Annotated in this window: 105 protein-coding genes, 5 pseudogenes and 1 riboswitch (1 of these 111 cut by a window edge); of the genes and pseudogenes, 53 read left to right on the forward strand and 57 right to left on the reverse strand. The window is 63.1% G+C overall.

What is annotated here, in order from left to right:
* Nucleotides 1–175 precede the first annotated feature (175 nt).
* On the reverse strand, nt 176–943 hold the full coding sequence (locus NKH12_RS01615) for a DeoR/GlpR family DNA-binding transcription regulator (protein WP_352951580.1): 768 nt from the start codon (nt 941–943) through the stop codon (nt 176–178).
* A 290-nt stretch (nt 944–1,233) separates the two neighbouring features.
* On the opposite strand from NKH12_RS01615, the gene fba reads away from it, so the two are divergent.
* A complete protein-coding gene (gene fba / locus NKH12_RS01620) occupies nt 1,234–2,298 on the forward strand; it encodes a class II fructose-bisphosphate aldolase (RefSeq protein ID WP_095483847.1) in 1,065 nt (354 codons plus the stop codon).
* A 326-nt stretch (nt 2,299–2,624) separates the two neighbouring features.
* Here fba and NKH12_RS01625 read toward each other — a convergent pair whose 3' ends face one another.
* From NKH12_RS01625 to NKH12_RS01670, 10 genes are all read right to left on the reverse strand, one after another.
* Nucleotides 2,625–3,566: a sugar phosphate isomerase/epimerase family protein gene (locus NKH12_RS01625; RefSeq protein ID WP_352951581.1), complete on the reverse strand. Its 942-nt coding sequence runs from the start codon at nt 3,564–3,566 to the stop codon at nt 2,625–2,627.
* On the reverse strand, nt 3,566–5,083 hold the full coding sequence (locus NKH12_RS01630; protein ID WP_352951582.1) for a glycerol-3-phosphate dehydrogenase: 1,518 nt from the start codon (nt 5,081–5,083) through the stop codon (nt 3,566–3,568). The genes NKH12_RS01625 and NKH12_RS01630 overlap by 1 nt, the downstream gene beginning before the upstream one ends.
* 49 nt (nt 5,084–5,132) lie before the next feature.
* Nucleotides 5,133–6,173, reverse strand: a complete 1,041-nt coding sequence (locus tag NKH12_RS01635) for a 2-hydroxyacid dehydrogenase (RefSeq protein WP_352951583.1) — start codon at nt 6,171–6,173, stop codon at nt 5,133–5,135.
* A gap of 10 nt (nt 6,174–6,183) precedes the next feature.
* Nucleotides 6,184–7,737, reverse strand: coding sequence for an FGGY-family carbohydrate kinase (locus tag NKH12_RS01640; RefSeq protein ID WP_352951584.1), 1,554 nt, complete (start codon nt 7,735–7,737; stop codon nt 6,184–6,186).
* Nucleotides 7,737–8,861, reverse strand: a complete 1,125-nt coding sequence (locus NKH12_RS01645) for an ABC transporter ATP-binding protein (protein ID WP_352951585.1) — start codon at nt 8,859–8,861, stop codon at nt 7,737–7,739. Before NKH12_RS01645 ends, NKH12_RS01640 begins: the two co-directional genes overlap by 1 nt.
* Nucleotides 8,858–9,976 (reverse strand): ABC transporter ATP-binding protein, encoded by a 1,119-nt coding sequence (locus NKH12_RS01650; protein WP_352951586.1) that lies wholly within the window; start codon nt 9,974–9,976, stop codon nt 8,858–8,860. The genes NKH12_RS01645 and NKH12_RS01650 overlap by 4 nt, the downstream gene beginning before the upstream one ends.
* Nucleotides 9,977–9,981: 5 nt before the next feature.
* Nucleotides 9,982–10,839, reverse strand: coding sequence for a carbohydrate ABC transporter permease (locus NKH12_RS01655; protein WP_352951587.1), 858 nt, complete (start codon nt 10,837–10,839; stop codon nt 9,982–9,984).
* A gap of 9 nt (nt 10,840–10,848) precedes the next feature.
* Nucleotides 10,849–11,772 carry a carbohydrate ABC transporter permease gene (locus NKH12_RS01660; protein ID WP_352951588.1) on the reverse strand — a complete coding sequence of 308 codons (924 nt, stop codon included), beginning with the start codon at nt 11,770–11,772 and terminating at the stop codon, nt 10,849–10,851.
* 207 nt (nt 11,773–11,979) lie between these two features.
* On the reverse strand, nt 11,980–13,425 hold the full coding sequence (locus NKH12_RS01665) for an ABC transporter substrate-binding protein (protein ID WP_352951589.1): 1,446 nt from the start codon (nt 13,423–13,425) through the stop codon (nt 11,980–11,982).
* Nucleotides 13,426–13,469: 44 nt separating this feature from the next.
* Nucleotides 13,470–14,444 (reverse strand): sugar-binding transcriptional regulator, encoded by a 975-nt coding sequence (locus NKH12_RS01670; protein ID WP_128284199.1) that lies wholly within the window; start codon nt 14,442–14,444, stop codon nt 13,470–13,472.
* 459 nt (nt 14,445–14,903) lie between these two features.
* On the opposite strand from NKH12_RS01670, the gene NKH12_RS01675 reads away from it, so the two are divergent.
* Genes NKH12_RS01675 through NKH12_RS01700 form a run of 6 tightly spaced genes read left to right on the forward strand, consistent with a single transcriptional unit; the run spans nt 14,904 to nt 23,737 of the window.
* On the forward strand, nt 14,904–16,304 hold the full coding sequence (locus NKH12_RS01675; RefSeq protein WP_352951590.1) for an SWIM zinc finger family protein: 1,401 nt from the start codon (nt 14,904–14,906) through the stop codon (nt 16,302–16,304).
* Complete coding sequence (locus NKH12_RS01680; protein WP_352951591.1) at nt 16,301–17,743, forward strand: DUF5691 domain-containing protein; 1,443 nt, start codon at nt 16,301–16,303, stop codon at nt 17,741–17,743. The genes NKH12_RS01675 and NKH12_RS01680 overlap by 4 nt, the downstream gene beginning before the upstream one ends.
* Before the next feature lie 18 nt (nt 17,744–17,761).
* Nucleotides 17,762–18,841, forward strand: coding sequence for an ATP-binding protein (locus NKH12_RS01685; protein WP_292508277.1), 1,080 nt, complete (start codon nt 17,762–17,764; stop codon nt 18,839–18,841).
* Nucleotides 18,842–18,847: 6 nt separating this feature from the next.
* Nucleotides 18,848–21,106 carry a DUF5682 family protein gene (locus tag NKH12_RS01690; protein ID WP_352951592.1) on the forward strand — a complete coding sequence of 753 codons (2,259 nt, stop codon included), beginning with the start codon at nt 18,848–18,850 and terminating at the stop codon, nt 21,104–21,106.
* A complete protein-coding gene (locus NKH12_RS01695) occupies nt 21,099–22,340 on the forward strand; it encodes a VWA domain-containing protein (protein WP_352951593.1) in 1,242 nt (413 codons plus the stop codon). The genes NKH12_RS01690 and NKH12_RS01695 overlap by 8 nt, the downstream gene beginning before the upstream one ends.
* Before the next feature lie 5 nt (nt 22,341–22,345).
* The gene (locus tag NKH12_RS01700; protein WP_352951594.1) at nt 22,346–23,737 is read left to right on the forward strand and encodes an FAD-binding oxidoreductase; all 1,392 of its coding nucleotides are present in this window, start codon (nt 22,346–22,348) and stop codon (nt 23,735–23,737) included.
* A 35-nt stretch (nt 23,738–23,772) separates the two neighbouring features.
* On the opposite strand, the gene NKH12_RS01705 is transcribed toward NKH12_RS01700, so the two are convergent.
* Nucleotides 23,773–24,702, reverse strand: a complete 930-nt coding sequence (locus NKH12_RS01705) for a pseudouridine-5'-phosphate glycosidase (protein ID WP_352951595.1) — start codon at nt 24,700–24,702, stop codon at nt 23,773–23,775.
* A 13-nt stretch (nt 24,703–24,715) separates the two neighbouring features.
* Entirely contained in the window at nt 24,716–25,852 is a 1,137-nt protein-coding gene (locus NKH12_RS01710) for a carbohydrate kinase (protein ID WP_352951596.1), read from the reverse strand.
* Nucleotides 25,853–25,999: 147 nt separating this feature from the next.
* Here NKH12_RS01710 and murQ point away from each other — a divergent pair, with 147 nt between their 5' ends.
* The 3 genes and pseudogenes from murQ to NKH12_RS01725 all read left to right on the forward strand — a co-directional run bounded on the left by murQ (nt 26,000) and on the right by NKH12_RS01725 (nt 28,215).
* Complete coding sequence (gene murQ / locus NKH12_RS01715) at nt 26,000–26,923, forward strand: N-acetylmuramic acid 6-phosphate etherase (RefSeq protein WP_352951597.1); 924 nt, start codon at nt 26,000–26,002, stop codon at nt 26,921–26,923.
* 28 nt (nt 26,924–26,951) lie between these two features.
* Nucleotides 26,952–27,078: pseudogene (locus NKH12_RS01720) on the forward strand (esterase); the annotation flags it as partial.
* Between the two features lie 6 nt (nt 27,079–27,084).
* The gene (locus tag NKH12_RS01725) at nt 27,085–28,215 is read left to right on the forward strand and encodes an anhydro-N-acetylmuramic acid kinase (protein ID WP_352951598.1); all 1,131 of its coding nucleotides are present in this window, start codon (nt 27,085–27,087) and stop codon (nt 28,213–28,215) included.
* Here NKH12_RS01725 and NKH12_RS01730 read toward each other — a convergent pair whose 3' ends face one another.
* Entirely contained in the window at nt 28,216–28,641 is a 426-nt protein-coding gene (locus NKH12_RS01730; RefSeq protein WP_352951599.1) for a GNAT family N-acetyltransferase, read from the reverse strand. It lies immediately after the preceding gene.
* A 133-nt stretch (nt 28,642–28,774) separates the two neighbouring features.
* A complete protein-coding gene (locus tag NKH12_RS01735; protein ID WP_352951600.1) occupies nt 28,775–29,953 on the reverse strand; it encodes an MFS transporter in 1,179 nt (392 codons plus the stop codon).
* A gap of 48 nt (nt 29,954–30,001) precedes the next feature.
* Here NKH12_RS01735 and NKH12_RS01740 point away from each other — a divergent pair, with 48 nt between their 5' ends.
* The gene (locus NKH12_RS01740; RefSeq protein WP_352951601.1) at nt 30,002–30,541 is read left to right on the forward strand and encodes an Lrp/AsnC family transcriptional regulator; all 540 of its coding nucleotides are present in this window, start codon (nt 30,002–30,004) and stop codon (nt 30,539–30,541) included.
* 17 nt (nt 30,542–30,558) lie between these two features.
* On the opposite strand, the gene NKH12_RS01745 is transcribed toward NKH12_RS01740, so the two are convergent.
* The 6 genes and pseudogenes from NKH12_RS01745 to NKH12_RS01770 form a co-directional block, all read right to left on the reverse strand.
* Nucleotides 30,559–31,389, reverse strand: coding sequence for a GNAT family N-acetyltransferase (locus NKH12_RS01745; RefSeq protein WP_352951602.1), 831 nt, complete (start codon nt 31,387–31,389; stop codon nt 30,559–30,561).
* Between the two features lie 5 nt (nt 31,390–31,394).
* Nucleotides 31,395–32,141 (reverse strand): aspartate/glutamate racemase family protein, encoded by a 747-nt coding sequence (locus NKH12_RS01750; RefSeq protein ID WP_352951603.1) that lies wholly within the window; start codon nt 32,139–32,141, stop codon nt 31,395–31,397.
* An 8-nt stretch (nt 32,142–32,149) separates the two neighbouring features.
* Nucleotides 32,150–32,968 carry an ABC transporter permease gene (locus tag NKH12_RS01755; RefSeq protein WP_352951604.1) on the reverse strand — a complete coding sequence of 273 codons (819 nt, stop codon included), beginning with the start codon at nt 32,966–32,968 and terminating at the stop codon, nt 32,150–32,152.
* Nucleotides 32,969–32,972: 4 nt separating this feature from the next.
* A complete protein-coding gene (locus NKH12_RS01760; protein WP_352951605.1) occupies nt 32,973–33,881 on the reverse strand; it encodes an ABC transporter permease in 909 nt (302 codons plus the stop codon).
* A gap of 242 nt (nt 33,882–34,123) precedes the next feature.
* On the reverse strand, nt 34,124–35,413 hold the full coding sequence (locus NKH12_RS01765; protein WP_352951606.1) for an ABC transporter substrate-binding protein: 1,290 nt from the start codon (nt 35,411–35,413) through the stop codon (nt 34,124–34,126).
* 33 nt (nt 35,414–35,446) lie between these two features.
* Nucleotides 35,447–36,534 (reverse strand): annotated as a pseudogene (locus NKH12_RS01770) (ABC transporter ATP-binding protein).
* Between the two features lie 260 nt (nt 36,535–36,794).
* Between NKH12_RS01770 and NKH12_RS01775 the strand changes: the two are divergent.
* Nucleotides 36,795–37,508 carry a GntR family transcriptional regulator gene (locus NKH12_RS01775; protein ID WP_352951607.1) on the forward strand — a complete coding sequence of 238 codons (714 nt, stop codon included), beginning with the start codon at nt 36,795–36,797 and terminating at the stop codon, nt 37,506–37,508.
* Nucleotides 37,509–37,677: 169 nt separating this feature from the next.
* Here NKH12_RS01775 and NKH12_RS01780 read toward each other — a convergent pair whose 3' ends face one another.
* The 6 genes from NKH12_RS01780 to NKH12_RS01805 form a co-directional block, all read right to left on the reverse strand.
* A complete protein-coding gene (locus NKH12_RS01780) occupies nt 37,678–38,262 on the reverse strand; it encodes a HupE/UreJ family protein (RefSeq protein WP_352951608.1) in 585 nt (194 codons plus the stop codon).
* Nucleotides 38,263–38,299: 37 nt separating this feature from the next.
* The gene (locus tag NKH12_RS01785) at nt 38,300–38,815 is read right to left on the reverse strand and encodes a hypothetical protein (RefSeq protein ID WP_352951609.1); all 516 of its coding nucleotides are present in this window, start codon (nt 38,813–38,815) and stop codon (nt 38,300–38,302) included.
* Between the two features lie 2 nt (nt 38,816–38,817).
* On the reverse strand, nt 38,818–40,026 hold the full coding sequence (locus NKH12_RS01790) for an agmatinase family protein (RefSeq protein ID WP_502910726.1): 1,209 nt from the start codon (nt 40,024–40,026) through the stop codon (nt 38,818–38,820).
* 12 nt (nt 40,027–40,038) lie between these two features.
* Nucleotides 40,039–40,848 carry an ATP-binding cassette domain-containing protein gene (locus NKH12_RS01795; RefSeq protein WP_352951610.1) on the reverse strand — a complete coding sequence of 270 codons (810 nt, stop codon included), beginning with the start codon at nt 40,846–40,848 and terminating at the stop codon, nt 40,039–40,041.
* Nucleotides 40,845–41,657, reverse strand: a complete 813-nt coding sequence (locus NKH12_RS01800) for an ABC transporter permease (RefSeq protein ID WP_352951611.1) — start codon at nt 41,655–41,657, stop codon at nt 40,845–40,847. The genes NKH12_RS01795 and NKH12_RS01800 overlap by 4 nt, the downstream gene beginning before the upstream one ends.
* A 105-nt stretch (nt 41,658–41,762) precedes the next feature.
* Nucleotides 41,763–42,827, reverse strand: coding sequence for a putative urea ABC transporter substrate-binding protein (locus NKH12_RS01805; protein ID WP_352951612.1), 1,065 nt, complete (start codon nt 42,825–42,827; stop codon nt 41,763–41,765).
* Between the two features lie 99 nt (nt 42,828–42,926).
* Nucleotides 42,927–43,041, reverse strand: a riboswitch (guanidine-I (ykkC/yxkD leader).
* 511 nt (nt 43,042–43,552) lie between these two features.
* On the opposite strand from NKH12_RS01805, the gene NKH12_RS01810 reads away from it, so the two are divergent.
* From NKH12_RS01810 to NKH12_RS01820, 3 genes are all read left to right on the forward strand, one after another.
* Nucleotides 43,553–44,596 (forward strand): type 1 glutamine amidotransferase family protein, encoded by a 1,044-nt coding sequence (locus tag NKH12_RS01810; RefSeq protein ID WP_352951613.1) that lies wholly within the window; start codon nt 43,553–43,555, stop codon nt 44,594–44,596.
* Between the two features lie 100 nt (nt 44,597–44,696).
* A complete protein-coding gene (locus NKH12_RS01815) occupies nt 44,697–45,719 on the forward strand; it encodes an AraC family transcriptional regulator (protein WP_352951614.1) in 1,023 nt (340 codons plus the stop codon).
* Between the two features lie 111 nt (nt 45,720–45,830).
* A complete protein-coding gene (locus tag NKH12_RS01820) occupies nt 45,831–46,658 on the forward strand; it encodes an SDR family NAD(P)-dependent oxidoreductase (RefSeq protein WP_352951615.1) in 828 nt (275 codons plus the stop codon).
* A 245-nt stretch (nt 46,659–46,903) separates the two neighbouring features.
* On the opposite strand, the gene NKH12_RS01825 is transcribed toward NKH12_RS01820, so the two are convergent.
* Nucleotides 46,904–47,590 carry a GntR family transcriptional regulator gene (locus NKH12_RS01825; RefSeq protein ID WP_352951616.1) on the reverse strand — a complete coding sequence of 229 codons (687 nt, stop codon included), beginning with the start codon at nt 47,588–47,590 and terminating at the stop codon, nt 46,904–46,906.
* Between the two features lie 291 nt (nt 47,591–47,881).
* On the opposite strand from NKH12_RS01825, the gene NKH12_RS01830 reads away from it, so the two are divergent.
* From NKH12_RS01830 to atzF, 8 genes are read left to right on the forward strand one after another with little or no spacing between them, the layout of a single operon-like run.
* Nucleotides 47,882–49,009 carry a BMP family ABC transporter substrate-binding protein gene (locus tag NKH12_RS01830; protein ID WP_352951617.1) on the forward strand — a complete coding sequence of 376 codons (1,128 nt, stop codon included), beginning with the start codon at nt 47,882–47,884 and terminating at the stop codon, nt 49,007–49,009.
* 58 nt (nt 49,010–49,067) lie between these two features.
* On the forward strand, nt 49,068–50,174 hold the full coding sequence (locus NKH12_RS01835) for an ABC transporter permease (protein ID WP_502910731.1): 1,107 nt from the start codon (nt 49,068–49,070) through the stop codon (nt 50,172–50,174).
* Nucleotides 50,174–51,100, forward strand: coding sequence for an ABC transporter permease (locus tag NKH12_RS01840; RefSeq protein WP_352951618.1), 927 nt, complete (start codon nt 50,174–50,176; stop codon nt 51,098–51,100). Before NKH12_RS01835 ends, NKH12_RS01840 begins: the two co-directional genes overlap by 1 nt.
* A gap of 25 nt (nt 51,101–51,125) precedes the next feature.
* Complete coding sequence (gene biuH / locus NKH12_RS01845) at nt 51,126–51,827, forward strand: biuret amidohydrolase (RefSeq protein WP_352951619.1); 702 nt, start codon at nt 51,126–51,128, stop codon at nt 51,825–51,827.
* Nucleotides 51,828–51,836: 9 nt separating this feature from the next.
* A complete protein-coding gene (locus NKH12_RS01850) occupies nt 51,837–53,363 on the forward strand; it encodes an ABC transporter ATP-binding protein (protein ID WP_352951620.1) in 1,527 nt (508 codons plus the stop codon).
* Nucleotides 53,363–54,031 carry a cysteine hydrolase family protein gene (locus NKH12_RS01855; RefSeq protein WP_352951621.1) on the forward strand — a complete coding sequence of 223 codons (669 nt, stop codon included), beginning with the start codon at nt 53,363–53,365 and terminating at the stop codon, nt 54,029–54,031. Before NKH12_RS01850 ends, NKH12_RS01855 begins: the two co-directional genes overlap by 1 nt.
* Nucleotides 54,024–54,374, forward strand: coding sequence for a cupin domain-containing protein (locus NKH12_RS01860; RefSeq protein WP_352951622.1), 351 nt, complete (start codon nt 54,024–54,026; stop codon nt 54,372–54,374). Before NKH12_RS01855 ends, NKH12_RS01860 begins: the two co-directional genes overlap by 8 nt.
* On the forward strand, nt 54,371–56,179 hold the full coding sequence (gene atzF / locus NKH12_RS01865) for an allophanate hydrolase (protein WP_352951623.1): 1,809 nt from the start codon (nt 54,371–54,373) through the stop codon (nt 56,177–56,179). Before NKH12_RS01860 ends, atzF begins: the two co-directional genes overlap by 4 nt.
* 472 nt (nt 56,180–56,651) lie before the next feature.
* Here the strand turns inward: atzF and NKH12_RS01870 are convergent, their stop codons facing one another.
* The gene (locus tag NKH12_RS01870; protein ID WP_352951624.1) at nt 56,652–57,671 is read right to left on the reverse strand and encodes an isopenicillin N synthase family dioxygenase; all 1,020 of its coding nucleotides are present in this window, start codon (nt 57,669–57,671) and stop codon (nt 56,652–56,654) included.
* 365 nt (nt 57,672–58,036) lie between these two features.
* Here NKH12_RS01870 and NKH12_RS01875 point away from each other — a divergent pair, with 365 nt between their 5' ends.
* Nucleotides 58,037–58,267, forward strand: coding sequence for an AbrB/MazE/SpoVT family DNA-binding domain-containing protein (locus NKH12_RS01875; RefSeq protein ID WP_095495128.1), 231 nt, complete (start codon nt 58,037–58,039; stop codon nt 58,265–58,267).
* Nucleotides 58,257–58,664 (forward strand): PIN domain-containing protein, encoded by a 408-nt coding sequence (locus tag NKH12_RS01880; RefSeq protein ID WP_352951625.1) that lies wholly within the window; start codon nt 58,257–58,259, stop codon nt 58,662–58,664. Before NKH12_RS01875 ends, NKH12_RS01880 begins: the two co-directional genes overlap by 11 nt.
* 177 nt (nt 58,665–58,841) lie before the next feature.
* Here NKH12_RS01880 and NKH12_RS01885 read toward each other — a convergent pair whose 3' ends face one another.
* From NKH12_RS01885 to NKH12_RS01895, 3 genes are all read right to left on the reverse strand, one after another.
* On the reverse strand, nt 58,842–59,423 hold the full coding sequence (locus NKH12_RS01885) for a DUF1349 domain-containing protein (protein ID WP_352951626.1): 582 nt from the start codon (nt 59,421–59,423) through the stop codon (nt 58,842–58,844).
* Nucleotides 59,424–59,510: 87 nt separating this feature from the next.
* Nucleotides 59,511–61,028 (reverse strand): S10 family peptidase, encoded by a 1,518-nt coding sequence (locus tag NKH12_RS01890; protein WP_352951627.1) that lies wholly within the window; start codon nt 61,026–61,028, stop codon nt 59,511–59,513.
* A 100-nt stretch (nt 61,029–61,128) separates the two neighbouring features.
* Nucleotides 61,129–61,323 (reverse strand): beta-propeller fold lactonase family protein, encoded by a 195-nt coding sequence (locus NKH12_RS01895; protein WP_352951628.1) that lies wholly within the window; start codon nt 61,321–61,323, stop codon nt 61,129–61,131.
* A gap of 191 nt (nt 61,324–61,514) precedes the next feature.
* Here NKH12_RS01895 and NKH12_RS01900 point away from each other — a divergent pair, with 191 nt between their 5' ends.
* Genes NKH12_RS01900 through NKH12_RS01910 form a run of 3 tightly spaced genes read left to right on the forward strand, consistent with a single transcriptional unit; the run spans nt 61,515 to nt 64,387 of the window.
* Nucleotides 61,515–62,066 carry a MaoC family dehydratase gene (locus NKH12_RS01900; protein WP_352951629.1) on the forward strand — a complete coding sequence of 184 codons (552 nt, stop codon included), beginning with the start codon at nt 61,515–61,517 and terminating at the stop codon, nt 62,064–62,066.
* A 3-nt stretch (nt 62,067–62,069) separates the two neighbouring features.
* The gene (locus NKH12_RS01905; protein WP_352951630.1) at nt 62,070–63,230 is read left to right on the forward strand and encodes a CaiB/BaiF CoA transferase family protein; all 1,161 of its coding nucleotides are present in this window, start codon (nt 62,070–62,072) and stop codon (nt 63,228–63,230) included.
* 20 nt (nt 63,231–63,250) lie between these two features.
* Nucleotides 63,251–64,387 carry an ABC transporter substrate-binding protein gene (locus tag NKH12_RS01910; protein WP_352951701.1) on the forward strand — a complete coding sequence of 379 codons (1,137 nt, stop codon included), beginning with the start codon at nt 63,251–63,253 and terminating at the stop codon, nt 64,385–64,387.
* A gap of 168 nt (nt 64,388–64,555) precedes the next feature.
* On the opposite strand, the gene NKH12_RS01915 is transcribed toward NKH12_RS01910, so the two are convergent.
* Nucleotides 64,556–65,392 carry an amidohydrolase family protein gene (locus NKH12_RS01915; protein ID WP_352951631.1) on the reverse strand — a complete coding sequence of 279 codons (837 nt, stop codon included), beginning with the start codon at nt 65,390–65,392 and terminating at the stop codon, nt 64,556–64,558.
* Between the two features lie 69 nt (nt 65,393–65,461).
* Nucleotides 65,462–66,250, reverse strand: a complete 789-nt coding sequence (locus NKH12_RS01920) for an IclR family transcriptional regulator (RefSeq protein WP_352951632.1) — start codon at nt 66,248–66,250, stop codon at nt 65,462–65,464.
* Between the two features lie 159 nt (nt 66,251–66,409).
* On the opposite strand from NKH12_RS01920, the gene NKH12_RS01925 reads away from it, so the two are divergent.
* From NKH12_RS01925 to NKH12_RS01960, 8 genes are all read left to right on the forward strand, one after another.
* Nucleotides 66,410–67,729 carry a type 2 periplasmic-binding domain-containing protein gene (locus NKH12_RS01925; RefSeq protein ID WP_352951633.1) on the forward strand — a complete coding sequence of 440 codons (1,320 nt, stop codon included), beginning with the start codon at nt 66,410–66,412 and terminating at the stop codon, nt 67,727–67,729.
* A gap of 145 nt (nt 67,730–67,874) precedes the next feature.
* Nucleotides 67,875–68,771: a carbohydrate ABC transporter permease gene (locus NKH12_RS01930; protein WP_352951634.1), complete on the forward strand. Its 897-nt coding sequence runs from the start codon at nt 67,875–67,877 to the stop codon at nt 68,769–68,771.
* A gap of 2 nt (nt 68,772–68,773) precedes the next feature.
* The gene (locus NKH12_RS01935) at nt 68,774–69,640 is read left to right on the forward strand and encodes a carbohydrate ABC transporter permease (RefSeq protein WP_352951635.1); all 867 of its coding nucleotides are present in this window, start codon (nt 68,774–68,776) and stop codon (nt 69,638–69,640) included.
* A gap of 1 nt (nt 69,641) precedes the next feature.
* Nucleotides 69,642–70,739: an ABC transporter ATP-binding protein gene (locus NKH12_RS01940; RefSeq protein WP_352951636.1), complete on the forward strand. Its 1,098-nt coding sequence runs from the start codon at nt 69,642–69,644 to the stop codon at nt 70,737–70,739.
* 4 nt (nt 70,740–70,743) lie between these two features.
* Nucleotides 70,744–71,856, forward strand: coding sequence for a mandelate racemase/muconate lactonizing enzyme family protein (locus NKH12_RS01945; protein ID WP_352951637.1), 1,113 nt, complete (start codon nt 70,744–70,746; stop codon nt 71,854–71,856).
* 10 nt (nt 71,857–71,866) lie between these two features.
* Nucleotides 71,867–72,196, forward strand: a complete 330-nt coding sequence (locus tag NKH12_RS01950; RefSeq protein WP_145713039.1) for an L-rhamnose mutarotase — start codon at nt 71,867–71,869, stop codon at nt 72,194–72,196.
* Nucleotides 72,189–73,265 carry a Gfo/Idh/MocA family protein gene (locus NKH12_RS01955; RefSeq protein ID WP_352951638.1) on the forward strand — a complete coding sequence of 359 codons (1,077 nt, stop codon included), beginning with the start codon at nt 72,189–72,191 and terminating at the stop codon, nt 73,263–73,265. The genes NKH12_RS01950 and NKH12_RS01955 overlap by 8 nt, the downstream gene beginning before the upstream one ends.
* Before the next feature lies 1 nt (nt 73,266).
* Nucleotides 73,267–73,725, forward strand: a complete 459-nt coding sequence (locus tag NKH12_RS01960) for a MaoC/PaaZ C-terminal domain-containing protein (RefSeq protein WP_352951639.1) — start codon at nt 73,267–73,269, stop codon at nt 73,723–73,725.
* Nucleotides 73,726–73,746: 21 nt separating this feature from the next.
* Here NKH12_RS01960 and NKH12_RS01965 read toward each other — a convergent pair whose 3' ends face one another.
* From NKH12_RS01965 to NKH12_RS01980, 4 genes and pseudogenes are all read right to left on the reverse strand, one after another.
* Nucleotides 73,747–74,031: a hypothetical protein gene (locus tag NKH12_RS01965; protein WP_352951640.1), complete on the reverse strand. Its 285-nt coding sequence runs from the start codon at nt 74,029–74,031 to the stop codon at nt 73,747–73,749.
* Nucleotides 74,031–75,124 (reverse strand): annotated as a pseudogene (locus NKH12_RS01970) (LLM class flavin-dependent oxidoreductase). The gene NKH12_RS01965 and the pseudogene NKH12_RS01970 overlap by 1 nt, the downstream one beginning before the upstream one ends.
* An 83-nt stretch (nt 75,125–75,207) precedes the next feature.
* Nucleotides 75,208–75,846: pseudogene (locus tag NKH12_RS01975) on the reverse strand (Vgb family protein); the annotation flags it as partial.
* A gap of 40 nt (nt 75,847–75,886) precedes the next feature.
* Nucleotides 75,887–77,107, reverse strand: coding sequence for a helix-turn-helix domain-containing protein (locus NKH12_RS01980; RefSeq protein ID WP_352951641.1), 1,221 nt, complete (start codon nt 77,105–77,107; stop codon nt 75,887–75,889).
* 133 nt (nt 77,108–77,240) lie between these two features.
* On the opposite strand from NKH12_RS01980, the gene NKH12_RS01985 reads away from it, so the two are divergent.
* Together NKH12_RS01985 and NKH12_RS01990 are read left to right on the forward strand one after the other, a co-directional pair.
* Nucleotides 77,241–78,011, forward strand: a complete 771-nt coding sequence (locus NKH12_RS01985; RefSeq protein ID WP_352951702.1) for a DUF899 domain-containing protein — start codon at nt 77,241–77,243, stop codon at nt 78,009–78,011.
* A gap of 7 nt (nt 78,012–78,018) precedes the next feature.
* Nucleotides 78,019–78,324 carry a hypothetical protein gene (locus NKH12_RS01990; protein WP_352951642.1) on the forward strand — a complete coding sequence of 102 codons (306 nt, stop codon included), beginning with the start codon at nt 78,019–78,021 and terminating at the stop codon, nt 78,322–78,324.
* 41 nt (nt 78,325–78,365) lie between these two features.
* Here NKH12_RS01990 and NKH12_RS01995 read toward each other — a convergent pair whose 3' ends face one another.
* Genes NKH12_RS01995 through ehuB form a run of 5 tightly spaced genes read right to left on the reverse strand, consistent with a single transcriptional unit; the run spans nt 78,366 to nt 82,170 of the window.
* Nucleotides 78,366–79,088: a GntR family transcriptional regulator gene (locus NKH12_RS01995; RefSeq protein ID WP_292481992.1), complete on the reverse strand. Its 723-nt coding sequence runs from the start codon at nt 79,086–79,088 to the stop codon at nt 78,366–78,368.
* Entirely contained in the window at nt 79,085–79,864 is a 780-nt protein-coding gene (gene ehuA, locus NKH12_RS02000; RefSeq protein WP_292208642.1) for an ectoine/hydroxyectoine ABC transporter ATP-binding protein EhuA, read from the reverse strand. Before ehuA ends, NKH12_RS01995 begins: the two co-directional genes overlap by 4 nt.
* A complete protein-coding gene (gene ehuD, locus NKH12_RS02005) occupies nt 79,861–80,520 on the reverse strand; it encodes an ectoine/hydroxyectoine ABC transporter permease subunit EhuD (protein WP_352951643.1) in 660 nt (219 codons plus the stop codon). The genes ehuA and ehuD overlap by 4 nt, the downstream gene beginning before the upstream one ends.
* Nucleotides 80,517–81,245, reverse strand: coding sequence for an ectoine/hydroxyectoine ABC transporter permease subunit EhuC (ehuC, locus tag NKH12_RS02010; RefSeq protein WP_352951644.1), 729 nt, complete (start codon nt 81,243–81,245; stop codon nt 80,517–80,519). Before ehuC ends, ehuD begins: the two co-directional genes overlap by 4 nt.
* A gap of 55 nt (nt 81,246–81,300) precedes the next feature.
* Entirely contained in the window at nt 81,301–82,170 is an 870-nt protein-coding gene (ehuB, locus tag NKH12_RS02015; protein ID WP_352951645.1) for an ectoine/hydroxyectoine ABC transporter substrate-binding protein EhuB, read from the reverse strand.
* 217 nt (nt 82,171–82,387) lie between these two features.
* On the opposite strand from ehuB, the gene NKH12_RS02020 reads away from it, so the two are divergent.
* The 6 genes and pseudogenes from NKH12_RS02020 (at nt 82,388) to NKH12_RS02045 (ending at nt 89,840) form a co-directional block, all read left to right on the forward strand.
* Complete coding sequence (locus tag NKH12_RS02020) at nt 82,388–83,578, forward strand: M24 family metallopeptidase (RefSeq protein WP_352951646.1); 1,191 nt, start codon at nt 82,388–82,390, stop codon at nt 83,576–83,578.
* Between the two features lie 91 nt (nt 83,579–83,669).
* Entirely contained in the window at nt 83,670–84,818 is a 1,149-nt protein-coding gene (locus NKH12_RS02025) for a M24 family metallopeptidase (protein ID WP_352951647.1), read from the forward strand.
* Between the two features lie 10 nt (nt 84,819–84,828).
* A pseudogene (locus NKH12_RS02030) lies at nt 84,829–86,083 on the forward strand (sarcosine oxidase subunit beta family protein).
* A gap of 13 nt (nt 86,084–86,096) precedes the next feature.
* Nucleotides 86,097–86,393, forward strand: a complete 297-nt coding sequence (locus NKH12_RS02035) for a sarcosine oxidase subunit delta (RefSeq protein ID WP_352951648.1) — start codon at nt 86,097–86,099, stop codon at nt 86,391–86,393.
* Nucleotides 86,390–89,338, forward strand: coding sequence for a sarcosine oxidase subunit alpha family protein (locus NKH12_RS02040; RefSeq protein ID WP_352951649.1), 2,949 nt, complete (start codon nt 86,390–86,392; stop codon nt 89,336–89,338). The genes NKH12_RS02035 and NKH12_RS02040 overlap by 4 nt, the downstream gene beginning before the upstream one ends.
* A complete protein-coding gene (locus tag NKH12_RS02045) occupies nt 89,331–89,840 on the forward strand; it encodes a sarcosine oxidase subunit gamma (RefSeq protein WP_352951650.1) in 510 nt (169 codons plus the stop codon). Before NKH12_RS02040 ends, NKH12_RS02045 begins: the two co-directional genes overlap by 8 nt.
* Nucleotides 89,841–89,880: 40 nt before the next feature.
* Here NKH12_RS02045 and NKH12_RS02050 read toward each other — a convergent pair whose 3' ends face one another.
* From NKH12_RS02050 to NKH12_RS02085, 8 genes are all read right to left on the reverse strand, one after another.
* Nucleotides 89,881–90,912 carry a phosphotransferase family protein gene (locus NKH12_RS02050; protein ID WP_352951651.1) on the reverse strand — a complete coding sequence of 344 codons (1,032 nt, stop codon included), beginning with the start codon at nt 90,910–90,912 and terminating at the stop codon, nt 89,881–89,883.
* Nucleotides 90,913–90,943: 31 nt separating this feature from the next.
* On the reverse strand, nt 90,944–92,152 hold the full coding sequence (locus NKH12_RS02055) for an acyl-CoA dehydrogenase family protein (protein WP_352951652.1): 1,209 nt from the start codon (nt 92,150–92,152) through the stop codon (nt 90,944–90,946).
* Nucleotides 92,153–92,353: 201 nt separating this feature from the next.
* Nucleotides 92,354–93,316, reverse strand: coding sequence for a 3,5-dioxohexanoate:acetyl-CoA acetone transferase (kce, locus tag NKH12_RS02060; protein ID WP_352951653.1), 963 nt, complete (start codon nt 93,314–93,316; stop codon nt 92,354–92,356).
* Nucleotides 93,313–94,260 carry a 3-hydroxyacyl-CoA dehydrogenase gene (locus NKH12_RS02065; protein ID WP_352951654.1) on the reverse strand — a complete coding sequence of 316 codons (948 nt, stop codon included), beginning with the start codon at nt 94,258–94,260 and terminating at the stop codon, nt 93,313–93,315. Before NKH12_RS02065 ends, kce begins: the two co-directional genes overlap by 4 nt.
* An 11-nt stretch (nt 94,261–94,271) precedes the next feature.
* Nucleotides 94,272–95,093, reverse strand: a complete 822-nt coding sequence (locus NKH12_RS02070; protein WP_352951655.1) for an SDR family oxidoreductase — start codon at nt 95,091–95,093, stop codon at nt 94,272–94,274.
* 14 nt (nt 95,094–95,107) lie between these two features.
* The gene (locus tag NKH12_RS02075; protein WP_352951656.1) at nt 95,108–95,296 is read right to left on the reverse strand and encodes a hypothetical protein; all 189 of its coding nucleotides are present in this window, start codon (nt 95,294–95,296) and stop codon (nt 95,108–95,110) included.
* Between the two features lie 54 nt (nt 95,297–95,350).
* Nucleotides 95,351–95,818, reverse strand: a complete 468-nt coding sequence (locus NKH12_RS02080) for a sulfocyanin-like copper-binding protein (RefSeq protein WP_352951657.1) — start codon at nt 95,816–95,818, stop codon at nt 95,351–95,353.
* A gap of 363 nt (nt 95,819–96,181) precedes the next feature.
* Complete coding sequence (locus tag NKH12_RS02085; protein ID WP_352951658.1) at nt 96,182–96,853, reverse strand: GntR family transcriptional regulator; 672 nt, start codon at nt 96,851–96,853, stop codon at nt 96,182–96,184.
* A 144-nt stretch (nt 96,854–96,997) separates the two neighbouring features.
* Here NKH12_RS02085 and NKH12_RS02090 point away from each other — a divergent pair, with 144 nt between their 5' ends.
* The 9 genes from NKH12_RS02090 (at nt 96,998) to NKH12_RS02130 (ending at nt 107,194) form a co-directional block, all read left to right on the forward strand.
* Nucleotides 96,998–97,585, forward strand: coding sequence for an amino acid synthesis family protein (locus tag NKH12_RS02090; RefSeq protein WP_352951659.1), 588 nt, complete (start codon nt 96,998–97,000; stop codon nt 97,583–97,585).
* Nucleotides 97,578–99,383, forward strand: coding sequence for an alpha/beta fold hydrolase (locus NKH12_RS02095; RefSeq protein WP_352951660.1), 1,806 nt, complete (start codon nt 97,578–97,580; stop codon nt 99,381–99,383). The genes NKH12_RS02090 and NKH12_RS02095 overlap by 8 nt, the downstream gene beginning before the upstream one ends.
* On the forward strand, nt 99,380–100,432 hold the full coding sequence (locus NKH12_RS02100) for an LLM class flavin-dependent oxidoreductase (protein ID WP_352951661.1): 1,053 nt from the start codon (nt 99,380–99,382) through the stop codon (nt 100,430–100,432). Before NKH12_RS02095 ends, NKH12_RS02100 begins: the two co-directional genes overlap by 4 nt.
* On the forward strand, nt 100,429–101,904 hold the full coding sequence (locus NKH12_RS02105) for an aldehyde dehydrogenase (protein WP_352951662.1): 1,476 nt from the start codon (nt 100,429–100,431) through the stop codon (nt 101,902–101,904). The genes NKH12_RS02100 and NKH12_RS02105 overlap by 4 nt, the downstream gene beginning before the upstream one ends.
* Before the next feature lie 65 nt (nt 101,905–101,969).
* Nucleotides 101,970–102,974, forward strand: coding sequence for an ABC transporter substrate-binding protein (locus tag NKH12_RS02110; RefSeq protein WP_352951663.1), 1,005 nt, complete (start codon nt 101,970–101,972; stop codon nt 102,972–102,974).
* A 67-nt stretch (nt 102,975–103,041) separates the two neighbouring features.
* On the forward strand, nt 103,042–103,902 hold the full coding sequence (locus tag NKH12_RS02115; RefSeq protein WP_352951664.1) for an ABC transporter permease: 861 nt from the start codon (nt 103,042–103,044) through the stop codon (nt 103,900–103,902).
* A 1-nt stretch (nt 103,903) separates the two neighbouring features.
* Complete coding sequence (locus NKH12_RS02120; protein ID WP_352951665.1) at nt 103,904–104,704, forward strand: ABC transporter permease; 801 nt, start codon at nt 103,904–103,906, stop codon at nt 104,702–104,704.
* On the forward strand, nt 104,701–105,780 hold the full coding sequence (locus NKH12_RS02125; RefSeq protein WP_352951666.1) for an ABC transporter ATP-binding protein: 1,080 nt from the start codon (nt 104,701–104,703) through the stop codon (nt 105,778–105,780). Before NKH12_RS02120 ends, NKH12_RS02125 begins: the two co-directional genes overlap by 4 nt.
* Nucleotides 105,781–106,297: 517 nt before the next feature.
* Nucleotides 106,298–107,194, forward strand: coding sequence for an arginase family protein (locus NKH12_RS02130; RefSeq protein WP_352951667.1), 897 nt, complete (start codon nt 106,298–106,300; stop codon nt 107,192–107,194).
* Between the two features lie 58 nt (nt 107,195–107,252).
* Here the strand turns inward: NKH12_RS02130 and NKH12_RS02135 are convergent, their stop codons facing one another.
* From NKH12_RS02135 to NKH12_RS02160, 6 genes are all read right to left on the reverse strand, one after another.
* Nucleotides 107,253–108,113: an alpha/beta fold hydrolase gene (locus NKH12_RS02135; RefSeq protein WP_352951668.1), complete on the reverse strand. Its 861-nt coding sequence runs from the start codon at nt 108,111–108,113 to the stop codon at nt 107,253–107,255.
* Between the two features lie 217 nt (nt 108,114–108,330).
* Complete coding sequence (locus tag NKH12_RS02140) at nt 108,331–109,323, reverse strand: ABC transporter ATP-binding protein (RefSeq protein ID WP_352951669.1); 993 nt, start codon at nt 109,321–109,323, stop codon at nt 108,331–108,333.
* Nucleotides 109,320–110,342, reverse strand: a complete 1,023-nt coding sequence (locus tag NKH12_RS02145; RefSeq protein WP_352951670.1) for an ABC transporter ATP-binding protein — start codon at nt 110,340–110,342, stop codon at nt 109,320–109,322. Before NKH12_RS02145 ends, NKH12_RS02140 begins: the two co-directional genes overlap by 4 nt.
* A complete protein-coding gene (locus NKH12_RS02150) occupies nt 110,332–111,306 on the reverse strand; it encodes an ABC transporter permease (protein ID WP_352951671.1) in 975 nt (324 codons plus the stop codon). The genes NKH12_RS02145 and NKH12_RS02150 overlap by 11 nt, the downstream gene beginning before the upstream one ends.
* On the reverse strand, nt 111,306–112,334 hold the full coding sequence (locus tag NKH12_RS02155) for an ABC transporter permease (protein ID WP_352951672.1): 1,029 nt from the start codon (nt 112,332–112,334) through the stop codon (nt 111,306–111,308). The genes NKH12_RS02150 and NKH12_RS02155 overlap by 1 nt, the downstream gene beginning before the upstream one ends.
* Before the next feature lie 107 nt (nt 112,335–112,441).
* Nucleotides 112,442–113,452 carry the 3' portion of an ABC transporter substrate-binding protein gene (locus NKH12_RS02160; protein ID WP_352951673.1) on the reverse strand. It continues 681 nt past the right edge of the window, so only the last 1,011 of its 1,692 coding nucleotides appear in the window; the start codon falls outside the window, past its right edge; its stop codon occupies nt 112,442–112,444.

Consider the following 113,452-nt stretch of genomic DNA (forward strand, 5'->3'; position numbering starts at 1 on the left):
CTCGACAACCAGAGAGAAGACGGACAAAACCCGTTTTACGGGGCATGCACATGTGGCATTTCGATTCACTCAAAACTTTCCCCGGACAGCCCTGCGCGTAGCGGGATGGGATTCTATCTTCTTCTTTGACTATGATCTTTTCCGAAAACCGGTTCCCACTTTTCGGGATCATGGTCTAGTCCTTCTCGGCTAGTGTTAGCGAAACACCGGCGCCATCCAACGCCTCGCGCATCTGCGGTCCCAGTTCACAACCGGTGAAGACGGTGTCGAACGCCTTGAGATCGGTCAGGAAATGCAGGGCCGTGCGGCCGAACTTGCCGTGATCGACCAGCAGATATTTACGCGCGGCGGCCGCCATCATCAGCCGCTTGGTGTGGACCACTTCCTGGTCCTGGTGGAAGGCGGAAGCGCCGTGGATGGCCGACGACGACAGGAAGGCCACATCGGCGCGCAACGATCTCAACGTGTCCTCGGCAAGCAGGCCGAAGAAACCGTGAAACTTCTTGCTGTACTGGCCACCGAGCGCGATCAGGGTGATGCCGCCAACGCCCGCCAGATCCTGGATGACAGCCAGATTGTTGGAGATCACCGTAAGCGGGCGGAGATCCGCAAGGTGGCGCGCAATGCCGCCGGCCGTCGAGCCGTCGTCGATGATCACCGTCTGGCCCGGTTCGATCATCGCCACGGCAGCAGCCGCCAGGCGCTGCTTCTCCTCACCGGCCTGCTTCTGACGGTAGCGGAAATCGCTCTCGAAAAGGCCGCTCGGCTGAATCGAGGCGCCGCCGCGCACCTTGCGCAGGAAGCCGCTTTCCTCGAGCTCGTCGAGGTCGCGATGCACGGTCATCCTCGATACGCCAAAGCGCGAGGCAAGGTCATCGACACTGGCCGTGCCAGTCTCCATCAGAAAATCCATGATGCCTTGCCGCCGGCCGTCGCTCTTCATTGTCCAGCCTGTTCCTGAATCCGGCTCGCTGTGAACCGCCGTGGCGGAAAACGGCGAGCCAAGCCATTATAACAGAGCAAATCGCATAGATGCGATATCTTTTTGTGATGATGTTACGTTTATTTGGGATATTGCTCGCTTCTGATTGCTGTCCTGTAACAAGAATTGCTCCCAGCGCCTTGGCCAAAGGTTGCGGTTCTCTGGAATTCCGGCCAGAAGCATCAATGGGCTGAACGACGACCGGACGGCTCGCAACCATAGGCTTGAAACGAAATACGGGAGACTATTGGGTGGCTCGCATCACATTGAGACAATTGCTCGACCATGCCGCAGAACACGGTTATGGCGTGCCTGCGTTCAACATGAACAATATGGAACAGGGCCTCGCCATCATGGAGGCCGCCGAAGAGACCAAATCGCCGGTCATTCTGCAGGCGAGCCGCGGGGCGCGGGCCTATGCCAACGATGTCGTGCTGGCCAAGCTGATCGACGCTCTGGTCGAAATCCATCCCGATATCCCGGTCTGCATGCATCTCGACCACGGCAACAACGAAGCGACCTGCGTGACCGCGATCCAGTATGGCTTCACCTCGGTGATGATGGACGGATCGCTGAAGGAAGACGGCAAGACGCCGGCCGATTACGATTATAATTCCGGTATCACGCGGCGCGTCGTCGATATGGCGCATTGGGGCGGCGTTTCGGTGGAAGGCGAGATCGGCGTTCTCGGCTCCCTGGAGATGGGCGGCGGCGAACAGGAAGACGGCCACGGCGTCGAGGGCGCCGTCAGCCACGACCAGTTGCTGACCGATCCGGAGCAGGCGGTGCAGTTCGTCAAGGACACGCATGTCGATGCGCTGGCCGTCGCCATGGGTACCAGCCACGGCGCCTATAAATTCTCGCGCAAGCCGGACGGCGCTGTTCTGGCGATGAACGTGATTGAGGAGATCCACCGCCGTCTGCCGAACATGCATCTCGTCATGCACGGCTCGTCCTCGGTGCCGGAAGAGCTGCAGGAGATCATCAACAAATATGGCGGCCAGATGAAGCCGACTTGGGGCGTGCCGGTCGAGGAGATCCAGCGCGGCATCAAGCACGGCGTGCGCAAGATCAACATCGACACCGACAACCGCATGGCGCTGACCGGCGCGATCCGCAAAGTGCTGACCGAGAACCCGAGCGAGTTCGATCCGCGCAAGTACCTGACGCCGGCAATGGCCGCCATGAGGAAGCTGTGCAAGGAGCGCTTCGAGCAGTTCGGCACCGCCGGCAACGCCCCCAAGATCAAGCCGCTGCCGGTCTCGGAAATGGCCAAGCGCTACAAGTCGGGCAGTCTCGACCCGAAATTCGGCTGACGTGTTAAGGCAGGCAGGAGCACAGGGTAATCGCTTCGGCTTCTAACCCGTGCTTGAGACGCCAATTGTCGGTCGGCGCTGCCCCTCATCGCCCTGCCGGGCACTTCTCCCCGTATAGTGACGGGGAGAAGGGGCTGGCCGCAACGTCGGCGCTCTTCTTGCTGCGCCGGCGATTGGCGAAACCCGCGACGACAGCGCCCCTCTCCCCGTCCCTATACGGGGAGAGGATGCCGGCAGGCAGGTGAGGGGCAGCGCGAACGTTGGATAATTCGGGTCGAGGACGGCTTCAAACCTGAAGCGATTGCCCTGGCAGGAGCCGCACCAGCCTAACCTGTTCGCGGCAAAATCGCCGCCCTGCCGGTCTCGATAAACGGCGCCCAATAATCGACCGACTCGCGGATCATGGCGACGACCTGATGGTCGACAGGCTCGCGCTCGCGGAACGACAGTTCGAGGCAGATCTCGTTGTCGACGCCGCCGCCGCGGCGAACCGTCGCCAACAATTTTTCCGGCGTGATGCGGCCGTCCTTGTTGTAGGCGGCGATGAACGGCCAATGGCCGCCCTTGTTCATCGACGACTGCTTGACGTGGATGATCGGCGATATCTTGGGAAAGGCTTCGGCCCAGGCATAGGGGTCGATGTCGGCCGGGTTGCTCGAGGTGACGTCGCCATGGTCGATATCGACCATCATCTTCAACGGGATGGCCATGCCGGCCGCTTCGATCTGGTTGTGCAGGGCTCGGCAGCTCTCGATCGTATGGCCGAATTCGCGGCCGACCGACATAGGCTCCCAAAACAGATAGGTTAATCCGGCCGCCTTGGCGTGCTCGGCAACCTCGCGCCAGCATTCCAGCGCGATGTCGAAAAGCCGCGCGCGACGCTCGGGATCGTCGAAATCCCTGTGCGTGAAGATAGCGAACTGGGTCCCCATACCGGTCGCGCCGAGCTCGGCCGAAATGTCGGCAAAGGTCTTGAACCAATCGACATAGTAGCGGCGCACATCGGCGTCCGGATGGCCGAAATGGTTGAGCCGTCCATAAGGGCCGGTCATCCCCGACGTCACGCGCACGCCGGTGCGGTCGAGCGCGTTGCGGAACAGGCGGATGAATTTCGAGATCGTCGCCGCCGGCCAGCCGGGATTGACGAATTCATGCGTGAGCTGCACGTCCCGGATGCCGATGTTGTAAGCGATCGCATCGATCAGATCGTCCGGTTCGGCGAAACGGTTGACCAGCGGATTGGTGTTGAGAGAAAGCGTAAAGGCCATCAGCTTGCTTTCACCAGCCGGCTCGCGCACCAGTCCTCGAAGGCGGCTCTTTCTGCGGCGGACAGATGCAGCCCATGCTTGGTGCGCCGTTCGAGAATATCGGCAGCGGTCAGCGCCCATTCATGCTCGAACAGATAATTGGCTTCGCGTTCGAAAAAATCCTTGCCGAAGCGCCGCCCCAGATCGGCGAGCGACTTGGCCGCACCGACCAGAACGCGCGTCCTGGTGCCATAGAGCCGGCCATAGTGCTTGACCAGCGATGCCGGCATCCAGGGATATTCGCGGCCGAGATCGCCGAGAAACTGCTCGAAGTCGGCATTGGCGATATCGCCACCCGGCAGATGCCCTTTCGATGTCCATGGCGTGTCCATTTTCGGAAAGAACGGGGCGATCCTATCCAGCGCGTGCTCGGCCAATTTGCGGAAGGTGGTGATCTTGCCGCCGAAGACGGAGAGCAGCGGCGCCTGCCCGGCCGATGCGTCGAGCTCGAAAATATAGTCGCGCGTTACCGCGCTGGGGTTGTCGGCGTTGTCGTCATAGAGCGGCCGGACGCCGGAAAACGAGTAGATGACATCGTCGCGGGCAAGTTCGCGCTTGAAGTAGCGGTTGACGATTTTGATCAGGTAGTCGATCTCGCTGCTATCAGCCGTTACGTCTTCCGGCCGCCCGTCATAGGGGATATCGGTGGTACCGATCAGCGCCAGATCGTTCTGGTAAGGGTTGATGAAGATCACGCGCTTGTCGCTGTTCTGGACGAGATAGGCCTGCCGCCCTTCCCAGAATTTCGGCACGACGATGTGGCTGCCCTTGACCAAGCGTACATTCCGTTTGGAGTTCTGGCCGGCCACGCGGTTGATGATGTCGTTGACCCAGGGACCGGCGGCGTTGATCAGCGCCCGTGCCCGAACCGTTGTCCTGACGCCGGTTCGGCCGTCGCGCATCTCCACCGACCATAGGCCATTTTCACGGCGGGCGGCGGTGCAGGCGGTCCGGGTAAAGACCTTGGCTCCACGTTCCGCTGCGTCGAGTGCATTGATGATGACGAGACGGGCGTCGTCGACCCAGCAGTCGGAATATTCGAACCCGCGCTTGAACGCGTCCTTGATCGGCGCACCTTCGGGCGCGGTGCGCAGGTCGAGCGTGCGGGTGGCCGGCAGCCGCTTGCGGCCGCCGAGATGATCGTAGAGGAATAGGCCGAGCCGGACCAGCCAGGCCGGCCGGTCGTCAGGACTGTGTGGCAGCACGAAGCGCATCGGCCAGATGATGTGCGGCGCCGATTCAAGCAGCACTTCGCGCTCGATCAGCGCCTCGCGCACCAGCCGGAACTCGTAATATTCGAGATAGCGCAGGCCGCCATGGACGAGCTTTCCCGATCTCGAGCTGGTGCCTTCGGCAAGATCGTCTTTTTCGCACAGAATGACGGAAAGGCCGCGGCCGGCTGCGTCGCGCGCGATGCCGGCGCCGTTGACACCGCCGCCGATAACGAACAGGTCGACGATTTCAGTGGCGCCGCTCATCTCGCCGGGTCCTCGGTGCCTGGATTGTGTTTCATGGCTACCGCGACCTTCAGCATGGGTTGACCGGTGGGAGCCCGGCGATAAAGCGGCGCACCTCTTCGGCGGCCTGCTCTGCGGCATAGGTCACCGTGCGCACCGATGCGCCGGCGATATGCGGTGTCAGCGTGACGTTCGCAAGCTGCAGCAGCGGCCAGTCTGCAGGCACCGGCTCGATCGCGAAGGTCTCCAGCATCGCGCTGCCGATATGGCCTGAGGCGAGCGCATCGTAAAGCGCGTCGTAGTCGACCAGCGGCCCGCGCGCCGTGTTGACGAAGATCACCCCCGGCTTCATTCGGGCGATGGTGTCCTTGTTGATCAGCCCGCGGGTCTCTTCGGTTACTCGGGAATGAAGCGTGACCACATCCGAGCGGGACAGGAGATCGTTGAGTGCGACCAGTTCAACGCCGGCATTGCGGTCTTCGGCGCTCAACTGCACATAGGGGTCGGAGACCAGGATTCGGCAGCCGAAGGCGCGCAAAAGGCGGACCAGTCGGGTGCCGATGTTGCCATAGCCGATGACGCCGACGGCCATTTCGTTGAGCTCGCGGCCAGTGCGATCGGCCCGGTAAAGATCGCCGCGCCATTCCCCCTTGCGCAAGGCTTCGTGCCCGACCCGGATCAGCCGCGTCTCGGCAAGGATGGCACCGATGGTGAACTCGGCCACCGCACTCGCATTGCGGCCGGGCACATTGACGACGGTGATGCCGTGGGCCTTGGCGGCGGCCATGTCGATGTTGATCGGGCCGCCGCGCGAGACCGCAACCAGCTTCAGCGCCGGCAGACGCTGCATCATGGTCTCGGAGAGCGGCGCAAGCTGGGTGACTAATATCTCGGCGTCGCCGATGAAATCGACCACCTCGTCCGGGTCGCCAAAATACTCCTTGACCTTGTCGAGGCCGAGCGCCGCATTGCCGAATTCCATCGGCTCATCGGGCCAGGCCGCCTCAAGGGTGCGAATGTCGAGATTGTCGCCGCAGGCCTTCTCGATTTTCTCGCGAAACACTTCGGGAAGCATGAAGCGGTCGCCAATGATTGCAATCTTCTTACGCATGCTCGACTTCTCAGTTTGCCCTGGATGCGGCCATCGACCGCCAGACCGGCCGCAGCGCCTCGTGCGCCAACGTGTAGGACGGAACCGTCCGCTCATAGATCACGGCAAGTTTTGGGTCGCTCGGCTCCGCCGCGCCAAGCAGCGGCGTGACCCATTCGCCGACGCATTCGTCCATCGACTTGTATTGGCTGACGCAGACCGCAGCGATCATCGCGGCGCCCGCAGCACCGGCTTCCTCGCGTTGGCTGGTGCGAATGGCGGCGCCGACGACAGCACCCAGGATCTTGCGCAGAGCCGGGCTTCTGGCCGCACCGCCGGTCAGCCGGATCTCGCTCGGCAGCGGCCCCATGGCGGCATAGCAGTCGCGCGATGCGAAGGCCAGGCCCTCGAAAACCGCGCGGACCATGTCAGCATAGCCATGCCGCGACGAAATCCCGACGAAGCCGGCCCTGGCATTGGCATCGACGAACGGCCCGCGCTCGCCGGCCTCCGACACATAGGGCTGATAGAGCAGCGATGCCGGCTCGGATACGGATATCCACTGATCCACCAGCGCGATCATCTCGCCGTTGGTGCGCGTAATGCCCTGCGAGGCAAGTATGCCGGAGGCGAGGCTAAGGACCCAATCGATGTTGAGTGTCGCCGCCATGTTCGACTGCATCTGCGCAAAGACGCCGGGCACCGGCATCGTCATCGTATAGCCGGTCCTGGCCTCGTTGAGCAGCACCTCGTCCGGCGTCTGCGCAAGCCGCATATGCATGCCGGTGGAACCTATGATGGAGCAGCCTGGCTTGCGCTCTCGGTCGAGCAGGCCGGCGCCGAGCGCGGTGCAGGCCACGTCGACATAGGCCAGCACGACCGGCGTACCGGAAAGCAGCCCGGTCGCTTCCGCAGCAGCCGCCGAGAGGCCGGCGCTATGTCTTGTGCCGTCGACGATCGGCGGCAGCAGATGCCTGAGATCGGTAACGCCGAGCACCTCAAGCACATCGTCGCAATAGCCACGAGTGCGGAAGTCGCCAAAGGTGAAGGTGCCCTCGGACGGATCGGTGGCGCGTTCCCCGGTCAGCCTGAAATAGAGCCAGTCCTTGCAGTGGAACGCCGTCGCCGCCTTGCCAAGCATTTCGGGCATGTTGCGCTTCATGAAGGCAAGCTGCGGCCCCTGCTGACAGGCGGCCAACCCGCTGCCGGTCTTTTCGAAACGGAGCCGGTCATCGGGCCGCGCGCGGATCTCCTCGACGATCGCGGCAGCGCGCGCGTCGAGCCACAGCCAGCCCTTCGCGACCGGCTCACCCTCCTTGTCGATCAGCCAGGTGCCATCGCCCTGCCCGGTCACGGCGATGGCAATGGTGCGGCTGGCAAGGTCCGGCACCTTGTCGGCAAGCTGGCGCAAGGTGGTCGCGGTATCGGCCCAGGTGCGCGCCAGATCCTGCTCGGCGCCGCCGCCCGGCAAGGTCTCATACCGGTTCGGCACCGCCGCGGCCGCGAGCTGCCGGCCCGCCGTGTCGAAGGCGACGGACTTGATGACAGACGTGCCGGCGTCGATGCCGATCAGCACATCCCGCATCAGGCAAGCTCCATGCCGTGCGAAATGGCCATGCCGCTGGACTGATCGAAGACGTGCAGGTTTTTCGGATCGATGCTGATATTGATCGGCGCGCCAAGCTCCAGCCGGGTCCGGTCATGCTCGACCAGGACCAGCGAACCGCCGGCGAAATCCGCCGCGATATGCGTCTGATCGCCGAGCCATTGGTTGGCCGATACCGTGGCCGGCACGCCGTCCTTAGAACGGCGAACCGCATAGGGCCTGATACCGATGACGACCCGCTCCCGTTTGAGCAATTCGTCGCGAACCGAGCCGCTGAACGCGTCCTTGTCATAGTCGAGTGAAAGCCCATCGGGCAGCCGCAGATTGATCTTGTCTGCAGCCGTGCCGACATAGGCCTCGAAGACATTCATCGGCGGCTCGCCAACGAAGGTGCCGGTGAACAGGTTTGCCGGCCGCTGCTTGAGCATGTCGGGCGTGTCGAACTGTTGCAGCACGCCGCCTTCCATGACCGCGATCCGGTCGGCCAATGCATTGGCCTCGGTCTGGTCGTGGGTGACCAGGATCGCGGTCAGCCCGCGCTCCTTGATGAAGTGCTTGATGCGGCCGCGCAGCACGGCGCGAAGCTGCGGTTCGAGCTGGCCCATCGGTTCGTCCAGCAGATGCAGATCTGCCTCGCGGATCAGCGCCCGGCCGAGGCTGGCGCGCTGCTGCTGGCCGCCGGAGATGGAGCTTGGATACCGCTCCAGAATGTCCTCGATCTCGAGCAGCTTGGCGATGCTGGCAACCTTCGCATCGACGTCGCTTTTCCGCAGCTTGGCCGCCTTCAGCGCAAACGCCATGTTCTCGCGCACGGTCAGCGGCGGATAGAGCGAATAGCCCTCGAACGCCATCGCCACATTGCGCTTGACCGGAGGCAGCGTGTGCACCTTGCGGCCGGCAACCGAGATGGTGCCGCGCGAGACTTCCTCGAAGCCGGCGATCATGCGCAATGTCGAGGTCTTGCCGCAGCCGGACGAGCCGAGCAAGGCGACGATCTCGCCCCTGCCGATTTCCATCGTCAGGTTCTGGACGGCGTGCACGCCCCTGTCGATCGGACCGTAGAACTTGTCGACGCCGGAAATGGTGAGTGCGCTCTGGCTCATGCCGCTTCTCCGCTGCGCAAATTGACGACGTTCTTCGAGCCTATACGGTCGCCACTGGCACGATCGAACAAGAGCGCGCTTTTGCCGTCGACGGCGATGTGGGCCCTGCCCTCGCTCTGACCCGGTGTTCCGGCCGGCCGGGAGACCAGGATTTCACGGCCGCGCACGGTGCGCACCAGCGTGACGATCTTTTCGTTGAGCGGCGTCTCAGCCTCGACCGTCACCGGTATGGCAGCGGGCGTGCCTTCGTCGACGAAGCTCAGCGCTTCCGGCCGCAAGCCGATCACGCAGTCGCGGCCGACCGTCGCGTCATAGGCGCCCGTCAGATGGACCTGGACATTCGACAGGCCGACATAGATGCCCTTGGCGTCGCGCGACGGCTTGACGTCGAGCAGGTTGATGGTCGGATCACCGAACAGCCGCGCGATCTCGATGTTTGCCGGCTCACGATAGATCTGCTCGGGCGTGCCGAGCTGCTTGATGACACCTTGCGACATCACCGCGATGCGATCGCCGAGCGCCATTGCTTCCTTATAATCCTGGGTGACGTAAACGACGGTCGCGCCACGGTCGGCCAGCAGCCTCGGCAGTTCGAGCCGCATTTCGAAACGCAGTTTGGCATCGACGTTGCGCAAGGGGTCGTCGAGCAGAAGCACCGGCGGCGAGCCGACCAGAGCGCGGGCGAGCGCGGTGCGCTGCTTCTGGCCGTTGGACAGCGCCCGTGGCTTATGGCTGAGCACGTGACCAATCTTCAGCAGCTTGGCGACGCTCTCGACGCCCGCCTTGATCGCGCTCTGCGACGAGCGCTTGGCCTGGAGCGGCGTGGCGATATTGTCGAACGCGGTCATGTGGGGAAACAGTGCGAAATTCTGGAACGCCATGCCGACGCCGCGGAACTCGGCATCGAGGTCGGTCATGTCCTCGCCGCCGATGAATATATTTCCCTCATCGGGGTCGATAACGCCGGCGACGAGCCGCAGCAACACCGTCTTGCCGGCGCCGGACGGTCCGAACAGGACCAGGGTTTCGCCGTCGGCGACAGTCAGCGACAGATTGTCGAGGACAGTCTGGCTCTTGTAGCGCTTGACGACATTTCGCAGTTCGAGGCTGGCCATGAGAACTATCCCTTTACCGCGCCGAGCGACAGGCCTTCGACGAGATAGCGCTGTGCATAGAGGGCGAGCGCCAGCGTCGGCGTGATCGACAGCACGATCGCCGCCGAGATCTGGCCATACTGGATGCCGGAGGAGGTGATGAAGGCCAGCGCGCCGACCGTCACCGGCTGCTTGTCGGCCGAGGCGAGCACGAGGGCAAAGACAAAATTGTTCCAGGCGAAGATGAAAGCGAGCAGGCCGGCAGCCGCAATGCCCGGGCCGGCGAGAGGCAGCGCGATCTTGCGGAAGGTGGCGAACCAGGAATGACCGGCAATGCGATAGGCGTATTCGATGTCGGCCGGGATGTCCTCGAAATAGCCGCGCACGATCCATAGGATCAGCGGCAGGCAGATCAGCTGGTATACCCAGATCAGCCCGATATAGGTGTTGGCCAGTCCAAGCTTCTGGAAATAGAGGGTGAGCGGCAGGAGCACCAGCAGCGCCGGCGCGAACCGAAACGACAGCAGCGTGAAGGCGATGTCCTCCGAGCCGCGAAACTTATGCCGTGCAAAGGCGTAAGCCGCCGGAACACCGAGCAACAGGGCGACGGCGACCGAGGTGACCGACAGGAACACCGAATTCCAGAGGTTGCGCATGAAGGCGATGTCGAGCGTGCCGGCTGCCGTCGTCAGCTTTCCGGTGATCAGCGCGGTGTAGTTGGCCAGCGTCGGCTTGAAGACAAGCTGCGGCGGAATCCGCAGGATGGTCTCGTTGGTCTGGAACGACATCATGAGGATCCAGGCGATCGGAAACATGAAGAAGATCACGACCAGCGTAAGCGCTACGCCGCGCAGGATGCGTTCGAGAAGCGAGGTGTGCTCCATCTCAGCCTCCTATGCCTGGCCGCGGGCGCGTTCGCGCAGGCGCAGCCAGTTCTTGATGAAGATGTTGGAGAGGAAATAGGTGATCGCCCACAGGATGATCATCAGCGCTGCCGAGCGGCCGACATTGGTCGACTGGAAGAAGTTGAGGTAGGCCTCGACCTGGAAGACAGTCAGCGTATCGCCCGGACCGCCCTGGGTCATGGCATAGATGATGTCGAACTGCTGGATGGAATCCAGCAGGCGGAACAGCGTCGCTGTGAGAATATACGGCGTCAGCATCGGCAAGGTGATGCGGAAGAACACGAAACTCCTCGGCACGCCATCGAGTGCTGCCGCCTCGAATGGCTGCGTCGGCAGGCTGCGCAGCCCGGCAAGCAGCAGGATCATGATGAAGGGCGTGTAGACCCAGATGTCGACAAGAACGACCGTGAAAAGCGCGGTCGACGGAGACGAGGCCCAGCGGAAATCCTGCAGTCCGATCAGGCTGGCGAGATAGCTCAGCACGCCAAAGCCGGGATTGGTCATCAGCTTCCACATCAGCGCGGCAAGCGCCGGCGCCGTCATCAGCGGCATCAACAGCATGATCGAGATGAAATTGTTCAGCGTCGAGCGCTTCTGCAGCAGCATGGCGATGCCGAGACCGAGAAGCAATTCGAGCAGGACGGTGATACCGGCATAGAGCAGCGATATCTCCAGCGTGTTCCAGAACCTCGGGTCAGTGAAAAAGGAGATATAGTTGTCGCCCCAGTTGAACTGCCGCGCCCAGGGCTGGCTCAGCCGGTAGCGCTGGAACGAATAGACGACCGATGTGAAGAACGGGATCAGGATACCGATGCAGACGAGCAAGGCCGGCAGGCTGAGCACATAAGGCAGCACTTTCTTGCTGATCCTGAAGCCGGAAGGCCTTTTTCTTTGCATTGTCACCGCAGTCATCGTGGCTCACCCGTCATCTCTGTTGCTTCGCCCTGCCGGCCGCCCCGGGAGCAAGGCGGCCGGTTGGGCGAGTGGCGGCACCGCCAGTGTTTGAGCATCGGATTTCCCCAAAACCGGTTTCCACTTTTGGGTCCGATGCTCCAGGCGCCGCTTCGCAGTGGAATGGCTGGCTGGCCCACAGAAGCGGGCCAGCCGTTCGCCGGGACTTTAGCCGAGCCCGGCTTCCTTGAGCTGGCCGTCGACGCTGGTGGCCAGCATGTCAAGGCCTTCGTCGACCGGCACTTCCTTAGCCACCATCTTCTGCAGCGTCGCCGCCCATTCGGTGGTGAGATCAAAGAACAGCGGCTGCGGGGTGAACTTGATGCTGGCGCCCGGCGCCGAGACGTCGAACATCTCGACATAGCCCGGATAGCTCTTGTTCAGCTTTTCGCGGAACATCTGGTCGTTCCAGACCGACTGACGGACCGGATTGACGAAGTCCATCTTGGTCGCACCGAACAACGCATGCTCGGGCCCGGATGCCCATTGCATGAAGTACCAGGTAGCGTCCTTGTCCTTCGAGAAATTGGACATCGACAGCGACCAGATCCAGATATTGGGCGTCGGAGCTTTGGCGGCGGGATTGGCCTTGAAGGCGGAGAAGGCGAGCTTGCCTGCCATCTTGTTGTCGCCGCCGTTCATGAAGTAGCCGAGAATGTCGGCGTCGAAGATCATCGCCGAGGCGCCGGCGCCAAGGTCGGTGCCGACCTGATACCAGGTGTAGGTCGACCAGTCCTTGGGGCCGCTCTCCTGGATCATCTGGACCCACTGCTTGTGGAAGGCCTTGGATTCGGCAGTGTTCATCGCGGCCGACAATTTGCCGTCGGCCGAGACATTCAGGTCCTTCTGGTCAAAGTTGGCGTAGGCCGACAGGAAGCCGGGATGGATCGTCGCCCAGGAGCGCGACCCGCGCACGCCGATGCCGTAGACGCCACCACCAACATCCTTGGTGAGCTTCGCCGCCGTAGCGACCATCTCGTCCATATTGCCGGGAACGCTGACGCCGACCTTGTCAAACATACCCTTATTGTAGGTGATGTTGTTCTGTTCGAAGCCCCACGGAATGCACCACTGCTTGGCGTCGTCGGAGCCGAGCACGCCGCCCGGCTGGCCGTTCCAGGCGCAGGACTTCCTGACACCGGGCAGGAAGTCGTCCCAGGCATAGTTCACGTTGGTCTTGGTCGGATCCTTGATCCACTCATTGAGGTCGGTGATCCAGCCGGCCGGGCCATAGGTCCAGGTCATGTAGGCGCCGGTCATGAAGGCATCGTATTCGGGCGAACTGGCCGACAGCGCAGCGGTGACCTTGTCGAAATAGACGTCTTCCGGAAACACGTCATAGACGACTTCCATGCCGGTCAACTTCTTGAAGTTGTCGAGGTTGGCGATCATCGCATCCGCGTAGGGATGCTTGTTGAGCAAGAGCTTGATGGTCTTGCCCTTGTGCGCCTGCCAGTCGAAATCCGCCGCCAGCGCACGTGTCTGCCCAAGATTGAGCAGCGTGCCGGCGGTGCCGGCGGCAAGGCCCATTGCGCCAAGGCCCTTGATCAGCCCACGACGATCGACTTGTCCGCGCAGGAACGCATCGATCAGGTCTTTCTCTTTCTCATGCATTTGTCTTCTCCTCCACAGGGTAGTTTCAATCGAATGGTTGCCGGCTACCCGACCGGCGTCTGCTCCACGAGTGATCGCGCCGTCCGCTCATCGGTGACCAAGCCCTTGAGATAGCGGCCCTCCAATACCGATTTGATGGCACGAACCTTCACCTTGCCGCCGGCAACGGCGACAATCCTGCGATTGCTGATGTCTTCGCGCGCCAGCGCCAGCGCCCGGTTGGAAAGCGTCGTCTCGACCGCTTTTCCAGCATCGTCGAAGAAATGGCCGAGCAGTTCGCCAACGCCGCCCTTGCGGCGGATCTCTTCCATTTCGCCCTTCTCGATCATGCCGGTGGCGACCAGCGACGCCTCGCGCTCGGCAGTGCCGATACCGGCAATGAGCAGGTCGGCGGCCTTTCCGAGATCGAAGACCTCGCTGATGCCCTTCTGCCCGAGCAGCACGGTTCGATCCTCGACCGTGTTGGCGAACATCGGCACCGGCATCACATAGGCTTCCGCGCCGGTCCGTTCGGCCAGACGGTGAATGACGTCGTGCGGATTGGCCGAGAACTTGCGCGTCAGGCCGCCAAGCAGGGAAACGAAACGGGTCTTTTCGGCCGATATGCGCGGCAGGTATTCGACGCAGGCGGCGAGCGTGCGGCCATGACCGACGCCGATCAGCGTATCCTCGCCGCGTTCGATCTCACGCTTGAGGAACTGCGCGCCGGCAATGCCAAGCGCCTTGAGCGGCAGGTCTTCGCCATCGAAGTCGGGAACGACCTCGCAATAGTCGAGGCCGTAGCGGCTGGACAAATCGTCTTCAAGCGCGACGCATTCCGACACTTCGCCGTCGATATAGACTTTGACCAACCCTTCCTGATTGGCCTTGGTGATGAGGCGATGCGCCTTGAGGCTGGTCAGGCCAAGCCGCTTGGCGACCTCCGACTGGGTCAGGCCGCCAGCATAATGAAGCCAGGCGGCACGCGTCGCCATACTGGTTTCATCGTCGCGCAGGAGGCCGTTTCCAAAACCAACCATTTCCGCCCTAAGATATTTTTATCAGTTGGTGCAAAATTTTTCACAAGCCGCCGCCGGAGTCAAGCGCCGCGTAGTTCAAATTGCACAAAAAGACGCCAAAAAGATTCAGCCCGCTGGAGAGCGATCGTGCAGGTTTGCGCCCATTGAAGTGTCGGGCCTGTCGAACCGATGGCAAAGGCTGAAGGGCTCGCTCCAGCGAACCAGTTGCATAGGCCACCAGGGCCTGCCCCGCCGCCAGACACTGAGCGCATAGCTGGAATTGGCAAACGCCGCGTCTTGCTGAAAATCCTCTGCCTGCGGAAATGGCGGTAGACCGCGCTTGCGGATCAGGCGGATTCGGGCACATTAGAACAGGATCGAGACGTATCGATCTTCGCTTCGCGAGAGCTACAATAATTCTTCACAAACGGCGATCTATCCTGACGACTGGCGTTTGGTTCGAGTCACGAGGGGCGCGGCTTGGAATTCGATTTGAAGACCATTGAGGCGCTTGCTCCCGATCAGGCGTCGCTGAGCGCTGCCTCCAAGCTGACCAAGCGATCGAACTGGCCGCGGCTCGAACAGAATGAGCAGCAGGCGCTCATCTGGGGTGAATGCCAGGGCTCCGGCTCCAATCCTTATCGGGTGGTGGTCGACACTGGCGATCACGGCTACAAATGCACCTGCCCGTCGCGAAAATTCCCGTGCAAGCACACGCTGGCCCTGATGTGGATTGCCGCCACCGTGCCAGCCAGTTTTGCAGCCGCTGAATCGACACCGGAATGGGTGAATGACTGGATTGGCCGGCGCAGGAAGACGACGCCGCCGCCAGCGCAATCGACACAAGGCGCGGCAGCCAAGAGCATCGATGAAGCCGTACGGACGGACGAGAGCGCCGCCGTGGAAGACGTTGCGGAGGTGGAGCGTCGTGAGGCAGCGCAGCGCAAGCGGGCGGAAGACACACGACAAGCAGTGTCGGCGGCGCTCGATGAGCTCGACCAATGGATCGCCGACCAGTTGCGGCTTGGTCTTTCCGGGTTTGTCGACGGCAGCAGCGACCGTTGCCGCCGGATTGCCGCGCGGCTGGTCGACATGAAGGCAACCGCGCTTGCCGGTCGCATCGACGAGATCCCCTCGCGGCTGATGGCGCTGCGCAGCGAAGAAAGACCGGATGCGGCGATCCGTGAGCTTGGCAAGCTTGTGCTGCTGGCCAAGGCATGGAGGGCGGCGCCCGATGATCCCGAATTGAAGCGCCTCGTATCGACATCGGAAACCCGCGAACAGGTTCTGGCCAATCCCGATGCAAGACAGGTCGAAAGCTTCTGGGAAGTTCTGGGCGAGAAGATCGAGAGCCGCCGCGACGGTCTCGTCAGCCATTCGACCTGGCTGCTTGATCTGAAGAGCACTACCCCGCAATTTGCCGTGCTGCTCGACTATTTTCCGGCTTCTGCCGGGCGCCGGTCCAACGCTTTTGCTCCGGGTGATCGTTTCGATGCCCGGCTGGTCTTCTATCCATCACGCAAGCCGCTCCGCGCACAGGTGGTGGAACGCATGGGTGAAGTGATGTCCGGCGCGTGGCCTGATTTCAGCTTTGGCGCTGCAAAGGACCCACTTGCCACGCATGCTTCCCATCAGGATGCAGCGCCTTGGATTACCGATTGTCCTCTCATGCTGCCGCCTGGTGCGATCCTGGTCGACGACCGCGGCACAGGCTGGTGGCAGGCCGCGGATGATCCGCAAGGGATCGCCTTGCCGATCGCCGGCGCCGTCGATCAAACATTGCTCGGCCTCGACCTTGCCGCCACGGCAGCGCTCTGGGATGGCGCCAGGCTTGACCTCCTGGCGGCGCAAAGCGGGTTCGGGAGGCTTGACCTGTCATGAACGAGAGCGAGCAAACAGGCCTGGCGACAATGCGCGATTGCTGGATCACCGGCGGAGCCACCTTCGATCTGGCTCCGACCGCCTGGAAGACAATCGCCGGCAGTGCAAGTCCCGACGAGCAGGAGCGCCGGCTGCTGGCAATCGCAGCACAAGCGCTCGACGTCGCCCTGCGGCCGGCGGCGCCGAAGACGCTCAAACGTCGGCCGCCGCTGCCCAGGCTTGCGCTTCCTATGCTGCCGGAGCGGTTGCGGCCGCTGTTGAGAGCCGCTCTGAAACACGCCGCCGACGCGAGACGCAAGACGCGCGTGGTGACGCTTGTCGCCAGCCGCGGCTTTGTCCTTCATCCGATGGACTGGATGTCCGTCGCGTCCGATCAGAGCAGTCCGGACATCTACGCTCCCTGGATCGACTGGCAAGCAAGCGTGGACGGGGAGAGACATGCCCCGCAAGAGAAACTGACGGCGGAAAATTGGGATGAGTTCTATCCCGCCGCGCGACGCATCGCGCTGGCAGACATGCGCCGCAGTGAACCGACTTCGGCTCGATTGCTGATCGAGGCCAAGGCATCGGGCGAGCCCGCCGAGGTCAGGCTTGCGCTGATCGAACTCATGCGCTTCGGCCTGAATCCTGAGGACGCGCCGTTCCTTAAAAGCCTCTTCGCCGACAGGTCCGGCAAGGTGCGCGAACTGGCTGGCCGGCTGCTGGCAAGGCTGGGGGAGCACGGCCGTTCAAACGATGGCGGATCGGATGATCCCGCAGCTGAACTCGCCGCGTTCATCAGCGAAGGCAAATCCGGCTTCATCCGCCGCCGCAGCATCTACACGCCGGCGAAGTTGAAATCGCCGGCGCAGGAAAAGCGTCGCGCCGAATTGTTCGAGACCTGCAATCTGTTCGACCTTGCCGCACGGTTCGGCACTACGGAACCCGAATTCATAGGGGCCTGGCAGTTCGGCGCCGACAACAATGCCGACATCCTGATCGCACGAATGGTCGCCGCTTCGGGGAGCGACGTCGCGGTGACGCATATGGCGGACGCGCTTGTCGCCGATGGCGGCAAACCAGCGCTGCTCGTATTGCACCTGACGCCGCGCCTGGACAGTCGCAGACAACGAGCCCTCGTCCGGCTGATCCTCAAGCAAGCGAATTACCTCAACGCGATCAATCTGGCGGAAGGCATTGATGCTGGTTGGCTGGAATGGAACGATCTTTCGAACGGGTCGGCTCTTGCGGCGCTGCGTTCCGCCGTTGCGGGAAACGACGACGCCATGCGCCGGGCAGACGATTTACTGGAAACGATCGGCTTCCTTGCCACCGCGATCGCAGCAGCAAAATTGATCGACGAGGTCGTCGCAGCCGGCATGCCGCCCGCGGCCCCATCACTCAGTATCCTGCGTCTCAACGCGGCGCTGGCCGAACATCAGTCTAGAACCGACACATGATCAATCCGGAGAATTCATATGAACGCTGCCATCCGTCTCCCGGTCGAGCAGGCCTATGCCTCTGAATTGCAGGCGCTGGCGCGCGGTGACGACAGGCAAAAGCCTGCCGGCTGGAGCCTCTCGCCGCAGGCTGTGCTGACCTATCTGCTGGGCGGGAAGGCCGGTGACGGCACGCCGGTAACACCAAAATATGTCGGTCGCCGCAGGCTGATGGAGACCGCGGTGGCAACGCTCGCCACCGACCGCGCGCTGTTGCTGCTCGGCGTCCCCGGAACGGCCAAATCCTGGGTGTCCGAACATCTCGCCGCCGCCATCATGGGCGACTCGACGCTGATCGTGCAGTGCACGGCCGGCACCGACGAGAACCAGATCCGCTATGGCTGGAACTATGCACAACTTCTGGCAAAAGGCCCGAGCCAGGAAGCATTGGTGCCGACGCCACTCTACCGCGCCATGCAGACCGGCAAGCTCTGCCGGCTCGAGGAGCTGACGCGCATGGGCTCCGATGTGCAGGACACGCTGATCACCGTGCTTTCCGAAAAGATGATGCCGATCCCGGAATTGAACACATCGATCTATGCCCAGCGCGGCTTCAATATTATCGCCACGGCAAACAACCGCGACAAAGGGGTGAATGAACTCTCCTCGGCGCTCAAGCGTCGCTTCAATGTCGTGGTACTGCCCTTGCCGGAAGACATGGCTGAAGAGGTGGCGATCGTCTCCAAGCGGGTCGATGAGATGGCCGGCGGGCTCGACCTGCCGGTGCCGAAAAATGTCGGCGAGGAGATAGCCCGGGTATTGACCATCTTCCGTGAATTGCGGTCCGGTGCGACCGCCGACGGCAAGGTGACGCTGAAGACGCCCTCGGGCTCGCTGTCGACCGCCGAGGCGATCGCGACGATGGTTGGCGGGCTGAGCCAGGCGGCGTGGTTCGACAGCGGCAAGCTCGGCGCAGAAGGTCTCGCCGCCAGCCTTGTCGGCGCGATCGTAAAAGACCCGGTACAGGACAAGATCGTGCTGGAAGAATATCTGGAAACGGTGCTCAAGAAGCGGCCCGACTATGCCGGCTATTACGCGGCGCTGAACGCAGCGATCTGACCCGCCATGGGGCACAACGACGTTGCCTATTTCGGCATACGCCATCACGGGCCGGGATCCGCCGACAGCCTTGTGCAGGCATTGCAGGACTTGCAACCCGTCGCCGTGCTGATCGAGGGGCCGATTGACGCCTCCGCGCTGCTGCCGTTGCTGGCGCGCCCGGAAATGCAGCCGCCGGTGGCGCTGCTTTGCTATCCGGAGGAGGATCCGGCTTCGACAAGCTTTTGGCCGTTCGCCGAGTTCTCGCCCGAATATCAGGCGGTTCTTTGGGCCGTCGACAACAAGGCGGCGTTGCGATTCATCGACCTGCCGTCGTCGGCGCGGTTCACGGAAGCGGCGGCCGATGGCGCGGAAAAAGTCGATGCTGGCGAAGCGAAGGAAGCAAGCGAGCATGATGATGTTGCTTCGCATCGGCGTGACCCGATAGGCACGCTGGCGCGCGCCGCCGGCTATGAGGATGGCGAAAGCTGGTGGTCGGACATCATCGAGCAGAATCCGGAACCAGGCCCGATATTCGCGGCCATCTCCGACGCGATGATAACGCTGAGGGATGGTGAAGGCTCGATCGCGCAGTTCGAGGCCCAGCGCGAAGCGCACATGCGGCTCGAAATCGCCGCGGCGCGAAAGGAATTCGACGGACCTATCGCCGTCGTCTGCGGGGCGTGGCATGTGCCGGCACTGCAGGCGACACAGACGCAGAAAAACGATCAAGCCCTGCTTAAGGGGATTGCAAGGCGCAAGAGCACGATGACATGGGCGCCGTGGACGGGACCACGTCTGGCGCTGGGTTACGGCTATGGCGCGGGCGTCGTCGCACCTGGCTGGTGCAAGCATCTCTGGCGCACGCGCGGCCGGCGCGATGCAGCAACCTTGTGGCTTGCAATGATCGCAGCGGTGCTGCGGGCGAAAGGTCACCTGATCTCGACCGCTTCGTTGATCGAAGCGGAGCGGCTCGCCCGGACGCTCGCCGCAATTCGCGAGCGGCCGAAACCCGGATTTGAGGAATTGCGCGACGCCGCGATAGCGGCTCTGTTCAATGGCGAGGCGTTGCTGTGGACTCTGGTCGAGGCCGAACTGCTTCTGGGTGCGGACGTCGGGGAAATCCCACCCGACACGCCGTTGGCGCCGTTGATCGAGGATCTGCAGCGCAACCAGAAGGCGGCGCGGCTGAAACCCGAGGCGCTGGAGCGGGAACTATCCGTCGACCTGCGAAGCGACAGCGGGCTGTTTCGTTCGACATTGCTGCATCGGCTGAACGTGCTTGGTGTGCATTGGGGCAAGTTGACGGACGCCGGTCGCAGCCGTGGCACCTTCCGCGAGCGGTGGACCCTGGCCTGGGAGCCGGAATATGCCGTTCGCCTGGTGGAGAACCTGATCTACGGGCCGACCATCGAAAAGGCTGCCAACGGCCGCCTGATCCAGATGATCGAAGCCGCAGCAACCCTCGATACGCTTGCGGCACTGGTCCAGGGCGCCATCACGGCAGGCCTGTCGGAAGCATCGACTGCAGGTCTCGCGGCATTGGAGGCGCGAGCGGCGCGCAGCAGCGAATGCCTGGAGATTCTGGCGTCGATGCCGCCGCTCGCCGACATCATCCGCTACGGCGAGGCCCGCAAAACGGAAACGAACCGGCTGTCCGGCCTTATGGAGCGGCTGATCGTCGAAGGTGCGATCGCGCTGCCCTATGCGGCACGCGATCTGGACGAGCAGGCCGCCGCGACGCTGGCTAGCGCGATGCGCAAGGCCGATGAGGCGATCAGGCTGGTCGAGCCAGGGGAAGACGTGCTGAACGGATGGCGCAACGGGCTGGCTGCCGTGCTGGAGGGGTCGCGGGCGACGGCGCTGCTGGCCGGAAGCGCCGCGCACCTGCTCTACGAGGCCGGCCGCCTGTCCGCCGAAGCCGCAGCCGGGCTGCTCGGGCGACGCCTGACGCCGGGCACGCTAGTCACTGAAGCGGCAGGGTTCTTCGAGGGCTTCTTCAGCACAGCCGGTCAACGGCTGATCTATGACGAAGGTCTGCGCGGCGCGGTCGATTCCTGGCTCAAATCTCTCGACGAAGATGCTTTCATCGCGCACCTGCCGTTGCTGCGCCGTGTGTTTTCCAATCTGGACAGCATGGAGCGCCGGCGGATGATCGAAGCGGTTCTCGGCCGTGCCGCGCGCTTGCCGGCCGGCCTGACGCCGACGCCGGATGGCGGCGAGGCATGGCGCCGACACCTGGAACAGCTTGGACCATTGCTCATGGGAGGAAACGGCAATGGATGACGAAGGCGAAATGAGCGGGCCCGGCCCACTCACTGCAGATGCCGGAAGGGAGCGCCGCTGGCGCCTGGCGATCGGCGCCGATGACGAGGCGTCGGCGGCACTTTCCAGCGACGACAAACGACTTTCGGCGGCACTCGATGCTCTCTACGGCGATGGTGCCAGCGCGGCGGCCAGTGACCCGCGCAAGCGGCGTGGCGGGCTTGGCCGCTCGGCACCGCGCGTTGCGCAATGGATGGGCGACCTTCGCTCCTTCTTTCCCGCGCAGGTCGTTCAGATTGTCCAGAAGGACGCTTTCGAACGGCTGGACCTGAAGCAGATGCTGATGGAGCCGGAGTTCCTCAAGGCGATCGAGGCGGACGTCAACCTGGTCGCCGACCTGATTTCGCTCCGCTCGGTCATGCCGGCCAAGTCCAAGGACATCGCCCGCACGATCATCGCCGACATCGTCGCCAAGCTGATGCAGAAGCTGGAACAGAAGACCGCCGAGGCGATACGCGGCGCGCTCGACCGATCGAAGCGCACCAACCGTCCGCGTGCGCGCGATATCGACTGGCAGCGCACCATCTCGGCGAACCTTCGCCACTACCAGCCCGAGCACAAAACCATCGTGCCGGAGAAGCTGGTTGGTTTCATGCGCAAGCAGCGCCGGCTGGTCGATCTTGACGAAGTCGTTCTCTGCGTCGACCAGTCCGGCTCGATGGCAAGCTCGGTGGTCTACGCCTCGATCTTCGCGGCGGTGATGGCCTCGCTGCCGGTCGTGCGCACCAAGCTCGTCTGTTTCGATACGGCCATCGTCGACCTTACCGAAGAACTCAGCGATCCCGTCGAAGTGCTGTTCGGCGTGCAGCTTGGCGGCGGCACCGATATCAACCAGGCCGTCGCCTACTGCGCCGACCGTATCGAGCGGCCAACCAAGTCGCATCTGGTGCTGATCACCGACCTCTACGAAGGCGGCAATGGACAGGAGTTGCTGCGGCGGCTGGCGGCGCTGGTTCGATCCGGCGTCAATGTCGTCGTGCTTCTGGCACTGACCGACCAAGGCCGGCCCGGCTACGATCCGGCAATGGCAGGTTCGGTTGCCGCACTTGGCATTCCGGTCTTCGCCTGCACGCCGGATTTGTTTCCGGACATGATGGCGGCGGCATTGCGCCGGGATGATATCGGCGCCTGGGCGGCGGGAGCCGACATCAAGTTGGTTCGGGCCGAGGCCGAAGCGCCTAGGGCGAACGAGTGAGCCCCATGTCACAGAAGGTTGCCGAGCTCCTGTCGCGGCTGGAAAAACGGCTGGACAGATCAGCGATCGTTTCGGCCGACGAGGCCGGACCGCGTTACAGGGAAGATCCCGACGGCAAAGCCGGCGCACCGCCGGAGTTCGTGCTGCGTCCGCGCACGGCCGGCGAGGTGTCGGACATACTGCGCCTGTGCAACGAAGTGGGGCAGAGGCTTGTCATCCAGGGTGGCCGGACCGGGCTTGCCGGCGCGGCTCGCATTCAGCCTGGCGAAGCGGTGCTGTCGCTGGAGCGCATGACGGCGATCGAGACCCCCGACCGCGAGGCGGCAACGATCGTCGCCGAGGCCGGCGCGCCACTGCAGATGGTGCAGGACGCGGCCGATGCGGCCGGCTTGCTGTTCGGCGTCGACATCGGCGCGCGCGGCACGGCCACGGTCGGCGGCAATGTCGCCACCAATGCCGGCGGTATCCGCGTGCTGCGCTACGGCATGTACCGCGCGCAGGTGCTCGGGCTGGAAGCGGTGCTTGCCGACGGCAGCATCCTGACGTCGCTCAAGGGCTTGCCCAAGGACAATTCCGGCTATGACCTCAACCAGCTCTTCATTGGCAGCGAAGGCACGCTGGGCGTCGTCACGCGCGCCTGCCTGCGGCTGCACCCGAAGCCGGCTACCGAGGTCAACGCCTTCTGCGCGCTCGCCTCGCTCGACGCGGCGATCGCGCTGCTTGGGCTGCTCAGGCAGAAGCTTGGACCTCTGCTCTCGGCCTATGAGGTGAATTTCGCACCGCTCTATGGCGCCATGGTCGCCGGCATGAACGCGCCGGCGCCGCTGCCCGTCGGCTCGCTCGTCTATGTGCTCACCGAGATCCAGGGCAGCGAGCCCGACCGCGACGGCGAACGTTTTGCCGATGTGCTGATGCAGGCGGTCGAGGACGGCGTGATCGACGACGTGGTGGTCTCGCAGTCGCCGCGCGAATTCCGCGCGCTGTGGGCGGTGCGAGAGGACGCCAATCGCTTCCTGTTTTCGATAAAAGGTCTGGTCGGCGTCGATGTCGGCATCCCGCTGGCGCGGATAGGGACTTTCCTGCGGGAAGCTGAAGCGGCAATCCAGGCCGTTGACCGCAACGCCGACATCTACGTCTTCGGCCATCTCGGCGATGGCAATCTGCACTATCAGGTCCGCACGGTGGATCCGGCGGCCGCATACGACATCGTCTATCGGGGCGTCGCTGCGGCCGGCGGCGGCGTCTCGGCCGAGCATGGCATCGGCCTCGACAAGAAGGAATGGTTGCACCTGGTGCGCAGCGATGCCGAGATCGCGGCCATGCGGCGCTTGAAAGCGGCTTTCGATCCGAACAATATCCTCAATGCCGCGCGGGTTTTCGATCTCGGGCCCGGCTGAAATCGAAGGCCGGTAGCGCCGGCCGGGCGCTGAGCCTATTTGGCCATGCGCTTCAACCGCGCATGCGCCACGGCAATGCGGGCAGCGAGCGCAGCGTTGTTGCGGACCAGCGCGATATTGGCCTTCAGGCTGCGGCCCTGCGAAAGCTCGTTGACGCGGGCGAGCAGGAACGGCGTCAGCTCCTTGCGCTCGATGCCGCGTGTCCCGGCCTCTGCCACCGCTGCCGTGATCGTGCCGTCGATAAAGGCCGGATCGAGCGCGTCCACTTCCGGAATTGGATTGGCGACGAGGATGCCGGTGCCCGAGCCGATCTGCTCGTGCAGCAGCATGGCCTGCGCAATGTCCTCGGGCGTATCGAGGCGGTGATCGGCTTTCAGTCCGCTGGAGCGCGTATAGAAGGCCGGAAAATCGTCGCTCTGATAGGCAATCACCGGCACGCGCTGGGTCTCCAGATATTCCAACGTTTTTGCAATATCGAGGATCGATTTCACGCCGGCGCAGACGACGGTCGTGCCGGTCTGGCCGAGTTCGGTCAGGTCGGCCGAGATATCGAAAGTGGCCTCGGCGCCACGATGCACGCCGCCGACGCCGCCCGTCGCGAAAATGCCGATGCCGGCGAGTGCGGCGATCCGCATCGTCGCCGAGACTGTGGTTCCGGCCGATCCGCTGCGCACCATGATGGCGGCGAGGTCGCGCCCGGAGGCCTTGACCACGTGCTTTGCCGCTGCCAGCTGCTCCAGCTCACGGTCGTCAAGCCCGACTTTGATCATGCCGGCGACCACCGCGATCGTGGCAGGCACCGCGCCGTTCTCGCGCACCACGGTTTCGACGCCGCGCGCGGTCTCCAGATTGGCCGGATAGGGCATGCCATGGGTGATGATCGTCGATTCCAGCGCCACCACCGCGCTGCCTTCACGAAGTGCTGCCGCGACTTCGTCGTTCACGTGGAGAAGGGAAGGTTTCATAGCCGTCTCGCTTTCAGGCGGGAATGCGGTACATGCCGGCGGTAAGGAAGCGCGGCGACAGATTGGGGTGGACGCTGGATTCGCTCTCGGTGGTCAGCGTGGCGAGCAGCGCGCCGGTGCGCGCAGCGTGAGGCACGGGATCTCCCGAAAGCACCTTGTACATGGTGCCGGCAATCATCGCGTCGCCGGCGCCGGTGATGTCGACGGCGCGGGCCGGGACGGAACGCATCGTCGCCACGCCGCTCTCGGTCGCCACCGCAAATCCATGAGCGCCCATGGTCACGATCACCTCGCTGGCGCCGGCCGCGCGCAGCGCCGCCGCAGCCTCCTTCGGCTTTAGCCGCTTGTCGGCATCGGTGATGCCAAGCATCATGTTGGCCTCGTCGTGATTGGTGAACAAAAGGTCGATGCCGGTCAGGTCCTTGGGCAGCCGTGCCGATTTCGGCGACGACACTGTGTCGACGGCGAGCTTGAAGCGCGCGCCCTGCTTGCGCGACATCAGCGCTGCGATCGTTGCAGCCGGCAGGTTGCAGTCGATGAACACCCATGTCGCCGAAGCCAGATGCGGCCAGAAGCGGTCGAGATAGGATGACGAAAACAGATCGAAAATCTCCATGTCGGCGATGCCGAGCACGAGATCGTTGTTGAGGTCGAGGATCGCTGCATATTCCGCCGTTGGCCGCTCCATGGTGGTGATGACCTGGCTGACGTCGGCGCCCAGGTCGCGCAGATGCCGCACCAGCGAGCGGCCGGTTTCATCGTCGCCGACAATCGAGACGAAGCTTACATCGACGCCAAGGCGGACGAGGTTCTCGGCGACGTTGCGGGCAACGCCGCCGAAGCTGCGATAACCGTCGACCGGGTTCGACGTCTCGAAGATCAGATCCTTCTTGGCATGGTACTTGCGGTCCAGGACGGCGCCGCCGATGCAGATCATGCGCTTGGAGGCCGGCAACACATAGCCGCGACCAAGAATGTAGCCCTTGTTGACGAGCTGCACGATGTGGGCCGCGACCGTCGAGCGGGCAATGCCGAGCGTCGTTGCTATGTCCTGCTGGCCGGCGAAAGGGTTCGCCGCGATGAGATCCAGAACCGCCTGTTCCTGTGCTCCAAGGTCGTCCATCGCCTCACCCGGCTCGTGCAAATTCATGGTTGAACTTTGACCAACAACAGATGATGTTGTCAACATTTGTTTGGCCCAACGGAGTCCGCCAATGCCAGGCGCTGGGTACTGGTCAACGCTTGGCGCCGCATCACATTACTTGTTGCCGAAGGCAAGAAGTTTGAAAGTAGGCGGATGAATGAACAGGAGTTGATGTCGGAGCTGGAGCGGTTGGTTTCCGAGGATCGGAACCCGAGGACGATGGATATCGACCTGCTGCCGACCATCGAGATCCTGCGCATGATCAATGACGAGGACAGCGGCGTTCCGGCCGCCGTCGAGAAGGTCATTCCGGAAATTGCTGCCGCGGTAGACCGGATCGTTAGTGCGTTTCAAAAAGGCGCGCGGCTTGTCTATATGGGCGCCGGCACGAGCGGCCGGTTGGGGGTTCTCGACGCCTCGGAGTGTCCGCCAACATTTGGCGTGCCCGAGGACATGGTGGTCGGCCTGATTGCGGGCGGCCCCAAAGCGCTGGTGCGGGCTGTGGAAGGCGCCGAGGATGATCCGCAACAAGGCATGAAGGCACTGCAGGACATCAAGTTGACCGCCGACGATGTGGTGGTCGGCATCGCGGTCAGCGGCCGCACACCCTACGTCATCGGCGGCTTGACCTATGCAAGGCAGGTGGGAGCAACGACCGTGGCGCTTTCCTGCAATCCCAGGTCAGTCATTGCCGGCACTGCCGACATTGCCATCTCTCCGCTTGTCGGCCCCGAGGTTCTCGCCGGCTCGACCCGGCTGAAGTCGGGAACAGCGCAGAAGCTGGTTCTCAACATGCTGACGACCGCCAGCATGATCCGGATCGGCAAGAGCTATCAGAACCTGATGGTGGACCTTAATCCCAGCAACAAAAAGCTCGTCGCCAGGGCGGTTGGGATCGTGATGCAGACCACCGGCTGCACAGCGCAGCAGGCACGACAGGCGCTCGACCAGACCGGCAAGGACGTGAAGCTGGCGATCCTGGTGACAATCACCGGGATGGGCATCGAAGAGGCGCGCAAGGCGCTCGACAATGCGGGCGGGTTTCTGCGAAAGGCGATAGGCGAAAAGACGCTGTGAAGCCGCCTGGATACCGGCATACCAGTATACAGGACGGGTCGACTTCGACAAAGGCAAGGCATGGACCTTGCTCACCAACCGGATCCATCCGACACGTCAACAGCGGGATTATAGAGATTCGCCAATCGGTCGGCGATCTCGCCAACGGAGCCTAACAAGTGATGATTGCGAAAAGTGGGGAACCAATCTGGGCCGTCGGGCTGATGACCGGCACCGTTCTCGACGGCAATATCGATGTTGCGCTGATCAAGACCGACGGCGAGCGGATCGCGGATTTCGGCACTTATACGCTGGCGCCTTACCCCAGGTCGATCCGCAGCCTGCTGGAGGAGACGCTGCGCCAGGCCAGGACCTGGAATTTTGCCGGGCCGGAGCCGGCGATCTTTCGCGAAGCCGAAGAAGCGCTGACGCGCGCCCAGTCCGCGGCGGTCAAGGATCTGGTCGAAAGCTACGGGCTGACGATGGCCGATATCGGCGTCGTTGGGTTCCATGGCCAGACCGTGCTGCATCGCGCCCCGCAACCCGGCCGGCTCGGCCAGACCCGCCAGCTCGGCGATGGAGCGTTGATGCATGCCATACTGGGCACCAAGGTCGCCTATGATTTCCGCTCGGCCGACATGCGCGCCGGCGGGCAAGGCGCGCCGCTGTCGGCCGCCTATCATGCCGCGTTGCTGCGCGATGCCGATATCAGCGGCGACACGGCGGTGCTCAATCTCGGCGGCGTCGCCAACATCACCTGGTGGGACGGCAAGGACAATGTCGTCGCCTTCGACACCGGACCGGCCAATGCGCCGTTGAACGATTTCATCAAATCGAAAGGGCTTGGCGAAATGGATCGCGAAGGCGCGCTCGCGCGGACCGGCACCGTCGACGAAGCCAAGCTGGCCAAGCTCTTGCAGCATCCCTACCTGGCCAAGCCCTATCCAAAGTCACTGGACCGGTTCGATTTCGGCGCGGCCATGGCGGATGGGATGAACGCTGAGGACGGCGCCGCACTGCTGACGGCCTTCACCGCCGCGGCCGTCGGCAAGGCGCTCGACCTCCTGCCGCACCGGCCGAAGCGGCTGGTGGTCAGCGGCGGCGGCCGCCACAACCCGACGATCATGGCCATGCTTGCCAGCCGCGCCGGCGTCGAAGCCGTGCCGGCGGAGGCGCTCGGCTGGAAGGGTGACGCGGTGGAGGCGGAGTGCTTTGCCTTCCTTGCGGTTCGCGTGCTGAGGGGCCTGCCGATCAGCTTCCCGACCACCACCGGTGTGCCACAGCCGATGCGCGGCGGACGCCTTGCCGGCTAATTAAGCCGGCAGTTTCTTCTGCAGGAAGACGCGGGCGCGGCCGACGGGAAAATCGTGAAGCACGCCGAAAGGCCGATATCCCCGACGCTCATAGGCCTTGACCGCTTTCGGATTGAACGTGTCGATCAAGGCGCCGTGACAGCCGCGCGCGACGGCTTCCTGTTCGGCTGCATCCAGCATCCTGCCGGCCATGTGCTGGCCGCGCAGTCGCTCATCGACCCAGAGCCATTGCACGTAGAGCCAGCCCCAGGCGGTGTATCCCGAGATGCCGGCGACAACCGCGCCGTGCTCGTCGCGCACGAACACGGCGAGCGCCTTCCTCCTGGCCGCACCGACGTCGCTGTCGTTGAACGCGCTGAGCCGCTCCCCGAGAAAAGCGAGCTCTTTCGGCGAAGGGTCGGCAGTGGTTTCAAGCGTCGTGTTCATCACATGTCCAGACAGGCTCACAACCGGATACCGGTATACAGCGCCGCGTCCTTCCGGATGCTATCGCACTTTCATTTGCATTTGTCGAAGGACAGGAGGGGAGCGCAAGCTCTGCCGCCGCGTGGCTCCGCGACTACACGGGCCGCCGCGAACGCCACGCCGCCGCCGAAGCGGCAACCAGCATGAGCAGCGCTGCGACCATTGCAGATGCCGCAAAACCAAAGCTGGAATAAAGCGGCCCGAAGGCGGTGGTGCCGACAAACACCGCGAGATAGGTCACCGCGCTGTTCAAACCCATGATCGTACAGCGCCGCGCCGGATCGAGCGCCGAAAGCCGCATCACCAGCACGTTCAGCCCGAAATGATTGGCAAGGCCCCAGACCGCGACCAGCGCGATGGTCAGATGGAAACTACTGCCTGCCGCGGCGAGCGCGACATAGACGGCCGCGACGAGAAGATAGGCGAACGGCATGACGCGTCGCGCGCCAAGGCGATCGATAACGCCGTCAAGAAGTGCCGCCGTGCCAAAGCCCGCGCCATAGGCGAGCGCGGCCAAGCCGTTGGCACTGACCGGCCGTCCCAAGCCATTGTGAAAGTGATCGCCAAGATAGCCATAGACGCCGTAGAACGCGGTCATGAAGGCGCCGCAGGCGACCAAAAGCGGCACTATGCCGGGTACTGCCAAAGCGCCGAGCGGCGTCGGCGCCGGGCCGCTTTTTCTGGCATCGCTCAGCGACGTCAGCGTAAGGCCGGTTAACGCGAGCGCCGCAAGGACGGCGACCGCCGCGAAAACAGCGCGCCAATGTACGAGATCGGCCAGCACCGCCGACAATGAGACGCCAGCTACCATACTCAGGGTCCAGCCGGTCAGAACGACGCCGATGGTTCCGCTTTCGCGGCCAGGCGGCGCGATCACCGCGGCGCTGGCGTAGATTGCCGGCATGGCGACCCCGGCGGCGATGCCGGCGAGAAGCTGGGCCGCAACCAGTGCCGTCACCGTCGGCGCGGCGCTGCTGGCGAGAAGCGCTATCGCCAGCAGCAGCAACGCCCCTTGCAGCATGCGACGGGCGCCAAGCCGGTCGATATAGCGTGCCAGGAACAAGGCGCTTGCCGACGTGCCAAGACCGAACGCAGAGGACGCGATCATGACGGCCGGCACGCTTGTCGCGAACGACGCCGCCACTGCCGGCGCTATCGGACCGAGAACCAGCGAGTTCGAGCCGATCACGGCGATGCATCCGGTGAGGAGATAGGCGAGCGCCGGGATAGGCGGCCTTGCCGTCAAAGTTGCGACTTGATCACTGTTCGACATACGGCGATAATGGCCGTATTAAATTCTGTATCAATCAGGAATTTCGATATGGATGAAGAAACAGATGGCATTCTGCAGAACAGACCTGCTGCCCGTGGCATCGACCTGATCGACCGAAAAATATTAGGCGTTCTGGTCGATGACGCCACGATCAGCTATGCTGAACTCGGCGACCGTGTCGGCCTGTCGCCGCCGGCAGCGCATGAACGGGTGAAGCGGCTTCGGCGCAGCGGCGCCATCCGCAACACCGCGGCCATCATCGATCCCAAGGCGGTGCGCAAGCCGTTGCTTGCTTTTGTGCACATCGACACCAAGGGCTGGGGAAAGACCCCCGAACTGATGGCGATTTCCGAGCATCCCGAAGTTGAGGAGATTCATTCGGTGGCCGGCGACACATGCATGCTGATCAAGGTCCGCACCGAGGATACTCGGGCGCTCGAAGGCCTGCTGTCGCGGCTTTACGAAACGCCTGGCGTCACCTCGACGCGAAGCTATGTGGTTCTGTCGACCTATCTGGAGCGGCCGGTGCAACCCGGGATCACGACGGAATGGCCGGCGCCCCGACACATGGCCAAGCCGCTATATTAGGGCCACCCTGCGTCCAATCAACCAAGTTCCAAGGTCGTTATTGCAAAGACCCCGGACTGCGTGAGCTGCGGCGCTTTTCCCTTGTACATTCGAGCTGTTTCGAAGCCCGGTTGAAGGCCGGCGGACGTCAGCCGAACTGCAAATTGCCCGCTGGTCTCGGGCACGTCGAGATGGACATTTCCGGGTCCGGAGATGCCAGCGAGCGCGGCGAAGAGACGACTTGCCGCGTCTAGGCTGTCGGCAAAGAGCGGCCCAATCTTGCAGCCGTCCCGGCATCGGCGCGCGACGCCGTATCCCTCGATCGCGCCGTCCCTGACGATCGCAAGCGCTATGTGCGGCGGGCGCAGCCAGTGTTCCAGGAACAACCGCCTCGGAGCGGGGAAGAATCGGCTGTCGTAGTCTAGGACATTCGCTTCCGGGCCTATTGCACGGATGTCGCCGTCAACCCTTGCCGGAACATCCGGCGATCCGACGAACCGGATCGTTCGGTAGACCGGCGCAAAACCCATACTGCGATAGTTGGCCTGCTGCTCGACGACACCATCGAGGCCGATCGTGCGGTTGCCGAGCCGCGCCATGCCGGCGTCCCAGACTGCCTTGCCATAGCCCTCACCGCGCCGGTCCGGCCGACAGATGTAGAGGCCGATGAAACCGAAATCGTCGCCATAAGCCACAGCAGAAATACCGGCCACCATCTCGCCATCGACAAAGGCGCCGATGAAGCCCTCGGGATCCGCTGCCTGGAACGCCACGGCATCGCCAACACCGGGATTCCAGCCTTCCGCTGCCGCCCAGTCGACAAGGATTTTTACTTCGTCAAGTGCGAGCGTTCTGATCGTTCGGCGCATTGCGGTCACTCGGCGGCAACAGATCCGGGGGCAAAGGATTTCATTGCGCCACGATAAGGCTTTGCCAAGGGGTTTGCATAGGCGCCGCGCTTGGACGTCGACAGGCCAAGCGCAATCAAGGCCTCGGCCTGCTTGACCGCTGCGCCGACGCCGTCGATGACCGGAACGCCGAATTCCCGCTGCAGCTCGGCGGCGAGATCGGCCATGCCGGCACAGCCGAGCACGATGGCCTCGGCGCGATCCTCCTCGAGCGCGCGCGCGATCTCGCCCCGCAGTTTCAGGATCGCGTCCGATGCCGGGTCTTCGAGGGCGAGAACCGGAATATCGGCAGCGCGCACGCGTGCCCGTCCCGCCATGCCATAGCGCTGCACCAGCCCTTCGACCGGTACGCGCGAGCGCTCGGTCGTGGTGACGACAGTGAAGCGCTGGGCGATGAACGAGGCCGTGCTGAGCGCTGCCTCGCAGATGCCGATGACCGGAATGTTGGCCATGGCGCGCGCGGCATCGAGGCCGGTGTCGTCGAAACAGGCGATGATCGCGGCCTGCGCGCCCGAGCGCTCGCCGGCGGCGATCTCGACCAGAAGGCCCGGCACGGCAAGCGCCTCGTCATAATAGCCTTCGATCGAAACCGGACCCATCGACGAGGTGACGGCGACGATTTCCGTCTGGGCGCCGGCCACGAGCCGCGCCGCCGCTGCAATGGTTTCGGTCATGCTGGCGGTGGTGTTCGGATTGACAACGAGGATTTGCATTGCGGTTCTCAAGCACGCGCCCGGCGGCGGCGGACATAGACGATTGCGCCAAGCGTCAGCAGGATCACCAGGAAGGAAAATACTGATGTCACGGTGCCCAGCGCATAGAGCACCGGCGTCGTCACATTCGTCGTCATGCCGTAGATTTCGAGCGGCAACGTGTTGAACGTGCCCGAGATCATCAGCGTGCGGGCGAACTCGTCATAGGACAAAGTGAAGCCGAACAGGCCGACGCCGATCAGGCTGGGCGCGATCATCGGCAGCACGACATGCGCGAAGGTCTGCCATGAGGTCGCGCCCAAATCCCGCGCGGCTTCCTCATAGGCCGGCGAGAACCGGTTGAAGACGGCGAACATGATCAGCACGCCGAAAGGCAAGGTCCAGGTCAGATGGGCTCCGAAGGCAGACGTGTACCAGGCGGGACGGAAGCCGATCTGCTGGAAGACGACGCCGATGCCGAGGCTAATGATGATCGACGGCACAACCAGGCTGGCGACGGCCAGGTAGAACAATGCGGTGGCGCCGCGAAATTTTTGCCGGAAGGCAAGACCGGCAAGCAGTGACACGCCGACGGTCACGATCATCACCATCAGGCCGAGGATGAAGGAGCGTTTGAAACTGCCGCCGAAATCGCCGACCGCCTGGCGCTCGAACAGATTGGCGAACCAGTGCAGCGAAACGCCGTTCAGCGGAAAGGTCAGCCCGCCATTCTCGCCCTGGAAAGAGAGGATCAGGATCGCCGAGAGCGGGCCGTAGAGAAACAGCACGAAAAGGGCGAAGAAGGCCGCCAGCACGTAGAATTCGAGGGGGCGCTTGTCGTGGCTCATCGCCTCACAGATCCTTGCGAATATCGACGATGCGCAGGATGCCGGCGACCATCAGCAGCACCAGCACCAGCAGCACGACCGCATTGGCGGCGGCCGCCGGATATTGCAGCAGCGACATCTGGTTCTTCATCATCAGCGCGACGGAGGCGCTCTGCCCGCCGGACATCACCTGCACCGTCGAAAAGTCGGCCATCACCAGCGTGACGACGAAGATGGTGCCGATCGCCATGCCCGGCTTGGCAAGCGGGATGACGACGTTCCACAGCACCTGCCAGCCTGAGGCGCCGGCATCGCGCGCGGCCTCGATCAGCGACTTGTCGATGCGCATCAGCGTGTTGAAGATCGGCGTCACCATGAACAGCGTGTAGAGATGCACCATCGCGAGCACCACGGCGAATTCGGAATACAGCAGCCATTCGATCGGCTTCGGGATCAGCCCGATCTCAACCAGCGTCGAGTTGACCAGCCCGTTGCGGCCAAGCACCGGAATCCACGAGATCATGCGGATGATGTTGGAGGTTAGGAACGGCACCGTGCAGACCAGGAACAGCACCATCTGCATGGCCGTGGTCCTGATGTGGAAGGCGAGGAAATAGGCGACCCAGAAGCCGATGAACAGCGTCAGCGCCCAGACGATGGCGGCGTATTTCAGCGTGTTCAGATAGGTTTTCCAGGTGACCCAGGAGCCGAGCACGTCGGCGTAGTTGGTGGTCAGGAAATCCGGGTACATCGCCGCGAAATCGTAGTCCCAGAAGGAGACCACGGCGATCATCAGGATCGGCAGCAAAAGAAACGCGCCGAGGATCAGCGCCAGCGGCGTCGCCTGGAGGTAGGGGACGAAGCGGGCAAGAGACAGGCGGCGCCTGGCCGGTTTTATGGCAGTGGTCGCAGGCTGATCGAGAGCCACAATCATCCTGAACAGCCTTGGTGCGATGAGAAGCGATTTGCCAGGTTGTGATCCTTCCCACCCCCCTCTGTCCTGCCGGACATCTCCCCCGCAAGGGGGGAGATTGCGCCCTCAGTACCGCTTTCGCCAACCGCCGGCACTGCAAGAATGGCGCCGACAACGCAACTGCCAATCTCCCCCCTTGCGGGAGAGATGTCCGGCAGGACAGAGGGGGGTGGGAAAGAGTGAGGCATCTCAGAATGGCTGCACTACGCAGCGATGAATTCGTTCCAGCGCCTCACCATGGAACGGTCCTCGTCCATGACCGAGTTCCAGCAGGCGACCTTGCCCATGCGCTCGACGAAGGAGCCGCCGTCGCGCACGGCGCCCGCCTTCTCCATGACCTTGCCGTCCGGCGCCATGATATCGCCCTTGGCCGGCTTGCCGTCGACCCAGTAGCCCCATTCGCCCTCGGACATGAACTGCTTGGCCGTATCCATAGCGGCCGAGTAATAGCCCTGGCGATTGAGGTAGGCGCCGACCCAGCCGGACAGGTACCAGTTGATGTATTCGTAGGCGGCGTCGAGCTCGGCGCCCTTGAGATGCGCCGCCAGGCCAAGGCCGCCGCCCCATGAGCGATAGCCTTCCTTAAGCGGCTGGTACTTGCAGGCGATGCCCTTGGAGCGCACCGCCGCGACGGCCGGCGACCACATCGACTGGATGACCACTTCGCCCGAAGCCATCAAATTGACGCTCTCGTCGAACGATTTCCAGAACGCCCGGAACTGGCCGTCCTGCTTGGCCTTGATCAGGAAGTCGATCGTCTTATCGATCTCCTCCTTGGTCATGTTGCCCTTGTCGGCATATTTGATGTTGCCCATGGCTTCCATGATCATCGCCGCATCCATGATGCCGATCGACGGGATGTTGAGGATGGTGGCCTTGCCCTTGAACGCAGGATCCATGATGTCGGCCCAGGTGGTGATGTCGCGGCCGACAAGGTCGGGGCGGATGCCGAGCGTATCGGCATTGTAGATGGTCGGAACCATCGTCATCCACTGGGTCGGCTCCTTGGCAAAGGTCTTGGCGTCCTGCGTCTCGACGAAACCGACGGTGTGCGGTGCGGTGCCCTGGGCAATGACGCTGTCGGGCGTCAGCTTGCCGGTGATAAACAGCGGCACGATCTTGTCATAATATTTCAGCTTCTTGACATCCATCGGCTGCATCACCCCGGACGGATACACCTTCTTGGCGATCCAGTATTCGATGTCGGCGATGTCGTAGCTGTCCGGCTGGGTCACAGCGCGCTGGGCGGCGGCGTCGGAATCGGTCGCCGTCATCTCCAGCGTGATGCCGAGGTCGGCCTTGCACTTGTCGGCGATGGCGTTGAGGTTGGACACGCCGGTGCCGAACTGGCGCAGCGTGATCGGGTTCTGCGCCCAGATGGTCGGGAAGCCTGATATGACGCCGGAGCCGGCGGCAAAGCCGACGGCGGCGGCACCTGTTTTGAGCAGCGAGCGGCGGGAAATTCCTGTCTTCTTGTCGGTGGTATTGGTCATGTCAGTTCCCCTGTTTTGATTGGTTATTCTGGTTCAGGAATCGAGGCGGCCAAGGACGATCGCGTCCTCGGCATCCCAGGCGATCGGCGCGGCGTCGCCGACGGCCACCGGCTTGGCGAAGAAGCTGGTGTCGTCGACGATCACCGTAAAATCCTCGATGCCGGCGCCATTGACCGAGAGCTTCACGGTCGAGCCGCGGTACTCGATGTTGGAGACGATGCCGGTGAAGCCAGCCCGGTGGCCGGCGGGTCGCCGATCCGCACATGGTCGGTGCGAATGGCGATATCGATCGGCTCGCCGATCGCCCTGCCCTGCCCGCTGGCGGCAAGCGAGGCGCCGCCGGGCACATCGAAAACAACCATGCCGTCGCGGCTGCCGCTCACCCGGCCGGAGACGACGTTGTGATCGCCCATGAAACGGGCGACGAAGGCGGTGGCCGGCCGCTCGAAGACGGTGCGCGGATGCGCGGCCTGCTCGATGCGGCCGTCATTCATCACCACGATCAGGTCGGCAAGCGCCATGGCCTCCTCCTGGCTATGGGTAACGTGGACGAAGGTGATGCCGAGCGACGTTTGCAGCTTCTTCAGTTCCGCCCGCATCCGGATCTTCAGGAACGGATCGAGTGCCGATAGCGGTTCGTCGAGCAGTAGCGCCTCGGGGTCGGTGATCAGCGCGCGGGCCAGAGCGACACGCTGCTGCTGTCCGCCCGAAAGCTGCGCCGGGCGACGGCTGGCATAGGCTTCCATCTGCATCAGCTTCAGCATGACGAGCGCCTTGGCGCGGCGCTCCTCCTTGCCGACACCCTTCGTCTTGAGGCTGAACGCAACATTGTCGATCAGGTCGAGATGCGGAAACAGTGCATAGGACTGGAACATCATGGCGGTGCCGCGCCTGGCCGGCGGCAGGTCGGTGACCACTGTGTTGCCGAGACGCACGTCGCCGCTCGATATGCGCTCGTGCCCGGCAATCATGCGCAGCGTCGACGTCTTGCCGCAGCCGGACGGCCCGAGCAGGCAGCAATAGGTTCCCGCGGGAATTTTCAGGCTGATGTCTTCGACGGCAGTCGTAGCGCCATAGATCTTCGAAACGGACACGATGTCGATTTCGGCGGCTTTGGACATCCAGCTTCCTCTCTAACTCAACTTAAGCAAAGCATCATGCATGCCAATTGCCCTGCATCGGCCTCAAACGCCTGATTTTTTGAGTAAATCGGGACTGCATCCGGCCGCCCGCCGAAACCGCACGCTTGTACTATGCACAAATTATAGGCGATAGAAGGCGATCCTCGCAAAAATCGTATGCAATCTTTTCTGGCATCGTATTCACTTTGGCCCTCTGCAACCGACCCGATTCAGGGTAGAAGGGTGCCGGGACCACCATCATGAACATAGCCGACCAGACTTTCCCTGCAGTCGACAGTGCCAACGAGGATCGCGCCCAGGCGATCCGCGACCAGTTGCGCGATGCGATCGTCGATCGCCGGCTGGCGCCCGGAACCAAGCTGTCGGAAGGCGAGGTCGGCACTTTATTCGATGTCAGCCGCACCGTGGCGCGCGCGGCGCTGCAGATGCTCTCCTTCGAAGGCTTGGTTCGGACCGAGCGCAATCGCGGCGCCTTCGTAGCCAACCCGTCGCCGGAGGAAGCGCGTCAGGTCTTCGCTTCGCGCCGGCTGATCGAGCCCGGCATCGCGATTGCCGCGGCCGGGCGGATGACGCCAGACCATGTCGCTGCCTTCAAGGCTCAGCTCGATGAAGAGGGCCGCTTCATTGCCGAACGCGGACCAAATGCAAGACGGTCGGAAATCAAAGCTTCGGGCGATTTTCACCTGCTGCTGGCTTCGGTTGCCGGAAACACCATCCTCCAGCGCTTCATGGAAGAACTGGTGGCGCGGTCATCGCTGGTGATCGCGCTCTATGGCCGCTCGGGCGTCTCGAGCTGCGGTCATAGCGAGCACATGAATATCCTGGAGGCGCTGGAAAATGGCAATTCCGAACGCGCCAGCGCGCTGATGCTGCATCACATCGACCATATCGAGGCCGACCTCGATCTCCGCGTCAGGAGCGGTCCGGCGCTCAGGCAAGCGCTCGAATTCTGACGCTCATTCCGACCGGAGGGACGCGAAAGGCGCGCCCCTCAAAGCCGTTCGGCACGGGTTTTCAGGATCTGGTGCAGCATGTCGCGAATGCGCCGCAGCCTCATCAACCACTTCTGGCTCATCTGCTTTCCAGTTCTGTTTGCCGACTGCCTACGTTTGATCGCCTCACTCAGAAACTTTGGGCCGCCAAGGCCATTCCAACCAGCGAGGTGGCGAGCCCAGCGGTGCGGACCGTCGTCGGCCAACGAGTCAGCTTGACAGCGAACAACACCCCGATCGCATGCAGCATCGAGGTGCCGAGCATGAAACCAGCGGCGTAGGCGATGCCGCCGGCGCTCTCGGGAATCTCGAGGCCGTGGGCGTTGCCGTGGAAGAGGCCGAACAAGGCCGTCAGTGCCGCGGCGGAGGTCAGCGGCCAAGGCCTGGCAAGGCCGACCATGGCGCCGAAGACGACAAGCGACAGCGCGATGCCGGTTTCAAGCGAAGGCAGGCGGATGCCGGCCATGCCGAGCAAGGCTCCGGCGACCATGGCCGAGACGAAGAACAGCGGCACAAGGACAATACTGCGCCCGCCGGTGCGAGCGCCAATGATGCCGACCGCGATCATCGCCAGCAGATGGTCCATGCCGAAGAGCGGATGTCCGAGGCCGGCGAAAAAGCCGTGGACGTGAGGGCCGCCGCTATGGGCAAACGCCAGTGATGGTGTGAGGACGGCGAGAGCTAAAAGGGTGCCAAGTCTTGCGAGCATTTTCATGGTTGTACCTGTTCGATGAGAGTGACGGGATCTGGTTTCAGTGCCCGGGAACGGCGAATTGCGATGCGGCGGAACGGTCCGCGAGAGAGCGCGCCGCGGCGAAGCCGAGCGGCTTTTGCTCACTGCCATCGTGATAGATGAAAGCGAGGCGGCGGCGGTGCGATGTCAGACGCGCCGGCAACGGATGATAGGCGACGCCAGTGCCGCCGACGAGCGGCATGACCGCGCCGACATCGACCAGATCCTCGGTCTCGACGCGCAGCAGATGAAGCCGGACGCCGTCCGCCCTCTCACCGACAAACGGTATGCCGGCCAGACGCAGAAAGCTGGATGGGTCCGGCGCCCGCGCAAAGCCTTCGAGGAAAGCCGTTTCGACAAGATCGAGGTCGACCGACGCGGGATCGGCGGGCGGCTCGTGAGCCTGGTCCGGCAGGTGCGGCGTCTGCCATTGCAGCGGCTTGCCCGCGGGCCCGTTGTGGCCGAGGACGTGCGAATGGTCATGGTGATGGTGGCCGTCGCCATGATCGTGACTATGGTGGTGATCGTCGTGCATGGTTAAAAACTCACCGGTTTGTCGATGATGGATTTATGCTTGCCAAGATTGCCGTGGGCGACCATCGAGCCGAGCGCCTCGACGACGACGCGCACGCCGAACAGCGCCGTGATGTCCGACGTGTCGTAGGGCGGCGAAACCTCGACCACTTCCAGTCCGCAAATGCCGGGCGCCGTCACCAGCCCAAGCAACTTGAGCGCCTCGCGCGGCAGGAAGCCGCCCGGCTCCGGCCAGCCCGTGCCGGGCACGAAACCGCAATCGAGGCTGTCGACGTCGAAGGAGATGTAGACGGCGTCGGTGTCTTTCCATGCGAGTTCGAGCGCGATTTCCGCCGCCTTCTCGAGGCCCATCTGTTCGATGTCGGCAATGGTCAGCACGTTGGTGCCGCGCTTCCTCGCCTCGGCGACGCCGTAGCGGGGAACCTGCCAGCCGCCGATGCCGAGCTGGACGAGATTGGTCGCCGAGACGTTCGGCAGGTTGGTGGCCCAGTACCAGGGCGTGGTGTGCATGCGCTCGTCGAGATCCTTTTCCTGGATGTCGATATGGCGGTCGAAATGGATGATGCCGATGCGCTTCGAGGTCACGTCGGCGATGCCGCGCACGCAAGGGAAACCGATCGAATGGTCGCCGCCCAGCATGATCGGCAGCGCGCCGGACGAGGCGACATGGCTGACGCCCTTTGTGATCTGGTCGAAGCTCTTTTCGAGGTTGGCGGGAATGGTGAAGACGTCGCCGGCGTCGCACAGCGTCATCTGCTCGCGCAGGTCAACGCCAAGCTCGTAGTTGTACGGCGTGTAAAGCGCCGAGATGCGACGAATGCCTTGCGGGCCGAAGCGGGTTCCCGGCCGGTAGGTGGTGCCGCTGTCGAAAGGAATGCCGATGACGGCTGCATCATATTTGCCGACATCGCGAACGTTCTCGACATAGGGCGCCTTGAGAAAGGTGTTGATGCCGGCGAAATGCGGCAGCTCGCCGCGCGCGAATGTCGGGATCGATTTGTCGACGATCGACTCAGATCCCGGCAGACCCATGTCGAGCGCCCATTGCTGCTCCTTGCGCCAGCCGCTTTCCGACAGCTTGCCCTCGGCCTCGATCGACTTCCAGCCCTGCGTTCCGCGGGCATCGAAATCCGGATGGTGGAAGCGTTCCATGGCCTCCCGGGCGACGAGCCCTGCCCGGCGGTGGCTGCGTTCGGGGATATTTCTGGACATTCACGGTCTCCGTTACGACGCCGTCGTCGCCATTGCTTCATCCGGCCGGGTCGTCCCGACCATCGCGGCCACCTTGGCCAAGTGATGAGAGGAAGCCCGGGTCTTGCGATCGAGCTTCAAGTCGTAGGTGATCGTCGCGCCATAAGCGGACGGAAACTGCGGATCGTGGCGCACCTTGTCGAAGACCAGCACGCGGGTGCCGAGCTTGAAGGCCTCGCCGATATCGTGGGTGACCATCACCACCGTCATGCCATGCTCGGTCCAGAGCTCGGTGAGCAGCTCGTGCATCTCGACGCGGATGCCCGGATCGAGCGCACCGAACGGTTCGTCGAGAAGCAGGATCTGCGGACGGCCGAGTAAGGTCTGCGCAATCGCCAGCCGCTGCTGCATGCCGCCGGAAAGCGATGCCGGATAAAGGTCGCGCGCATGAGCAAGCCCGACCCGTTCCAGCATGGTTTCGGCCTCTTGCCTGGCGTTTGCGCGCCTGGCGCCGAAGACGCGGCCAAACGGCCCCCCCGAGCGAAAGTCTTCGACCAGCAGCAGGTTCTGGAGGGCGGTCAGATGCGGAAACACCGAATAGCGCTGAAAGACGATGCCACGCTGCGGCGTCGGCTCTGGAACGATTGGGCCATCGCCGACGATGACAACGCCACTGCTCTGCTGCTCCTGGCCGAGCAGGATGCGCAGGAACGTCGATTTTCCGCAGCCGCTGGCGCCGACCAGCGACAGGAATTCGCCGGCTTCGGCGGTGACATTGACCCGCTCGAGCACGCGGGCATCGCCGTAGCTCTTTTCCAGCCCACGGACGACGATGCGGCTCATCTGGCCTCCACCGGATGCGCCCAAGGGGAGACCGCCCGCGACAGCCGCACCAGCAGCCAATCGGTGATGACGGCAAGCAGCGTGATCCAGGCGACATAGGGCAGGATGACGTCCATCGAGAGATAGCGGCGGACGAGGAAGATGCGGTAACCCAGCCCCTCGGTCGAGGCGATGGCTTCGGCGGCGATCAGGAACAGCCAGGCCGGCCCGAGCGCCAGCCGCACGCAGGTGATGAGGCGTGGCATGACTTGCGGCAGCACCAGCCGCAAGACCATGGTCCAGCTGTTGCCGCCAAGCGTCTGCGCCTTGGCCACCAGTTCAGACGGTAACTCCATCACCCGGTTGGCGATGTCGCGCACCATCACGGGCGCGACGCCAAGGGCGATCAGCGTGATCTTGGCCGTTTCACCGAGGCCGAGCGCGATGAACAGGATCGGCAGCAGCGCCAGCGGAGGGATGACGCAGACGACGGTGACGAACGGCAGCAGGAAGGCTCGCACCCGTGGAATGAAGCCGATGGCGATGCCAAGCGAAAGCGCCGCGAACGTGGCCACGCCCACGCCCGCGAACAGCCTGAGGAGACTGGCATAGGTGTCGACCCACAGGATAAGGTCGCCGGAGCGTTTGTCCGGAACCGTGGCAAGGTCAAGAAAGGCCGACCACATCTGTGCCGGTGAAGGCAGCAGCTTGTCGCTGGGATTGACGGCCAGTCGTTGCCCCGAAGCGATCAGATAGGTAATCGCCACGAACAAGAACGGCAAGCCGCCAAGGAACAAGGCGCTGCCGCGCGAGACCTTCGCATTGATCATGCGAAGACGCACTCTCGGCCTTGGCCGGGAAGGGCGCATGGTGCCCTCCCCGTTCGTCTCGGAGACTTCATCCCTGGCACTCATTTTCTTGGCCAGCATGTCGCGTCAGGGCGTTGCGGTTGGGGCCTCGGCCATGAAGGCTGGATCGAAACGCAGCTTGACGTTGTTGGCGTCGCCGAGCGTGGATCCGTCGGGAAAGCTCATGCCGACCACGTCGACACTCGTCGCGTTGGTACCGAGGATGCCGTGGCTGAACAGGAAGTTGCGGACAAGATCCATCGTCTTCGGCAATTCGGTGCCGTTGGTGAACTCGACCGCCTTGGCCGGGTCGAAAAACATTGCCGTCGAGGCGAGCTGCGCGTCGAAGCCGGCGAGGTCGGTGCCGGACGCCTTGGCCATCTCCTCCTTGGCTGCCTTGCCTTCCGGCGTGTCGGAGGTCATCAGGTCCATCACTTCGTACCACGCGCCGACAAGCGCCTTGCCCAATGCCGGATTGTCCTTCAGCGTCTCGGTGTTGACGACCATCATGTCGATGATCTCACCGGGAATCTGCGCGGAATCGAAAACCTTGTGCGCACCCGGCATGGCGACGATCTCGGAAACCAGCGGGTTCCAGGTAACGACCGAGGTGACGTCGCTGGTGCCATAAGCGGCGACCATGTCGGCGTCGGATGTGTTGACGACGGTGATGTCCTTCTCGGCGAGCTTGACCGTGTCCAGCGCCCGCGCCAGCAGGTAATGCGAGACGGAGAGCTCGACGAGATTGACCTTCTGGCCGGCAATGTCGGCGAGCGCTGCCTTGTCCTTGAGGATCACCGCATCATTGCCGTTGGAGAAGTCGCCGATGATCAAGGCGGTGGTGTCGACGCCGCCGCCAGCGGGGATCGACAGCGCGTCCATGTTGGTCATCGAACAGCCGTCGAAACCGCCGGCGGTGTACTGGTTGATGCTTTCGACATAGTCGTTGATGCGGGTGATCTCGACATTGATGCCGTTCTTGTCGGCCCATTTCTTCATGATGCCGCTGTCGGAGAGATAGCCCCACGGCATCCAGCCGACATAGATCGACCAGCATATCTTGAAGTCTTTCTTGGGCGCCGCGTCGGCGGCGGAAACGATGGGAAGGCTGAGTGATGCGGCTAGGATGATTGCGGCCAGCTTGCAAAGCATTGCGTACCCCTGTTCGCGATCCGGATTGCGACCGGACTTAATGTTGGGGTTTGCGAGCGCGCATCCGGGAGAGGTTCGCGCCAGCAAACCCGTGCAGGGTTCTCCCGGGATTTTGGCCCGCCGTGTTCCGCCGGATGCCTCAGTGCATCCCTGGCGGTCGCATCTCTTGGACCAGCACCGCTTTGTCGCGGCCGGAACCCTAGACGCTCTGCACACCATCAACGAAGCAAGGAGCATGCCAAAGCCCAATTATGCCGAAAGGCCGGCATTTGTGGAGCTGTGCGGCTTCGAGCGTTCGCTTGAGTGACGCGAAAATCATCGCTTCGCCGACGGATTGGGCAGTTTGCCTGATTGCTAGTGGTCAAAATCTGACGCTTGGTTCCGGGGCCGTTAGCCCGCTCAGGGTGGGAAGGAGACCTAACTCACCAGCTCTCCGACGGCGCGTGTGCGCCAGGGGCGGTCCTTCAAGCCGCTGTTATGGAACGACCTGTGTTGGGCCGTTTGCCGACCGGCCGTTTCTGGCATCCAAAAAGCGATAGCGGACATTCCACCGTTCGGTCCGAGGTCCCTGACTGACTCACAGCGGACACTAGATTGGCGGCAATCGCCAGTCTTCTGTCGCAACCTGCAAATGAATAAGACAGCGGGCGTGCCCATATCCGCTGATGAACGGCAGGGAGGGCCTGACCCTCACCCCGGCCGCAAGCATCGAGAAGGAGCAAGTCATGCCCACCACCAAGCGCCGCGCGCTGATCCTCATCTCTTCGGCCCGACAGCTGCCGCTGGCCGAACCGGCCGACGTCAAGTCGATCTCGACAGGGTTCTTCCTGGTCGAGATGGCTCAAATACTCAAGGAGTTCGAGAACGACTACGAGTTCACCTTCGCCACCCCCGACGGCAAAGCCCCGCAACTCGACATCAACGGCATGGCCCTGTCCGTGCAATCCATCGAGCAGACCGGCGCCAAGACCATCCCCCTTCGTATGCAGCAGCGCCGCAGCTCGTTCGACGTCAACAACTTCCGGCAGCGCCACCCCGAGTTGGTCGCCCGCCGCGAGCAGGAAGTCCAACTGCTGGAGCGGCACATCGGCCGAGTCCCGGTCTCCGAACTATTGCCGAACAGCGAGCCGGAACTCGCCGCATATCGCCCCGAGCTGATCCGCCGCCTCGACAAGATTCCCGAGCGCACCTTCCACTCGCTGCAGGAACTCGTCCAGCGTCACCGCGACCCGGCCGACCCGTTCACTTTCGCCGACTTTGACTTCATCCACACCCCCGGCGGTCACGCCCCCATGGTCGACTTCCGTGACAACCCGTGGCTCGGCGAAACCCTTCACGTAGCCAGGGAGAACGGCGTCGTCATCTCGCTGATCTGCCCCGCGCCTGTGGCAGTGACCTCCACCCGGCAGCGTGTCGACGCGCAGGGCACCCCCTACCTCGTCAGCGAGAACCCGTTCCTCGCCGCCACCATCTCGACCGTCCCCACGATTGGCGAGCTGTTCGCGCTGCGGTTCCTCTACCCACGCGTCCCCGGCAAGAAGACCCGAACCTCCTACTTCGTCGACAAGGCCATCAAGGAAGCTGGCTTCACGCTCGCGACCTCTCTCAACATCGCCGCCCCGCTACTGGCCTACGAGCCGTCCGTGCGGCTGCTCACCGGCAACGGCCCGCAGGCCATCGACCAGCAGGCCGCCAAGCTGCGCAGCGTCCTCATCGGCACCCGGGCCGCCCGGCGCGCCAGCGGCAAGCAGCTGAGCGAGCAAGCTTGACCGTCCACCTTGCCAACCACACACTGTACGACCCGGTCGAGAAGATGGATCCGACAGCGGCGCCCATATGCCCCCACTACGGGCGACTGAAAGGCCTGCCATGACACGGCTACCAATCGACAGATGCAAAATCCCGCAGGCCTTTTGGCGCGCGGTAGAGCGGGCTGGCATCTCGCCGGCGGCACTGCTGAGGCAAGCGCGGTTGCCTGCGACCCTCCACATTTCTGAAGACGCCTGGGTCACCACCGCACAACACTTCCAACTCTGGCAGGCACTGGAAGAGCTGTCGGGTGACCCTGCGATCGGGCTGCATATGACCGTGGCGGCCGATACAACGGTCCATCCCCCTGCGACCATGTCCGCCTTTTTTGCGAAGGACTTCCGCGATGGCCTCAACCGTCTTGCCAGGTTCAAGCGGCTTTGCACCCCGGAAGAGCTGCACATAGTAGAGCGTGATGGTGAGGCTCTTGTCAGCTTCCACTGGATCCACGCCGTTGGCCCGGAGCCTGACGTGGCGGCCGATGTGACGTTTGCAGCAATCCTTGAACTGGGACGACGCGGCACAGGTCGTCACATCGTCCCGGTGCGAGTGGAAATGACCCGACAAGGCCCAACAACCCGAGCGCACAGGGAGTACTTCGGCGCACCAATAACCTTCGGGGCGACCAGGAACCAGCTGGTGCTTCACGCCGATGACCTGGATCGACCGTTCGCCGGGCACAATCCCGAGCTACTCGCCATCCTTACCCCGGCACTGTCGGCCTCGCTTGACGAAATCGATGCGCAAAACTCGTTGCCGGAACAGGTGAAGATTGTCCTGAAGCGGCGGCTGGCCAGTGGCAAGCCCGAACTTGCGGACGTGGCCAACGCCCTGGGAATGAGCGAACGCACGTTGCAGCGCCGTATTTCGGAATCCGGGACGAGCTTCCGGCAGCTTCTGGAAACGTCGCGCCAAGAGGTTGGTCGCGAAATGCTCGCCAGTGGCGTGAACGCGGCCGACGAGATTGCCTATCTGTTAGGGTATCAGGATACCAGCTCGTTCTATCGTGCTTTTCGCGAATGGGAAGGCGTCACCCCCGCACGGTGGCGCGAGCAGAACATTGAGGCCCCTCGCCCAAATTAGAGATTGGCAGCCATCGCCAGTTTTCTGTCGCAACCTGCAAATGAATGCGACAGGGGGCCCGCCTACCTCCGGACAGGTGCACAATGCACACAAAAATCAAGAGGTATTTCGATGTCGAAAATCTGGTTCATCACAGGTGCTAATCGCGGCTTTGGCCGAGTTTGGGCGGAGGCCGCACTCAGGCGTGGCGACAGGGTTGCCGCGACGAGCCGCCAGCCTCAGGCCTTGCAGGATCTCGTTACTCAATTCGGCGATGCGGTCCTGCCCCTGCGGCTGGATGTGACCGATCGCGCCGCCGCATTTTCCTCTGTCGAACAGGCTGCCAAAACATTTGGTGGTCTCGACGTTGTCGTCAACAATGCCGGCTACGGCCTCTTCGGCGCGGTCGAAGAAGTCACGGAGCAGCAGGTGCGGGATCAGCTTGAAGTGAATTTCTTCGGTGTGCTGAACGTAACCCAGGCTGTCTTGCCCATCCTGCGCAAGCAGGGGCATGGCCACATCATCCAAGTATCCAGCATCGGTGGCCTGATGTCCTACCCCAATCTGGGGGCCTATCACGCCTCCAAATGGGCGGTCGAAGGCCTCACCGAATCGCTCGCGCAGGAGGTTGCCCCGTTCGGCATCAAAGTGACGTTGATGGAACCGGGCGGCTATGCCACCGACTGGGGCAGGGGCTCGGCCGTCCACGCCAACCCGGCGCCACAGTATGAACCCCTGCGCCGTGGCCAGGCAGACATCTGGGCCAACCTGCCTGCGGAGTTCATTGGCAAACCGACTGCGACGGGTCCGGCGATCCTTCAGGTCGTCGATGCCGCCGAGCCTCCGACCCGGATATTTTTCGGCCTCACCCCAACCAGAAACATCGTCGATATCTACCCCAAGCGCCTCCAGACCTGGAAGGATCGGGAGGCGGTTTCGATCGCGGCCAACGGCCACTGAGGCAGAAGCCTGCGGGGCTCGCCGATTGGCGGCCCCGCGCAGGTCGAACGACCCGCCACTGTCCGCTTCTGGCGCAACCGAGACCTCCGGCTACGTCGCGGGCAATGTCTGCTTACGGGAAGTAACCAGCGGAGTTCTACGACCGACATGAGGCGCAGAGCTGCCATTCGCTACACGCAAGACATAGGTCGCCTCGGGGTCAAAACGGTATTCCGTTTCGGGTACCAAGCGTCAGGTTTTGACCACTAGGAAGACACTTCGATCGAATCCGCCGCCGGTTTCACCGGGTCAACCGCGGCAAAAACGGCGCTCGCCTCGCTGACGATGGAAACGTGATCCTTGGCTGCATGTCCTGCGGCAGCGCCGTCGCCGCGCATGATCGCGGTAACGATGACGTCATGCTCCTGCCAGGATTTGGCCAGGCGGCCCGGCAGCATGAATTGCGCGCGCCGGAACGGCGCCAGCCGGCTGCGGGTCATGACGGTCAGTTCGTAGATGTGTTTGCTGTGCGCGCCGCGATAGAGCCGGGTGTGGAACTCGGTGTTGAAATACTCGTAGTCCTCCTCCGCACCCAACTGCACGAGGCGCGCCGATGCCTGATGCTCGAGCTCCAGCGCGCGGCGCTCGGCGGTGGTCATGCGCTCGGCTGAGAAGCGTGCGCAGATCGCTTCAAGCTCGGCCATACTCTCGAACATCGAGGCAAGATGCTCCTGCGTCACCACGGCGACGGTGGCGCCGCGGTTGGGCCGCCTTTCGACCAGCCCCATGGCGCTCAGCCGACCAAGCGCCTCCCTGACAGGGGTGCGCGACACGTCGAAACGGGCAGCGAGCGAGGCCTCGTCGAGCTTTTCGCCGGGGCGCAGAAAGCCGGTGACGATCCGGTCGCCGATCGCCCTCACCATCTGATCGACGGTCGTGCCCGACCTGATCAAGCTGCGCTTCCCCGACAATTTTCCTCCGTCCAGGCTTTGCAGAGTCGAGTGGCTCGCCGGAAGTTTCGACTCGGACGTGTCCTCTATGCCTCTATTTTAATCTACCTGTCAAACTGACTATTAGAAAGGCAAAAAGTGTATGCAATTGCCTTTCGCTTAAGCAGGACTGGTCTGTGTATCGACTGATTTCATTTGATAAATTTTATCTTTCGAACTGGCACGGTGATTGCATGCACTTTTACGAGAAGGGAATTAATCGACCCGGAAAAGGGTCCAACAGGGAGCATCCACATGACCGAGAGATTCACGCTTAGCCGCCGCGAACTGCTCAAGACCTCCGCTGCCGGAGCGGCGCTCGGTCTGGCCTCGGCGTCATTCCCGATCAGCAGGGCGTTCGCCGCTGCCGTCACTGTCGGCTTTATCTATGTCGGACCCAAGGACGACTACGGCTATAACCAGGCGCATGCCGAGGGTGCCGCCACATTGAAGGCCATCGAGGGCATCTCCGTGGTCGAGGAGGAGAATGTCCCCGAGACGGTCGATGTCCAGAAGACGATGGAATCGATGATCAACCTCGACGGCGCCTCGCTGATCTTCCCGACCTCCTTCGGCTATTTCGATCCGCACATGCTGGCCATGTGCGCGAAATTCCCCGACGTGCAGTTCCGCCATTGCGGCGGCATGTGGAACAAGGACAAGCATTCGATGAATGCCGGTTCCTATTTCGGCTATATCGGCATGGGCCAGTATCTCAACGGCGTCGCCGCCGGCCACGCCACCAAGACCAAGAAGCTCGGCTTCGTCGCCGCAAAGCCGATTCCGCAGGTCCTGCTCAACATCAATTCCTTCCTGCTTGGCGCACGCTCGGTCGACCCGGCAATCACCTGCCAGGTGATCTTCACCGGCGAATGGTCGCTGGCCGTCAAGGAGGCGGAAGCCACCAATGCACTGGTCGATCAGGGTGCCGACGTCATCACCTGCCATGTCGACAGCCCGAAAGTGGTGGTCGAAACGGCGGCGGGACGCCGCGCCTTCATCTGCGGCTATCATGCCAATCAGAGCCCGCTGGCGCCCGAAAAATATCTGACCGGCGCGGAATGGAACTGGGCGAAGGTCTACAAGATGTTCGTCGACGACCTCATGGCCGGCAAGCCGCTGCCCAATTTCACGCGCGGCGGACTGGCCGACGGCTTCGTCAAGATGAGCCCGCTCGGCCCCGCCGTCAGCGAGGCGGCGCGCGCACAGTTCGACGGCACGCTCGCCGAAATGATGAAGGGCGGCTTTTCCGTGATCAAGGGGCCGTTGAAGAACAACAAGGGCGACGTTGTCGCAACCGAGGGCCAGACCTTCGTCGAAGCCGCGATCGAGCTGGAAAGCATGGACTATCTCGTCGAGGGTGTCGTCGGCTCGACCGCTTGATCAGGGATCGGAGACGGGGGCCATGGCAGACACGGTGACCAGTGCGGGCATGCCGGCGATGCTCGGCGCCCAGGGCTTTCCGACGGCGCTCGAATGGATCGCCCGGCGGGCGGAAGCCTTCGTCATTCCGCTCGCGGCGCTGATCGTCGGCATGATCCTGTTCAGCCTGTTCATCGCGCTGGTCGGCAAGTCGCCCGTGCAGCTCTATGAAACGATGTGGCGCGGCGGCTTCGGCTCGTGGTTCTCGATCCAGAACTCGCTGTCGCGGGCCGCACCCTTGCTGCTTGCGGCGCTCTGCGTGGCACTGCCGGCCCGGCTCGGCCTGGTCGTCATCGGCGGCGAAGGCGCGATCGTGCTGGGCGGTGTTGCCGCCGCTGCGATGGGCGTGGCCACTAGCGGCGCCCCCGCCTTTTTCGTTATTCTTGCCATGGGCGTGGCGGGCCTGGCCGCCGGCGGCATCTGGATCGGTGCCGTCGGCGCGCTACGCCACTACCGTGCCGTCAACGAAACCATATCGAGCCTTTTGATGGCCTATATCGCCATCGCCCTGATGAACCATCTGGTGGAAGGGCCGCTGCGCGATCCCGCCTCGCTCAACAAACCCTCGACCGAGCCGCTGGCGGAGGCCTACCGCATTGGCAACATTCCGGGCATGGACGTGCATTGGGGCCTGGTCGTCGGCGTCATCGCCTGCGTTCTGTCCTGGCTGCTGATCGAAAAGACCCGCTGGGGCTTCGCCGCCCGCATCGCCGGCGGCAATGTCAGGGCAGCACAGGTGCAGGGGCTTGCCGTCGGACCGCTGATCGTCGGTTTCACCGCGCTGGCCGGCGGCTTCGCCGGCCTTGCCGGCATGCTGGAAGTCGCCGCCGTGCAAGGCAGCGCCAACGCCTCGCTCGCCACCGGCTATGGGTATACCGGTATCCTGGTCGCCTTCCTCGCCCGCCACAATCCGCTCGCCATCATCCCGGTCGCCTTCCTGCTTGGCGGCATCGACGCCTCCGGCGGGCTGATCCAGCGCCGCATGGACCTGCCCGACGCCACCGTGCTGGTGCTGCAGGGCATGCTCTTCGTCGTCATCCTGTTCAGCGAAACCTTCTACGGCCGCTTCAAGGCCTTCAATCCCGACCTCTGGCAGAGGCCCGATCTGTTGAAGGGAACTGCCTGATGGACGCAACCGAGATCGGCCTCTGGGGCGTTCCGCTCGCCATGCTCGGCGGCGCCATCCGCGTCTCGACGCCCTTCATCTTCGTGTCGCTGGGCGAAGCCATCACCGAGCGTTCGGGGCGCATCAATCTCGGCCTCGAGGGCACGCTGGTGTTCGGCGCGATGACCGCTTATGCCGTGGCGGTTATGACCGGCTCGCCATGGCTCGGTCTGCTGGCTGCCGCCGCCGCCGGTCTTTGTTTCGGCCTGTTCCATGGCTGGATCTGCAAATTCCGTGGGGTTAACGACATCGCCATCGGCATTGCGCTGATGCTGTTCGGCTCGGGTCTCGCCTTCTTCTTCGGCAAACCGTTCATCCAGCCTTCGGCGGCCGACCTGCCGGCGATCCCCTTTGGCGGCTGGTCCGATATTCCGCAGGTGCAGGCGGCACTCAATGTCAACGTGCTGTTCCTGATCGGCGCGGCACTTGCCGTGTTCCTGTGGTGGGCTTTCCGCAACACCCGCGCCGGCCTGATCGTGCGCGTGGTCGGCGACAGTTCCGACGCCGCGCGCGCCATGGGCCTCAACCCGAATACGGTGCGCCTCATCGCCACCGGTATCGGCGGTGCGCTGGCCGGTATCGGCGGCGCCTATCTGTCGCTCTACTATCCCGGCAGTTGGACCGAAGGCATTTCGTCGGGACAGGGGCTGATGGCGGTGGCGCTGGTCATCTTCGCGCACTGGAACCCGCTCGGCTGCTTTGCCGCCGCGCTGCTGTTCGGCGGCGCCGGCGCGCTGGGCCCGGCGCTGCAATCGGTCGGGGTGACGCAAGGCTACTATCTGTTCTACGCCGCACCTTACATCCTCACGCTCATCATCATGATCGCCACCTCGTCGCCGAGCCGTTCGCTCGCCGGCGCGCCGGGCGAACTGTCGATCACCAAATGACGTTTCCAGACTGGAGTTTTTCTGAATGAACGCCAGAGCAGAGATCACGCAGCGCTATATCGACGCCGATCCCTATCCATGGCCCTACAATGGCGAGCTTCGGCCCGACAACACGGCGCTGATCATCATCGACATGCAGACCGATTTCTGTGGTCCGGGCGGCTATGTCGACCATATGGGCTACGATCTCTCGCTGGTGCGGGCGCCGATCGAACCGATCAAGTCGGTTCTGTCGGCCATGCGGGCGAAGAGCTACACCATCATCCACACGCGCGAGGGCCACCGGCCCGATCTCGCCGACCTGCCGGCCAACAAGCGCTGGCGCTCGCGCCGCATCAATGCCGGCATCGGCGATCCCGGACCTTGCGGGCGCATCCTGGTGCGCGGCGAGCCGGGCTGGGACATCATCCCCGATCTCTATCCGGCCGAAGGCGAGCCGATCATCGACAAGCCGGGCAAGGGCTCGTTCTGCGCCACCGACCTGGAATTGATCCTCAACCAGCGCGGCATCGAAAACATCGTGCTCACCGGCATCACCACCGATGTCTGCGTGCACACGACGATGCGCGAGGCCAACGACCGCGGCTTCGAATGCGTGATGCTGGAGGATTGCTGCGGGGCGACCGACTACGGCAACCATCTCGCCGCGATCAAGATGATCAAGATGCAAGGCGGCGTGTTCGGCGCTGTGTCGAACTCGGTGTCCTTCGTCGCCCAGTTGCCATGAGGTTCGACCATGAGTGACCGCAAAAAAGCAGTCGGCGTCGAGACCATCGGCATGACAATGCGCTTCGGCGCCTTCACCGCGCTGGACGACGTGTCGATCAAGGTGCCGGCGGGATCGTTCCATGCGCTGCTTGGCGAAAACGGCGCGGGCAAGTCGACGCTGGTCAAATGCATCATGGGTTTTTATCACCCGACCGCCGGCGACATTCTGGTCGACGGCCGCGAGGTCACGATCGCCAGTCCAAAGGACGCCTCGGCGCTCGGCCTCGGCATGGTCTACCAGCATTTTACCCTTGTCCCGTCCCTGACGGGTGCGGAAAACCTGGTCATTTCGCGCGAGAAGGTGCCTGATATCATCGACTGGCGCAAGGAGCGCGCCGCACTTGCCCAATTCATGGAGCGGATGCCGTTCAAGCTGCCGCTCGACATCAAGGTGGCCGAACTCGCCGCCGGCGAGAAACAGAAGCTCGAAATCATCAAGCAGCTTTATCTCGGCCGCAGTTTTCTGGTGCTGGATGAGCCGACGTCGGTGCTGACCCCCGGCGAGGCGCAGGAAGTGCTCGGCCTCGTGCGCGGCATGACCAAGGCGGGCGACCTCACCGTGCTGATGATCTCGCACAAATTCCACGAGGTGACTGCGTTCACCGACGACATCACGGTGCTGCGCAAGGGCAGACTGACGGGAACGGGGAAAGTATCGGAGCTGTCTCACAAGCAGATGGCGGCGATGATGATCGGCGACCAGCCGATTGCCGTGCTCGACAGCCGCTCTCCCGTGCCTGTCGGCGCCCGGCAAATCCTGACGGTGAAGGCACTGAAGGCGCCCGACCGAACCGGCCTGAAGACCATCAATATAGGCGAGCTCGATGTGAAATCCGGCGAGATCGTCGGTGTCGCCGGCATTTCCGGCAACGGCCAGAAGGAGTTTCTAGAGGTCCTTGCCGGGCAGCGCACGCGTAATGCCGGCGACGTGCTGGTGAAGGGCTCGCCCTATGGCGCCAGCCGTGCCGAGGCCCGCACGCTCAATGTTCGTTTCATCCCGGAGGAGCCGTTGCGCAATGCCTGCGCGCCAAGGATGACGGTGGCGGAAAACATGGCTTTCCGGACCTTCGACCTGAACGAGGCCGGCAAGCCGATAAGCTGGATCCGGATGAGCGCCATCAGGGACTATGCGACGCGCCTGGTCGAGCAGTTCAAGGTCAAGACGGCCTCGCTCGCCTCGGCGATTTCGTCGCTCTCCGGCGGCAATGTGCAGCGCGCGGTGCTCGCCCGCGAACTGACCGGCGAGGTCGATCTTCTCATCGTGTCGAACCCCTGCTTCGGCCTCGACTTCTCTGCCGTCGCCGAAATCCGCGCCCGTATCATGCGGGCACGCAACGCCGGCGCCGCCGTGCTGTTGATGTCGGAGGACCTCGACGAATTGCTGGAGCTCTCCGACCGCATCTTCGTCATGTCCGACGGCGCGCTGGTCTACGAGACGCCGATCGCCCAGGCGAGCGTCCAGACGATCGGCGAGCATATGGCGGGACATCACTGATGGCGGAGATCGACGCGCTGCCGTTTCCGTTTGCCTTCAAGCCCGAGGCGATGGCGCTGGTGGTCATCGACATGCAGCGCGATTTTGCCGAGCCGGGCGGCTTCGGCGCCAGCCTCGGCAACGACGTCAGCCGGGTGGTGGCGATCGTGCCGACGGTGAAAAGGCTGATCCAGGGATTTCGCGCAGCCGGCCTGCCGGTCATCCACACGATGGAGTGCCATCGGCCTGATCTCTCGGATCTGCCGCCGGCCAAGCGCAATCGCGGCAATCCGTCGGTCAGGATCGGCGATGTCGGCCCCATGGGCCGTGTGCTGATCGTCGGCGAGCCGGGAACGGCGATCCTCGACGAGCTTGCTCCGCTGCCTGGCGAAATCGTCATCGAGAAACCTGGCAAGGGCGCGTTCTACGCCACCAGCTTCGGTGAGGACCTGAAGCGGCTCGGCGTGCAGCAACTGGTCTTCGCCGGGGTTACGACGGAAGTCTGTGTCCAGACGACGATGCGCGAGGCCAACGACCGCGGCTATGAATGCCTGCTGGCCGAGGATGCGACGGAGAGTTACTTTCCGGAATTCAAGGCGGCCGCGCTGGCCATGATCAGGGCGCAGGGCGCGATCGTCGGCTGGACGGGAACGACGGACCAGGTGCTCAAGGGAATTGCCGATGCCTAACATTGCATACCCGGCTCTCATCCATGGGGGCTGGCGTGATCTGGCATTCGAGCATTTTCGCGACGGCATCACGGTGCATTGGCTGCTCAAGGGCGGACCGGCCGAACCGTCCGTCGCCATCCTGAACTATCGGCCCGGCGCCGGCGTGCCGCGCCATCGTCATGTCGGGCTGGAAACCATCGTCGTGCTGGAAGGCATCCAGAGCGACGAGAACGGCGACTATCCTGCCGGAAGCGTGATCCTGAACCTGGTCGGGACCGAGCATTCGGTGTGGACGAACGACGGCTGCGTCGTGCTGATCCAGTGGAATCTGCCGGTGGTCATTCTGGACGAGACGAAATGAGCGACATCCGCTTCGATATCGGCAGCCTGCACGCGGCCTATGCCTCCGGCATGTCGGTTAAAGCCGTGATTGAAACCGTGTTTGCGCGCATCGCGGAAGCGGACGATCCCGGCATCTTCATCCATCTGGCGAGCAAGGCCGAGATGCTCGCCGAAGCCGAAGCACTCGGCGGATTCGATCCCGTGGCAAAGCCGCTCTGGGGCGTGCCGTTCGCGGTCAAGGACAACATCGATGTTGCCGGCATGCCGACTACGGCGGCCTGCGCCGAATATGCCTACTTGCCGGCGAAAGACGCCACCGTCGTCGCACGTTTGAGGGCGGCCGGCGCGCTGGTCGTCGGAAAAACCAATCTCGACCAATTCGCCACCGGTCTCGTCGGCGTGCGCACGTCCTATCCGATACCGAGAAACGCGATCGATCCGAAACTGGTGCCGGGCGGTTCCTCGTGCGGCTCGGCCGTGGCGACGGCCCACGGCATCGTCTCGTTTGCGCTCGGAACGGACACCGCGGGATCCGGCCGTATTCCCGCCGGCCTCAACAACATCGTCGGGCTGAAGCCGACGGTCGGCGCGCTGTCGGCCGCCGGCGTCGTGCCGGCCTGCCGTACGCTCGACTGCGTCTCCGTCTTCGCGCTCACCGTTGATGACGCCTACAGCGTCCTCAGAGCCGCGGCAGCAAAGGATGACGCCGATCCTTATTCGCGCTCCATCGCGGCGCCGCCGCTCGGTCCGCGCCCACCCGTGCTGTCTGTCGGCGTTCCGGCAAAGATGGGCCGGGAATTTTTTGGCGACGCGGCCATGCAGGCGGGATTCGAAACGGCGCTGCGGACGCTGGAACAACTCGGCTGCCGATTGGTCGAAATCCCCTTCGGCGATTTCTACGCCACCGCCAACCTGCTTTACGAAGGCGCCTGGGTGGCCGAGCGCTATGCGGCGATCGCGGATTTCATGGAAGCGAACGAAGCGATCATGCATCCAGTGACGCGCACAATCATCGGTGGAGCGCGAAAGCTCTCCGCGGCAGACGCTTTCAACGGCCTCTATGCGCTGCAGGCCTACAAGGCCAGGCTGGCGCCTGTCATCGCCTCGGTCGACCTTTTCTGCGTGCCGACGGCGCCGACGCACTATTCGCTGGAGGCTGTTTTGGCCGATCCGATCGTCACCAACAGCCGGCTCGGCACCTACACCAACTTCGTCAATCTGCTCGACATGTGCGGCATCGCCGTGCCGACGGCCAAGCGCGACGACGGCTTGCCGATGAGCGTTACCTTGCTTGCCGCCGCCGGCAAGGACGCCCTGACGGCGTCGCTGGCCCGCGATCTGCATGCAGCCAGCAGCCTCGGCCTTGGCGCGACTGGCTGGGCGATGCCTGCCTGCGTAGCCACGACCCCTGACTTCAATGACGGCATGATCGAGCTCGTGGTCGTCGGCGCGCATTTGTCGGGAATGCCGCTCAACGGCCAGCTCTGCGCGCTGGGCGCGCGATTGAGCAGAGCCGCCAGGACGGTTGCTTCCTATCAGCTCTACGCACTCGCCGGCCAATCCGTGCCGAAGCCCGGGCTCGTGCGTGTTGCCGATGGCAACGGGAAGTCGATCGATGTCGAGGTTTGGCGGCTTTCAGCAGACGCGTTCGGACGCTTCGTGGCCGCGATCCCGCCGCCGCTCGGCATAGGCACGATCGAGCTCGATGACGGGACATCGGCCAAGGGCTTCCTGGTCGAAACCGCGGGGTTGTCACGAGCTATCGACATTTCGGCCTATGGCGGTTGGCGCAGCTTTATCGCAAAGGTCGGCGCCCGCTGCTGAAATACGTGCCCTGGTCAACCCCTATCTCGTGCGGTACACGCGCTGAAGACGATGTGTTGCGCTGTCTCGCGAACATCGGGATATCGTGGGTCTGGCGGCCATCACTCAAGTTCCGTGCAGGACATTTGCAGCTTGGAGAAGGGTTGCCAGGATCAGAACGCGGTCGGGCAATGCATGTGTTCGGCTGGGCCTACTCGGATTACAACGCCGTGAATTGTCGTTGGGCGGGAAACCAGCGTGAAGAATCGGCTCTGACGCCTTCGCCAACGGAGCGCGAAAAAAATGGCCGGGCTCGAATACGGCCCGGCCAAAAGAAGGTTACAACCTTCAGAGGTGAACGCCGTTCAGCGGAATGGGAGGAAACCGCCGAACGGTGTTACCTGTTTGAGCTTGTTTGAGCGGGTTGGCGACGAACAAAATTCCAAAAGCCGGCGGGATAGCGAAAATTCCTGTTCTATTTGCTCTGACCTCTTCAGACGAGTGATGCCCTTGTCTCAAGTAGATCGGCATAGTGCCGGCGCGCCACGTCAGGATGCGAGCGCAGGCGACTTTTCAGCACGTTGGTTCCGACGTCGCGAAAAATTGGGTTGTCCGGATCGCTCGCCGGTCCGCGCGCCTCGGCAGCCAGTTCTTCAGGCAGGGAGAGCAACGGGATCGTCGCATCGAGCCGGGCGCTGAAGAAGAATGGAACGGAAATTCGCTCGATACCAGCCGGCGGCGTGACGACACGGTGCACCGTTGCCCTGAGATAACCGTTCGATGCCAGTTCGAGGAGCTCGCCGATGTTGACCACCAGCGTTCCGGGGCTGGGATCCACATTTACCCAGCTTCCGTCATATTCGACCTGCAGTCCCTTGTTCTCGTCCTGAAGCAGGAGCGTCAGGAAGCCGCCGTCCTTGTGTGCGCCGACACCCTGGTCATCGCCGGTTGCGTCGCGTCCGGGATAGCGCACGATCTTCATGCGAAGGTTGGGCTCACCGCAATAGATCGGATCGAAAGCGTCCTCGGCCTGGTCGAGCGACAGCGCGAACGCCTTCAGCAGGCGGACTGCCACCGCCGTCGCCTTGGTCTGCCATGCCAGCAGTGCGGACTTGAGGTGCGGCAGGGCCGAAGGCCACTGGTTCGGCCCTTGCAGCCGCGTCCAGGCCGGAATGCCCGGCCCCTGTGGTATGGGTCGACGCTCGACACCGATGTCGAGCTGTTCGCGCCAATCGGCCTTGCCCTTGGTCAGTTCGCCACCGGTGCGCGTGTAGCCGCGGAATTGCGGGGACTTGACCATTTCGATGGCCAGCTTTTCGGCTTCCGGCAAGGCAAAGAACCGGCGCGAGGCGTCGAGCACCTCGTCAATTTCCACAGCCGAAATTCCATGGCCGCTGAGATAGAAGAAGCCGACATCGCGGGCCGCCGTGCGCAGGTCGAACAGAAAAGTCCGATGCTCCGACGCGCCCTGTTCGAGACGGCTGAGATCGAGCACGGGTACAATCCTGGCCATGGTCAACCTCCTCCTGCCTCAGGCTTGATCAGGCCTTTACGGTGACACGCACGTCGTTGCGATCAAAGCAACGCCCGATCCAATCTCGATGCAAATGGAAGAAAGTCCGCTATGCGTTTGGCGGCCGGCAGGCAAATAACGTCCGAACTGGGTGTTCCATGACACGATGGCGCCATGGCCACAAAACTTGCGTGAAACGCCGTAACCCCGACTGATGCATTGCCGTCTGATCTGGACTCTCAGCCCGATGAACTCTGTTGGAATGAAACGGTCTTTGCTCCAGCAGCTTCGGCATCGAGCGGTCTCTTGATCCCAGCTTCCCATGGATATACATATCGCTTAACGTATATCCATAGGAGAGTGTGATGCAGGTCGCCAAATGGGGCAACAGCCTCGCTGTCCGTCTTCCTGCCGTCGTGGTCGAGGCCCTCGAACTCAAAGAAGGCGATGAGATTGAAATCCATGTCGCCGAAGCCCGACGACTCGGCGTCGCGCGCAAACCTGCGCGCGAGGAATTGCTGAAGCGGCTTCGCGCCTTCCGCGGTCGCCTTCCCGCCGACTTCAAGTTCGATCGGGATGAGGCGAATGCCCGGTAGCTTCTTCGACACCAATGTCCTTGTCTATATCGCGTCGGGCGATTCCGTAAAAGCCGACCAGGCGGAGATGGCCATCGCCGCTGGCGGCGCGATCAGCGTGCAGGTTCTCAACGAGCTCTCCAATGTCGCCCGCCGCAAAATGCGGCTGTCGTGGATGGAGACCTACGCGTTTCTGTCCACGCTACGCGGCCTGCTGACCGTCCATCCCATCACCATCGAGACGCACGAGACCGGGCTGGCGCTGGCCGAGCGTTACAGCTTTTCCATTTACGATGCCATGATCGCCGCCGCAGCGCTTCACGCTGACTGCGACACACTGTGGTCAGAGGATATGCAGCATGGGATGGCGCTCGACGAAGGGCTGCGTATCGCCAATCCGTTTCGGCCAAGTGCCTGATCCTTCGCGGATTTCCTCGCCGCGCTGCGGCGGCGTCGGACCTCGGCGTGAATTCCACCATGCGCCGCGGTGATTGTTGTCCCAGTCGAAGCGGAAGGATTCCGGTCTTGCCGCGCAATTCGGCTGTCGGAACGATGCTGCTGTGAAAGCGGCGCCCCGATCCGGTGCCACGACACATCAGTCGTGGAGTTCTCTCGAGATCGCCGCGCCAACCGAAAAATCGCTGAATGTGACTTCGAAACCTTCACGTTGCGGCGAACAGCACATCATGCCGATATCGACTGTTTTTGAGGGCGGGAAATAGGCGAGCCGCACCGGCTTCCAGTGATGGTCGGAGGCGTCAAGATACTGAACACGGATTGTCTCGGCATGGCGGGTCAGCCGGATCCTGACGCCGTCCGGACCAGCCGGGATGCTGACCAACGACCAGTCGGAAGCATCATTGGTGACGACGACGGAAAAATGTGCCAGCCCATCGGTGAACTCGATGCCGGCCTTGACCCAGTGCGTCTCGCTCAGCCGGACCATCAAACCGGCCTGATCGTAGAGCACCTTGTAGTCCCCCTTGACGGTGACCTCCGCGCTGAAATCGCCCTCGACCTGCCGGTAGAGGAAATGGCCATTGTCGCGCCAGAAGCCATAAAACGTCTCGCGCCAGAAATCGGTTTCCTTGCCGGTCCGCACATGCACGGTGCTGTCGCCGAAAGCATGGTGCGGTGGCGGGTTGAGCCAGGTCAGTTCTGCATTCTGAGATGTCATCGGCTTGCTCGCCTGTCGGGTCCGTGCTGCGTTATCCGTCGCTCATGCGAAGAGGCGGATTTGTCTCTTGTAAGCGGCTTCCGCCGTTCATTTCGGGATTTGGTAAAGCTCGGACGCGGCCTCTCTCAGCGCGCGCCGGCTGTCTGGCCTGAAATACATCATGTGGCCGCCTTCCAGAAGCTCGACGCGAATGGATTTTGCTCCAGGAAGCGAAGGAACCTGGCCGACAAGGTAGCGTGACACCAGATAGGGTGTCACCAGGTCGGTGTAGCCGTTGACGATCAAAACGCCGAGGCCGGGGTTCAACGCGCGCGCCTGCTGAAGGTCATCCATCACGCCGACATAGCCCTGACGCGTCGGGCTCGTCCCGTAATCCCAATTGCCGCTGATTTCGCGGTTGAGAAGCCGGTAGCTTAGATCGGTGCGGAATTTCAATTCCTCCCTGATATAGCTGACAAAGGCGGATGTGAGCGCCGGCACGCTTCGGTCGAGCACCGGATCGGGACCGCTGGGCCTTGGACTTTCCGGGGCAACGTCTGCCGTTTCGATCGTGCCGTCATAGGCGCTGAGAACATTGCCCCTTGCCCGCGCAAACTCCTTGGCGAAGAGTGCGGTGGGAATGCGTGCAAAGTTTCGTTTGACGAGTTCAATCGGCAGGCCGGTGATTTCGGCAACGCGCGGGCTCGCCAGGCGCCCACCCTGTTCGAGCCCGCTGGCAAGCGCGACGAGATAGTCGCCAAGCGCATAGCGTTCGACATCGGCCAACCGCTCCTGCAGTTCGGAACCGGTGACGCCTTCGCTGCGCAGGCGCACCGCCGCCAGCGACGGGAGCTCAAGCGCCCAGTGAAGCGGCTGGAACTCGTCGGGCCGCACGAGGGTGAATTCGAGCGCCGGCGAGATGAGCACGATGCCCTTAGGACTGATGCCGATATCGTCCTGAAGCGTCTTGGCAAGCAGTGCCGCCCGAAACCCGCCATAGCTTTCGCCGGCAAGAAACACCGGCGACGCTGTGCGGCCCGCCTGTGCCAGATAGAGCCGGATGAAGGCGCCCATCGCGGCGGCGTCCTGGTTGACGCCCCAGAAGCTGCGTGCCTCGGTTCCGGGTGCTTCGCGGCTGTAACCCGTTCCGACGGGGTCAACAAAGACCAGGTCGGTCATGTCGAGCCAGGTGTTCGAGTTGTCCAAAAGCCGCTGCGGCGGTGGGAGAAAGCCTCCATCGGCCGCTGTCGCCATCACGCGTGGACCGAGCGCGCCAAGATGCAGATAGGCGGAAGCTGCTCCGGGACCACCGTTGAATACGAAAGTGATCGGGCGCCGGGGATCAGGTTCCCGGCTTGGCTCGGGACGCAGCGTGTAGGCGACATGAAAGATTTCCGCGGTGACGTCGCCCTTGCCGGATAGCAACGACAGCGTGCCGGCCCTTGCCTGATAGTTGAGCGTGCGTCCCGCGATCACGATCGAATGATCTGAGACCTGGGGCGGCGGGAGCAGCGACAGAACGCCGCCCGAAGGCGACGGCCGCTCGGCCACTTGCGCATGGCCGGCTGGAAGGCCGCCAACCAGCAGCAGCATAGCAAGGGTGATTTCTAGCAGCTTGGTACGCATGACGACTCCGCAGCGGAACGACTGGAAGCTACCACGCTGATGGCTCAGCCGAAATCACAGGACCGTGCACGCCCTCGCTGCTGGAAGGAGACCAAGGCTTTCAACGCACGATCTTCACGCACATCGGCGTGCCGATTTCGATAAACCGCTCGGTGTCGGCCAGCCGCCCCGTGGCCGCGTCGCGTGCAAGAATCGAGATGCGGTCGGCGTTCTGGTTGGCCGAGAAGAGATGGCGACCCGAGGGCGTAAGTGCCAGATTGCGGTAATTGGCGACCAGCAGCTTCGCATTCTGCATCAAATCCTCCCTTGTTCCGCCGGCGTTGCCCGCTGCGGATCCGGGCAAAATTTCGCCTGTTCACGCTTGCAACGTGACCCCATATGTGAAAACACTATTCACAAAAGAAGATCGACGGGAGGATCTATCATGCAATTCGCTGGTTCGCGGCGCGCCCGGACGGATGATCCGTGCTTGCAACGGATACTGCCATGACTGGTTTTGCGCCGACCGTGGGCGTGGCGTCGACGCACCCTGCCAACATGCCGAAGAACCACGCCGATCTCCCCGTCTGGAACGCGGAGAACTGGTTCTATGAAGACTGGCCGATCGGCCAGAAAATCCGCTCGCTGCGTAGAACGATGGCCGAGGGCGACAGCCACCTTTTCAACGCACTGGTGCTCGATATCCACCCTTACGTGCAGGACCAGATGTTCGCCGAAACAGACGGCATTTTCGGCAAACGGCTGGTCGCCGGCGCCTTCGTGTTTTCGGCCGGGCTCGGCCTCGTCGCCACCAATTGCGTCAACGCCTTCTCCTACGGCTACGACAAATTGCGCTTCATCAAGCCGGTGTTCATCGGCGACACGATCTATTCGATCCGCTCCAATCTCGACAAGAAACCCAAATACAAGGAGATGGGGCTGATCCGCGCCAGCTATGAAGTCTTCAAGGGTGAAGGAGAGCTCGTGCTTTATTGCGAACACCTGCAGACGGTGAAGTACCGCAATCCGGCCGATTTCGCCGGCAAGACGGAGAAATAGGCGATGGCTGCCACTGCCGAATTGCCGCTGGCCGGGCTCGTCGTCGTCGATATGAGCCAGTTCCTGTCCGGGCCCTACTGCTCGCTGCGACTGCTCGACCTGGGCGCCCGCGTCATCAAGATCGAGCGCCCGGATGGCGGTGACCTGTCGCGCCGGCTTTATCTCAGCGACACGGAGATCGGCGGCGATTCCACCATCTTCCATGCCATCAACCGCTCCAAGGAAAGTTTCGCCATCGATCTCAAGGACGAGGCCGACCTTGCGGCGCTGCGCGGGCTGCTGGCCAAGGCCGACGTGCTGATCCAGAATTTTCGGCCCGGTGTCATTGAGCGCCTGGGTCTCGACTACGAGGCGGTTCGCAAAATCAACCCGCGTCTGGTCTATGCGTCGATCAGCGGCTATGGCGAGGAAGGCCCGTGGGTCAAGCGGCCCGGTCAGGATCTGCTGGCGCAAGCGCGTTCCGGCGTGATGTGGCTGAACGGCGACGAGGACCAGGGACCGGTGCCCTTCGGCCTGGCGATCGCCGACATGCTGGCGGGCTCTGCCGCCGCGCAAGGCATCCTTGCCGCACTGGTGCGGCGCGGCGTGACCGGCACGGGCAGCCATGTCGAGACCAGCCTGCTCGAAGCGCTGGTCGACCTCCAGTTCGAGGTGCTGACCACGCATTTCAATGACGGAAGCCGGCTGCCGCGGCGGTCATCTTTCCGCAGCGCGCATGCCTATCTGTCGGCGCCTTACGGCGTCTATCCGGCCAAAGACGGCTATCTGGCGATTGCGATGACGCCGATCTCGAAGTTGGCCGACCTTCTGGAGATCGAAGAGCTTGCACCCTATCGCGATCAGCCGTCGACCTGGTTCACCGCCCGTGACGAGATCAAGGCGATTATCGCGCAACAAATCGTGACGAAGACGGTCGATGAATGGCTCGCCATCCTCGAGCCTGCCGACATCTGGTGCGCCAAGGTGCTGACCTGGCCGGAGATGATGGCCAGCGAGGGCTTTCAGGTTCTCGACATGCTGCAGACGGTGACGCGCGAGGATGACGTCTCGATCCTTACCACGCGTTCGCCGCTCAGGGTCGATGGCGTCCGCGCGAAGGTCGAGCGCGCCGCGCCACGCATCGGCGAGCACAGCGCAAAGATCCGCAAGGAGTTCGGGCTGTGAGCGACGTGACGCTCAAAGGCATGACTTGGAGCCATCCGCGCGGCTACGACCCTATGGTCGCCTCCTCAGCGCTGTGGAAGCAGCGCACCGGCGTCACGATTGAATGGGACAAGCGCTCGCTGCAGGATTTCGAATCCTTTCCGGTCGAGGAACTGGCCCGTGCCTACGACTTGATCGTCATCGATCATCCGCATGTCGGCCAGATCACCGCCGAGAATTGTTTGGCGCCGCTCGACGTTGTGGGACGTGAAGCGGAACGCGCGGCACTGGCGGCAGGCAGCGTTGGCCAGTCCTATCCGAGCTACAACTGGCAAGGCCGACAGTGGGCGTTTCCGATCGACACGGCGAGCCAGGTGCAGGCGTGGCGGCCTGATATGCTTTCCGCTCAGCCAGCGAGTTGGAGCGAAATGCTCGATCTGGCGCGGCAAGGCCGCGTGCTGCTGCCGCTGAGGCCACCGCATTCGCTGATGGTGTTCTACACGCTTGCCGGCAATCTCGGTCGACGCGCCGTCGAAGAGCCTGGCGCCCACGTAAATCCTGACACGGGCAGCCGCGTTTTCGAGATGATGCGCGAGGTCGCGGCTCTCGTCGATCCGGCCTGCCTTGGCATGGACCCGATCGACGTCCTGGAGCAAATGGCCAGGTCCGGCACGCGGATCGCCTGCGCGCCGCTGATCTATGGCTATGTCTCCTATGCCATCGCCGGCTTTCGGAGCAACCGCCTTGCCTTCGCGGACATTCCGGCTGAGGGCAATGCCGGCCCGGTCGGCTCGGCGCTCGGCGGAACCGGGATTGCCGTGTCGGCCTTTTCGAAGGCGAAGCAGGCGGCCATCGACTTTGCCTACTGGATCGCCAGCGGCGAGGTGCAGCGCGGCCCCTATGCATCGGCCGGCGGCCAGCCCGGCCATGCCGCAGCTTGGGACGATGCAGCCGTCAACGCAGCCGCCGGTAATTTCTACATCGATACCCGGGCCACACTCGAGGGTGCCTGGGTCAGGCCACGCCATGATGGCTACATGACATTCCAGCAGGCGGCGTCCGATCGCATCAATCTCGGCCTGACCGAAAAGCACGACGCCGGCCGCGTCGTTGCCGATCTCAATCGCCTGTTTCTGGAGAGTTTCCCGGCACCCGTCGCTGCCGGTGGAGGATCCTGAAACCAACTAAATGGAGGACATGAACAGTTTGATCCGCGGCAACCCACGCTGCTGATCGGCCTCGGCTTCCGGCCCTCGACCGTGCAGGCAGCACTTGGTCTGGTCATCGTGCTGCTGGTTTCGCTCTACGGCCGCGAGCGGCACGTATCCGCGACGATCTGAGGCCACTTACAAGCGCCACAGCCGCTTTGCGTTGCCCGACAGCAGCCTTTCCCGCTCGTCGGCACTTGCACCGCCAAGCAGCGCATGCGTCGCTGCAACCCAGGTCGCAAGCCCGCCACCGAGCGTGCAGACCGGCCAGTCGCTGCCCCATACGACGCGGTCCCAACCGAAACAGCTGATCGTGTGCTCGATATAGGAACGCAGCGTTTCGACAGTCCACGATCCGGCGTCCGCATAGGCGACCACACCGGAAACTTTGCCGACGACGTTCGGACGCCGCGCGATCTCAGCCATATGCTCGCGCCAGGGATGCTCACTGCTGCCCTTGATGTCGGGAACGCCGCAATGGTCGAGCACGAATTGAACATCCGGCGCGAGGTCAGCAAGCGCAATCGCCTTAGGAATCTGATGCGGCAGGACGACGAGATCGAAGGTCAGGCCGGTGCCGGCAAGCTGCTTGATGTTTTCGCGAAACAGCGAGCCCTCCGAGAGTTCATCCGGCATGACGTGGAGCACCCGCCGGAAACCTTTGACGAAAGGATCGGCGCGCTGGCGCTCGAGATAGGCGGCAAAGCCCGGCTCTTCCGGACGGCAGGAGGCGATTGCCCCGCGCAGTAAACTGTCCTTCTGTTGCGACAGCGCCTTTACGTGAGTGGTCTCAGTCTCGATGTCGGCTGGATCGACATCGACTTCCATATGCAATGCGCCCTCTATGCCGGCGCGGCGGGCCTGGATTGCATATTCGTCGAGGGAAAAATCGCGGTTGAGCGCCGGCACGCCGGAGAGCCAGGGATAGCGCAGCGCCGACTGGTCAATCAGATGCAGATGGGTATCGAAAATCATGACGGCGCGCTCCTCCTCCGGCGTTTTTCAAAATTATCTTACGGAGAAATTGTTCATTCAAATAAGAATTTACTCCGCCTGCTTGACCGCTGCTCCCGTCAGTTGCGATAGCTTTTCGGTCGCTGCCAGCAACAGTTCTATCGTCTTGGTGATATCGGGCGCCTTGGGTGCGTTGACCAGGGTTATGTAGGGGATCGACAGTGCGGCGATCGCCCTGCCGTCCGAGCTAAGCACGGGTGCCGACAGGTTGAACACCCCGGCGGTCTGCATCGACGCCATCATCTCATAGCCGCGTTCACGAATCTGGTCGAGGCGGGCAAAGAACTCCGGCGATTGAGGCGGCTTGTCGGTGCTGCGCAGATGCTCGGAGATCATCATCTGCCGCTCTTCCGGCGAGCGGAACGCCAGCAGCACATGTCCGGAGCCGGTGTCGAACAGGCTGATATGCGAGCCGACGCGAATCGAAATGCCCCAGTAGTCCGGCGCTTCCTGCTGTGCGATCACCACTGCGGAACCGCGGTCGAAGACGACAAGCTGGTTTGCCTGGTGCGAGGTTTCGGCAAGTTCACGCATCAGCGGCGTCGCATAGGAAACCAGCCGCCGCACCGGCGCGTGCAGCTGCGCCAGGCCAAACAGCTTGAGGGTCAGCGAATAACGGTCGCCGTCGGGCCGCGTGACGTAGCCGCGTCGCACCAGCCGGTCCAGCATGCGGTAGAACTCGTTGGGGCTGCGGTCGAGCTTCTTGGCGATCTCCGCCTGCGTCAGGCCGCCATCGACGCCGGCCAGCAGCTCGAGAATGTCGAGCCCCTTGTCCAGCGCCGGGGCGCGATAGCGGTCGTCGTCCTCGTCCTCTGCCATTGCGCTTCTCCAGTGAATTTCGCTTTTCATATACGCATAACGGCATTGCTCTGAAAGGACTTTCGGCTTGACGAACTTATAAATGTTTTGTTTGTATATGAATGAAGCTGCCGATCAAACCTCGCTATGGATCGACGCAGGCTCTTTGGGAGGATACCAATGACGAAACTGTTTTGCGGCCTGACAGCCGGCGTGGCGCTGCTTGCACTTGGCGCGGGCGCCGCCTTTGCTGCCGAACTGCCCGGCAAGTTCGACGGCGTCACCATCGACGCCAAGCTGATCGGCGGCCAGCAATATGAAGGGCTCTACGCGCGCATCGGCGAATGGGAAAAACTGACCGGCGCCAAAGTCAACGTGATCTCGAAGAAGAACCATTTCGAGCTCGACAAGGAAATCAAGTCTGACATCGCGTCCGGCAGCATCAACTGGTGCGTCGGCTCGAACCACTCGTCGTTTGCGCCGCAATATCCCGATATCTACATCGATCTCAACGCCCTGCTGCCCAAGGAGGAGATCGGCGCCTTCGTGCCGTCGACGATCAAGGCTTCGACACTCGACGACAAGCTGGTGATGCTGCCACGCGCGCAGTTCGACGTCTCGGCGCTTTATTGCCAGAAGAGCCTCTACCAGGACGAAGCCAAGAAAGCCGCCTACAAGGCCAAATACGGCAAGGAACTGGTGCCGCCCGATACCTGGGACGAGGTGGCCCGGCAGGCGGAATTCTTCGCCAGCCCGCCGGATTTCTACGGCACCCAGTTCGCCGGCAAGGAAGAGGCGATCAACGGCCGTTTTTACGAGATGCTCATTGCCGAGGGCGGCGAGTATCTCGACAAGGACGGCAGGCCCGTCTTCAACTCGGAGGCCGGCGTGCAGGCGCTCGACTGGTTCGTCAATCTCTACAAGGCCAAGGCGGTGCCGGCCGGCACCACCAACTATCTCTGGGACGATCTCGGCCAGGGCTTTGCCTCGGGCACGGTCGCCATCAACCTCGACTGGCCGGGCTGGGCAGGGTTCTTCAACGATCCGAAGTCGTCGAAGGTCGCCGGCAATGTCGGGGTGAAAGTGGCGCCGAAGGGCTCGGCCGGCATTCGCACCGGCTGGTCGGGACATCACGGGTTTTCAGTCACCGAAAACTGCGCCAGCAAGGAAGCGGCAGCGTCCCTGGTCTGGTTTCTGACCAACGAGGACAGCCAGAAGCTTGAAGCAGCAAGCGGGCCACTGCCGACCCGCACCGCGGTGTGGGACTGGGACATCCAGCAGGCGGCCGGCGATCCTTACAAGACGGAAGTGCTGGCGGCTTTCCAGGAACAGGCAAAGCACGCTTTCGCCGTGCCGCAGACGCCTGAGTGGATCGAAATCTCCAACGCCGTCTATCCCGAGTTGCAGGCGGCCATCCTCGGCGACAAGACCTCCAAGCAGGTGCTGGACGACGCTGCCGCCAAGGCCACCCAGATCCTCGAAGACGCCGGCAAGCTTTGACATCTTTCCACGGGGGCGCTGCGCTTATCGAAGAGCGGCGCCCCCGACCTGTTTCTAGACTGACCATGCGCAATACGCTTTGTCTTGATCCCAGCTGGCCGACGGCGGCCTTCGGTGTCCGGGCACCAACCAGAACCGGATCGACATGAAAGGCTGGAGACCCTCACCGCCATTGCTGCTCCTGCTGCCCGCGGTCATCGTCCTGGCGGCGGTGGTGGTGTTGCCGCTGCTGCTATCGCTCTACTCCAGCTTCACGCCGTTCCGGCTGACCAAGCCGGAGACACTCTGGGTCTTCATCGGCGCGCGCAACTATATCAACATCCTGGGCAACGGGGATTTTTGGTTTGCCTTTGCCCGCACCGTTGTGTTGCTGACGGTGGCGCTCAATCTGGAAATGCTGATCGGGCTTGGGCTGGCGTTGCTGGTGGAGAAAGCCTCGCGCGGACAGCGGGTGCTGCGCACCATCATGATGTTCCCTATGATGTTTTCGCCGATCCTGGTCGGCTTCCAGTTCAAATTCATGTTCAACGACAATATCGGCCTGGTGAACAACGCCCTGCAGGCGCTCGGCCTGACCGACCGCGCCATCCCCTGGCTGATCGACGGCAATCTCGCCTTCGTCGCCATCCTCACCGCCGAAATCTGGTCATCGACTTCGGTGTTCGCGATCCTGATCCTTGCCGGGCTGCTGGCGATGCCGCGCGAACCGGTCGAGGCGGCCCGCGTCGACGGCTGCACGCCATGGCAGACATTCCGCTATGTCACCTGGCCGTTCATCATGCCGTTTGCCTTCATCGCCTTGACGATCCGCTCGCTCGACGTGGCGCGCGCCTATGACATCGTCAAGATCATGACCGACGGCGGCCCCGCCGGGCGCACCGAACTCGTCTGGACGCTGGTCGCCCGCACCGCCTACAGCGATGCCAGGATGGGCCTGGCCAACGCCATGGCCTATTTCTCGATCCTGCTGTCGATCCTGTTCACCGTCTATTTCTACCGCAAGCTCGCCGCGGCCCGCACGCAGATCGCGGCGGAGTGGTAAGGATGGACCAGAACAGCCTGCATCGCGCCCGCAACAAGGCGCTCGGCATCGCTCACGGCATCGGGCTGTTCCTGGCCATGCTGGTCATCTGCCTGCCTGGCATCTGGATCGTGCTGTCATCGCTGCGGCCGACCGTCGAGATCATGGCCAAGCCGCCGGTATGGATCCCGCAGGAACTTTCGCTCGACGCCTACGTTGCCATGTTCAGCGGCGTCGGCAAGGGCGGCATCCCGGTGCTCGACTATTTCCGCAATTCGCTGATCATCTCGGTAACCTCGACGGTGATCGCCATCGCCATCGGCATGGCCGGCGGCTATGCCTTTGCGCGCTATCGCTTCCGTGCCAAGTCGGCGATGTTCCTCGGCCTGATGCTGACGCGCACGGTGCCCGGCATCGCGCTGTCGCTGCCGCTGTTCTTCGTCTTTGCGCGGCTCGGCATCATCGACACGCATTTCGGGCTGATCCTCGTTTATGTCGCGCTCAACGTGCCCTTCACCATCTGGCTGATCGACGGCTTTTTCCGTCAGGTTCCGAAAGACCTCGCCGAAGCCGCACAGATCGACGGCTGCACGCGCTGGCAGGCCTTCTGGCAGGTCGAGTTCCCGCTTGCCGGGCCTGGTATCGCCTCGGCCGGCATCTTTGCCTTCCTCACCTCGTGGAACGAGTTCGCGCTTGCCTCGCAGCTGACGCGCTCGACCAACTCCAAGACCCTGCCGGTCGGCCTGCTCGACTACACCGCCGAATTCACCATCGACTGGCGCGGCATGTGCGCGCTGGCCGTGGTCATGATCATACCGGCGCTCACGCTTACCTTCATCGTCCAGAAACACCTCGTCGGCGGCCTCACCTCCGGCGCGGTGAAAGGCTGACATGGCAACCGTATCCCTGAAGAAACTCACCAAAAGCTACGGCCCGGTGGCCGTGGTGCACGGCATCGACCTCGAGGTCGCCGATCGCGAGTTCATCGCGCTGGTCGGGCCGTCCGGCTGCGGCAAGTCGACAACCCTACGCATGATCGCCGGTCTCGAGGACATCAGCGACGGCCTCATCGAGATCGGCGGCCGCATGGTCAACGATCTGCCGCCGCGTTCGCGCAACATCTCGATGGTGTTCCAGTCCTATGCGCTCTACCCGCACATGACCGTGCGCGAAAACCTCGGCTTCTCGCTGAAGATTGCTGGCGCCGCAAAAGAGGAGATGGACCGCCGTGTCGCCGAGGCATCAGGCATTCTCGGCCTCGACCAACTGCTCGACCGCCGGCCGTCACAGCTGTCGGGCGGACAGCGCCAACGCGTCGCCATGGGCCGCGCCATCGTCCGCGATCCCGACGTCTTCCTGTTCGACGAGCCGCTTTCCAATCTCGACGCCAAGCTCCGGACGCAGATGCGCACCGAGATCAAGAAGCTGCACGCCAAGGTCAAATCGACGGTGATCTACGTCACCCATGACCAGGTCGAGGCGATGACGCTCGCCGACCGCATCGTCATCATGCGCGACGGTTTCATCGAGCAGGTCGGCACGCCCGACGAGGTCTTCCGCCGGCCGCAGACGCGCTTCGTGGCAGGCTTTATCGGCTCGCCGCCAATGAACCTGCACGAGGCAGTGATCGACCACGGACAATTGCTGTTCGCCAGCGGCGAGAGGCTGCCTCTGCCCAGCCAGTTCAAGGCAAATGTCGGAACTGGCGATAAGGTCGCGTTCGGCCTCAGGCCTGACGACATCTATCCGACGGGACACGGCATCAGCTCCGGTGAAGACGTTGACGTTCATCAGATGGAATTGCCGGTGACCGTCACCGAGCCGCTCGGCAATGAGACGCTGGTGTTCGCCGAATTCAACGGCAGCGATTGGGTATCGCGCATGCTCAACCCGAAACCGCTGAAGGCCGGTGACCGGGTGAATATGAGCCTGGACCTGTCGCAGGCCCACCTGTTTTCTGCTGAAACGGGCAAGACATTGCGAGGTTAACGTCGTGGCAACGATCGAGAAAATCGAACTGCGGATGGTCGACCTGGTGCCGAAGGTCAAGCGCACCGATGCGATCCAGAGTTTTGTCAGCCAGGAAACACCGATCGTCACCATCACCGACGCCGACGGCGCGGTCGGCACCGGCTACAGCTACACGATCGGCACCGGCGGTTCCTCGGTGATGCGGCTCCTGGCCGACCACCTCGCACCGCGGCTGATCGGCCGCGACGCCGACAGGATCGAGGCGATCTGGCACGAGCTCGAATTCGCCACCCACGCCACGACGATCGGCGCGATCACGGCAATCGCGCTGGCGGCCATCGACACTGCGCTTTGGGATCTGCGGGCGAAGAAGCAGGCCTTGCCGCTGTGGCAGCTGGCCGGCGGCGCCAAGGACCGCTGCCCGCTCTACACGACCGAAGGCGGCTGGCTGCATATCGAGACCGAGGCGCTGGTCGAGGATGCGCTGGCCGCCCAGGCCAAGGGTTTTCGCGGCTCGAAGGTGAAGATTGGCAAGCCCCACGGCTCCGAGGATCTCGCCAGGCTGGCCGCGGTGCGCCAGGCGGTCGGCTCGTCCTACGAGATCATGACCGACTGCAACCAAGGCTTTTCGCTCGACGAGGCAATCCGCCGGGCGGAGCGGCTGCGCGATCTCGACCTCGCCTGGATCGAGGAACCGCTGCCGGCCGACGACATAGACGGCCATGTGCGGCTGTCGAATGCGACGTCGACGCCGATCGCCATCGGCGAGTCGCTCTATTCGATCCGCCATTTCCGCGAATATATGCAAAAAGGCGGCTGCTCGATCGTGCAGGTCGATGTCGGCCGTATCGGCGGCATCACGCCGTGGCTGAAGGTCGCGCATGCGGCCGAGGCGTTCGACATCCCGGTCTGCCCGCATTTCCTGATGGAATTGCATGTCAGCCTGACCTGCGCCATTCAGAACGGCCGATATGTCGAGTATATTCCCCAGCTTGACGAACTGACCGGCAAGAAAATGCGCATCGAGAACGGGCAGGCGTTGGCACCGGACGAGCCTGGCATCGGCATCGACTGGGATTGGGATGCCGTCAAGGCGAAGAGCATCGCGGAATTCACGACCGATATAACGAAATAGGGAGCCGGACATGCAGCGGATGGGAATGGTGCTCGGCCTCAAGCCGGAAAAGGTCGCTGAATATGTGCGGCTTCACGCCGCCGTCTGGCCTGACGTGCTTGCGATGATTTCCGCCTGCAACATCAAGAATTATTCGATCTACCTCAAGGAACCGGAGCACCTGCTGTTCAGCACTTTCGAATATCACGGCACCGACTATGCCGCCGACATGGCGAAGATGGCAGCTGATCCCAAGACGCAGGAATGGTGGGCGCTTTGCATGCCTTGCCAGGAGCCGCTGCCGACCCGCAAGGAGGGCGAGTGGTGGGCCTCGATGGACGAAGTCTTCCATCATGACTGATGGTGTGTTCGATCCTGCCTCGCTCGCCCAGGCCTGGGAGCAGCCATCAATGCCCAGGCCGATCGTGATATTCGGCGCAGGATCGATCGTCAGCGATGCGCATTTCCCGGCCTATGGGAAAGCCGGGTTCCCGGTCGCCGGGCTTTTCGATCCCGACCATGTCAAGGCTGAAAGATTGGCGCAGAAATGGGGCGTCACCGCTTACCGGTCGGTCGAGGAAGCCGCAGCGATCAAGGACGTCGTCTTCGACCTGGCGACGCCACCGGCTCATCATGCCGGCGTGCTCAGGGCGCTGCCCGATGGTGCAGTGGCGCTGATCCAGAAGCCGATGGGCGGTGATCTGACCGAGGCCACCGAAATCCTTGAAATCTGCCGCTCCAAAAACCTGAAGGCCGCGGTGAATTTTCAGCTCCGCTTCGCGCCGATGATGCTGGCGCTGAAGGATGCGATCGCCAAGGGTTGGCTGGGCGACGTGGTCGATTTCGACGCATGGCTGGCGCTGGCGACACCTTGGCAACTCTGGGAGTTTCTGCTGAAGGCGCCGCGCGTCGAAATCGTCATGCATTCGATCCATTATCTCGACCTGATCCGGCAATTGCTCGGCGATCCCAGAGGGGTTCACGCCAAGACGCTCGGCCATCCCAACCACAAGGTCGCGCAAACGCGCACCAGTGCGATCCTCGACTATGGCGATACCGTGCGCTGTGCGCTGTCGATCAACCACGACCACAAATTTGGCCGAAAACACCAGGCCTGCGAGTTCCGCATTTGCGGCACCGAGGGCGCCGCCTATCTCAAACTCGGACTCAACCTCGACTACCCCCGCGGCGAGCCGGACATTCTTGAAATCCATCTAAAGGGCGGCTCAGACTGGGTCACGGTGCCGCTCGTCGGCGAATGGTTTCCGGACGCCTTCGTCGGCCGCATGGCCAATGTCCAGCGCTACGCATCAGGCGAGGACGCCGAACTCGTCAGTTCCGTCGAGGACGCCTGGAACACCATGGCGCTGGTCGAGGCCGCCTACCAATCGAGCGCGGCGCCGGCAACACCGATCGCGGCGAGGCCCTGACATGGAGCAGACTATCTATTTCGAGGATTATCAGATCGGCTCGTCGCGCCTGACCAACGGACGCACCATCACCGAGACCGACTTCGTCGTGCATGCCGGCCATACCGGCGATTTCTTCCCTCACCACATGGACGCCGAGTTCATGGAAACGACGCCGTTCGGCCAGCGCATCGCCCATGGCACGCTGGTCTTCTCGGTCGGCGTCGGACTGACGGCAAGCGTCATCAACCCGGTCGCCTTCTCCTATGGCTACGACAGGTTGCGCTTCATCAAGCCGGTGTTCATCGGCGATACGATCAAGACCCGCACCACCATCTCGGCCAAAGAAGACGACCCGAAACGACCGGATTCGGGCCGGGTCATCGAGCGCTGCGAGGTGATCAACCAGCATGGCGACGTGGTCCTGGCGGCCGACCACATCTACATCGTCGAGCGCCGCGACAAGCCCAAGCGGGGCTGAGCTATTTGCGGCCGCGAGCAGTCATATCCGGTTGACCGGATATACCGGCTTGCCGCCGCGCAACACCGATGCGACATCGGCAAACACCTTGTTGCGAACCTCAGCGTAAGACTGCGTCGAGTAGTGCGCCGCGTGCGGACTGACCAGGACGGCCGTCGCGGTGATGCCGCAAAAGCCTATCTCGCCATGCTCCGACGCGAGGATGGCGACCGAGCCCGCCACTGCCCGCATCGCCTGCTTGAAGGCGCGCGGGTCGATGGCGCCGTGCCCATCCGCCCATGTCGTTGGAATGGCGGCCGCCGGCATCAATTTACTCGAAGCCCGGCCTGGCGCATCAGCGGCAGCACGCGGTCACAGAAGAAGGGCAATTCGTAGGTGTAGTTGACGAATGTGAGGGCGGCGCCGGAATAACCCTGGTCCATGATTTTGGTGAGATCGTCGACGATCTTTTCCGGCGTGCCGATAAGCGGAAACGTTCCAGCACCGCCGGCGAATCTTTGCCGATATTCGGTGAAGGCCTTCGCGTCATGCGAATTCGCGAATTCTTTCTTCTTGCGCATATGTTCGTCGACCGCGCCCTCGTCCGCGCATTCAAGCGCGTAGTGCCGGTAATAATCCTCGGCTTCCTGCTGGGTTTCCCGGCAGACGACGTGGCAGACCGTGTAGACACCGACTTCGCGTCCAACCTCAGCCGCGCGGTTGGTGATGTCGACCACATGCGCGCGGCCATCGGCAATTTCGGAAAAAGTCGAGAACAGGTAGTTGCAGTGGCGCGCCGCATAGTTGCGCCCCGGTGCGCCGAAGGCTGCGTTCATGGTCACCGGTCGCGGTGCCTGCAGGCTTGGCGGGCGACTGACGACCCCTTCAGATCATAGAACTCGCCGCCGAAGTCGAACGGCTCGCTGGATTGGTAGGCACGCTCGATGATATCGATCCATTCCTCGGCCTGATCGTAGGTCCGATCGCCGACCGTCTGCCCGAACATGGCGAACTCGTCCGGGTTCCAGCCGCAGACAATGTTCAAGCCGGCACGCCCGTTGGAGATGTGGTCGACCGTCGCCAGCGCTTTTGCGGCCTGCAGCGGATGAACCAGCGGCACATGCACGGTCATGAACAGACCGATGTTCTGCGTGGCGACGGCGAGACCCGCCGCCCAGGTGAAAGTCTCGAACGACCATTCCCGCAGATGAGTCAAACCGCCGAAGCCGCGCCAGCGTGCGATCGGCAGCAGAAACTCCAGGCCGGCGCGATCGGCGATGCAGGCAGAATTGAGATTGTCCTCCCAGCGGGCGCGCCAGCGCTCGGGAACGGTGGTCATTGCCAGACCGCCATCGGCATTCATCGAGAAGACGCCGAGCTTGAACCTGTTCGGCCCTTTCAGCGGATGCTGCTTTCTGATCATGATTTTCCCTGCCGCGGGACGCTCGCAGCTTCATCGTCGAGCTGTTGCAACTGTGGGCTCAGCTTCTTGACACGCTCCTCGGAGCCTCGCCTGGGTCGGCGGACGGCTCTCACCTTGCCGCTGTTTCCACCGCCGCAGAAAAACTGATCGCCACCATCGGACTCGAGCCCCGATACGCCTGTTCCAGGCGGCATATCAAGCTTCTCCAGAACCTTTCCCGTTTCAGGATCTATCCGCCTGATGTCACTCTCGTCACCCTCCCAGGTGCCGTGCCAGAGTTCGCCCTCGATCCAGGTGACCCCGGTGACGATACGGTTGGAATCGATTGTGCGAAGAATTGCTCCCGTCTGGGGATCGATCTGATGGATTTTGCGACCGCGATTCTGCCCCACCCAAAGTGAGCCTTCGGCCCAGGCGAGCCCGGAGTCGCCGCCGCCACCCGGCGCCGGAATAGTGGCGAGCACGCGGCCAGTGTTGGGATCGATCTTCTGGATGCGATCTTCGGCGATCTGGAACAGGTGCTGACCGTCGAAGGCCGTTCCTGCGTGCGCAGCGACATCGATCGCGCGCACCACCTTCCCGCTCGCAGGATCCAAGGCGTTCAGTCTGTCTCCGGACGCAAACCAGACGTGCTGGCCGTCGAACGTAACCCCCGCAACTTGGTCGACACCCGGAAAGGGTCCATATTCGCGGAGGACTTCGGCTGCAGATCGTTTCATGCTTCTCCTCCAGGCTCAGATCTGTTGAATTGTCCCGACACTAATAACCCGACAGTGAGCCCGGGAGTAACAAGATTGTCGGGAACCCCGGCACGGGCGGGGTCATCCAACGGCGCGCTCGCCCGCGACCGAACGACTGCACCTTGCCTGCTGCCGCAAGCTGCTCGAGCGATCGCTGCACGGTGCGCGAGCTGGCTCCGAGCGCAATCGCCAGCGCCGAGCTCGACCACGACTCGCCGTCGGCGAGGAAGGCGAGCACCGCTGCATGCTGCTCGTCGACGGGCGGCGCCAGCACTACGACATCGCGTGGGCGGCGCGGCTTAAGCGCAAAGCCTCGCTTGGTCGCGCTCACATCCGCCAGTGACCGCAGCTCCACGCGAAGCCGACCGACTTCGACCCGCAATCGTGCGCGATGTGATTCATCGGCGTGCTTGCCGCCGAAGGCGCGTGCGACGAGCGTGCTCCTCGCCACGTCCGCGGGCCAGGCTTCGCCGAGCGTGCGCGCAAGCGCGAACAACACCGGGCGCGTCGCGAGCGAGACGATCATGCCGGCGTCCCGCACGACATTGCGGCAGGCGTCGACGACGAGCGCCCCCGACGCCAGCAGCGCTTCGACCTCCTCAAGCAGGAGCGGGCGCTCCTCACCACGGGCGATCAGGCGCGCCGCGGGCGTGTTCATCACGAGGGATGCGCCTTCAACCTCGGCCGTCAGCGCGGGAATGTCCGCCTGGCGCGCGGCGTGCTCGGCCCGCGCGAGCGCAATGCGCGCCGCTTTGGTCCGGAGGCGGCGAATCGCGAGCCCCGCAATCACCAGCTCGTGGGCGGCCTTCGACGCGGGTGGGAGCGTTGTCGGGTCGAACCCGGTGAGCCTGCTCTCGGCCTCATCGAGGCGTCCGATCAGGAGCAGGCGCCTAGCCTCGAGATTGCGCGCATGCGCGGCATTGACGTGGTCGCCGTGCTTTTCAAGCGTCGACCGCGCGGCGTCGAGTGCCTTCGCCGGCCAGCCGAGGTCGCGCGAGACGAGTGCGATCTCGGCTTCGGCGACGACGCACCTCGCGCGGGCCACGGCCTCTTTCGGACCGAAGGCGCGCGCAGCACTTTTGAGGAGAGCCTTTGCTCGAACGAGATCGCCGAGCTGCGCCATCGCGATGCCACGCAGAGCCAGCGCACGCGCATCGTCACGCAGGGCGACCCGCTTCAATGCGCCGAGGGGATCACCCGTTGCGAGGGCGCGCGCCGCCGCGGTGATCAGCGAGTCCATCGGAATCCCGTCACACTTGTAACTCTCACTATTCGATCTCCGGTCCTAATCTATCTCAGGACCAACAGCCAGCGCGCTGTATCGAAACGCGCCGTATCGAAAACGGTGCGAACAACGAGGAAGGAGACGAATGATGCCGACACACAGAACCGGAACACGTGAGGAGTGGCTGGCAGCGCGGCTTGATCTGCTCAAGGCGGAGAAGGAGCTCACGCGCCAAAGCGATAAGGTGGCGCGGCGGCGGCAGGAATTGTCTTGGGTTCGGATCGACAAGGATTACCGATTCGAGACCGATGAAGGCAGCGCCTCACTGGCGGACCTCTTCCAAGGGCGCTCGCAGCTCCTCGTCTACCACTTCATGTTCGGGCCCGACTACACGGCGGGGTGTCCGGCCTGCTCGGCGATTGCGGGCGGGTTCGACGGCTTCGTCGTCCACCTGGCCAACCACGACGTCACGCTTTCGGCGGTATCGCGGGCACGGCTCGCGAAGCTGCAGGCGTATAAGCGGCGGATGGGATGGACGTTCCCCTGGGCCTCCTCACACGGCAGCGACTTCAATTTCGACTTCGACGTTTCGTTCACCGAGGAGCAGCAGCGCGAGGAAGGTATCGAATACAACTATGTGCGCGAGGCGCCTCTCGCCGAGATACCCTCGCGCACGACTGCCGATGGCTCCGCCACGTTCGCTGCGATGAGCGGAACAGACATGGCCACGTACACGCGCGAGAGGCCGGGCATGAGCACGTTCGTGCTCGAAGACGGCGTCGTCTACCACGCCTATTCCACCTATGCGCGCGGATTGGACGGCCTCTGGGGCATGTATCAGTGGCTCGACCGCGCGCCCCTAGGCCGTAACGAGGCGGGCGTCTGGTGGCGCCGCCACGACGAGTACGGCCAAGGATGACATCGCGATGACACTCCACTCCGATCACACCCAGAAGATGCCGCCCGAAGGCAACGGATCTGCCGGTTTCCCAAGCGACAATGTCGCCGCCCGCGGCGCGGCCGACTGGCTATCGCTGGCGGCCGCGCCAACCTTCGCAATCATGGCGCTGCTGACGGCCGTTGCCGGTGATGCGGACATGATGTGCTCGGAGGCGCAAGATCCGTCGCCGGTGAGTGGAATGGTCGTGATGTACCTGCTGATGAGCGCCTTCCATTCGGCGCCTTGGTTGAAGCTGGTCGCCAGCCGACGAAGCGCGGTCCGCCGGTCGTGATCCGGCGTTCGCCGATCAACCGGCGCGACCTCGCGCGGCCCCTACGTGGCGATATTGGCCTCGCCTGCATGACGCATCATGCGGCGAAAGCTCATCGAGATATGGGCTCGCCTTATGTGCCCGATGGACTCCCAGTCGCCGATCTCGGCGGCGGCAAGGACCTCTTCCATTTCGCGGCGGAACGCGGTGAACTCCTCGACAAGGCCCAACTGCGGCATCATCTTCAGGACGACACGCGCGACTTGAAAATACAGGCGCTCGCTGATCTCGCGCAGCGGCTGGTTGCCGGTCATCGCGGTGAGCTCGTAGAAAAAATCCATGTTGAGGCGCAGGAAAGCGCGCTGGTCGGGATTGAGCACATCGGAATCGCAGCGCGCAATGAGTGCCCTTATCCGGTCGAGATCGTCCGCCGTGCGCGGGATCGGCGAAAGCTTGCCGACCAGGAGCGCCAGCTCCAGGCGCAAGTGATAGACCTGCTGCAATTCCTCGATGTCGACATCGGTGACGATCGTGCCGACACCATGGACGGATTGAACCAGACCCTCGGATTCGAGGCGCGCCAGGACACGCCGAACCGGCGTGCGGCTGATTTGGAATTCCTGGGCAAGCTCTTCCTCGGAGAGATGGCTGCCCGGCGCGTAGTCGAGCAGGCAGATGCGGTCGCGCAGTATCCGGTAGATACGCTCGAACCGCTCCCGCGCCGAAAGCGGACGCGGCGGCGCGGCGGTCGCGGCCAGGGGCGTGGCATCCGTCTCAAGCGTCATCCAGCCTCCAGGACAGCGTGCAGGAACTGCCGCGTCCGCTCGTTCTTGGGGGCGCCGAACAACTCGCTTGGCGGCCCCTGCTCGCAGATCTTGCCGGCATGGAAAAAGCAGACGCGATCGGAGAATTCCTTGGCAAATCCCATCTGGTGGGTGACCATCAGCATGGTGAGGTCATGTTCCCTACCGAGTTTTCGGATGACTTCAAGCACTTCGCCGACGAGTTCGGGGTCGAGTGCCGATGTCACCTCGTCGAACAGCATGATCTTGGGCCGCATGGCGCAAGCGCGGGCGATGGCGACGCGCTGCTGCTGGCCGCCGGAAAGCTGCGAGGGATAGTGGTCCTTCTTCTCCGACAGGCCGACCATGTCGAGCAGCTCGGCCGCACGCGCCTCGGCATCGGCCCGCTTCATGCCGAGCACGGTTATCGGCGCCTCGATGCAGTTCTGCATCGCCGTCATATGCGGGAACAGGTTGAACGACTGGAACACCATGCCGATCTTGGCGCGGATCCTGCGGATGTGTGCGAGATCGGCGGGAACAAGCTTGCCGTTCCTCTCCATGTGAGTGAGCGGCTCGCCTTCGACCCAGATGACGCCGTCATTGATCGTCTCCAGCGTCATCAGCATACGCAGCACCGTGGTCTTGCCGGAGCCGGACGGCCCGATGATGGAGACCTTCTCACCGCGTGCTATGTCCAGATTGAGCCCATCGAGAACGGTCAGCGCACCATAGCGTTTCGAAACATTGTCGAAGCGGACCATCGGTTGTTCCGTCATCGCATGGTCCTCCGGTTGAGCAGGCCTTCGAGGGAGCGAATGAGCGCGGCAGAAACCAGGCTCATGGCAAGGAAGAACAGGCCGACCAGCGTCATCGGCTCAGTGTAGCGGAAGGTTTCGGAGCCGATGATCTTGGCCGTCTGCATCAGCTCCAGCACGGCGATTGCGGAAAGCAATGGCGTCTCCTTGAACAAGGCAACCAGATAGTTGCCGAGCGCCGGAACGATCGGCGGGATCGCCTGCGGAATGATGATGTCGCGGAACGTCGTCCAGGCCGACAGATTGAGTGCGACCGAGGCTTCCCATTGGCCGCGATGAATGTTGTCGAAGCCGGCGCGATAGACCTCGGAACAATAGGCTGCGTAGTGGATGCCGATGGCAAGCACCCCGGCGGTGAAGGCGTCGAGCACGACACCGAATTTCGGAAAGACGAAATAGAGAAAGAATATCTGGATCAGCAGCGGGGTCGACCGGATCAGTTCGACCAGCACCGAAATCGTCCAGCCGGTCCACGGCACGGCGATGCGGACGACCGCCAGCACCAGGCCAAGCGAGGCGGCAAGCGCAAACCCGATCAGCGTCGCCTCGATGGAAACGATGGCAGCGCCGGCGAGCACCGGCAGGATTTCAAAAGCAAATGCCCAGTCCCAGATCATGCTGCCTTCCCCCGCGCCAATCCTAGCGAAGCCCGCCTTTCGAGAAACCGCATGCCGATGGTCACAACCAGCGACATTGCCAGGTACATCAGCAGGACGAGGGTGAAGATCGGAATGGTCTTGAACGTGTTCTGGTTCATTTGCTGCGCCTTGAAGGCGAGGTCCGAGAGCGTGATCAGCGAGACCAGCGCCGTCGATTTCAAAAGCTCGATGAACAGATTGCCCCAGGGTGGAATCATGGCGACGAACGCCTGCGGCAAGATGATGCGGCGCAGCATCTGGGGGCGGCTCATGTTCAATGCAGTGCACGCCTCCCGCTGGCCGCGGGCGACGGACTGGATCGCGCCGCGCACGACTTCCGATCCGTAAGCACCAACGTTCAGGCCGAGCGCCAGGACAGCAACCAGAAATGCGTTGAGCGTGACACCGAATTGCGGCAGCACGAAAAACAGCCAAAACAATTGCACCAGCGCCGACGTGCCGCGGAAGATCTCGACATAGACCGTCGCCAGCCATCTGAGCGGCGCCGGGCCATACATCCTTGCCAGCGCCGCCAGCACGCCCATGACAATTGCCAGCAGGCTGCCGAGGATAGCGATCTCGATCGTCAGGACAGCGCCTTGCAGCAGCCCCGGCATAAACACTTTGTAAGATTCCTGTGTTGCCAAGGCACCGATCACGACAAGCGCGACGACCAGCATGGCAACGAGCGTACGGATTCCCATGCGGATTCCCCCAGGAAAAAGGGGCGGCGCTTTCGCGCCGCCAGCAGTTGGGAACCTATTTGCCCGCGCAAAGCTCCGCGGTGGTCTTGTTGGGGAGGTAGTCCTTGCCGAAGCCGAGCGGCTCGACCAGCGCGATGTGCTCCGGCGAACCGAGGAACGTCTTCAGCTCGGCGTTGAACGCCTCCTGCAGATCGGTATCTTCCTTGCGGAAGCCGAAGCCGCCATGGCCTTTCACCGACTTGCCGGCAACCTCGCCGAACGGCTTGGTCGATTCGACGCCGTCGGCCTTCTTGGCCATGTCGGCGATCGAAAGAGCGGTCAGCGCGGCAGCGTCGGCGCGGCCCGACTGGACGGCGGCGACCAGGCTGGACTGGTCGGGCAAGGCAACGATCTGCCCTGCGGCGACACCAGCGTCCTTGGCATAGCCGCCCTCGACGGCGCCGGCCATCACGGCGAGCTTGAGATCCGGATTTTCTTTAAAGCTGGAAAAGTCCTTCACGCCTTTCGGATTGCCTTTTGCCACCAGCATGGCCTGACCGATGCCGTAGGACGGCTCGGAGAAATTGATCTCGGCGCAGCGCTTCGGATTGATGAACATGCCGGCGGCGATGATATCGAAGCGGCCGGCCTTGAGACCCGGAATAAGCGAGCCGAATTCGGTCAGCACGCCGTCAACCTGCGCGATGCCCATCTTGGCGAGCACCGCCTTGGCAACTTCCGGCGCTTCGCCGGTCAGCTTGCCGTCAGGCGTGGCGTAACCGAACGGCGCCTCGTTGGCAAAGCCGACGCGGATGTAGCCGTCCTTCTTGGCCCGTTCGAGGGTGGTTTCAGCATAAGCGGGCAGCGCCGTGAGTGATGTCGCGGCAAGCGCGAGGCAGGCGGCGGCTTTCACGACCATCCGGCGCGATATCGATGATTTGAACATGCTTTTCTCCCATTGAACAACTGACGAATGGTTCCCAGGGCGCAGCCTTCTTCGAGGTCGACACCCGTTTGAGAAGACGTATACAACTGCCCTAGACATCGTGCAAGCGAAGATATAAAAAACACAGAAATTCGGCGATAATTCGTAGCCAAGCCACAAATTATTGCCCTAGTTGTGCACAATTTAAGAAAAACAGCATACCGGTAGGTGGATTTCGGTGGCGAGCGCGAGCGGTTTCGGGACTTTCACGCAAGCGGAGTATGCGCAGCGCCTGGCCGGCGTGAAGACGCGCATGGAGAAGGCCGGCTTCGACCTCATCATCTGTCAGGATCCAGCCAACATGTGCTGGCTGACCGGCTATGACGGATGGTCGTTCTACGTTCCGCAATGCGTGCTCGTCCATCTCAGGGAAGACCGGCCGATCTGGTTCGGCAGGGCGCAGGACGCCAAGAGCGCACGCCTGACCACCGGCCTGCCGGAGAAGAACATCGTGCCGTTCTCGGAACGGCTGGTGCAGAAGCCCGTCGAACACCCCTATGACGAACTCGCCCAACTGATCAGGTCGCGCGGCTGGGGAAAGGCCCGCGTCGGCGTCGAGATGGACGCGCACTATTACACCGCGCGCTGCCATGCCCATCTCGTCAGCGGGCTGCCTGACGCGCACTTCGCCAACAACCACGACCTCGTCAACTGGGCGCGGCTGGTCAAATCCGAAGCCGAGCTGGTGCTGATCCGCGAGGCCGGTGCGATCTGCACGCACGCCATGAACCGCGCCATCGAAAAGATGCGGCCCGGTGTGCCCCAGAACCATGTCGTTGCAGAAATCTATCACGCACAGATCATGGGCGTGCCTGGAGCGGGCGGCGACTATGCCGCGATCTGTCCGCTGATGCCCGTCGGCGAGGGCACCAGCACGCCGCATCTGACCTGGTCCGACGCGCCGCTGCCGGACAGTGGCCTCGCCATTCTGGAGATCGCCGGGGTGCGGCGGCGCTATCATGCGGCGCTGACGCGGACCGTACATTTCGGCAAGCCGCCGCAAGCCATCGTCGACATGGCCAAGGCGATCGTCGAGGGCGTCGACGCCGGCCTTGAGAAGGCGCGCCCCGGCTACACCGCCGAAGAGGTGGAAGCCGCCTGGCAGGCAGTGTTGAGGAAGAACGGGCTGAAGAAGGAGAGCCGCGTCGGCTATCCGGTCGGGCTCGCCTACCCGCCCGATTGGGGCGAACGCACCGCAAGTCTTCGACCCGGCGACACCACCGAGATGCAGTCCGGGATGTGCTTCCATTTCATGGCCGGCGTTTGGCTCGACGATTTCGGCATCGCCATCTCGGAATCCTTCGTCGTCACGGATCACGGCGGCGAACGCCTCTGCGACGTGGCGCGCGAACTCATCGTCATCGACTGACCCATGGGACTGACCATGACTGACGGGAAGCCGATAACTGACGAAAGATCATGCCGGCAACGAAACCGGTAAACCAGCACGAGGACGCCTGATGGACCGTAATCCGTTTTCCGAGGCCGAAATCGCCGGCCGCCTTGTCAGAGTCCGCACGGCGCTGGCTGAGCGCGAGCTCGACGCGGCAGTCTTTGCTTCGCCGGAGAACGTTTTTTACCTCACCGGGCTCGATCACTGGGGATATTTTGCCCCACACCTGCTGATCGTGCCGCTCGAAGGGAAACCTGTCCTGGTCACCCGCTCGATGGAAAAGGTGACGATCGAGAAACAGGTGACGGCAGCGGAATTCCGCGGCCATTCCGACAGCGAAACGGCGGCCGACCTCGCCGCGCGGGTGCTTGCGGAACTCAGCCTGTCCGGAAAGCGGATCGGCCTCGAATACTGGACGGCCGGCCTCAGCCATGGGCTTGCCGTCGCACTCCAGACGCAGGCCGATGCCAGATGGAGCGATGTTTCCGGGCTGGTCGACAAGATGCGGCGGGTGAAGAGCGCCGAGGAACAGGCGCTGATGCGTCAGGCGGCACAAGTGACCGACGCCGCCGCCGGCGCCGCGATCGCCGCGATCTCGGACGGCGCCTCCGAACAGGAGGTCGCCGCCCAATGCGTTTCAGCAATGATCCGCGCCGGCGGTCATGCTCCGGGCTTCGGCCCGTTCATCCGCCCGGCCGCACGCCTGGGCGAAGAGCACACGACCTGGGGCGACGGAATCTACCGCAAGGGCGAGCCGGTCTTCGTCGAACTGTCCGGCTGCATCTCGCGTTATCACGCGCCGCTCGGCCGGCTCGTTCGCATCGGCTATATCAGCGACGAAGACGCCGCGATGGTGGAGGTGACCGCCAGGGCTTTTAATGCGGTCGTCGAGGCGCTGCGGCCCGGCGCCAAGGCGCGCGACGTCTACGCCGCCTGGCAGGCCGTCGCCGACGAGGCCGGTCTTTCCCACTATCGCCGCCATCACTGCGGCTATCTGGTCGGCGCCGGACAGCCGCCATCATGGACCGGCGGCAATTCGGTGACCGGCTTGAGGCACGATTCCGATCTCGAGATCGAGACCGGGATGAGCTTCCACATCCTGTCGTGGCTGATGGGCACTGGTCGCGGCGACGACTTCGTCTCCAACACCGTACTTCTGACCGATGCGGGTGCAGACGTGCTCACCCGCACGCCGGCCGGCCCGATCGTTCGATAGGCCCACACGCATGGCACGCTACTCGGCATTTTCGATTTTCCGCAACGCGCTGTCTGGCCAGAAGAACTGGCAGCGCGCCTGGCGGGCGGCCGAGCCAAAACCGTCCTACGACGTGATCGTCATCGGCGGCGGTGGACACGGTCTCGCTACCGCCTTCTACCTCGCCGAGAACCACGGCATCCGCAATGTCGCGGTGCTCGAAAAAGGCTATATCGGCGGCGGCAATGTCGGCCGCAACACCACCGTCATCCGCTCCAACTACCTGCTTGACGGCAACACCCAGTTCTACGAATTCTCGATGAAGCTCTGGGAGGGCATGTCGCGGGCGCTGAATTTCAACGTCATGTTCTCGCAGCGCGGCCAGCTCGTCACCGCGCATTCGGCCGATCAGCTCGACGGCTTCAGCCACCGCGCCAACATCATGCGGCTGAACGGCATCGATGCCGACATCCTCGATCGCGACGAGGTGCGCCGTCTCGTGCCCTATCTCGATTTCTCCTACACAGCCCGCTTTCCGATCCATGGCGCCATCTTCCAGGGCCGGGCGGGCACGGCGCGCCACGACGCCGTCGCCTGGGGCTATGCGCGCGCGGCCGACGGCCATGGCGTCGACATCATCCAGAACTGCGAGGTGACAGGCTTCCTCCGCGACGGCGACAGGATCGTCGGCGTCGAAACGACGAAAGGCCGGATCGGCGCCGGCAAGGTCGGGCTCGCTGTTGCCGGTCATACATCCGTGCTCGGCGCCAAGGCCGGCATTGAACTGCCGATCGAAAGCCCTCCTGCAGGCCTTCGTCACCGAACCGCTGAAGCCGTTGGTAAACCAAGTCGTCGCCTATGGCGCCGACCATTTCTACGTCAGCCAGTCGGACAAGGGCGGGCTGGTCTTCGGCGGCAATCTCGACGGCTACAATTCCTACGCCCAGCGCGGCAATCTCGGCGTTGTGCGCGAAGTGGCGGAAGCGGCGATTGCGCTGATGCCGTGCATTTCGCGCGTCCGTCTGCTTCGCCATTGGGGCGGCATCATGGATATGACCCCCGATGCCAGCCCGATCATCTGCCCGACGCCAATCGAGGGTCTCTATCTCAACGGCGGCTGGTGCTATGGCGGCTTCAAGGCGACGCCGGCCTCCGGCTGGTGCTTCGCCCACACGATCGCCACCGGCAAGCCGCATCCGTTGATCGCAGCCTACGGGCTCGATCGTTTCCGCACCGGCCACACGCTCGACGAGGCTGGCGCCGGCCCCTCCGCCTGGCTGCAATAGGAGGCGCAAGACAATGCTGCGCATCGAATGCCCCTGCTGCGGTCCGCGCGACCATGACGAGTTCCGCTATGGCGGCGATGCCTCGGTCACGCGTCCGGCCCACGACGATCCCGATCCGGAGGCCTGGTACCGTTACGTTTATATCAGGGCAAACCCGGCTGGCCTGCATCGTGAATTCTGGCAACACGTGATCGGCTGCCGCCAATGGCTGGTGGTCGAACGCGACACGCGCAACCACGCCATCGCATCCGTCGATCTCGCCAGGAAATTATCGGCCAGGAAATCCCCCGCCAGGAAGCCAACGGCATGAGTTCGAACCACAAGCGGCTGGCGATGGGTGGCCGCATCGACCGCGAGCAGCCGGTCGAGTTTAGCTTCGACGGCCGGAGCCTAATCGGATATCGCGGCGACACGCTTGCCTCCGCGCTGCTCGCCAACGGCATCACCCTGGTCGGGCGCAGCTTCAAATATCATCGTCCACGCGGCATCTTTTCCGCCGGGCCCGAGGAGCCGAATGCGCTGGTTACGCTCGCAATCGCAGGCAAGCGCCAGCCGAACCTTCCGGCGACGACACTGGAACTCGAAGACGGCCTAGTCGCGGAGAGCCAGAACCGCTGGCCTTCGCTTGCCTTCGACGTGCAAAGCGTCAACGGCCTGTTGGCGCCGTTCCTTTCTGCCGGCTTCTACTACAAGACCTTCATGGGCCCGACGCGCCGCGCCTGGATGTTCTACGAGCACTTCATCCGCAAGGCGGCCGGGCTCGGCAGAGCCGGCACCGACCCTGATCCCGACCGCTACGACATCAGTCATGCCTTTGCCGATGTCGCAATCATCGGCGGCGGGCCGGCAGGATTGTCGGCGGCGCGTGCTGCCGCAGCGGCCGGCGCGCGGGTGGCGCTGATCGAACAGGATTTCCGGCTCGGCGGCCAGCTTCTGGCAGAGCCGTCCGACAGCGCAGCGGCCGCATGGTTGAGACAGGCCGAGGCCGAGTTGGAGAGTTCCGAAACCGTCACTCTGATGAAGCGGACGACCGCTTTCGGCATCTATGACGGCAATGTCATCGGACTGGTCGAGCAACGCGACCCAACCAATCCGGCCGGTGAAGCGCGGCAGACGTTCACCATGCTTCGCGCCCGCTCGATCGTTTTCGCCACCGGCGCGATCGAGCGACCAATGGTGTTCTCGAACAACGACCGGCCCGGTGTCATGCTTGCCTCGGCCGCCCGGACCTATCTCAACCGTTTCGCCGTTCTGCCCGGCAAGAAAATCATCGTCGCCACCAACAATGACGGTGCCTGGCGCACCGCCTTCGACTATGCCGCGGCCGGCGCAGAGGTGACGGTTGCCGATGTTCGCGCAGCACCGCCCACAGCACTTGCCGCAGAAGCCGCACGGCTCGGCGTGGTGGTGCGGGCCGCAACGCGCATCGTCGACCTGCGCGGCAGCCATGCCGTCAGGCGTGCAACGCTCAACGGACCGGACGGCCAATCCGAGGCCGCCTGCGACCTGGTCTGCGTGTCCGGCGGCTGGTCGCCAACCGTGCATCTCACCTCGCACCTGGGCGTCAAACCTCAGTATCGCGACGACATTGGCGGCTTCGTGCCGGGTGCGTTTCCGGCGGACCGGTTCGGCGCCGGCTCGATGATGGGAATTTATTCGACCGCCGATGTCATCGAGGACGGTCATCGCGCCGGCACCGAGGCGGCATCGTTCTGCGGCAAGTCGGCGCCGGTGCCCCCTCCGTCGAAACTCGATCTCCGCGAGACCGCCACGGCGCCGTTTCGCGAAATCCCTTCTCTCGGACGTGGAAAGGCTTTCGTCGATTTCCAGATGGACGTGACGACCGGGGATATCGAGCTCGCCCATCGCGAGGGCTATGAATCGGTCGAGCACCTGAAGCGCTACACCACGCTCGGCATGGGCACCGACCAGGGCAAGACCAGCAATTTTGCGGCGCTTGCCTCGATGGCGGCCTTACGCAACGCAACCATCCCTGAGACCGGCGCCACGACCTTTCGACCGCCCTATACGCCGGTCGCCATCGGTGCGCTTGCCGGACGCGCCATCGGCCATCATTTCAAGCCGATCCGCCGCACCCCGATGCACGACTGGCACATGGCGAACGGCGCCGAGATGCTGGAGGTCGGGCTCTGGATGCGGCCCTATTTCTACAGGCAATCCGGACGCGACGTGAACGAAGCCTATATCGCCGAAATGCGCAACGTGCGGCAAGCCGCAGGCCTGATGGACATCTCCACCCTCGGCAAGATCGATGTCCAGGGCCCGGATGCCGCGGTTCTCCTCGATCGCATCTACGCCAACGGCTTTGCCAAACTGCCGGTTGGCCGTGCGCGCTACGGCGTCATGCTGCGCGACGACGGCATCGTCTTCGACGACGGCACCACGACGCGGCTGGCCGAGAACCGGTTCTTCATGATTACCTCGACCGCCAAGGCCGCCGACGTGCTGTCGCGTCTTGAATTCCTGCTCGATACGGCCTGGCCGGATTTGCGCGTCGCCGTGACCTCGGTGAGCGATGAATGGGCGGCGATGTCGGTTGCCGGACCGAAAAGCCGCGCAATTCTGAGTGCGGCGTTTCCCGCTCTCGATGTTTCCGACGCGGCACTTGCGCATATGGGACTGCTCGAAAGCGAATGGCAGGGCCGTGCGCTCCGCATCCTGCGCCTCAGTTATTCCGGCGAGCTCGCCTACGAAATCTATGTCGGCGCAACTGCCGGTGAACGGCTTTGGAGCCGCCTGCTCGAAGCAGGCAGAGCATTCGACCTGAAACCTTACGGCGTCGAGGCGCTCGGCGCGCTACGCGTCGAAAAGGGCCATGTCGCCGGACCTGAAATCGATGGACGCACGACACTCGACGATCTCGGCCTCGGCCGCATGGCCGGCAAGCGCACCGGCTTCGTCGGCGACGTGCTGCGACGGCGCCCGGCCATGCTGGCGCCCGACCGGCAGCGCCTGGTCGGACTGGAATGCATCGAGGCGGGAAAGCGCCTTAGCGGTGGCGCAGTCCTGTTCCTGCCGGGCGACAAAGCTTACGGCCACGGGCGCGGCCGTGTGACCTCCGTCACCTTCAGCCCCGAACGCGGCCACTATGTCGGGCTGGCGCTGCTTGCCGGCGATGTCGCTAGCGAAGGAAGCGAGGTCGTGGCCGTCTATCCGATGAAGGCCGAAACGGTGCGTGCCTGCACCGTCTCGCCGGTATTCCTCGATCCGCAGGGGGAGCGGCTGCATGGCTAGCATTATGTCTTCTCAGGAGTTCAGCCTGTCTGTGGCGGATTGTCCGCTCATCCAGGTTGAGGGCTGGGACGGGACGCTGAGGCAATTCGAATCGAGCCTCTCGACGTCGCTCGACACCAAGCTTCCCGCCTCGGTCGGAGAGACGGTTCGCCACAAAGGTCTCCTCGTCATCCGCATCGCGCCTCGCCGCTTGTGGCTGCCTCTCGACGACGGTTTTGAAGCGCCTTTGCTTGCCGTCGACCCGGATCTCGGTTGTTCGGTCTCTCTCGACGAAGGTCGCGTGCGTTTCAGAATGGCTGGGGCCGACGTCGCGCGGGTCCTCTCCAAATGCATCACTGTCGACTGGCGCGCGCCGGCGGCCGCCCCGGGCCGCGCCGTGCTGACATCCTTGCACCATGTGCCCGTGCTCTTCCTGCGCACCGGTGAGACCGCGTGCGAACTCATCGTGCCGCGAAGTTTTTCGCGAAGCCTTTCGGATTGGATTGCCGGATTGGATTGCTGACGCCGCGGGTAGGGAAAGGACCTGAACGCGAACGCTCCCCTCAGGAGCCACTCCACGGTCTTGCCCCCTGGATGATCTCTTGGGCACGTGCGGCAAACCGACCGGCGAGCGGCGACTTGCTGGCGGCATCGGCCGACGCCGCGCTGCCTGCCCGCGCCCGGTCGGCAATGCCAACAAAAATCACCGCGAAACGGAACAGCGAAAAAACCAGGTGGAAGCGCTGCAGGGGCGCAGTGGGCACGGCATGCGCGAAATAATGGTCGAGGAATTCGCGCTGGCTCGGAATGCCGAGTGCGGCATGATCAAGGCCGAGGATGCCGCCATATTCGTCCGGGGTCGAATGCCAGGTCATCGAGCAAAAGCCGAGATCGGCGAGCGGATGGCCGATCGTCGACAGTTCCCAATCGAGAATGCCGATCACCTCCGGCTTTGTGGGATGGAACAGCAGATTTCCGAGGCGGAAGTCGCCGTGGGCGATCGACACGCGTCCATCATCTGCGGGCAGATGCTGCGGCAGCCAGTCGGCGACCGCTTCGAGTGCCGGAATCCTGTCGCTCGGCGATTCCCCGAGCTGCCTGGTCCAGCGGCCAATCTGGCGCTCGAAATAGCTGCCGGCCCGGCCGTAATCGCCGAGACCCACCTCGTCGGGACGGACAGCATGCAATTTGGCCATCGCTTCGGCCATGCCGAAATAGATGCCGCGTCGCTCAGCGGCGACAAGACCAGGCAGCGAACAGTCGTGGAAGACGCGACCATCCAGCCGCTCCATCAGGTAAAACGGCGTGCCGAGCGGCTCGGCGCCGGCGTGATAGAGCACCGGCCTTGGAACCGGGACGTTGGTCGCTGCGAGCGCTTCAAGCATGCGGAACTCGCGGTCGACGGCATGCGCCCCACGTAGGATCGGCCCGGCCGGCTTCTTGCGCAGCACCATGCGATGCGCACCATAGTCAACGAAGTAGGTGGGGTTGGACTGCCCGCCGCCGATCCGCTCGAGCGTCATTGCGGCATCGCCGAAGCGGTTCGCGAGAAAGCCCTTCAATGCCGCAGGATCGAAATCCGCATTCAACGGCATCTTTTCCTCCTGAGATGCCACCCCGCGTCGCCTATGCCTCGCCTTCGACAGTCCAGCGCCAGAAGCTCTCTTCCTCGTCGAGGAAACGGTTCAGCACCATCTTGTGGACCTCATCGGCACCATCGACCAATCTTGCCTGGCGAGCATAGCGGTAGATCCATTCGAGCACAGTGTCCTTTGAATAGCCCCGCGCGCCATTGATCTGGATCGCCACATCGGCCGCGTCATGCAGCACATTGGCGACCTGGACCTTGGCCATCGATACTTCCTTGCGGGCAAAGCCGCCGCGATCCAGCTCCCACGCAGCCTTCATCACCAGGATGCGGCCGATCTCTATGCGCATGGCGAGGTCGCCGAGCTTCAGCTGAACGCTTTCGCGGTCGGCGAGGCGCTGGCCGAAACCGTGGCGCTCGGCAGCGTAGGCGCGCGCGATCTCGACGCAGCGCTTGGACAATCCGAGCCAGCGCATGCAGTGGGTAAGCCGCGCCGGGCCGAGCCGCACCTGCGTCACCTTCATGCCCCTGCCCTCGCCAACCAGCATGTCTTCGACAGGGATTTCGAGCCCATCGAACTCCAGCTCGCAATGCCCGCCATGCTCCTCCGGGCCCATGATCTCGATGCGGCGCATGATGCGCCAGCCAGGCTGGTCCTTGTGGAACAACAGGGCCGACAGACCATGGCGCGGATCGTCCGAAGTTCGCGCGATCAGGATGAAATGGCTGGCCTCCTGCGCGCCGGTGATGAACCATTTGCGGCCGGTCACCACATATTTGTCGCCGCGCCGCTCCGCACGCGTCATGATCATCGAGGGATCCGAGCCGCCGCCGGGGTGCGGTTCGGTCATGGCAAAGGCTGAGCGCACCTTGCCCTCGACGATCGGCTTCAGCCATTTTTCCTTCTGCGCTGGCGTGCCGAGCGCCTCCAGAACCATCATGTTGCCATCGTCGGGCGCTGCCGAGTTGAACACCACGGGTCCGAAGATCGACCGGTTCATCTCCTCGTAACAGACCGCTATGTCCATCTTGCCGAGACCGGCGCCACCGCTTTCCAGCTTGAGCTGCAGGCACCACAGCCCCGCCATCCGCGCCTTGGCGCGAAGCGCCTCCAGCAGCGGCAAGGCGACATTTCCATGCGCGTCATAGGACATCTTGTCGGCTTCGAGCGGCAGGATCTCACGCTCGACGAAGTCGGCAATGCGGGCGCGATAATCTTCGGTGCGGGCTGGAATGTCGAAATTCATGGACAAACTCTCAGCGAAGCGAGGTGGCCGCAATCGTCTAGAAATCGAGCGAGCGCTCGTTTTCCGTATTCGCCTCTATCCCCTTTTGCAGCCGCCGTCATCCGGCGAAGCGTGGTTCCGCAACGCCCTTGATGCCAAGGCCGGTTATTGCGAACAGGCGATAGGCGAACCGCCTCACCGTGTGGCGATCGGCGAGCCGCCTCAGAACGCGACCTTGTCGCCGCCCTTCAACGACAGGATTTCGCGCGCCTCGTCGGGCGTCGCCACCTCCATGCCAAGCCCCTCGATGATCTTGCGGGCAAGCACCACCTGCTCGGCGTTCGATTTGGCAAGCTTACCCTTGCCGGCCCAAAGACTGTCTTCGAGCCCGACGCGGATGTTTCCGCCAAGCGCTGCCGATTGGGCCGCGATCCGCAATTGGCTGGCGCCGGCACCGAGCACCGACCAGCGGAACTGGTCGCCGAACAGCCGGTCGGCGGTGCGCTTCATATGGGCGACGTCTTCGGGATGCGTGCCGATGCCGCCAAGCAGACCGAATACCGACTGCACGAAGAACGGCGGCTTCACCAGCCCGCGATCGGCGAAGTGCGAGAGATTGTAGAGATGGGCGATGTCGTAGCACTCGAACTCGAAGCGCGTGCCGTTGTCGTAGCAGGTCGCAAGAATGTATTCGATGTCTTTGAACGAGTTGCGGAAGACAAGGTCGCGCGTCGCTTCCAGATGCGGCTTTTCCCAGTCGAACTTGAAAGTCTCGTATTTGTCGACGAGGTGATAGAGCCCGAAATTGATCGAGCCCATGTTGAGCGAAGCGACCTCAGGCTTGAACTCGGCGGCCGGGCGCACGCGTTCCTCGACCTTCATATAGGGACTGCCGCCAGTGGTGATGTTGATGGCGGCATTGGTGGCCTGCTTGATGCGCGGCAGGAAGCGGGCGAACGCCGCCGGCGTCTGGTCGGGCTTGCCGGTCTCGGGGTCGCGGGCATGCAGATGCAGGATCGCCGCACCCGCCTCCGCCGCCGCGATCGCTTCGGACGCGATCTGGTCCGGCGTGATCGGCAAATAGGGCGACATGGTCGGGGTGTGGATCGCCCCGGTCACCGCACAAGTGATGATCACCTTGCCCTTAGCCCGCCCACTGCCTGGTTTGCGGTTCGTTTCCGTCATCTTCCAAACTCCTGATCCGATTTTTTCTTGTGCGCCGCCAGCGCCATCAGCCGGCGGTCGCGCCAAATCTGCCGTTCGCCGAGTTCTTCCCGCGGCAGCCGCTTGCGGCGGTCGGCCTCGACCGTTTCGATGACCTCGCCGGCCCAGTCGACGCGGCGCAGCATCTGCGGAAAAATGTTGGAATAGATCGTCTGATAGCGCTCGACATAGTCGCGTACACCGCCCGGCGCATTGAGGTCGATCGTTTCGAACGGACCCATGAACGACCAGCGCAGCGCCAGCCCGTCGCGAATGCCGATATCGACGTCCTCGACGCTGGCATAGCCGTCGGCGACAAGGCGAAAAGCCTCCTCCAGCAGCGCGCCCTGCAGGCGGTTCATGATGAAGCCGTCGAGCTCGTGCTTCATCACCAGCGGCGCGTGGCCCGCATCGACTAGGAAGGCGCGGGTCCTTTCGATTGTCTCGGAAGACGTCCACGGCGCCGGCACGACTTCCGCGGCTGGGATGAGATAGGGCGGATTGATTGGATGCACGACCAGGCAGCGGTGCCGCCCTTGCAGATGGTCGGTGAACTTCGACGGCAGCAGCGCCGAGGTGGAACTGGCGATCACCGCTTGCGGAGCGGCAATTGAATCGATCCGAGAGAACACCTCGCGTTTCACATCGAGGCTTTCGGGCGTGTTCTCCTGGATATGGACTGCATCGGCCAGCGCCTCGCCCAGTTCTGCCACGACGGCGATGCGACCAAGCACGGCGTCGATTGCCTGTCGCCGCAGCAGATCGTTCGCCGCGAGGTCGCCGAGCACGCCGGCGATATAATCATGCGCGCCGGTCGTCGCGGCCGGCGACTGGTCCCACATCTGCACATCGTGGCCGGCGCGGGCAAAACTGATCGCCCAGGCCCGTCCGATGAACCCGCTGCCGACAATTGCTACTTTCACCATGGTCGGGCTCCTCATAGGGTTTCGACGTTGCCGTCGACGCCGAGCGACTGGCCGGAGATGTTGATCGCCGCATCGGACAACAGGAAGGCGATCATCGCGGCGACATCATAAGGGCTGGTCATGCGGCGCAGCGAGATGTTCTGGAGATAGCGCTCCGTCATCTCCTCGTTCGACACACCGAGCTGCCTGGCCCGATCGGCGATGACCTTGTCGATGCGTGATCCCTCGATGATGCCGGGCAGGATGGCGTTGACCCTTATGCCGTGCGGCCCGAGTTCCTTGGCGAGGCTTTGCGTGAAACCGATGATGCCGAACTTGGCCGCCGAATAGGGGGTGCGGAAAGCGTAACCAAGGCGGCCAGCGGCGGACGACATCGAGACGATCGAGCCGCCGCCCGCCGCCTTGATCAACGGCACGGCACGCCGGGCGCAGAGGAACTGGCCGGTCAGGCAGACGTCGATGCAGCGCCGCCAGTCCGCCGGATCGATTTCATCGACGCCGCCGGTCGGCCCGGCGATGCCGGCATTGTTGATCAGCGCGTCGAGCCCGCCGAGCTTTTCGTTGACGGTCTCGAACAGACGGTCGACGTCGTCTTCGCGCGAGACATCGGCCCTGACCGCGGCGACGAGGGCGATCTTGTCCGGAGCAGCAGCCAGCGCTTCGTCGGAAACGTCGCAGACGACGATGCGCGCGCCGAGCCGCGACAGCGTTTCGGCGATGGCCAAGCCGATGCCGCCGGCGCCCGCCGTCACCAGCACGCGCTGCCCCTTCAGCCCGGTCAGAAAATCGTCCGCCGACGACGGCGCCGCTTTACTTATCGCCGTCGCACTCATCGTCCGATCCTTTCTCATTGCAGCCGCCGTTCGCGCAGCGCCATGGCGGCGCCCAGAACGACCAAACCGTACAGTATTGCCCTTGTGGCATAGGGCAGCTGAAATAGTGACGAAAGCGCGACCTCGCTGGTGGCTTGGCAAGCAGAAGCAGTTCTAACCTGCTCGGGCGCGCCCAGACTTTGAGTTTCAATGTAAACCGCCATGGATTCGCGTTGTTTCCACGACCAAGCCATAGCGCGGGCTTGCTCGCTTAGCCCCTAAGGCCGTCCTGGGGGCTGCTCCTGCGGAAACTTGCTTTCGTCTATGATTGCCACGGCCTGCTCGATGCTGTCTCTCACCTCGAAACCGATCCAGTGTCCGTCCATCAGATGCGTTTGCCTGGCACAGGCGAGGAAATAGCTCCCGGCCTGTTGCGCAACAAAGTTAAGCTGCCTCCTCTCATTGATTTTAATTCCCTCTGGCGGATCGGTGTACGCCCCCCAGATCGCATCGTCGGCCGTCAACTTCACCGGCATCTCTGACTGAGCGTAGACCCTGGTCACCATCAGGCTGTGCGGGAAAGACGAGGAGCCATTGATGAACTCGATCTCTACCGACCATTCTGCTGGCACGATGATCGTGAGATTGCCGCCCCAGTAACCGTTAAAGTCTATTATGTCGGTCCGGATGTTGTCCCTGCGGTACCGCTCGACTTGGTTCCAATCGGCAACAATCTCTATGGCCACTGTCTTGGCTGCGGGATCATTCTTGATCCAACTCGGGACGAAAGGCTCCCAGCCAGAGCAATTCCAGGCAATGCCAAGGCGACGGCGAGAAGGGCAAGGTGAGCAAAGCGCGCCATCGCAATCAGAGGCTCCTCCCGAGCGGGCGGCCGAGCGCAAGCGGCCGCCAATCGAGGTCGACCGGGCTTGTTCCCTAGGGAAGAGAACACGCTCGAAACAGCATCCGTACCAGCAAACCCATAGTGCGCTATCGTCAGCAGTCAAGAACAACGTCATTGCTGCTATGTCGGGTGGGATGCGTGTTGGAATTGCCTGCAGTGCATCAATGCGAGGGCGACGGGCGATTCCGTAATATGAAGTTCTGCTTCAGCGATCGCGAAGGGTCTGTTGCGCTATTCGCCACGCCTGCTCCACATGTCGCCGGGCTGCGGCTTCGGCCTCATCGCCGTTGCGCGACTTGATGGCGTTCATGATGTCGGTCATTTCGGCAATTGCGGCATCGCGGCGGTCCACCGAAGCAATGGTCATGGAACGCAGTTGGTTGATGCGGACGTTCAAACCCTGGACGATCTCCCAGGCGATGCGCTTGTCGGCAGCATCGAAAAGCACCTCGTAGAATTTTGTCGTCGCCCGCATCACCTCGATCGGATTGGCTGAGGCCCACGCCGTCAGCAGCACATCGAATGCGCGCTCAAGCGCAGTGATCTGGTCCTGCGTCGCTGTCAGCGCACAGGCGCGCGCCGCAATGCCCTCCATCAGGGCGCGCAGTTCGTAGATCTCGTCGGTGCGGCTGAGATCTGGGCGGGCCACGGCCGGTCCGTGGCCTGGTATCATCTGGACAAGGCCCTCAGTCTCCAACTGCCGCAGGACTTCGCGCACCACCGAGCGACTGACGCCGAGCTGGTCGCAAAGCGGCCGTTCGACCAACCGTTCGCCGGGTTGGAAGTGAAATTCCATGATCGCGTCGCGCATGCGCTCCAGCGCCAGTGTTCTGAGCGTCTTGGTGGATCGTTCGATCCTCAGTGTGTCGTCGGCCAATTCATCACCTCCCAGCATCCGCAAACAAACAGATTCGACGATCCGTTGACAAGCGATTTGGTCTTCAATAGTATGGTATACCATAAGATTGAGGGTAAAAGGGAAGTTTTCCAGATGCCCTCCCGATCGACCACAGAGGATTCGATGAAGCCGGCCATCCGAAAGATCGTTACCTATGTTGAGAACACGCTGATTGAAGGCGGCAAGGTGGCCCCCCGGCCGCTGCGCCTGATCGGCGTGGCGGCAGTGCTCGACAATCCCTGGGCCGGGCGCGGTTTCACTGAGGACCTTTCTCCCGAGATCCGCGCCTATGCGCCGGTTCTGGGGGAGGTGCTGACCCGTGAAATCCTCGCAGTTGCGGGATCCGGCGAAGCGATCGAAGGCTACGGCAAGGCCGCAATCTGCGGCACATCGGGCGAGATCGAGCATGCCTCCGCGCTCATCCATACGCTGCATTTCGGCAACCACTATCGGCGTGCCGTCGGCGCCAAGACCTATCTTGCCTTCACCAACCTGCGTGGCGGGCCGAACACGCCGATCATGATCCCGCTCATGGACAAGAACGATGACGGCCGGCGTTCGCACTACCTGACGGTGCATTTCCAGATCGGCGACGCGCCGGCGCCGGACGAGCTGGTGGTGGCACTTGGCGCCTCAATCGGCGGACGACCGCATCATCGCATCGGCGACCGCTACCAGGATCTCAAGGAGGTCGGCGACCTGCATGGCTGAGCTGACGAACCGTGGTTGGCATCGTGGAACGGCGCCTGACGGCACCGGCTTCATCCGTGCCGGATCCGGCGCGCCGGTCCTCCTCATCCACGGCGTCGGCATGACCGCGGCGATCTGGGAGCCCCAGATCGAGCTGATGAAGGCCAGACGGGATGTGATCGCGATCGACATGCTGGGGCATGGACAGTCCCCGCTGCCGCCCAAGGACGCCAGCCTTGGCGACTATGCCGGACAGGCAATCCGGCTTCTTGATCACCTTGGCCTGGAAGCCGTCTCGATCGTTGGCCATTCGATGGGTGCGCTGGTCGGGCAGGAAATCGCTCTCGATGCACCCGAACGGGTCCGCAGCCTCGTGTCGCTCAACGCGGTCTTTCGCCGCCCGGCCGACCTTGCCCAGGCAGTGCGCCAGCGCGCCGCCGAACTGAATGGCGCGGAAAACCCGTCAGGGACGGACGCAACGATCGCGCGCTGGTTCGGCAACCCCGTCCCCGACAGCCTGGCCGAGGCCGCAAGGACAACGCGCGCTGCACTGCAGAGCGTCAACCCGGACGGCTATGCGCGCACCTACCGACTTTTCGCCCATGCCGATGCGACGCATGGCGATCGTCTCTCCGGTCTCGCGGTGCCGGCCCTGTTCATGACCGGCTCGCAGGACAAGAATTCGTCACCTGCGATGTCGGCGGCGATGGCCCGCCTCGCGCCGCGCGGTCGCTGCGTCGTTCTGGAGGACGAACGACATATGATGGCCGTAGCCTCGCCTGACGTGGTCACACGGTGCATTGTCGATTTTCTTGAGAGCAACGGCGCAAGCACATCGGCGCGACCGGCGGTCGACACAGCCTTCGACGCGGGCGAATTCAGGCGGGCGCTCGGTTCCTTCCTGACCGGCGTTACCATCGTCACCGCGATCGGGCCGGAAGGAGAGCCGCGAGGCTTCACTGCCAATTCGTTTACATCCGTTTCGCTCGATCCGCCGCTTGTGCTGGTCTGCATCGCCAAGAAAGCGCTGGGTCATCCGGTGTTTTCGACCTCGAAGTGCTTTGCCGTCAACGTGCTCTCGGAGGAACAGCGAGCCGCATCCGGCGTCTTCGCTTCGAAATCGCGGGACAAGTTCTCGGCTGTCGAGTGGCGCTTCGGCCCGACCGGCAGCCCGCTACTCGCTGGATCGGTGGCGACGTTCGACTGTGACATGGAGCAGTTGGTCGACGCCGGCGACCATTCGATCCTCATCGGCCGCGTTCGCGAATTTTCCCACAATTCATCGCAGCCGCTCGGCTACTGCCGTGGCGCCTATGTCTCGCCCGGTCTCAGCCAGGAAGCGCTGGCGGCCGCGCCTCCGGACATGGAGGTTGGCGCCATCCTCGAAGATGAAGGCCGCGTGCTGTTCTTCGAAACCGTCGACGGCTTTTTCGAATTGCCGGCGGGCCGAGGGCTGGGGACACCCGGCGACACGCGAAGCCTTAGGGGATGCCTCGCTGCGAAAGCTGTCGACGCCCATCTCGGATTCCTGTTTGCGGTCTGGGATGACGCAGCAAATCCATCGCGAACGCATGTCTACTACCGCGGCACGGTTGACGCGCCGCACTCCAGCGACGGCAAGGTCCGGCTCGTCGACATCGACAGGATTGCCGGACTGAACATCGCCGATGCTGCTGTGCGCTCGATGCTCGCCCGCTACGTTCGCGAATGTCGGGAGGACGCGTTTGGAGTCTATGTCGGCAACGAGGTTGAAGGTGAAGTCCGTCCGCTCGCCAAGCCGGTGTCCATGAACACTTCCGATCCGGGTCAACAGATATGAAGTTTTCGCTCTTCGTCCATATGGAACGCTCGGACCCGGCAAAGCCGCATGCCGAGCTCATCGACGAGCTAGAGGAACTGGTCCTGATGGCTGAGGCGGCAGGCTTCGAGACAGCCTGGATCGGCGAGCACCACGGCATGGAGTTCACCATCTCGCCAAACCCGTTCATCAACATCGCCTATCTCGGCGCCAGGACGAAGCGCATCCGGCTCGGCACAGGAACGGTGATCGCGCCGTTCTGGCATCCGATCAAGCTCGCCGGCGAGGCAGCCATGACCGATGTCGTCACCGGCGGCCGGCTCGACATCGGCATCGCGCGCGGCGCCTACAGCTACGAATATCAACGCCTGTTCCCGGGGCTCGACGCCTGGGGCGCGGGCCAGCGCATGCGCGAGATCATCCCGGCCATCAAGGGCCTCTGGGACGGCGATTTCGAGATGTCCGGCGAATTCTGGTCGTTTCCCTCGACCACATCGTCGCCCAAGCCGGTGCAAAAGCCGCACCCGCCGATCTGGGTGGCGGCGCGCGATCCGAACTCGCACGACTTCGCCGTGTCCAACGGCTGCAACGTCCAGGTGACGCCACTCGCCTCCGGCGATGGCGATGTCACCAGCCTGATGGAACGCTTCAACGCGGCGTGCGCTGCGCATCCCGACATGGCCCGCCCCGACATCATGCTGCTGATGCACACATTCGTTGCCGAAGACGCCGCCGATGCGGAGCAGCTGACGAAGGACCTGTCGCTGTTCTACTGCCAGTTCGGCGCGTGGTTCCAGAACAAGAAGCCTGTTCGCCAAGGGATATTGGAAGCGCTCACCGATGACGAGATTGCGGCCATGCCGCAATACGCGCCGGATAAAATCCGACAGAACCTGGTCATCGGCGAAGCCGAAGAGGTGATCACCCGGCTGAAAGCATACGAGGCGCTCGGCTACGACCAATATTCGATCTGGATCGACAGCGGCCTGCCACACGAGCGCAAGAAAAAGTCGCTGCAGCTGTTTGTCGACAAGGTGATGCCGGCCTTCGGGCATGGGAGGCCGCAATGACCCTTGTGGCCTTCAGGAACTTCATAGATGGGGCGTTCGATACGCCGACAGCCACCTTCGAAAGCACCGATCCGTCAACCGGAGCTCCCTGGGCGACGATGCCCGCCGCAACGGAAGCCGATGTCGACCGCGCCGTCGAAGCGGCGCACCGGACTTTGCGCTCCGCCGCGTGGGCATCGCTGACGGCGACGGCGCGCGGCAAGCTACTGGTGCGCCTCGGCGATCTGGTCGTCGCCAATGCCGGCCGCCTGGCCGAACTGGAAACGCGCGACACCGGCAAGATCATCCGCGAGACCCGCGCCCAGATCGCCTATGTCGGCGACTACTACCGCTACTATGGCGGGCTTGCCGACAAGCATGAAGGCTCGCATGTGCCTATCGACAAGGCCGATATGGACGTCACCATCAGGCGCGAGCCGATCGGCGTCGTCGCTGCCGTCGTGCCGTGGAATTCGCAGCTCTTCCTCTCGGCCGTCAAGCTCGGTCCGGCGCTGGCGGCCGGCTGCACGGTCGTCTTGAAAGCCTCGGAAGACGGCCCAGCGCCGCTGCTGGCCTTCGCCGAACTCGTTCACGAGGCCGGATTTCCCGCCGGAAGCGTCAACATACTGACCGGGTTCGGGCACGATTGCGGCCGGCGCCTGACAAGTCACCCGCTGGTTTCACGCGTCGCCTTCACCGGCGGGCCTACGACCGCTCGCGCTATCGTCCGCAACACGGCGGAAAATCTCGCCTACACGACGCTGGAGCTGGGCGGGAAAAGCCCGGTTGTCGTTTTCGCCGACGCAGACCTGGACAGTGCGGCCAACGCGGTCGTGGCCGGGATTTTCGCGGCGTCTGGACAAAGCTGTGTCGCCGGCTCGCGGCTGCTTGTCGAGCGTTCGATAAAGGCCGAGTTCCTGGACAGGCTGAAGCGCAAGGCCGAGGCCATCAAAATTGGTGATCCGCAGGATCCGGCCACCGAAATGGGACCACTGGCAACGCCACACCAGCGGGAATGGATCGAAAAGATCGTTGCCGAGAGCCTCGCCAAGGGCGGGACGCTGGTCACCGGCGGAAAAAGGCCCGACGATCACCCGCACGGCTTCTACTACGCGCCGACCATCATCGACGCCGAGGATTCAGCGCTGCCCTGCGTGCGGGAAGAATTGTTCGGTCCGGTGCTCAGCGTTCTCGCCTTCGACACGGAAGCTGAAGCCCTAGCGCTTGCCAACGATACGCCGTTCGGCCTCGCCTCGGGCGTGTTCACCACCAATCTCGCCAAGGCGCACCGCATGGCGCGCGACATCCATGCCGGCGTCGTCTGGGTCAACACATACCGTGCCGTTTCGCCGCTCGTGCCGTTCGGCGGCTATGGTCAGTCAGGGCTCGGCCGTGAGGGCGGACTTGACGCCATCCGCGATTACACGCGCTCGAAATCCGTCTGGATACGGATATCCGACGAGCCGATCCCGGACCCGTTCGTCATGCGATGAGGGCAGCGACAATCGCGCAATTTCATAAAAAACAAGAAACCAAGCAACCAACAGAGGAGAATGACATGAAACTGATTTTGACCGGCATCCTGGCCGGACTCTTGGCAGCCACTGCCGCGCATGCCGATGAAATGGTGTTCACCAGTTGGGGCGGAACCACCCAGGAGGCGCAGACCAAATCCTGGGCTGCTCCGTTCGAAGCGAGTTCCGGCATCAAGGTCCTGCAGGACGGCCCGACGGACTACGGCAAGCTGAAGGCCATGGTGGAAGGCGGCAGCGTCGCCTGGGATGTCGTCGATGTCGAAATGGATTTCGCCATCAAAGCGGCCAAGGACGGCCTGCTGGAACCGATCGATTTCAACGTCGTGCCGAAAGCCGATCTCGATCCTCGCTTCACCACCGACCATGCGGTCGGCAGCTTCTACTATTCATTCGTTCTTGCCTGGAACAAAGGGGCGGTGTCGGGCGAGCCAACCGGCTGGGCCGACATGTTCGACCTGACGAAATTTCCCGGCAAGCGCACCTTCTATAAATGGTCGGCGCCAGGCGTCATCGAAATCGCGCTGCTGGCCGACGGCGTGCCTGCAGACAAGCTCTATCCGCTCGACCTCGATCGGGCGTTCAAGAAACTCGACACGATCAAATCGGAAATCGTCTGGTGGGACAGCGGCGCGCAGTCGCAACAGCTGATCGCCTCCGGTGAAGCGGCCTTCGGGCAGCTCTGGAACGGACGTGTCTTCGCCCTCAAGCAGGACGGCGCCGATATCGGCGCATCCTGGGATCAGAACATGACTGCCGCCGACGTGCTCGTCATCCCCAAGGGTTCGAAGAACAAGGCGAGCGCCATGAAATTCCTGGCAGCTGCGACAAGCCCGAAAAGCCAGGCAATGTTTGCTGAAGCAAGCGGCTACGCCCCCATCAATACGGCAGCCAAAGCCGAAATGCCGGCCGATGTCGTCAAGTCGCTGCCGGACGCCTATGTCGACGGGCAGATCAACCTCGACATGAACTACTGGGCTGAAAACCGCGATAAGATCGCGGAGCGTTGGTACGCCTGGCAGGCCAAATAGCCTGGCATCACCCATGAACCGGCGGGGCGCCGCTAGGCGTCCCGCCTGAGCTGCCGGGATCATCGCCATGTCGGGCAATTTGCTTCATCGACTGCCAATCCTCCGAAGGCCAGACGGCGTCGGCGGCGCCTTGCCAGCGCTGACCCTCATCACCCTGTTCTTCGTGGTGCCGGTCGTCGCACTGCTGTTGCGCAGCGTAACCGAACCCGTACCGGGCCTGCAGAACTACGCCATCCTGTTTGGCGACGGCACCTATGCGCGGGTCTTCTTCAACACCTTTCTGGTCGCCACCGTCGTCACGGCCGTCACCGTCATCGTGGCGTTTCCGGTCGCCTGGATGCTGGCGATCATGCCGCCCGCCCTCGGCTCGATCGTCTTCGGAATCATCATCCTGTCGATGTGGACCAATCTGCTCACCCGCACCTATGCCTGGATGGTGCTGCTTCAACGCACCGGCGTCATCAACCGGACGCTGATGGATATCGGCCTGATCAGCGAGCCGCTGCCGCTGATCAACAACCTGACCGGCGTCACCATCGGCATGGTCTACATCATGCTGCCGTTCATGATACTGCCACTGGTCGGAACCCTGCGCGCCATCGATCCGATGACGCTGCGTGCCGCCGCCCTGTGCGGTGCGAGCCCGTTCGAGGCCTTCCGCCGCATTCTGCTGCCATTGTCGCTTCCGGGAATCGCTGCAGGCGGCCTGATGGTTTTCGTCATGTCGCTCGGCTATTTCGTGACGCCGACGCTACTCGGCGGCACCTCCAACATGATGCTCGCCGCAATGATCGCCCAGATGATCCAGTCCTTGCTCAACTGGGGGCTGGGAAGCGCGGCGGCTTTCATCCTGCTTTTGGTCACCATGGGGCTCTACGCGCTGCAACTGCGCCTCGTCGGCGCCAAGCGCATGACAGGAGGGATCTGAGATGCTGCTCGACTACGACCGGCTGGGCTGGCTGCGCGCAGCACTTCTGGGTTTCACCGGCCTGGTTGCCGCGTTTCTGCTGCTGCCGGTGGTGTTCATCGTGCTGCTGTCGTTCGGATCGTCGCGGTGGCTGGCTTTTCCGCCGCCCGGCTGGACGCTGAAATGGTATGAGGAGCTCTTCGCCGATCCGGCGTGGCTCGAAGCGGCGCTGACCAGCGCGCGCATTGCCACCATGGCCGCGATTCTTGCCGTCGTCATCGGGCTCCTGGCTTCTTTCGCCCTGGTCAGGGGACAGTTTCGGGGGCGCAACACGCTTCGCGGCCTGCTGCTGACGCCAATGGTGCTGCCGGTCGTGGTCTTCGCCATCGCCATCTATGCATTGTTCCTGCGGATCGGGCTCGGCGGCACCACGGCAGGCTTCGTCATCGCCCACACAGTCCTGGCACTCCCCTTCGCCATCATTCCCATCACCGCGGCACTCGAAGGTTTCGACAAATCCATCGAGGATGCGGCGATCGTCTGCGGAGCAAGCCCATTCGAAGCAAAACTGCGGGTTACCTTGCCGGCCATCAAGATCGGGATCTTCTCGGCGGCGATCTTCGCCTTTCTCGCCTCGTGGGACGAGGTGGTGGTCGCGATCTTCATGGCCAGCCCCACCTTGCAGACCTTGCCGGTCAAGATCTGGGGCAGCCTGCGCCAGGATCTCAGCCCGGTCATCGCCGCTGCCTCCAGCCTTCTCGTTCTTCTGACGCTGAGCCTGATGATCGTAACCGCACTCATTCGGCGGAAATTGTCGAAATGACCGAACCGTTCCTCTCCATTCGCGACCTGCGCAAGGCGTTCGGCAGCTTCGTCGCCGTGGACGACGTCACCATCGATATACCCAAGGGCGAGTTCCTGACCTTTCTCGGCCCTTCCGGATCCGGCAAATCGACGACGCTCTACGCGATCGCCGGCTTTCAGCAGCCGACATCCGGCGACGTTCTTCTCGAAGGCAGGTCGTTGCTGTCGGTGCCGTCGCACAAACGCAACATCGGCATGGTGTTCCAGCGCTACACGCTGTTCCAGCATCTCACCGTCGCCGAGAATGTTGCCTTTCCGTTGCGCGTGCGCCGCCGGCCGGACGCCGAGGTGAACCGAAAGGTCGCCGAGATGCTGTCGCTGGTGCGGCTCGAGAGTTTCGGCGGCCGATATCCTGGCGCGCTTTCCGGCGGACAGCAGCAGCGCGTGGCGCTTGCCCGGGCGCTGGCCTACGATCCGCCGATCCTTTTGATGGACGAGCCGCTTTCGGCGCTCGACAAGAAGCTGCGCGAGGAAATCCAGGCCGAGATACGACGCATCCACCGCGAAACCGGTGTAACGATCCTTTACGTCACTCACGATCAGGACGAGGCGCTGCATCTTTCGGATCGCATCGCCTTGTTTCGGGACGGGCGCATCGAGCAGATCGGCACCGGTGAGGACCTCTATCTGAGACCGGCGAGCGAATTCGTCGCCAGCTTCATCGGAAATTCCAATTTCCTGCCGGCTGAGCATCTTGAAACCGTCAACGGCTCCGCCACGATCCGCCTGGCCGATGGCTCGGTCGTCTCCGGCGTCAGGATCGATCAGGACTTCAGCCATGGTCAGAAGACCCGGCTGATGGTGCGGCCGGAAGCGTTTCGGCTGAGGCCCGGCCCGGCCACTGCCGGGCTTGCGGTCGAATTCATCGACACCGCCTTCTTCGGCGAGCGGCGGCGAGTCATCGCGCGCACGGCCGCCGGCCAGGAGATCGACGTCAGGCCGACATCCGATATGGCAGAAGCACAGGAAGGCAGCGCCCCAAGCAGTCGGCAGATCTTTTTCGATCCTGCCGCCGCATTTCTGTTTCCAGCCTGACAGACGCGCTGCCGGCCTGGAACGACATCCCAGGCAGCCGGCGGCTCGATGGTGACGCCGTATTTGGCGGCATGCCAGCAACGGTCGCGGCGTCCAATTCCCCAAACATCTGATCAAGGCCGCAACTCGGCGCGCAAAGGACGAGCACGCGCGCCGGGCTTGTCGCCGACATTGGCGCGGGGCCGTGTGCGCCTTGATGGAATTGGACAGGTTGAAATTTCCTCGGCTTTGTCCACTTTCGGTATCAACTGGCCGCATGGTGCGATCTCCGGCGAAACCAGCGCGATCGAATTGACGAAAAAATACCGTCAAAGGTGCTGGAGATAACGTTGAAGAGCGTGGCGGCCTGAAGCGCAATTTGGGATGTTGCGTACCGAGGTTACGTCGGCTGCAAGTTGAGTTTTGGCCGCAAAAGCATCGCCTATGCGCCGCCAGACCGACAGCCTCGGGCGCAGCGCTCTGTAGCAGAGACCGCCGGCGTTGCGCCGGTTCTTGTTCGCGATACCTGGAGCATCTGATGCCGACCCGCCCCTATGCCATCCTTGAAGCGCCGTCCTCGCTGGGTCTGGCGACCGACGGCGTTGAGGCCTTGCCCGGTCGGCTGCTGGAACTGGGCCTCGCCGAGCGCATCCATGCGCGCCGTGCCGGGCGGCTGGCCGTTCCGCCGAAAGACCCGAAGCCCGACCCTGCCACCCTGACGCTGAATGCCAACGCGATCGCGGCGTGGTCGCCCAAGCTCGCCGACGCCGTGGAGGAGCTGCTGGACGCGGGCGAATTCCCGGTGGTGCTGGGCGGCGACTGTACGATCGTGCTAGGTCCGATGCTCGCGCTGCGCCGGCGCGGCCGCTACGGCCTGTTCTTTATCGACGGCCACGCCGACTTCTTCCAGCCCGAGGCCGAGCCCAATGGCGAAGGCGCGTCCATGGACCTGGCCTTCGTCACCGGCTACGGGCCGGCGCTGCTGACCGACCTGGAGGACCGCCGTCCGTTGGTGCGTCCCGAGGACGCTGTCGCCTTCGCATTTCGCGACCATGAGGACCAGGCCGAATTCGGCAGCCAGCCTTTGCCAGCCGAGCTCATGGCCTACGATCTCCACGCCATCCGCCGCCTGGGCGTCGAAGCCGCCGCCCGGGCGGCCGCTGGCCACCTGACGCGGGCGGAACTCGACGGCTTCTTCATCCATCTAGACGCCGATTGTCTCGACGATGCGATCATGCCGGCGGTCGATTTCCGCGTACCGGGCGGGCTGTCGTGGGACGAACTGTCGGCGGCGCTCCGGATCATCCTGGCGAGCGGCAAGGCGGTCGGACTCGAGGTCACCATCTACAATCCGCGCCTTGACGAGGACGGCAGCGCCGGCCGTCGCCTTGCCGATGTCCTGGCGGTGGCTCTCGGCACAGCCGCGCCCGCTTAATATTGAAATCAATAACAAAAAATTGCTGACGGCGGGCAAATCCGACACCGTGACCCATTCACCTGGACCGGCGCTTTTCTCTGTTGATGAAATCAAGGATCAGGTGAGCTGCCGCTTCCGCGCGGGTTTCGAGCAGGAGATGACCGGCGTCGAGGATATGGGCGTCCATACGGGGAAGCGCCTCGATCCAACTCATGGTTTCGGCGAGTTCGAAGAAAGGGTCATGGCGACCCCATACCATCAGGGCAGGCGGCTTGTAGGTTTGCAGATAGCCCTGGATCTCTGCGAAGCGGCGCACATAGTTTCCATAGTCCGCCACGAGGGCACGTTGTGCCTCGAGCCGTCCCGGCAGGCTCATCACGCGCCAGTCCTCATCCCAGTTTTCGGCAGCGATGGCCTTTGCGATATCGTCGGGCAGGCCCCCGACATACTGATACCGCATCCCTTCCCAGGTCAGATGAGCGGTGGCGGCGGCCTCATTCTCCGCGGTGGGGTTCGACCAATAGGCGATGGTGTCTGCCCATTGGCGGCCGAACCCACTGGTATGAGCGTTGCAATTCTGGATGATCAGACCCGTCACCAGCGCGGGCGCATGCATCGCGACATGAAAGCCGACTGGCGCGCCGAAATCGTGAAGGTAGATGAAGCGAGGACCGACGGAGAAGTGGTCGAGGACTTCGAGGATTGCGTTCCCCATTGCTTCGAAGGACATCGAGGCGAACACATCGGACTCGCCGAACCCCGGAAGATCGGGAGCGATGACGAACAGGTCGTCGAGGAGCATCGGGGCCAGACGCCGGAACGTGCGCGCTGAGCTGGGAAAGCCGTGCAGCAGCAATAGAGCGGGACTGGAGGGATCCCCTCCGACATCAACTGCGAGAGGGCTTCCGTCCATGACACGAAGATAGTGCCGGATCATCGCAGGCCTCCTTCTCTCACCGAGCCATTGCTCGTTTCGCCCGCCGTTCTCCCGGATTTATTCTAAATCTATGGGTTACGTCGCGCCATAGCGTGCTTGGAGATACGCACTCCCACTCGATTGCTTTGAGGGACAATTTATCTTCGTCAAACACAGGCACCGTCGGACTCTTCGGGAATCCCAGCCTTCCACCTGTCACCCGAACGAGAATCCCGCCTTACCCGCCGCCGGGATGATGGCAAGCAACCAGGCGACCGTCTCCCGTTCTCTGCAGAAGCGGACGCTCGTTGCGGCACGTGGAAGTAGCAGCCGGGCAACGGGTGTGAAACCGACACCCGGAGGGTGGGTTCATCGGGCTCGGCAAGTCACCCTCCAGGACGAGCCGCGCGCGCCGCGCCCGATCGACACTAGGTATCGGTACTGCGGAACGCAGTGCCGCAGTGTAGTGATGCCTGGGTGCGGCAAAGACCAGATCGGTCGGCCCGCTCTCCACGATCGATCCCAGATACATGACGGCCACTCGCGTCGAAATCTGACGCACTACGGACAGATCATGGGCGATGAATACATAGGTCAGGTTGAACTCCTCGCGGAGATCGGCGAGCAGATTGACGATCTGGGCCTGGATCGAAACGTCGAGCGCCGAGACCGGCTCGTCGGCCACGATCATCCGTGGCCGGAGTGCCAGAGCGCGAGCAATGCCGATACGCTGGCGCTGGCCGCCCGAGAATTCGTGGGGATAGCGCGACGCGTGCTCGGGGGACAATTCGACCCGGCGCAGAAGCTCGGCGACGCGGTCCGCCATTTCCGATGCCGAGAGGCGCTCATGGATGCGGAACGGATCGGCCAAAAGATCGCCGACCCGCCGACGCGGATTGAGCGAGGCGCTCGGATCTTGAAAGACCATCTGCATCTGCCGCCGCAACGGACGGAGCTGACGCTGGGACGCGTCGGTAATGTCGCGGCCCTCGAACTCCAGCGAACCGGAGGTGATATCGGTCAGACGCACTAGGCATCGGCCAAGAGTGGATTTGCCGCAACCGGACTCCCCGACGATGCCAAGCGTTTCCCCCGGCCAGATGTCGAGCGATACCGTGTCGACCGCCTGGACCGTCCGGCGCTGCGCCGGGAAGATCGAGCGGCCGACGTGATAGTGTTTCGAAAGGTCGCTGGTCCGGAGCAGCGGGCGCTCCCGCAGCACGCCGCTCATACTGGCGTCTCGATGCTGGCAACCTCGCGGATATGGAATCGCTTGCGGCTGGTTTCCGGCAATGCGCAAGCAGCACGATGGCCGTTCCCGCCGACAAGCGGGGGCTGGACAATGCAGGCATCGTGGTGAAAGGCGCAACGAGGCCCGAAGGCGCAGCCTTTCGGCAGGTTGGAGAGGGAAGGCGGAGCTCCCGGAATCCCGGCGAGCCGTGCCGGACGCTCGCCATCCATCGGCGGGATCGAGCCGAACAGTCCCCATGTGTAGGGATGCAGCGGCGTCCGGAACACGCTGCCTTTGCTACCCTCCTCGACGAAGCGTCCGCCATACATGACCATGACCCGATCCGCGACCTGAGCGACGACGCCAAGATCGTGAGTGACCAGGATCACCGCCGAGCCGAACTGGTCACGCAGCCGTCCGATCAGCTCGAGGATCTGCGCCTGCACGGTCACGTCCAGGGCCGTGGTCGGTTCATCCGCGACGAGCAGCGCCGGGTTGCACGAGAGCGCCATCGCAATCACCGCCCGCTGGCGCATGCCGCCGGAGAGCTGATGCGGATAGCCGTCGACGACCCGATCCGGATTCGCAATGCCGACCGCATCCAGCAACTGCACCGCCCTCGCCCGCGCCGCCCGTGCCGACACGTTCTCATGCGCGCGCACCTGCTCGCAGATCTGGTTGCCGATCGTGTGCACCGGGGTAAGCGCCGACAGCGGATCCTGGAAGATCATGGCGATCTGGCGGCCGCGAATGGCATCGAGCGCACGCCGGTTGAGCCCGATCAGTTCCTGTCCCATGAAACGGATTGAACCGGAGACAACGGCATTGGGGCTGTCGATCAGCCCCATGATGGCGAGCAAGGTCTGGCTTTTGCCCGAACCGGATTCGCCGACGACCCCGACGATCTCCCGCTGCTCGACGGCAAACGAGACGCCTGCCACTGCCCGCACCAGGCCCGCGTCGCTACGGAAGGATATCGTGAGACCCTCGACGACGAGAAGAGGAACGTCAGCGGACATCGCGGACCCTCGGGTCGATGAAGACGAAGACGGTATCGACGACGAAGTTTGCCATGACCACGAAGAAGGAGGCGTAGATCACCGTGGCAAGGATCATCGGCAGATCGAGGGTCTGCAGTGCCTCATAAGTCAATTTCCCGACGCCCTGCAATCCAAAGACCACTTCGGTCAACAGCGCACCGCCACCGACCAGCGCACCGAAATCGAGGCCGAACATGGTGACGAATGCCACTAGTGAGGTTCTGAGGCCGTGATGCAGCAGCACCCGCCGTTCGCCGATCCCCTTGGCCCGCGCGGTGCGGATGAAATCCTCCTGCATCATCTCGATCAGGCTTGCCCGCAGCACCCGTCCGTAGAGGCCGACATAAAGGGTTGCCAGCGTGAACCACGGAATGACGAGCGCCTTGAACCAGCCCCAGGGGTCCTTCGTCAGGGGAATGTAGCCGAGGGGAGGAACCCAGGAAAACAGCCAGGTGTCATGCCAGCGGCTCTGTGTCAGCAGATTGGCGACCTCGCCGAGCCAGAAGACCGGAATAGACACTCCAATCAGGCTCAGGATCATCAGCGCCCGGTCGATGAACGTGCCGCGCGTCGCACCGGCGATCACCCCGACAATCAGTCCGCCCAGCACCCAAAGCACCGCGGCGCCGCCCACCAGCGACAGCGTAACGGGAATGGCGCCTATCACCGCGGGAATCACGCGCTGCCCGCGATTGACGAAGGAGGTGAGATCGCGGCTGACGAAAAGCCGGTTCATCATCAGCCCATATTGCACCGGCAATGGCCGGTCGAGACCAAAATCGTGGCGGACCTGGATCAATGTCTCCTGGGAGGCATTGCGGCCGGCAATGCGGGCCGAGGGATCGGCACCGGGCGTGGCAAAGAAGATCAGGAAAGCGACGACGCTGATGCCGAACATCACCAGCACCATCTGGCTGAGCCGGAAACTCAGGGCGGCAAGCACTAGATGCCCCTCGGCGAGGATTTTGGATCGAGCGCGTCGCGCACGCCGTCACCCAGAATGTTGAGAGCAAGTACGGTGACGACAATGGCAAGCCCGGGCGCCAGCGCCACGATCGGCCTGGAATAGAGCAGGCCCTGACCGTCCTGGATGATCGTGCCCCAGCTGGCATCCGGCGGCTGCACGCCGATCGACAGGAACGACAGCGAGGATTCCGTCATCATGTTGAGTGCCAGGATCAACGGCACGAAAACGATGATGCGCGTCACCACATTTGGCATGATGTCGCGCAGCAGGATGCGCCAGGGCGCCGCGCCAAGCCCGGTCGCCGCGGTCACAAACTCGGCCTGCATCAAGGTCAGGACATGGCCGCGGATCGGCCGTGCCACGTAGGGCACATAGACGATACCGATGATGAACACCGGTAGCCACAAGCTGCCGGAGCGGATTTCGAACGGACCGATCTGGATGCTCTGCGCAATCAGCACGATAGACAACGAAATCGCCAGCAGGAAAATGGGAAAGGCCCAGAGCACATCGAGAATGCGCGACAAGCTGATGTCGACGATACCGCCGAAGAATCCGGACACCACCCCCAGAAAGGTCGCCAGGGTGAGGCACAGCACAGCGGCAGCACCCGAGATCAACAGCGAATCCCGCCCGCCATAAAGCAGTCGCGCCGCGACGTCACGGCCCTGATTGTCGGCGCCGAGCAGATAGGGGCCGATCCTCCAGGTGGGCCCAATCGGCGTCATGCCAAGGCCGAGGCCTTCGGTGGAAGGCTGCAATACCGGCTGGTCAATCCCATCGATGACGATCTCGCCATTGAGATTGGTCACGAACGGATCGGTGTGGGAGACATAGTGCGCATAGAGCGGCGCCGCCAGCGAGGCGATCACGATCACGACGAGCACGCCGAATGCCGCTATTGCCGAACGATCGGCTTTAAGCTTGCGCCATGCCGTGCGCCATGGGCCATCGGCGGCCTGGCGGACCGGGGCGGCAGGCTGGTCCGCAATGACATTGACCATGAACAGGATTGCCTAGGAAAAATCTCGACCTGGAAGATGCGCTGATCCGGCGGAAAAGGAAATGCGACGGAGCGCCGGCGGCACTCCGTCGCATCGGCTCCCGGAGATCATTCCACCCAGGACTGGCTGACGATCCAGTAGAATTGCGGGCTGAAGGTGAAGTTCTTCAGCCTGGAAGAGACGACATCGACCCGCTTGGGTGTGAACAGCACAGCGATCGGGGCCTTGTCCGTCACCGCCTTGTCGATGGCGGTCCAGAGCGTTGCGCCCTTGGCCGGGTCGGCGATGGTGGCTGTTTCTGCTTCGGCCATCGCTGCGTCGATCGACTTGTCGCAGAACCCGGAAATGTTGACCGACGCGTCCGAGCCCGGCGTGAACGAGGCACAGCTGAACAGCACTTCCAGAAAATTGGATGGCGCCGGGTAATCCTGGAACCATTGCGAGACCGAGATCTGCACCTTGTTGTTGGTGTTCTGGATGTAGGTGAACTGGATGTTCTGCGAGATCGGCTTGACCGATGTCTTGTAGCCGAGCTGGTTGAGCACGTCCTGCAGATAGACCCCGATCGCCTTCGAGACGGTGCTGTCCTCGGTGATGATCGTCACCTCCTGACCTGCGGTTCCCGATGCGGCAACCAATTGCTTGGCCTTGTCCATATCCGGCGCCGACCACTTTTCGCCCGGATTGGCGGTGAATGGGCAATACGGCGCAAATGATGGGAAGCCCGGCGGCAGGATCTGGCAGGCCGGCTGCGCCAGATTGCTGCCGCCAAAGAGCTTGACGATCGCGGCGCGGTCGATGGCGAAGTTCACCGCCTGACGAACACGGATGTCATTGAACGGCGCCAGATTGTTGTTCATCGGCGCATACCACATCGCCGTCAGCGGATGCACCGTGACCTGCTTGGCATATTTGGTGCCGAGTTCGGTGAGACGATCCGCCGGCGGCGGATCGAACATCCAGTCCGCCTGCCCATTCTCGACCGCCGTCACCGCCGCTTCGTCGGTGAGGCCGAATTCGTAGTCGATCTCGTCCGGATACCCTGCCGGCTGGGCTTCCTTGCTCCATTCCTTGAAGTGAGGGTTGCGCACCATTTTCATCAGCTTGTTCGGATCATA

Source organism: Mesorhizobium sp. M1322, assembly GCF_040318085.1.
In the GTDB taxonomy this organism is placed as follows: domain Bacteria; phylum Pseudomonadota; class Alphaproteobacteria; order Rhizobiales; family Rhizobiaceae; genus Mesorhizobium.

Bases quoted from the DNA above. Each gene is read 5' to 3' on its own strand.
- NKH12_RS01820 (WP_352951615.1), top strand. From the start codon at position 45,831: ATGTCGAAAATCTGGTTCATCACAGGTGCTAATCGCGGCTTTGGCCGA.
- NKH12_RS01640 (WP_352951584.1), bottom strand. From the start codon at position 7,737: ATGCGGGATGTGCTGATCGGCATCGACGCCGGCACGTCTGTCATCAAG.
- ehuA (WP_292208642.1), bottom strand. From the start codon at position 79,864: ATGACGGAACAACCGATGGTCCGCTTCGACAATGTTTCGAAACGCTAT.
- murQ (WP_352951597.1), top strand. From the start codon at position 26,000: ATGAATGAACAGGAGTTGATGTCGGAGCTGGAGCGGTTGGTTTCCGAG.
- NKH12_RS01765 (WP_352951606.1), bottom strand. From the start codon at position 35,413: ATGACCAATACCACCGACAAGAAGACAGGAATTTCCCGCCGCTCGCTG.
- NKH12_RS01885 (WP_352951626.1), bottom strand. From the start codon at position 59,423: ATGACATCTCAGAATGCAGAACTGACCTGGCTCAACCCGCCACCGCAC.
- biuH (WP_352951619.1), top strand. From the start codon at position 51,126: ATGAACGCCAGAGCAGAGATCACGCAGCGCTATATCGACGCCGATCCC.
- NKH12_RS02045 (WP_352951650.1), top strand. From the start codon at position 89,331: ATGGCTAGCATTATGTCTTCTCAGGAGTTCAGCCTGTCTGTGGCGGAT.
- NKH12_RS01810 (WP_352951613.1), top strand. From the start codon at position 43,553: ATGCCCACCACCAAGCGCCGCGCGCTGATCCTCATCTCTTCGGCCCGA.
- NKH12_RS02095 (WP_352951660.1), top strand. From the start codon at position 97,578: ATGGCTGAGCTGACGAACCGTGGTTGGCATCGTGGAACGGCGCCTGAC.
- NKH12_RS01965 (WP_352951640.1), bottom strand. From the start codon at position 74,031: ATGCCGGCGGCCGCCATTCCAACGACATGGGCGGATGGGCACGGCGCC.
- NKH12_RS01780 (WP_352951608.1), bottom strand. From the start codon at position 38,262: ATGAAAATGCTCGCAAGACTTGGCACCCTTTTAGCTCTCGCCGTCCTC.
- NKH12_RS01875 (WP_095495128.1), top strand. From the start codon at position 58,037: ATGCAGGTCGCCAAATGGGGCAACAGCCTCGCTGTCCGTCTTCCTGCC.
- NKH12_RS01830 (WP_352951617.1), top strand. From the start codon at position 47,882: ATGACCGAGAGATTCACGCTTAGCCGCCGCGAACTGCTCAAGACCTCC.
- NKH12_RS01960 (WP_352951639.1), top strand. From the start codon at position 73,267: ATGGAGCAGACTATCTATTTCGAGGATTATCAGATCGGCTCGTCGCGC.
- NKH12_RS01835 (WP_502910731.1), top strand. From the start codon at position 49,068: ATGCTCGGCGCCCAGGGCTTTCCGACGGCGCTCGAATGGATCGCCCGG.
- NKH12_RS02070 (WP_352951655.1), bottom strand. From the start codon at position 95,093: ATGAGTGCGACGGCGATAAGTAAAGCGGCGCCGTCGTCGGCGGACGAT.
- NKH12_RS02130 (WP_352951667.1), top strand. From the start codon at position 106,298: ATGCCGACCCGCCCCTATGCCATCCTTGAAGCGCCGTCCTCGCTGGGT.
- NKH12_RS01855 (WP_352951621.1), top strand. From the start codon at position 53,363: ATGGCGGAGATCGACGCGCTGCCGTTTCCGTTTGCCTTCAAGCCCGAG.
- NKH12_RS01750 (WP_352951603.1), bottom strand. From the start codon at position 32,141: ATGCAAATCCTCGTTGTCAATCCGAACACCACCGCCAGCATGACCGAA.
- NKH12_RS01615 (WP_352951580.1), bottom strand. From the start codon at position 943: ATGAAGAGCGACGGCCGGCGGCAAGGCATCATGGATTTTCTGATGGAG.
- NKH12_RS01680 (WP_352951591.1), top strand. From the start codon at position 16,301: ATGAACGAGAGCGAGCAAACAGGCCTGGCGACAATGCGCGATTGCTGG.
- NKH12_RS01870 (WP_352951624.1), bottom strand. From the start codon at position 57,671: ATGGCCAGGATTGTACCCGTGCTCGATCTCAGCCGTCTCGAACAGGGC.
- NKH12_RS01655 (WP_352951587.1), bottom strand. From the start codon at position 10,839: ATGGAGCACACCTCGCTTCTCGAACGCATCCTGCGCGGCGTAGCGCTT.
- NKH12_RS02090 (WP_352951659.1), top strand. From the start codon at position 96,998: ATGAAGCCGGCCATCCGAAAGATCGTTACCTATGTTGAGAACACGCTG.
- NKH12_RS02075 (WP_352951656.1), bottom strand. From the start codon at position 95,296: ATGGCGGTTTACATTGAAACTCAAAGTCTGGGCGCGCCCGAGCAGGTT.
- ehuB (WP_352951645.1), bottom strand. From the start codon at position 82,170: ATGTTCAAATCATCGATATCGCGCCGGATGGTCGTGAAAGCCGCCGCC.
- NKH12_RS01985 (WP_352951702.1), top strand. From the start codon at position 77,241: ATGCCGACACACAGAACCGGAACACGTGAGGAGTGGCTGGCAGCGCGG.
- NKH12_RS01785 (WP_352951609.1), bottom strand. From the start codon at position 38,815: ATGCACGACGATCACCACCATAGTCACGATCATGGCGACGGCCACCAT.
- NKH12_RS01890 (WP_352951627.1), bottom strand. From the start codon at position 61,028: ATGCGTACCAAGCTGCTAGAAATCACCCTTGCTATGCTGCTGCTGGTT.
- NKH12_RS01860 (WP_352951622.1), top strand. From the start codon at position 54,024: ATGCCTAACATTGCATACCCGGCTCTCATCCATGGGGGCTGGCGTGAT.
- kce (WP_352951653.1), bottom strand. From the start codon at position 93,316: ATGACGGAAACGAACCGCAAACCAGGCAGTGGGCGGGCTAAGGGCAAG.
- NKH12_RS02115 (WP_352951664.1), top strand. From the start codon at position 103,042: ATGTCGGGCAATTTGCTTCATCGACTGCCAATCCTCCGAAGGCCAGAC.
- NKH12_RS01880 (WP_352951625.1), top strand. From the start codon at position 58,257: ATGCCCGGTAGCTTCTTCGACACCAATGTCCTTGTCTATATCGCGTCG.
- NKH12_RS02105 (WP_352951662.1), top strand. From the start codon at position 100,429: ATGACCCTTGTGGCCTTCAGGAACTTCATAGATGGGGCGTTCGATACG.
- NKH12_RS01915 (WP_352951631.1), bottom strand. From the start codon at position 65,392: ATGATTTTCGATACCCATCTGCATCTGATTGACCAGTCGGCGCTGCGC.
- NKH12_RS01905 (WP_352951630.1), top strand. From the start codon at position 62,070: ATGGCTGCCACTGCCGAATTGCCGCTGGCCGGGCTCGTCGTCGTCGAT.
- NKH12_RS01840 (WP_352951618.1), top strand. From the start codon at position 50,174: ATGGACGCAACCGAGATCGGCCTCTGGGGCGTTCCGCTCGCCATGCTC.
- NKH12_RS01650 (WP_352951586.1), bottom strand. From the start codon at position 9,976: ATGGCCAGCCTCGAACTGCGAAATGTCGTCAAGCGCTACAAGAGCCAG.
- NKH12_RS01850 (WP_352951620.1), top strand. From the start codon at position 51,837: ATGAGTGACCGCAAAAAAGCAGTCGGCGTCGAGACCATCGGCATGACA.
- NKH12_RS01980 (WP_352951641.1), bottom strand. From the start codon at position 77,107: ATGGACTCGCTGATCACCGCGGCGGCGCGCGCCCTCGCAACGGGTGAT.
- NKH12_RS01695 (WP_352951593.1), top strand. From the start codon at position 21,099: ATGGATGACGAAGGCGAAATGAGCGGGCCCGGCCCACTCACTGCAGAT.
- NKH12_RS01925 (WP_352951633.1), top strand. From the start codon at position 66,410: ATGACGAAACTGTTTTGCGGCCTGACAGCCGGCGTGGCGCTGCTTGCA.
- NKH12_RS01665 (WP_352951589.1), bottom strand. From the start codon at position 13,425: ATGCATGAGAAAGAGAAAGACCTGATCGATGCGTTCCTGCGCGGACAA.
- NKH12_RS01735 (WP_352951600.1), bottom strand. From the start codon at position 29,953: ATGTCGAACAGTGATCAAGTCGCAACTTTGACGGCAAGGCCGCCTATC.
- NKH12_RS01730 (WP_352951599.1), bottom strand. From the start codon at position 28,641: ATGAACACGACGCTTGAAACCACTGCCGACCCTTCGCCGAAAGAGCTC.
- NKH12_RS02065 (WP_352951654.1), bottom strand. From the start codon at position 94,260: ATGGTGAAAGTAGCAATTGTCGGCAGCGGGTTCATCGGACGGGCCTGG.
- NKH12_RS01800 (WP_352951611.1), bottom strand. From the start codon at position 41,657: ATGATCAATGCGAAGGTCTCGCGCGGCAGCGCCTTGTTCCTTGGCGGC.
- NKH12_RS01685 (WP_292508277.1), top strand. From the start codon at position 17,762: ATGAACGCTGCCATCCGTCTCCCGGTCGAGCAGGCCTATGCCTCTGAA.
- NKH12_RS02100 (WP_352951661.1), top strand. From the start codon at position 99,380: ATGAAGTTTTCGCTCTTCGTCCATATGGAACGCTCGGACCCGGCAAAG.
- NKH12_RS01630 (WP_352951582.1), bottom strand. From the start codon at position 5,083: ATGAGCGGCGCCACTGAAATCGTCGACCTGTTCGTTATCGGCGGCGGT.
- NKH12_RS01815 (WP_352951614.1), top strand. From the start codon at position 44,697: ATGACACGGCTACCAATCGACAGATGCAAAATCCCGCAGGCCTTTTGG.
- NKH12_RS01760 (WP_352951605.1), bottom strand. From the start codon at position 33,881: ATGATTGTGGCTCTCGATCAGCCTGCGACCACTGCCATAAAACCGGCC.
- NKH12_RS02040 (WP_352951649.1), top strand. From the start codon at position 86,390: ATGAGTTCGAACCACAAGCGGCTGGCGATGGGTGGCCGCATCGACCGC.
- NKH12_RS01635 (WP_352951583.1), bottom strand. From the start codon at position 6,173: ATGCGTAAGAAGATTGCAATCATTGGCGACCGCTTCATGCTTCCCGAA.
- NKH12_RS02155 (WP_352951672.1), bottom strand. From the start codon at position 112,334: ATGGTCAATGTCATTGCGGACCAGCCTGCCGCCCCGGTCCGCCAGGCC.
- ehuC (WP_352951644.1), bottom strand. From the start codon at position 81,245: ATGGGAATCCGTACGCTCGTTGCCATGCTGGTCGTCGCGCTTGTCGTG.
- NKH12_RS01755 (WP_352951604.1), bottom strand. From the start codon at position 32,968: ATGAGCCACGACAAGCGCCCCCTCGAATTCTACGTGCTGGCGGCCTTC.
- NKH12_RS01940 (WP_352951636.1), top strand. From the start codon at position 69,642: ATGGCAACCGTATCCCTGAAGAAACTCACCAAAAGCTACGGCCCGGTG.
- NKH12_RS02125 (WP_352951666.1), top strand. From the start codon at position 104,701: ATGACCGAACCGTTCCTCTCCATTCGCGACCTGCGCAAGGCGTTCGGC.
- NKH12_RS01645 (WP_352951585.1), bottom strand. From the start codon at position 8,861: ATGAGCCAGAGCGCACTCACCATTTCCGGCGTCGACAAGTTCTACGGT.
- NKH12_RS01745 (WP_352951602.1), bottom strand. From the start codon at position 31,389: ATGCGCCGAACGATCAGAACGCTCGCACTTGACGAAGTAAAAATCCTT.
- NKH12_RS02025 (WP_352951647.1), top strand. From the start codon at position 83,670: ATGGACCGTAATCCGTTTTCCGAGGCCGAAATCGCCGGCCGCCTTGTC.
- NKH12_RS01950 (WP_145713039.1), top strand. From the start codon at position 71,867: ATGCAGCGGATGGGAATGGTGCTCGGCCTCAAGCCGGAAAAGGTCGCT.
- NKH12_RS01955 (WP_352951638.1), top strand. From the start codon at position 72,189: ATGACTGATGGTGTGTTCGATCCTGCCTCGCTCGCCCAGGCCTGGGAG.
- NKH12_RS01920 (WP_352951632.1), bottom strand. From the start codon at position 66,250: ATGGCAGAGGACGAGGACGACGACCGCTATCGCGCCCCGGCGCTGGAC.
- NKH12_RS01725 (WP_352951598.1), top strand. From the start codon at position 27,085: ATGATTGCGAAAAGTGGGGAACCAATCTGGGCCGTCGGGCTGATGACC.
- NKH12_RS01625 (WP_352951581.1), bottom strand. From the start codon at position 3,566: ATGGCCTTTACGCTTTCTCTCAACACCAATCCGCTGGTCAACCGTTTC.
- NKH12_RS01935 (WP_352951635.1), top strand. From the start codon at position 68,774: ATGGACCAGAACAGCCTGCATCGCGCCCGCAACAAGGCGCTCGGCATC.
- NKH12_RS01790 (WP_502910726.1), bottom strand. From the start codon at position 40,026: ATGTCCAGAAATATCCCCGAACGCAGCCACCGCCGGGCAGGGCTCGTC.
- NKH12_RS01660 (WP_352951588.1), bottom strand. From the start codon at position 11,772: ATGACTGCGGTGACAATGCAAAGAAAAAGGCCTTCCGGCTTCAGGATC.
- NKH12_RS02120 (WP_352951665.1), top strand. From the start codon at position 103,904: ATGCTGCTCGACTACGACCGGCTGGGCTGGCTGCGCGCAGCACTTCTG.
- NKH12_RS02140 (WP_352951669.1), bottom strand. From the start codon at position 109,323: ATGAGCGGCGTGCTGCGGGAGCGCCCGCTGCTCCGGACCAGCGACCTT.
- atzF (WP_352951623.1), top strand. From the start codon at position 54,371: ATGAGCGACATCCGCTTCGATATCGGCAGCCTGCACGCGGCCTATGCC.
- NKH12_RS01690 (WP_352951592.1), top strand. From the start codon at position 18,848: ATGGGGCACAACGACGTTGCCTATTTCGGCATACGCCATCACGGGCCG.
- NKH12_RS01900 (WP_352951629.1), top strand. From the start codon at position 61,515: ATGACTGGTTTTGCGCCGACCGTGGGCGTGGCGTCGACGCACCCTGCC.
- NKH12_RS01775 (WP_352951607.1), top strand. From the start codon at position 36,795: ATGAACATAGCCGACCAGACTTTCCCTGCAGTCGACAGTGCCAACGAG.
- NKH12_RS01705 (WP_352951595.1), bottom strand. From the start codon at position 24,702: ATGAAACCTTCCCTTCTCCACGTGAACGACGAAGTCGCGGCAGCACTT.
- NKH12_RS01740 (WP_352951601.1), top strand. From the start codon at position 30,002: ATGGATGAAGAAACAGATGGCATTCTGCAGAACAGACCTGCTGCCCGT.
- NKH12_RS02035 (WP_352951648.1), top strand. From the start codon at position 86,097: ATGCTGCGCATCGAATGCCCCTGCTGCGGTCCGCGCGACCATGACGAG.
- NKH12_RS01795 (WP_352951610.1), bottom strand. From the start codon at position 40,848: ATGAGCCGCATCGTCGTCCGTGGGCTGGAAAAGAGCTACGGCGATGCC.
- NKH12_RS01995 (WP_292481992.1), bottom strand. From the start codon at position 79,088: ATGACGCTTGAGACGGATGCCACGCCCCTGGCCGCGACCGCCGCGCCG.
- NKH12_RS01930 (WP_352951634.1), top strand. From the start codon at position 67,875: ATGAAAGGCTGGAGACCCTCACCGCCATTGCTGCTCCTGCTGCCCGCG.
- NKH12_RS01990 (WP_352951642.1), top strand. From the start codon at position 78,019: ATGACACTCCACTCCGATCACACCCAGAAGATGCCGCCCGAAGGCAAC.
- NKH12_RS02145 (WP_352951670.1), bottom strand. From the start codon at position 110,342: ATGTCCGCTGACGTTCCTCTTCTCGTCGTCGAGGGTCTCACGATATCC.
- NKH12_RS02135 (WP_352951668.1), bottom strand. From the start codon at position 108,113: ATGATCCGGCACTATCTTCGTGTCATGGACGGAAGCCCTCTCGCAGTT.
- NKH12_RS01805 (WP_352951612.1), bottom strand. From the start codon at position 42,827: ATGCTTTGCAAGCTGGCCGCAATCATCCTAGCCGCATCACTCAGCCTT.
- NKH12_RS01910 (WP_352951701.1), top strand. From the start codon at position 63,251: ATGACTTGGAGCCATCCGCGCGGCTACGACCCTATGGTCGCCTCCTCA.
- NKH12_RS01895 (WP_352951628.1), bottom strand. From the start codon at position 61,323: ATGCAGAATGCGAAGCTGCTGGTCGCCAATTACCGCAATCTGGCACTT.
- NKH12_RS02110 (WP_352951663.1), top strand. From the start codon at position 101,970: ATGAAACTGATTTTGACCGGCATCCTGGCCGGACTCTTGGCAGCCACT.
- ehuD (WP_352951643.1), bottom strand. From the start codon at position 80,520: ATGATCTGGGACTGGGCATTTGCTTTTGAAATCCTGCCGGTGCTCGCC.
- NKH12_RS02055 (WP_352951652.1), bottom strand. From the start codon at position 92,152: ATGAATTTCGACATTCCAGCCCGCACCGAAGATTATCGCGCCCGCATT.
- NKH12_RS01710 (WP_352951596.1), bottom strand. From the start codon at position 25,852: ATGAATTTGCACGAGCCGGGTGAGGCGATGGACGACCTTGGAGCACAG.
- NKH12_RS02050 (WP_352951651.1), bottom strand. From the start codon at position 90,912: ATGCCGTTGAATGCGGATTTCGATCCTGCGGCATTGAAGGGCTTTCTC.
- NKH12_RS01700 (WP_352951594.1), top strand. From the start codon at position 22,346: ATGTCACAGAAGGTTGCCGAGCTCCTGTCGCGGCTGGAAAAACGGCTG.
- NKH12_RS01670 (WP_128284199.1), bottom strand. From the start codon at position 14,444: ATGGTTGGTTTTGGAAACGGCCTCCTGCGCGACGATGAAACCAGTATG.